At 62.2% G+C, this 110,584-nt stretch carries 113 protein-coding genes (1 of these 113 cut by a window edge); 60 read left to right on the plus strand and 53 right to left on the minus strand.

Annotated elements, in window-relative coordinates; genetic code table 11:
• The 5 genes from ACFQ6Y_RS04455 to ACFQ6Y_RS04475 all read left to right on the plus strand — a co-directional run.
• Positions 1-160, plus strand: the 3' portion of a protein-coding gene (locus ACFQ6Y_RS04455; protein ID WP_378629481.1) for a SipW-dependent-type signal peptide-containing protein. It extends 446 nt beyond the left edge of the window; only the last 160 of its 606 coding nucleotides appear in the window; its start codon lies off the left edge, out of view; its stop codon occupies positions 158-160.
• Positions 157-768 (plus strand): signal peptidase I, encoded by a 612-nt coding sequence (locus ACFQ6Y_RS04460; protein ID WP_378629486.1) that lies wholly within the window; start codon positions 157-159, stop codon positions 766-768. The genes ACFQ6Y_RS04455 and ACFQ6Y_RS04460 overlap by 4 nt, the downstream gene beginning before the upstream one ends.
• 1 nt (position 769) lies before the next feature.
• Positions 770-1,834, plus strand: a complete 1,065-nt coding sequence (locus ACFQ6Y_RS04465; RefSeq protein WP_378629490.1) for a hypothetical protein — start codon at positions 770-772, stop codon at positions 1,832-1,834.
• A gap of 297 nt (positions 1,835-2,131) precedes the next feature.
• Positions 2,132-3,415, plus strand: a complete 1,284-nt coding sequence (locus ACFQ6Y_RS04470) for a hypothetical protein (RefSeq protein ID WP_378629493.1) — start codon at positions 2,132-2,134, stop codon at positions 3,413-3,415.
• Positions 3,415-4,800 carry a lipase family protein gene (locus ACFQ6Y_RS04475; protein WP_378629496.1) on the plus strand — a complete coding sequence of 462 codons (1,386 nt, stop codon included), beginning with the start codon at positions 3,415-3,417 and terminating at the stop codon, positions 4,798-4,800. Before ACFQ6Y_RS04470 ends, ACFQ6Y_RS04475 begins: the two co-directional genes overlap by 1 nt.
• Before the next feature lie 5 nt (positions 4,801-4,805).
• Here the strand turns inward: ACFQ6Y_RS04475 and ACFQ6Y_RS04480 are convergent, their stop codons facing one another.
• On the minus strand, positions 4,806-5,174 hold the full coding sequence (locus tag ACFQ6Y_RS04480) for a limonene-1,2-epoxide hydrolase family protein (RefSeq protein ID WP_378629499.1): 369 nt from the start codon (positions 5,172-5,174) through the stop codon (positions 4,806-4,808).
• Positions 5,171-6,412, minus strand: a complete 1,242-nt coding sequence (locus tag ACFQ6Y_RS04485) for a cytochrome P450 (protein WP_378629502.1) — start codon at positions 6,410-6,412, stop codon at positions 5,171-5,173. The genes ACFQ6Y_RS04480 and ACFQ6Y_RS04485 overlap by 4 nt, the downstream gene beginning before the upstream one ends.
• A 185-nt stretch (positions 6,413-6,597) precedes the next feature.
• Between ACFQ6Y_RS04485 and ACFQ6Y_RS04490 the strand changes: the two genes are divergently transcribed.
• On the plus strand, positions 6,598-7,152 hold the full coding sequence (locus ACFQ6Y_RS04490) for a TetR/AcrR family transcriptional regulator (RefSeq protein ID WP_378629505.1): 555 nt from the start codon (positions 6,598-6,600) through the stop codon (positions 7,150-7,152).
• Positions 7,153-7,161: 9 nt separating this feature from the next.
• Here ACFQ6Y_RS04490 and ACFQ6Y_RS04495 read toward each other — a convergent pair whose 3' ends face one another.
• Positions 7,162-8,115, minus strand: a complete 954-nt coding sequence (locus tag ACFQ6Y_RS04495; RefSeq protein WP_378629507.1) for a TauD/TfdA dioxygenase family protein — start codon at positions 8,113-8,115, stop codon at positions 7,162-7,164.
• A gap of 186 nt (positions 8,116-8,301) precedes the next feature.
• Here ACFQ6Y_RS04495 and ACFQ6Y_RS04500 point away from each other — a divergent pair, with 186 nt between their 5' ends.
• Positions 8,302-9,747 (plus strand): aldehyde dehydrogenase, encoded by a 1,446-nt coding sequence (locus ACFQ6Y_RS04500; RefSeq protein ID WP_378629509.1) that lies wholly within the window; start codon positions 8,302-8,304, stop codon positions 9,745-9,747.
• A 90-nt stretch (positions 9,748-9,837) separates the two neighbouring features.
• Here the strand turns inward: ACFQ6Y_RS04500 and ACFQ6Y_RS04505 are convergent, their stop codons facing one another.
• Complete coding sequence (locus tag ACFQ6Y_RS04505) at positions 9,838-10,995, minus strand: acyl-CoA dehydrogenase family protein (protein WP_378629512.1); 1,158 nt, start codon at positions 10,993-10,995, stop codon at positions 9,838-9,840.
• Positions 10,996-11,195: 200 nt separating this feature from the next.
• Here ACFQ6Y_RS04505 and ACFQ6Y_RS04510 point away from each other — a divergent pair, with 200 nt between their 5' ends.
• From ACFQ6Y_RS04510 to ACFQ6Y_RS04530, 5 genes are all read left to right on the plus strand, one after another.
• Positions 11,196-12,344, plus strand: a complete 1,149-nt coding sequence (locus ACFQ6Y_RS04510) for a TetR/AcrR family transcriptional regulator (RefSeq protein WP_378446660.1) — start codon at positions 11,196-11,198, stop codon at positions 12,342-12,344.
• A gap of 111 nt (positions 12,345-12,455) precedes the next feature.
• A complete protein-coding gene (locus tag ACFQ6Y_RS04515) occupies positions 12,456-13,583 on the plus strand; it encodes an acyl-CoA dehydrogenase family protein (protein ID WP_378629514.1) in 1,128 nt (375 codons plus the stop codon).
• Positions 13,580-14,650, plus strand: coding sequence for an acyl-CoA dehydrogenase family protein (locus ACFQ6Y_RS04520; protein ID WP_378629516.1), 1,071 nt, complete (start codon positions 13,580-13,582; stop codon positions 14,648-14,650). Before ACFQ6Y_RS04515 ends, ACFQ6Y_RS04520 begins: the two co-directional genes overlap by 4 nt.
• Positions 14,647-15,414, plus strand: coding sequence for an enoyl-CoA hydratase/isomerase family protein (locus ACFQ6Y_RS04525; RefSeq protein WP_378629518.1), 768 nt, complete (start codon positions 14,647-14,649; stop codon positions 15,412-15,414). The genes ACFQ6Y_RS04520 and ACFQ6Y_RS04525 overlap by 4 nt, the downstream gene beginning before the upstream one ends.
• A 28-nt stretch (positions 15,415-15,442) precedes the next feature.
• Positions 15,443-16,090, plus strand: coding sequence for a GntR family transcriptional regulator (locus tag ACFQ6Y_RS04530; protein WP_378629520.1), 648 nt, complete (start codon positions 15,443-15,445; stop codon positions 16,088-16,090).
• Between the two features lie 84 nt (positions 16,091-16,174).
• Here the strand turns inward: ACFQ6Y_RS04530 and ACFQ6Y_RS04535 are convergent, their stop codons facing one another.
• From ACFQ6Y_RS04535 to ACFQ6Y_RS04585, 11 genes are all read right to left on the minus strand, one after another.
• Positions 16,175-17,875, minus strand: coding sequence for a class I adenylate-forming enzyme family protein (locus ACFQ6Y_RS04535; protein WP_378629522.1), 1,701 nt, complete (start codon positions 17,873-17,875; stop codon positions 16,175-16,177).
• Between the two features lies 1 nt (position 17,876).
• Positions 17,877-19,043, minus strand: a complete 1,167-nt coding sequence (locus ACFQ6Y_RS04540) for a thiolase family protein (RefSeq protein ID WP_378629526.1) — start codon at positions 19,041-19,043, stop codon at positions 17,877-17,879.
• A gap of 49 nt (positions 19,044-19,092) precedes the next feature.
• A complete protein-coding gene (locus ACFQ6Y_RS04545; protein ID WP_378629528.1) occupies positions 19,093-20,250 on the minus strand; it encodes an acyl-CoA dehydrogenase family protein in 1,158 nt (385 codons plus the stop codon).
• 24 nt (positions 20,251-20,274) lie between these two features.
• The gene (locus ACFQ6Y_RS04550) at positions 20,275-20,655 is read right to left on the minus strand and encodes a MaoC/PaaZ C-terminal domain-containing protein (RefSeq protein ID WP_378629532.1); all 381 of its coding nucleotides are present in this window, start codon (positions 20,653-20,655) and stop codon (positions 20,275-20,277) included.
• A 1-nt stretch (position 20,656) separates the two neighbouring features.
• Positions 20,657-21,844 carry a lipid-transfer protein gene (locus ACFQ6Y_RS04555; RefSeq protein WP_378629535.1) on the minus strand — a complete coding sequence of 396 codons (1,188 nt, stop codon included), beginning with the start codon at positions 21,842-21,844 and terminating at the stop codon, positions 20,657-20,659.
• 29 nt (positions 21,845-21,873) lie between these two features.
• Entirely contained in the window at positions 21,874-22,677 is an 804-nt protein-coding gene (locus tag ACFQ6Y_RS04560; protein WP_378531823.1) for an SDR family NAD(P)-dependent oxidoreductase, read from the minus strand.
• A 19-nt stretch (positions 22,678-22,696) separates the two neighbouring features.
• The gene (locus ACFQ6Y_RS04565) at positions 22,697-23,824 is read right to left on the minus strand and encodes a CaiB/BaiF CoA transferase family protein (protein ID WP_378629537.1); all 1,128 of its coding nucleotides are present in this window, start codon (positions 23,822-23,824) and stop codon (positions 22,697-22,699) included.
• A gap of 30 nt (positions 23,825-23,854) precedes the next feature.
• Positions 23,855-24,658 (minus strand): SDR family NAD(P)-dependent oxidoreductase, encoded by an 804-nt coding sequence (locus ACFQ6Y_RS04570; protein ID WP_003939967.1) that lies wholly within the window; start codon positions 24,656-24,658, stop codon positions 23,855-23,857.
• Between the two features lie 37 nt (positions 24,659-24,695).
• Positions 24,696-25,148 carry a MaoC family dehydratase N-terminal domain-containing protein gene (locus ACFQ6Y_RS04575; protein ID WP_378629539.1) on the minus strand — a complete coding sequence of 151 codons (453 nt, stop codon included), beginning with the start codon at positions 25,146-25,148 and terminating at the stop codon, positions 24,696-24,698.
• A 162-nt stretch (positions 25,149-25,310) separates the two neighbouring features.
• Positions 25,311-26,843 (minus strand): long-chain fatty acid--CoA ligase, encoded by a 1,533-nt coding sequence (locus tag ACFQ6Y_RS04580; RefSeq protein WP_378629542.1) that lies wholly within the window; start codon positions 26,841-26,843, stop codon positions 25,311-25,313.
• A gap of 35 nt (positions 26,844-26,878) precedes the next feature.
• Positions 26,879-28,045 (minus strand): thiolase family protein, encoded by a 1,167-nt coding sequence (locus tag ACFQ6Y_RS04585; RefSeq protein ID WP_378629544.1) that lies wholly within the window; start codon positions 28,043-28,045, stop codon positions 26,879-26,881.
• 298 nt (positions 28,046-28,343) lie between these two features.
• On the opposite strand from ACFQ6Y_RS04585, the gene ACFQ6Y_RS04590 reads away from it, so the two are divergent.
• From ACFQ6Y_RS04590 to ACFQ6Y_RS04610, 5 genes are all read left to right on the plus strand, one after another.
• Positions 28,344-29,699, plus strand: coding sequence for an MFS transporter (locus tag ACFQ6Y_RS04590; protein WP_378629806.1), 1,356 nt, complete (start codon positions 28,344-28,346; stop codon positions 29,697-29,699).
• A 10-nt stretch (positions 29,700-29,709) separates the two neighbouring features.
• Positions 29,710-30,591 carry an acyl-CoA thioesterase gene (locus tag ACFQ6Y_RS04595; RefSeq protein ID WP_378629546.1) on the plus strand — a complete coding sequence of 294 codons (882 nt, stop codon included), beginning with the start codon at positions 29,710-29,712 and terminating at the stop codon, positions 30,589-30,591.
• Between the two features lie 42 nt (positions 30,592-30,633).
• Positions 30,634-32,328, plus strand: coding sequence for a class I adenylate-forming enzyme family protein (locus ACFQ6Y_RS04600; protein ID WP_378629548.1), 1,695 nt, complete (start codon positions 30,634-30,636; stop codon positions 32,326-32,328).
• A 67-nt stretch (positions 32,329-32,395) separates the two neighbouring features.
• Positions 32,396-33,433 (plus strand): phosphatidylinositol-specific phospholipase C domain-containing protein, encoded by a 1,038-nt coding sequence (locus ACFQ6Y_RS04605; protein ID WP_378629550.1) that lies wholly within the window; start codon positions 32,396-32,398, stop codon positions 33,431-33,433.
• Positions 33,434-33,492: 59 nt separating this feature from the next.
• The gene (locus ACFQ6Y_RS04610; protein ID WP_378629553.1) at positions 33,493-34,269 is read left to right on the plus strand and encodes a trans-aconitate 2-methyltransferase; all 777 of its coding nucleotides are present in this window, start codon (positions 33,493-33,495) and stop codon (positions 34,267-34,269) included.
• Positions 34,270-34,296: 27 nt separating this feature from the next.
• Here the strand turns inward: ACFQ6Y_RS04610 and ACFQ6Y_RS04615 are convergent, their stop codons facing one another.
• The 5 genes from ACFQ6Y_RS04615 to ACFQ6Y_RS04635 form a co-directional block, all read right to left on the minus strand.
• Positions 34,297-35,292, minus strand: coding sequence for a glycine betaine ABC transporter substrate-binding protein (locus ACFQ6Y_RS04615; protein WP_378629555.1), 996 nt, complete (start codon positions 35,290-35,292; stop codon positions 34,297-34,299).
• Entirely contained in the window at positions 35,289-36,068 is a 780-nt protein-coding gene (locus ACFQ6Y_RS04620) for an ABC transporter permease (protein WP_378532752.1), read from the minus strand. The genes ACFQ6Y_RS04615 and ACFQ6Y_RS04620 overlap by 4 nt, the downstream gene beginning before the upstream one ends.
• Positions 36,069-36,103: 35 nt before the next feature.
• On the minus strand, positions 36,104-37,321 hold the full coding sequence (locus tag ACFQ6Y_RS04625) for an ATP-binding cassette domain-containing protein (protein ID WP_378531843.1): 1,218 nt from the start codon (positions 37,319-37,321) through the stop codon (positions 36,104-36,106).
• On the minus strand, positions 37,318-37,965 hold the full coding sequence (locus tag ACFQ6Y_RS04630) for an ABC transporter permease (protein WP_283302663.1): 648 nt from the start codon (positions 37,963-37,965) through the stop codon (positions 37,318-37,320). The genes ACFQ6Y_RS04625 and ACFQ6Y_RS04630 overlap by 4 nt, the downstream gene beginning before the upstream one ends.
• A 300-nt stretch (positions 37,966-38,265) precedes the next feature.
• Positions 38,266-38,886: a malonic semialdehyde reductase gene (locus tag ACFQ6Y_RS04635; RefSeq protein WP_378629558.1), complete on the minus strand. Its 621-nt coding sequence runs from the start codon at positions 38,884-38,886 to the stop codon at positions 38,266-38,268.
• 109 nt (positions 38,887-38,995) lie between these two features.
• On the opposite strand from ACFQ6Y_RS04635, the gene ACFQ6Y_RS04640 reads away from it, so the two are divergent.
• Positions 38,996-39,349 carry a helix-turn-helix domain-containing protein gene (locus tag ACFQ6Y_RS04640; RefSeq protein ID WP_279164427.1) on the plus strand — a complete coding sequence of 118 codons (354 nt, stop codon included), beginning with the start codon at positions 38,996-38,998 and terminating at the stop codon, positions 39,347-39,349.
• 1 nt (position 39,350) lies between these two features.
• Here the strand turns inward: ACFQ6Y_RS04640 and ACFQ6Y_RS04645 are convergent, their stop codons facing one another.
• Entirely contained in the window at positions 39,351-39,767 is a 417-nt protein-coding gene (locus ACFQ6Y_RS04645; protein ID WP_378629560.1) for a PPOX class F420-dependent oxidoreductase, read from the minus strand.
• A 229-nt stretch (positions 39,768-39,996) separates the two neighbouring features.
• Here ACFQ6Y_RS04645 and ACFQ6Y_RS04650 point away from each other — a divergent pair, with 229 nt between their 5' ends.
• Both ACFQ6Y_RS04650 and ACFQ6Y_RS04655 read left to right on the plus strand, forming a co-directional pair.
• Positions 39,997-40,845, plus strand: a complete 849-nt coding sequence (locus ACFQ6Y_RS04650) for an alpha/beta hydrolase (RefSeq protein ID WP_378629563.1) — start codon at positions 39,997-39,999, stop codon at positions 40,843-40,845.
• Positions 40,846-41,023: 178 nt separating this feature from the next.
• Complete coding sequence (locus ACFQ6Y_RS04655) at positions 41,024-41,227, plus strand: PspC domain-containing protein (protein ID WP_378531852.1); 204 nt, start codon at positions 41,024-41,026, stop codon at positions 41,225-41,227.
• A gap of 9 nt (positions 41,228-41,236) precedes the next feature.
• Here ACFQ6Y_RS04655 and ACFQ6Y_RS04660 read toward each other — a convergent pair whose 3' ends face one another.
• Entirely contained in the window at positions 41,237-41,896 is a 660-nt protein-coding gene (locus ACFQ6Y_RS04660) for a TetR/AcrR family transcriptional regulator (RefSeq protein WP_378629566.1), read from the minus strand.
• 99 nt (positions 41,897-41,995) lie between these two features.
• Here ACFQ6Y_RS04660 and ACFQ6Y_RS04665 point away from each other — a divergent pair, with 99 nt between their 5' ends.
• Positions 41,996-43,492, plus strand: coding sequence for an MFS transporter (locus tag ACFQ6Y_RS04665; RefSeq protein ID WP_378629569.1), 1,497 nt, complete (start codon positions 41,996-41,998; stop codon positions 43,490-43,492).
• A gap of 49 nt (positions 43,493-43,541) precedes the next feature.
• Here ACFQ6Y_RS04665 and ACFQ6Y_RS04670 read toward each other — a convergent pair whose 3' ends face one another.
• Positions 43,542-44,249, minus strand: a complete 708-nt coding sequence (locus tag ACFQ6Y_RS04670; RefSeq protein WP_378629572.1) for a TetR/AcrR family transcriptional regulator — start codon at positions 44,247-44,249, stop codon at positions 43,542-43,544.
• 141 nt (positions 44,250-44,390) lie between these two features.
• Here ACFQ6Y_RS04670 and ACFQ6Y_RS04675 point away from each other — a divergent pair, with 141 nt between their 5' ends.
• Positions 44,391-44,828 (plus strand): GtrA family protein, encoded by a 438-nt coding sequence (locus tag ACFQ6Y_RS04675; RefSeq protein ID WP_020908979.1) that lies wholly within the window; start codon positions 44,391-44,393, stop codon positions 44,826-44,828.
• A 49-nt stretch (positions 44,829-44,877) separates the two neighbouring features.
• Positions 44,878-45,648: an ABC transporter permease gene (locus tag ACFQ6Y_RS04680; RefSeq protein ID WP_378629575.1), complete on the plus strand. Its 771-nt coding sequence runs from the start codon at positions 44,878-44,880 to the stop codon at positions 45,646-45,648.
• Here ACFQ6Y_RS04680 and ACFQ6Y_RS04685 read toward each other — a convergent pair.
• The 3 genes from ACFQ6Y_RS04685 to ACFQ6Y_RS04695 form a co-directional block, all read right to left on the minus strand.
• Positions 45,626-46,297, minus strand: a complete 672-nt coding sequence (locus ACFQ6Y_RS04685; RefSeq protein WP_378629577.1) for an NAD-dependent epimerase/dehydratase family protein — start codon at positions 46,295-46,297, stop codon at positions 45,626-45,628. The two genes, ACFQ6Y_RS04680 and ACFQ6Y_RS04685, sit on opposite strands and share 23 nt — an antisense overlap.
• A gap of 362 nt (positions 46,298-46,659) precedes the next feature.
• Entirely contained in the window at positions 46,660-48,141 is a 1,482-nt protein-coding gene (locus ACFQ6Y_RS04690; RefSeq protein WP_378629579.1) for a flavin-containing monooxygenase, read from the minus strand.
• 73 nt (positions 48,142-48,214) lie between these two features.
• Positions 48,215-48,673 carry a DUF5990 family protein gene (locus tag ACFQ6Y_RS04695; protein WP_378629582.1) on the minus strand — a complete coding sequence of 153 codons (459 nt, stop codon included), beginning with the start codon at positions 48,671-48,673 and terminating at the stop codon, positions 48,215-48,217.
• A gap of 38 nt (positions 48,674-48,711) precedes the next feature.
• Here ACFQ6Y_RS04695 and ACFQ6Y_RS04700 point away from each other — a divergent pair, with 38 nt between their 5' ends.
• Positions 48,712-49,881, plus strand: coding sequence for an alpha/beta hydrolase family protein (locus ACFQ6Y_RS04700; RefSeq protein ID WP_378629585.1), 1,170 nt, complete (start codon positions 48,712-48,714; stop codon positions 49,879-49,881).
• 20 nt (positions 49,882-49,901) lie between these two features.
• Here ACFQ6Y_RS04700 and ACFQ6Y_RS04705 read toward each other — a convergent pair whose 3' ends face one another.
• The 4 genes from ACFQ6Y_RS04705 to ACFQ6Y_RS04720 form a co-directional block, all read right to left on the minus strand.
• A complete protein-coding gene (locus tag ACFQ6Y_RS04705) occupies positions 49,902-50,234 on the minus strand; it encodes a CD225/dispanin family protein (protein ID WP_378629587.1) in 333 nt (110 codons plus the stop codon).
• Between the two features lie 239 nt (positions 50,235-50,473).
• The gene (gene msuE, locus ACFQ6Y_RS04710; protein ID WP_378629589.1) at positions 50,474-51,040 is read right to left on the minus strand and encodes an FMN reductase; all 567 of its coding nucleotides are present in this window, start codon (positions 51,038-51,040) and stop codon (positions 50,474-50,476) included.
• A gap of 8 nt (positions 51,041-51,048) precedes the next feature.
• Positions 51,049-52,107, minus strand: coding sequence for an LLM class flavin-dependent oxidoreductase (locus tag ACFQ6Y_RS04715; RefSeq protein ID WP_095968633.1), 1,059 nt, complete (start codon positions 52,105-52,107; stop codon positions 51,049-51,051).
• Between the two features lie 11 nt (positions 52,108-52,118).
• Positions 52,119-52,622 (minus strand): MarR family winged helix-turn-helix transcriptional regulator, encoded by a 504-nt coding sequence (locus ACFQ6Y_RS04720; protein ID WP_378629592.1) that lies wholly within the window; start codon positions 52,620-52,622, stop codon positions 52,119-52,121.
• A 157-nt stretch (positions 52,623-52,779) separates the two neighbouring features.
• Between ACFQ6Y_RS04720 and ACFQ6Y_RS04725 the strand changes: the two genes are divergently transcribed.
• Entirely contained in the window at positions 52,780-54,078 is a 1,299-nt protein-coding gene (locus ACFQ6Y_RS04725; RefSeq protein ID WP_378629594.1) for a DUF222 domain-containing protein, read from the plus strand.
• Between the two features lie 90 nt (positions 54,079-54,168).
• Here the strand turns inward: ACFQ6Y_RS04725 and ACFQ6Y_RS04730 are convergent, their stop codons facing one another.
• Positions 54,169-55,161, minus strand: a complete 993-nt coding sequence (locus tag ACFQ6Y_RS04730; protein ID WP_378531901.1) for a GGDEF domain-containing protein — start codon at positions 55,159-55,161, stop codon at positions 54,169-54,171.
• A gap of 173 nt (positions 55,162-55,334) precedes the next feature.
• On the opposite strand from ACFQ6Y_RS04730, the gene ACFQ6Y_RS04735 reads away from it, so the two are divergent.
• Positions 55,335-56,603 carry a VWA domain-containing protein gene (locus tag ACFQ6Y_RS04735; RefSeq protein ID WP_378629597.1) on the plus strand — a complete coding sequence of 423 codons (1,269 nt, stop codon included), beginning with the start codon at positions 55,335-55,337 and terminating at the stop codon, positions 56,601-56,603.
• 1 nt (position 56,604) lies between these two features.
• Here ACFQ6Y_RS04735 and ACFQ6Y_RS04740 read toward each other — a convergent pair whose 3' ends face one another.
• The 4 genes from ACFQ6Y_RS04740 to ACFQ6Y_RS04755 all read right to left on the minus strand — a co-directional run bounded on the left by ACFQ6Y_RS04740 (position 56,605) and on the right by ACFQ6Y_RS04755 (position 59,984).
• Positions 56,605-57,696 carry an alpha/beta fold hydrolase gene (locus ACFQ6Y_RS04740; protein WP_378629599.1) on the minus strand — a complete coding sequence of 364 codons (1,092 nt, stop codon included), beginning with the start codon at positions 57,694-57,696 and terminating at the stop codon, positions 56,605-56,607.
• A gap of 146 nt (positions 57,697-57,842) precedes the next feature.
• Entirely contained in the window at positions 57,843-58,469 is a 627-nt protein-coding gene (locus tag ACFQ6Y_RS04745; protein ID WP_378629601.1) for a superoxide dismutase, read from the minus strand.
• Positions 58,462-59,034 carry a flavin reductase family protein gene (locus ACFQ6Y_RS04750; RefSeq protein WP_378629603.1) on the minus strand — a complete coding sequence of 191 codons (573 nt, stop codon included), beginning with the start codon at positions 59,032-59,034 and terminating at the stop codon, positions 58,462-58,464. The genes ACFQ6Y_RS04745 and ACFQ6Y_RS04750 overlap by 8 nt, the downstream gene beginning before the upstream one ends.
• Positions 59,035-59,138: 104 nt before the next feature.
• Positions 59,139-59,984: an LLM class F420-dependent oxidoreductase gene (locus ACFQ6Y_RS04755; protein ID WP_378531911.1), complete on the minus strand. Its 846-nt coding sequence runs from the start codon at positions 59,982-59,984 to the stop codon at positions 59,139-59,141.
• Between the two features lie 88 nt (positions 59,985-60,072).
• On the opposite strand from ACFQ6Y_RS04755, the gene ACFQ6Y_RS04760 reads away from it, so the two are divergent.
• The 6 genes from ACFQ6Y_RS04760 (at position 60,073) to ACFQ6Y_RS04785 (ending at position 64,227) form a co-directional block, all read left to right on the plus strand.
• A complete protein-coding gene (locus ACFQ6Y_RS04760) occupies positions 60,073-60,564 on the plus strand; it encodes a class I SAM-dependent methyltransferase (RefSeq protein ID WP_378629606.1) in 492 nt (163 codons plus the stop codon).
• Between the two features lie 30 nt (positions 60,565-60,594).
• Positions 60,595-60,909: a hypothetical protein gene (locus ACFQ6Y_RS04765; RefSeq protein WP_378629609.1), complete on the plus strand. Its 315-nt coding sequence runs from the start codon at positions 60,595-60,597 to the stop codon at positions 60,907-60,909.
• Between the two features lie 243 nt (positions 60,910-61,152).
• Positions 61,153-62,010 (plus strand): ABC transporter permease, encoded by an 858-nt coding sequence (locus ACFQ6Y_RS04770; protein WP_317825617.1) that lies wholly within the window; start codon positions 61,153-61,155, stop codon positions 62,008-62,010.
• Entirely contained in the window at positions 62,007-63,107 is a 1,101-nt protein-coding gene (locus ACFQ6Y_RS04775) for an aliphatic sulfonate ABC transporter substrate-binding protein (RefSeq protein WP_378531919.1), read from the plus strand. Before ACFQ6Y_RS04770 ends, ACFQ6Y_RS04775 begins: the two co-directional genes overlap by 4 nt.
• Complete coding sequence (locus ACFQ6Y_RS04780; RefSeq protein ID WP_378542791.1) at positions 63,091-63,918, plus strand: ABC transporter ATP-binding protein; 828 nt, start codon at positions 63,091-63,093, stop codon at positions 63,916-63,918. Before ACFQ6Y_RS04775 ends, ACFQ6Y_RS04780 begins: the two co-directional genes overlap by 17 nt.
• A gap of 81 nt (positions 63,919-63,999) precedes the next feature.
• Positions 64,000-64,227 carry a hypothetical protein gene (locus ACFQ6Y_RS04785; protein WP_378629628.1) on the plus strand — a complete coding sequence of 76 codons (228 nt, stop codon included), beginning with the start codon at positions 64,000-64,002 and terminating at the stop codon, positions 64,225-64,227.
• A 24-nt stretch (positions 64,228-64,251) separates the two neighbouring features.
• On the opposite strand, the gene ACFQ6Y_RS04790 is transcribed toward ACFQ6Y_RS04785, so the two are convergent.
• From ACFQ6Y_RS04790 to ACFQ6Y_RS04815, 6 genes are all read right to left on the minus strand, one after another.
• Positions 64,252-64,440, minus strand: coding sequence for a helix-turn-helix transcriptional regulator (locus ACFQ6Y_RS04790; RefSeq protein ID WP_378531923.1), 189 nt, complete (start codon positions 64,438-64,440; stop codon positions 64,252-64,254).
• Positions 64,440-64,850 (minus strand): hypothetical protein, encoded by a 411-nt coding sequence (locus ACFQ6Y_RS04795; RefSeq protein ID WP_378629631.1) that lies wholly within the window; start codon positions 64,848-64,850, stop codon positions 64,440-64,442. Before ACFQ6Y_RS04795 ends, ACFQ6Y_RS04790 begins: the two co-directional genes overlap by 1 nt.
• Positions 64,851-64,940: 90 nt before the next feature.
• A complete protein-coding gene (locus ACFQ6Y_RS04800; RefSeq protein WP_378629809.1) occupies positions 64,941-65,459 on the minus strand; it encodes a GNAT family N-acetyltransferase in 519 nt (172 codons plus the stop codon).
• 19 nt (positions 65,460-65,478) lie between these two features.
• Positions 65,479-66,357 (minus strand): SDR family oxidoreductase, encoded by an 879-nt coding sequence (locus ACFQ6Y_RS04805; RefSeq protein WP_378629634.1) that lies wholly within the window; start codon positions 66,355-66,357, stop codon positions 65,479-65,481.
• Positions 66,354-67,886 carry a flavin-containing monooxygenase gene (locus ACFQ6Y_RS04810; protein WP_378629637.1) on the minus strand — a complete coding sequence of 511 codons (1,533 nt, stop codon included), beginning with the start codon at positions 67,884-67,886 and terminating at the stop codon, positions 66,354-66,356. Before ACFQ6Y_RS04810 ends, ACFQ6Y_RS04805 begins: the two co-directional genes overlap by 4 nt.
• A 13-nt stretch (positions 67,887-67,899) precedes the next feature.
• Positions 67,900-68,904, minus strand: a complete 1,005-nt coding sequence (locus ACFQ6Y_RS04815; protein ID WP_378629639.1) for a patatin-like phospholipase family protein — start codon at positions 68,902-68,904, stop codon at positions 67,900-67,902.
• Positions 68,905-69,034: 130 nt separating this feature from the next.
• On the opposite strand from ACFQ6Y_RS04815, the gene ACFQ6Y_RS04820 reads away from it, so the two are divergent.
• Positions 69,035-69,625: a TetR/AcrR family transcriptional regulator gene (locus ACFQ6Y_RS04820; protein ID WP_378629642.1), complete on the plus strand. Its 591-nt coding sequence runs from the start codon at positions 69,035-69,037 to the stop codon at positions 69,623-69,625.
• Here the strand turns inward: ACFQ6Y_RS04820 and ACFQ6Y_RS04825 are convergent.
• Positions 69,611-70,702: an alpha/beta hydrolase gene (locus tag ACFQ6Y_RS04825; RefSeq protein ID WP_378629645.1), complete on the minus strand. Its 1,092-nt coding sequence runs from the start codon at positions 70,700-70,702 to the stop codon at positions 69,611-69,613. The two genes, ACFQ6Y_RS04820 and ACFQ6Y_RS04825, sit on opposite strands and share 15 nt — an antisense overlap.
• Positions 70,703-70,721: 19 nt before the next feature.
• On the opposite strand from ACFQ6Y_RS04825, the gene ACFQ6Y_RS04830 reads away from it, so the two are divergent.
• From ACFQ6Y_RS04830 to ACFQ6Y_RS04840, 3 genes are read left to right on the plus strand one after another with little or no spacing between them, the layout of a single operon-like run.
• Positions 70,722-71,486 carry an MBL fold metallo-hydrolase gene (locus ACFQ6Y_RS04830; protein ID WP_378629649.1) on the plus strand — a complete coding sequence of 255 codons (765 nt, stop codon included), beginning with the start codon at positions 70,722-70,724 and terminating at the stop codon, positions 71,484-71,486.
• Complete coding sequence (locus tag ACFQ6Y_RS04835; RefSeq protein WP_378629653.1) at positions 71,483-72,148, plus strand: alpha/beta fold hydrolase; 666 nt, start codon at positions 71,483-71,485, stop codon at positions 72,146-72,148. The genes ACFQ6Y_RS04830 and ACFQ6Y_RS04835 overlap by 4 nt, the downstream gene beginning before the upstream one ends.
• A 43-nt stretch (positions 72,149-72,191) precedes the next feature.
• Complete coding sequence (locus ACFQ6Y_RS04840) at positions 72,192-72,743, plus strand: SRPBCC family protein (protein WP_378542803.1); 552 nt, start codon at positions 72,192-72,194, stop codon at positions 72,741-72,743.
• 4 nt (positions 72,744-72,747) lie between these two features.
• Here ACFQ6Y_RS04840 and ACFQ6Y_RS04845 read toward each other — a convergent pair whose 3' ends face one another.
• Positions 72,748-73,833 (minus strand): LacI family DNA-binding transcriptional regulator, encoded by a 1,086-nt coding sequence (locus ACFQ6Y_RS04845; RefSeq protein WP_378629656.1) that lies wholly within the window; start codon positions 73,831-73,833, stop codon positions 72,748-72,750.
• 149 nt (positions 73,834-73,982) lie between these two features.
• On the opposite strand from ACFQ6Y_RS04845, the gene ACFQ6Y_RS04850 reads away from it, so the two are divergent.
• Together ACFQ6Y_RS04850 and ACFQ6Y_RS04855 are read left to right on the plus strand one after the other, a co-directional pair.
• On the plus strand, positions 73,983-75,155 hold the full coding sequence (locus ACFQ6Y_RS04850) for an acyl-CoA dehydrogenase family protein (RefSeq protein WP_378629659.1): 1,173 nt from the start codon (positions 73,983-73,985) through the stop codon (positions 75,153-75,155).
• Complete coding sequence (locus tag ACFQ6Y_RS04855; protein ID WP_378629662.1) at positions 75,152-76,300, plus strand: CaiB/BaiF CoA transferase family protein; 1,149 nt, start codon at positions 75,152-75,154, stop codon at positions 76,298-76,300. The genes ACFQ6Y_RS04850 and ACFQ6Y_RS04855 overlap by 4 nt, the downstream gene beginning before the upstream one ends.
• Positions 76,301-76,366: 66 nt before the next feature.
• Here the strand turns inward: ACFQ6Y_RS04855 and ACFQ6Y_RS04860 are convergent, their stop codons facing one another.
• Positions 76,367-77,368, minus strand: coding sequence for an NADP-dependent oxidoreductase (locus ACFQ6Y_RS04860; protein ID WP_378629664.1), 1,002 nt, complete (start codon positions 77,366-77,368; stop codon positions 76,367-76,369).
• Between the two features lie 111 nt (positions 77,369-77,479).
• Between ACFQ6Y_RS04860 and ACFQ6Y_RS04865 the strand changes: the two genes are divergently transcribed.
• Positions 77,480-78,427 carry an alpha/beta fold hydrolase gene (locus ACFQ6Y_RS04865; protein WP_378629667.1) on the plus strand — a complete coding sequence of 316 codons (948 nt, stop codon included), beginning with the start codon at positions 77,480-77,482 and terminating at the stop codon, positions 78,425-78,427.
• Entirely contained in the window at positions 78,424-78,855 is a 432-nt protein-coding gene (locus ACFQ6Y_RS04870; RefSeq protein ID WP_378629671.1) for a nuclear transport factor 2 family protein, read from the plus strand. Before ACFQ6Y_RS04865 ends, ACFQ6Y_RS04870 begins: the two co-directional genes overlap by 4 nt.
• An 18-nt stretch (positions 78,856-78,873) precedes the next feature.
• Here ACFQ6Y_RS04870 and ACFQ6Y_RS04875 read toward each other — a convergent pair whose 3' ends face one another.
• The gene (locus ACFQ6Y_RS04875) at positions 78,874-79,647 is read right to left on the minus strand and encodes an SDR family oxidoreductase (RefSeq protein ID WP_378629674.1); all 774 of its coding nucleotides are present in this window, start codon (positions 79,645-79,647) and stop codon (positions 78,874-78,876) included.
• Positions 79,648-79,882: 235 nt separating this feature from the next.
• On the opposite strand from ACFQ6Y_RS04875, the gene ACFQ6Y_RS04880 reads away from it, so the two are divergent.
• A complete protein-coding gene (locus tag ACFQ6Y_RS04880; protein ID WP_378629677.1) occupies positions 79,883-80,794 on the plus strand; it encodes a hypothetical protein in 912 nt (303 codons plus the stop codon).
• Here ACFQ6Y_RS04880 and ACFQ6Y_RS04885 read toward each other — a convergent pair.
• On the minus strand, positions 80,782-81,393 hold the full coding sequence (locus tag ACFQ6Y_RS04885; protein ID WP_378531943.1) for a phosphoribosylanthranilate isomerase: 612 nt from the start codon (positions 81,391-81,393) through the stop codon (positions 80,782-80,784). The two genes, ACFQ6Y_RS04880 and ACFQ6Y_RS04885, sit on opposite strands and share 13 nt — an antisense overlap.
• A 69-nt stretch (positions 81,394-81,462) precedes the next feature.
• Between ACFQ6Y_RS04885 and ACFQ6Y_RS04890 the strand changes: the two genes are divergently transcribed.
• The 3 genes from ACFQ6Y_RS04890 to ACFQ6Y_RS04900 all read left to right on the plus strand — a co-directional run bounded on the left by ACFQ6Y_RS04890 (position 81,463) and on the right by ACFQ6Y_RS04900 (position 84,824).
• Positions 81,463-82,764 (plus strand): alpha/beta hydrolase, encoded by a 1,302-nt coding sequence (locus tag ACFQ6Y_RS04890; RefSeq protein WP_378629680.1) that lies wholly within the window; start codon positions 81,463-81,465, stop codon positions 82,762-82,764.
• A gap of 91 nt (positions 82,765-82,855) precedes the next feature.
• Positions 82,856-84,085 carry an acyl-CoA dehydrogenase family protein gene (locus ACFQ6Y_RS04895; RefSeq protein WP_230814689.1) on the plus strand — a complete coding sequence of 410 codons (1,230 nt, stop codon included), beginning with the start codon at positions 82,856-82,858 and terminating at the stop codon, positions 84,083-84,085.
• 94 nt (positions 84,086-84,179) lie between these two features.
• A complete protein-coding gene (locus tag ACFQ6Y_RS04900; protein ID WP_378629683.1) occupies positions 84,180-84,824 on the plus strand; it encodes a CatB-related O-acetyltransferase in 645 nt (214 codons plus the stop codon).
• Between the two features lie 12 nt (positions 84,825-84,836).
• On the opposite strand, the gene ACFQ6Y_RS04905 is transcribed toward ACFQ6Y_RS04900, so the two are convergent.
• Complete coding sequence (locus ACFQ6Y_RS04905) at positions 84,837-85,442, minus strand: hypothetical protein (RefSeq protein WP_378629687.1); 606 nt, start codon at positions 85,440-85,442, stop codon at positions 84,837-84,839.
• A 67-nt stretch (positions 85,443-85,509) separates the two neighbouring features.
• Here ACFQ6Y_RS04905 and ACFQ6Y_RS04910 point away from each other — a divergent pair, with 67 nt between their 5' ends.
• Together ACFQ6Y_RS04910 and ACFQ6Y_RS04915 are read left to right on the plus strand one after the other, a co-directional pair.
• Positions 85,510-85,863 (plus strand): VOC family protein, encoded by a 354-nt coding sequence (locus tag ACFQ6Y_RS04910; protein ID WP_003939907.1) that lies wholly within the window; start codon positions 85,510-85,512, stop codon positions 85,861-85,863.
• Between the two features lie 102 nt (positions 85,864-85,965).
• The gene (locus ACFQ6Y_RS04915) at positions 85,966-87,285 is read left to right on the plus strand and encodes a M18 family aminopeptidase (protein ID WP_378629689.1); all 1,320 of its coding nucleotides are present in this window, start codon (positions 85,966-85,968) and stop codon (positions 87,283-87,285) included.
• Positions 87,286-87,296: 11 nt separating this feature from the next.
• Here ACFQ6Y_RS04915 and ACFQ6Y_RS04920 read toward each other — a convergent pair whose 3' ends face one another.
• Positions 87,297-88,286 carry a Dyp-type peroxidase gene (locus ACFQ6Y_RS04920; RefSeq protein ID WP_378629693.1) on the minus strand — a complete coding sequence of 330 codons (990 nt, stop codon included), beginning with the start codon at positions 88,284-88,286 and terminating at the stop codon, positions 87,297-87,299.
• 249 nt (positions 88,287-88,535) lie between these two features.
• Between ACFQ6Y_RS04920 and purL the strand changes: the two genes are divergently transcribed.
• The 9 genes from purL (at position 88,536) to purM (ending at position 98,883) form a co-directional block, all read left to right on the plus strand.
• Positions 88,536-90,815, plus strand: a complete 2,280-nt coding sequence (gene purL / locus ACFQ6Y_RS04925; protein WP_378629697.1) for a phosphoribosylformylglycinamidine synthase subunit PurL — start codon at positions 88,536-88,538, stop codon at positions 90,813-90,815.
• Between the two features lie 3 nt (positions 90,816-90,818).
• Positions 90,819-92,603 (plus strand): alpha/beta hydrolase, encoded by a 1,785-nt coding sequence (locus ACFQ6Y_RS04930; protein WP_378629701.1) that lies wholly within the window; start codon positions 90,819-90,821, stop codon positions 92,601-92,603.
• Positions 92,600-93,256 carry a CPBP family intramembrane glutamic endopeptidase gene (locus ACFQ6Y_RS04935; RefSeq protein ID WP_378629704.1) on the plus strand — a complete coding sequence of 219 codons (657 nt, stop codon included), beginning with the start codon at positions 92,600-92,602 and terminating at the stop codon, positions 93,254-93,256. Before ACFQ6Y_RS04930 ends, ACFQ6Y_RS04935 begins: the two co-directional genes overlap by 4 nt.
• Positions 93,256-93,645 carry a sterol carrier family protein gene (locus tag ACFQ6Y_RS04940; RefSeq protein WP_003939745.1) on the plus strand — a complete coding sequence of 130 codons (390 nt, stop codon included), beginning with the start codon at positions 93,256-93,258 and terminating at the stop codon, positions 93,643-93,645. Before ACFQ6Y_RS04935 ends, ACFQ6Y_RS04940 begins: the two co-directional genes overlap by 1 nt.
• A gap of 147 nt (positions 93,646-93,792) precedes the next feature.
• The gene (gene purF / locus ACFQ6Y_RS04945; protein WP_003940541.1) at positions 93,793-95,370 is read left to right on the plus strand and encodes an amidophosphoribosyltransferase; all 1,578 of its coding nucleotides are present in this window, start codon (positions 93,793-93,795) and stop codon (positions 95,368-95,370) included.
• A gap of 176 nt (positions 95,371-95,546) precedes the next feature.
• On the plus strand, positions 95,547-96,155 hold the full coding sequence (locus ACFQ6Y_RS04950) for an AIM24 family protein (RefSeq protein WP_003940441.1): 609 nt from the start codon (positions 95,547-95,549) through the stop codon (positions 96,153-96,155).
• Between the two features lie 3 nt (positions 96,156-96,158).
• Positions 96,159-96,836, plus strand: coding sequence for an AIM24 family protein (locus ACFQ6Y_RS04955; protein WP_378629707.1), 678 nt, complete (start codon positions 96,159-96,161; stop codon positions 96,834-96,836).
• 13 nt (positions 96,837-96,849) lie between these two features.
• Positions 96,850-97,596: an AIM24 family protein gene (locus ACFQ6Y_RS04960; RefSeq protein ID WP_003939813.1), complete on the plus strand. Its 747-nt coding sequence runs from the start codon at positions 96,850-96,852 to the stop codon at positions 97,594-97,596.
• Between the two features lie 207 nt (positions 97,597-97,803).
• Positions 97,804-98,883, plus strand: coding sequence for a phosphoribosylformylglycinamidine cyclo-ligase (gene purM, locus ACFQ6Y_RS04965; protein ID WP_003940225.1), 1,080 nt, complete (start codon positions 97,804-97,806; stop codon positions 98,881-98,883).
• A 148-nt stretch (positions 98,884-99,031) separates the two neighbouring features.
• On the opposite strand, the gene ACFQ6Y_RS04970 is transcribed toward purM, so the two are convergent.
• The 4 genes from ACFQ6Y_RS04970 to ACFQ6Y_RS04985 all read right to left on the minus strand — a co-directional run bounded on the left by ACFQ6Y_RS04970 (position 99,032) and on the right by ACFQ6Y_RS04985 (position 102,174).
• Complete coding sequence (locus ACFQ6Y_RS04970) at positions 99,032-99,235, minus strand: DUF3073 domain-containing protein (protein WP_003940337.1); 204 nt, start codon at positions 99,233-99,235, stop codon at positions 99,032-99,034.
• 202 nt (positions 99,236-99,437) lie between these two features.
• On the minus strand, positions 99,438-100,391 hold the full coding sequence (locus ACFQ6Y_RS04975) for an asparaginase (RefSeq protein WP_378629710.1): 954 nt from the start codon (positions 100,389-100,391) through the stop codon (positions 99,438-99,440).
• Positions 100,388-101,056: an MOSC domain-containing protein gene (locus tag ACFQ6Y_RS04980; RefSeq protein ID WP_378446596.1), complete on the minus strand. Its 669-nt coding sequence runs from the start codon at positions 101,054-101,056 to the stop codon at positions 100,388-100,390. Before ACFQ6Y_RS04980 ends, ACFQ6Y_RS04975 begins: the two co-directional genes overlap by 4 nt.
• Positions 101,053-102,174: a YgfZ/GcvT domain-containing protein gene (locus ACFQ6Y_RS04985; RefSeq protein ID WP_378629713.1), complete on the minus strand. Its 1,122-nt coding sequence runs from the start codon at positions 102,172-102,174 to the stop codon at positions 101,053-101,055. The genes ACFQ6Y_RS04980 and ACFQ6Y_RS04985 overlap by 4 nt, the downstream gene beginning before the upstream one ends.
• A 79-nt stretch (positions 102,175-102,253) precedes the next feature.
• On the opposite strand from ACFQ6Y_RS04985, the gene ACFQ6Y_RS04990 reads away from it, so the two are divergent.
• The 5 genes from ACFQ6Y_RS04990 (at position 102,254) to cydC (ending at position 109,249) form a co-directional block, all read left to right on the plus strand.
• Entirely contained in the window at positions 102,254-103,117 is an 864-nt protein-coding gene (locus ACFQ6Y_RS04990; protein WP_378629716.1) for an aminodeoxychorismate lyase, read from the plus strand.
• Between the two features lie 154 nt (positions 103,118-103,271).
• Positions 103,272-104,771 (plus strand): cytochrome ubiquinol oxidase subunit I, encoded by a 1,500-nt coding sequence (locus tag ACFQ6Y_RS04995; protein ID WP_020970618.1) that lies wholly within the window; start codon positions 103,272-103,274, stop codon positions 104,769-104,771.
• A gap of 9 nt (positions 104,772-104,780) precedes the next feature.
• The gene (gene cydB, locus ACFQ6Y_RS05000) at positions 104,781-105,824 is read left to right on the plus strand and encodes a cytochrome d ubiquinol oxidase subunit II (RefSeq protein ID WP_003939727.1); all 1,044 of its coding nucleotides are present in this window, start codon (positions 104,781-104,783) and stop codon (positions 105,822-105,824) included.
• Between the two features lie 58 nt (positions 105,825-105,882).
• The gene (gene cydD, locus ACFQ6Y_RS05005; RefSeq protein WP_378629719.1) at positions 105,883-107,571 is read left to right on the plus strand and encodes a thiol reductant ABC exporter subunit CydD; all 1,689 of its coding nucleotides are present in this window, start codon (positions 105,883-105,885) and stop codon (positions 107,569-107,571) included.
• Positions 107,561-109,249 (plus strand): thiol reductant ABC exporter subunit CydC, encoded by a 1,689-nt coding sequence (cydC, locus tag ACFQ6Y_RS05010; protein ID WP_378629721.1) that lies wholly within the window; start codon positions 107,561-107,563, stop codon positions 109,247-109,249. The genes cydD and cydC overlap by 11 nt, the downstream gene beginning before the upstream one ends.
• Positions 109,250-109,482: 233 nt before the next feature.
• Here the strand turns inward: cydC and ACFQ6Y_RS05015 are convergent, their stop codons facing one another.
• Positions 109,483-110,523, minus strand: a complete 1,041-nt coding sequence (locus ACFQ6Y_RS05015; protein WP_378629724.1) for a type IV toxin-antitoxin system AbiEi family antitoxin domain-containing protein — start codon at positions 110,521-110,523, stop codon at positions 109,483-109,485.
• Positions 110,524-110,584: the final 61 nt, after the last annotated feature.

Genomic DNA, 110,584 nt, shown 5'->3' on the forward strand with positions numbered 1-110,584 from the left:
GGCCTTCTCCGGCAACCCGACGCTCGTCTCGGGCAGGTCACTCGCAGCTGGTGTGTCGGAGCAGGTGTGTGTGAAGGTCACCGTCGATGCCACCGCGGGTCAGACCGAGCAATTCAAGATCGCCGACCTCGGCTTCAACTTCACCGCAACGGGGCAGTGATCATCGAGATGGACAGCACCGATGAGGAGGTGACCGTGGGACGCAGTCGTGGCAAGGAAATTGCCTTGAATGTGGCTGCGGTCGCCGGGCTCATCTGCATCGTCGCTACTCTCGCGTCCCTGATCTTCGGGATCAAGCCGCTGGTGTTTCGCTCGGGTTCGATGGAACCGGCGATCTCCACCGGTGCGCTGGCGCTGGCGAAGACCGTGCCTGCAACTGAACTCGCTGTCGGCGACGTGATCAGCGTCGACAACGACCAAGGCGTGCGCATCACCCATCGCGTGGTCGAACTCGAACCGGCCGGCGCGGACACCGTGCTCGCCACGCTCAAGGGCGATGCCAACAATGTGGCTGATCGACTGCCCTACACCATCACCGAGGCAGACCGCGTGTTCGCCAGCGTTGGCGGGCTCGGCTACGTCGTTGCTTGGCTTTCCAGCCCGCTCGCAACTTTCCTCGGCGGCGGATTGGTAGGCGCGGTGCTGGTCATCGCATTTGGACGAACTAAAGACCGGCGTCTGGAGAATGCCCGCGCCGCCACTACAAATGACGCCCGCGTCGATGCTGACGAAACCTGCGGGGAGCTTCAGGAGGCTCATAATGATTGAAATGCGACGGGCTAGCACCCGCATGAAGTCGCTGCGGTCGTTGATCGCCGTCGGCGGCGCTGCTGCAATGGCTTTCGGTCTGGCTCAGGCCACTGGGACATTGGCCAATCCAACTGACGTGGTCAATTCGACTGGTGCACAGGTGGCGACGGGCAACTTCTATCCGACGCCTTTGACCTCGACTGTGAACTGCTCGACATCGGGAGGATTAGATCTACTGGGGCGTAGAGCAAACCTGAGCTGGCCCGCGGTTCCAGGTGTCACGGGATACAAAGTGGTATTCGTCAGGAAATCCGACCCGAGCTACATCGTTCGAACGGATAATCTGTCGGCGAGTCAAACGTCGATCAGTGGAATTACCCATGGCAGTCGCAATGTGATGTGGGCGCGGGTGTACACCGTGAACGGATCGGCGATCTCATCTGGTTTCAGGTCCTCTGTCGAGATAACCCACAAGGACCTCACTTCCAACAGGACCGAATGTCAGGGCGACACTGGTCCGTCGTTGGCGAATCAACCGTGGGAGAACGTCTCCACCTGGGATCCGAGCACCCCTGCACCGAACGGGGCGAACCCTCTGAGCAGGATGCAGGCCGAAGCGATGGTTGCGACCGAGCCGGATTCTGTCGAGTCGGAGACGACCACCACCCAAGCTGCGTCCACGAGCGAGACCGCCAATCCGACAACGTCCACCGAGCCGACCAGCACAACCGAGGCCACGACCACGACGGCACCGAGCACGACAACTTCGGCAACGACCACCCCGGAAACCACATCTCCGGAGACCACTCCCTCGGCTGATCCGAAGCCGGTTCTGACGGACACAGTCGAGAGTGACGGCCTCACCGGCGGCTGGACTGCGGGTGGGAACAAGGTTGCGGTCGTCGACGCCAACGGCAACGAACTCGCAAGTGGCCGTGTCGAATCGGGCTCCACTCTGCATTGGTACGACGGCCAGTTGTGGATTGTCGGGGCAACCGAGGTCTACCGCATCATGGAGTCGCCGCAGGACGGCACGTGGAAGTTCTACAAGGACAGCGGGCAGAACATGCCCGACTTCGGGTAGCGGCTCATCACTCGACGTCTCGACTGTGCCCCCGAGTCTCCGGACCCGGGGGCACAGTCGTAGGTCCGCATGTTCCGACGGTGTCGGGCAAAAAGGTAACCGGCTGATCGCCCGCTGGAGAAGTTTCGGCCGCCCGCCAACGGGATAAACCAACTGCAGATGGCAACGACGTTTAGCGATTCCCGAAGCGTTCGCAGTGGGTTGGCACCTATTCAGGGCTCGAGTTATCTTACTGCAAAGTAAGTTTTTGGTGTCGGCGTCGATCGAGGCGATGCCGACCTGAGTACAGGGATCGATATGCGGATGAACCTGGGGGCAGGTGTTCGGCGACGTCGTTGGGCGCGCGACGTATTGGCAGCCGCGACGGCATGTGCGCTGGCGATGTCCGCGTTGCTCTCGGTACAGATTTCAGCGTCGGCGTCCGAGCTGGACGAGTACGTGAATTTGCCTTTGGTGAATCGGAATGCCGAACACGGTCCGGGCGGTGTCCATCCCGCGTTGCCGACTGATCTCGGCACCTTGCAAGCCCTTGTGGAAGAAGCCCGCGCCAGTGGTCGCAGTCCGGAATCCTATGCGGCCTTGCTGTTTCAGTATCGATTGGTCGCTGCCACGGAAGCCGCCGGAATCGGTCTCTCATCGTGGAATCCGCGCGCCGGAGTGCTTGCCAATCGCTCGAATCTGGTGAAGTCGTACCGCTACTACGAGGATCTGCAACTCGGTCACCCGGAATTGCAGTGGGCGGGCATGGGCGGACAGGTTGGTGCGGACTTCGGCGGGGGACTGATCGACTTCGAACTGATGGCGGACATGTACTCGTTTCCGAATCTGCAATATGTTGCCAATTCGATAGTTTCTCAGGTCACGGATCAGGTTGGCGTGCAAGCGCTGAACCAATTGCCGGCAGGGCTGCGCGCACTCGCCGCGGTGGGCAGGAACGTCACGGCGGACGACTTGGATTATGTGCTGGGGATGATCCTGGTGATGCAGAAGAACATCTTCTCGGATCTGATGCCTATGCATCAGGCATACGTGGATGAAGGACTTCCCGCGCTGGAGGAAATGCAGAGTGCCGGATTGTTCGGTCAGGATGTCATGGACGCCTGGCGTGATGTCGCCTCCGGCGATTCGAATCGGATTGCACGTGGGAATGTAGCACTGCTCCAACGTGAGCAAGGGATGATCATCCGTGACCAGTGGGATACCGTGCGCGCCTACAAAGGTGATGTGGGAGAGGCGATCACTTACGCATCGACTGTCGCCGGTTCACCTTCGGTCGCCGGCGTCGTACCGCCTCGCTCGTTTCGGTCTCTCGAGTTCGCGACAACACTGGCGGACGGACGCACCGCGACAGTGACACTGCCCCTCCCGGATTGGAACTGGTCGGTGTACGAGGACCGGTGGGACTACATCACCTCACAGCTCTTGCCGAAGTACCGAGCGATGGTCGAAGAAGATTGGCCACGGCTCGTAGCCACATTGAGTGTTCCCTACGAAATTCAATTGGAGAGTCACCGCCCGATGATGACCCTCCCACAAACTCTCGAATCGGCCCTCTCCAGTTTGAAAGTGACGGTTCAGTGATGTCGGGTGCCAGATTTCGAAGGCTTGCCCCGCTGGTAGCGCTGACCGTTGCGCTGGTTCTGCCTGCGACTGCTGGGGCCGAGGCCCCAGACAGTCGTGTTCCAGACGATGCGCAAGCTCCGGTATCCCAGGAGTTTCGGACCGATACTCCAACTCTGGGAGAGATTTTCAACGGGTTCACGGTGGGTGCGCTCAGGTCGGGGGAGTTCGCATCGGAAGAGGAGATCTTCACTGCGCTCACCGCCGATGATCCGTTTTACGACGAGCCGGTGTTGACCGGCGCCGAGCGTCCCGGTGACCTCCTGAAGTCGAAGAAGGTGGATGTACTGTTCACCGGATACAAACCGGGACAGCTCGACGCCTACAAGATCATGTACGTCACAACCGGAATCGACGGTTCGACACCGGTGGTGAGCACCGGGATCATGATGATCCCGATCGACGGAACACCGGCATCGGAGAAGAAAGTCATCAGCTACCAGGAGGCCAACGACAGCGTCGGCGGCTACTGTCATCCGAGTTCGCACTGGACGGGCGGCGATCCGCTGGACGGCGCCTCCTGGTCGGCGTTGGGTCCGCTGGCACTGATGTTCGGAAAAGGCTATGCCGTAGTGATATCCGACGTTGGGAACAACGGAGACCGCGATCCTCACGGCGTCTTCGCGGGCAAGTTCGCGGGGCACGCGCAGTTGGATGCTGTGCGTGCAGCATCTCAGGTGCAGGATTCCGAGCTGAATCCTGAGGCGGAGATTGCGTTGTTCGGAATCGCTGGTGGTGGAGTCGGTTCTGCGTTCGCCGCCGAATCTGCGCAGTCCTACGCACCGGAACTCGACATCGTCTCGACAGTCCTCGAGGGAATGGTGATCAAGCCCCGAACATTCATAGAGACAACAGATTCCTCGGTCGGCGCCGGCTTCGGATTTGCGACGCTCCTTGGCCTCGAACCCTGGTACCCCGAGATGAAGTTGAACGACAAGCTCAATCCCGTGGGCCGAGCGATTGCCGACGTGTACCGGGATGAGTGCCAGATGCCGGCGTACTTCACGCTTCCGTTCGTACCGCTGGCGAGCCTTTTCGAGCCGGGGATCGATCCGATCGCAGAACCCAGTTTCCAGCGCGCGTACGACGACAACGTACTGGGCCACGGTGCTCCGGCGTCGAAGGTATTGATAACTTCGTGCGCAAAGGACGACTCCCCGATGTCACTTGTACCGGCGGCCGATGCGCGTGAGCTTGCGGACACGTACAGAAGCCGAGGGACGGATGTGAGTTATCAGCCCACCGACTGCAGTATGGATCGCGCATTCGCAGACCCCTACGGCTGGGGCACAGACCTGTTCGGGATGCAAACGATCGACTGGATAGCGCAGAACTTCGACAACTGAGCGAATCACCCGGCCAACAGTTTGTTGATCGGTGCAAGATCGAAATAGTCACGCCATGCCACAATTTTCGAGTCCATGATCTCGAAGATTCCCATGACCGGCAGTACTACGTGTTTGTCGCCGAGGTCGAATCGGTCGGTACGTTCGTTGAGTACAGTCGCACCGTTGGCGGACTGGTGATGAATCGTGAATTCGATCCCACCGAAGGCCGAGATGAAGCCTTCCAGGAAAGTCAGGATTTCGGTGCGCCCGACGATCGGCGCCATCGGAATATTGTGGTAGACAGCATCTTCACTGAAGTACGACGCGATTGTCTCGGCACTACCGAGCTTCCACTCGGCGCAGAAGGCAGTGACCAGTTCTTCAGGGCTCATGGTGTGACCTCTCGACAGGATGAGACGTTCAGGTGCAAACTTTGATGGCGGCGCACGAACATGCTGGGGACCCAACGTGGTGGGGATTCGGAATCGATTGTGACGTGCGAACTGTTTTCGAGAAGGACTGCGATCGCGGTCTTTGCTTCCAGACGAGCCAGCGCGGCCCCGACACAGAAATGTGCTCCTTTGCCGAAGGCGAAATGCGCTCGGGGATTGACCCTGTCGAGGTTCATGGCCTGTGGTTCGGTGAATGACTCAGGATCGCGGTTCGCCGAGCCCCACAGCAGTATGAGGTGACTGCCGGCAGGTAGCGCCACGTCGCCGAGTGTTGTGTCCGCGTTGACATGTCGGTGATGTCCGCGAAAGGGTGACTCGAGCCTGAGCGTTTCTTCCAGGAACGCGCCCACGAGTAGAGGGTCCTCGCGTAATTGCGCCTGTATCGCGGGGCGCTCGGCGAGTAGCCGCGCAGAGTTCGCGATCAACCCGGCGGTCGATTCGCCACCTGCACCGACGAGTTGCACCAGCATCAGCACGGCCACGTCCTCGCTGAGTTCGCCTGCGTCACAGCAACGGACGAGATCTCCGAGTAGATCATCGACCGGGTTGTTCCGCGCCTGACGAAATTTGCCGTACAGATACCCGGTGAGTTCCGCCGCCGAGGTGACGACGCCTGTCAACCGTTCTGCGGTCACGATGCCGCTGAGAAGTTCGGTGCTGTCGTACGACCACGTCAGCAATTGGGGGACGTCGAGTGCCGGCAGGCCGATCAGTGTGGCAACCATCTGCAGCGGCAGCGTGTCTGCTACCGACGTGACCCATTCGATCCGTCGACCGTCGGAGCCGTTGTCCCACAACTGCTGCGTGTACTCGGTCATCGCCGGCTCGAGTGATCGTATACGTTTGGCGACCAGCGTCGGCAAGACAAGTTTGCGCTGGTGCTGATGGTCGGGCTCGTCGGCAGTCGCGAGAACGTGAACAGCTTGCCCGCCGCCGTTCATGTCGAAGGTCACGGCCGAACCGTCCGGTGTACGAACCAGCACGCCGGTGAGGTTGGAGGAGAAGTCGTCGGTACGCGAAACCGCTTCGGTGACCAATTCCCACGTCGACACCAGATAGAAGTCGGTATCAGGAATTCGGTACACGGGGTGCTCGCGCCGGAGTACCTCGTAGAGCGGGTACGGGTCGTCGATGTTCGACGGGAGGAAGGGGTTGATGTCGAGCGTCGATGGTGTCACGAAGGGAAGATTTCACGGCCAGGAAGGAGAAGTCAACAGGTGGAAAGTGCTTCTGAACTGGCATTTTAAGAAAATCTCACGCCCTTTGAGCCGTACGTGCTTCTCCCAGGTCAAAGGCTCACCGCCTTCCCCAGCGCAGAGATTTCTGATTGAATCTGTCTCAACGTGAGACGAGGTGACAGAGAGTGACCGGTGCGAACGAGCGTCGCGCCGCCGACTGGTTGGCCGGCGGTGACCGCAGTGAACTCGCTACCGAGCGAATCTTCGCGGCTGCGGCAGAGCTGATTCGAGAACAGGGATTCGATCGGTTCAACGCCGACGATGTCGCTGCCCGCGCAGGCTGTTCGCGGGCAACGCTCTACCGCTACGTGGGTGGCAAGTCCGCGATCCGCGAGGGGTTGTTGTCACGAGGCGCGGCATCCGTGGCGAGCCAGGTCGCGACTGCCGTCGAACCACTGTACGGCCACGAGCGGATCGTGGAGTCGATCCTCGTCGCCGTCGACGCGATCAGATCCGACGCTGCCATGAGCCACGGCCTTGCGGCAGCGCGGGCCAACGGAATCGACGAGTACCTCGTGTCCTCGCCGTTGCTGCCGCGTACTGCACTGGAACTTGCAGGATTGGATCCTGAAGGCCAGGAGTCGCAGTGGGTGGTTCGGATCGTGTTGATGCTGTTGGCATGGCCTCTCGCAGACGCGGCCGCCGAACGGCGGATGGTCGAGTCGTTCGTCAGTTCCTGAGGGCCCGCGTCAGCGAGTGCCCACGGGCCTGTCACCGACGATCGAGATTCGATCCATCACTCTGCGAGCAGGAAAGTAGTCGCTGGCGGCGTAGTGCTGACAAGTTCGGTTGTCCCAGAAAGCAATCGTATTCTTGCGCCACTTGAGTCGTACTTGGAATTCGGGGCGATGCACGTGCCGGTAGAGCAGGGTGAGTAGCTCGTTGGACTCGGCTTCGGACACCCCGACGATTCTCTGGGTGAAGCTGAGATTGACGAAGAGCACCTTCCTTCCGGTCTCGGGGATCACCCGCACCACGGGATGTCGAACCGCAGGGAACTGTGGGCGCAACTTCGCCACTGTCGACGGATCCATGTGCTTGCCGAACGAATTGATCCAATCGTGCTCGGCAACAAGGTGATCGATGCGTTCTTTGATGCCCTCCGGGAGTAGTTCGTATGCCGCTCCGGTATCGGCCCACAAGGTATCGCCGCCGACTGGCGGAACCTCGACTGCACGCAAGACCGCTGCGAACGAGGGGAATTCGTGCCAGCTGACGTCGTTGTGCCAGTTGTTCTCCACACCGCCGGTCATCGCATCTTTGGCGAGAGTGACGATGTCCGCTTCGCTCTGGCCCGGTTGGGTGTACTTGAAAAACGGATGTTGCTCCAGTGAGCCCCATCGGCTCGCGAAATCTCGGTGTTCGCTGCGGTCGATGGTTTGATCGCGGAAGAAGAGTACTTTCCATTCGAGTAGTGCTCGGCGAAGTTCCGACATCGTCTCGTCCGAGAGTTGGCCGCTCAGGCTGATTCCCGAGATTTCCGCACCGATGGTAGGCGTCGTCGGAGTGAGTGTGAAACGCGTGTACGGCAATACGTCGAATCCCTCGGCGGTGCGTGAGGCCACGAGTGGCCCGTAAGCAGCGAGTGGATCGGTTGCTACCGGGTAGATCTGTCCGCTCACGAATGCCGTCATGTCCGTCATCCTTACTCGTTCGGGTGGGGGTCTTCCGCTACGGTAAGGCTCAATCCTTAACTGTGTCAAGGGTTGGCAAGATGCTTGGTTGCGTTATTGCAAATTAACTTTATGATCTGAATCAGATGGTCTACGGAAGATTCACGTGATCAGGGTGCTGATCGGCTGAACACTAAACCTGAGGAGTGGGTGAGCATGGAAGCACGTGTCGAGTACACGGAACTATTCATCGGCGGCGAATGGGTGACACCGTCCGGTAGCGGCGTCATCGAGGTGATATCGCCGCATACGGAGAGCGTGATCGGTTCGGTCCCAGCCGCGTCGACGGCAGATGTCGACCGCGCAGTGGAGATCGCGAGGGCGGCATTCGAGTCCGGGGTGTGGGCGCAGACGCCCCTTGCTGACCGTATCGCGGTGGTCACCCGCATCAAGGACGCGATCCTCGCCAGGAGTGAGGAATTCGCAGCGCTGATCTCGCGGCAGAACGGTGCTCCGGCCAGTTCGGCGATGCGCACGCAGGTGTTGGGAGCCGTTGCAGCATACGGCGCGGCGTGTGCCGTTGCGGCGCAATTTCCGTTCGAAGAGTCGCGTGCGGGCGTCGGCGGCCCGATGTTGATCCGTCACGAACCGGTGGGTGTCGTGGCAGCAATCGTTCCGTGGAACGTGCCGCAGTTGGTGATCGCTGCGAAACTTGCTCCGGCACTTCTGAGCGGATGTGCGGTGATCTTGAAACCGGCTCCGGAGACGCCGCTCGATTCGAACTTGCTGGCCGAAATCTGTTCACAGGCAGGACTTCCGAAGGGAGTGCTCAGCGTCTTGCCTGCCGACCGGGACGTGAGCGCTCATCTGGCGTCCCACCCCGGAATCGGCAAGGTGGCCTTCACCGGGTCGGTGCCAGCAGGTAAGGCGATCATGGCTGCTGCAGCCGCGAATCTCACACGGGTGACACTCGAACTCGGTGGCAAGTCGGCTGCGATAGTTCTCGAAGACGCGGATATCGATCAGGCGCTGCCCAACATCCTGGCGGGATCCTTTGCCAACAGTGGTCAAGCCTGCGTCGCGTTGACGCGTATTCTGTTGCCAGTCAGTAGGTATGACGAGATTGCGGAGAAGTTTGCGGCTGCGGTCGCGGTGATGAAAGTTGGCGATCCGACCGATCCGGCGACTGTGATCGGTCCGATGACCAGCGCGGCCCAGCAGCGACGAGTGCTCGACTATGTCGGAATCGGTGAGGCAGAAGGCGCGAAGATCTTGACGGGAGGGTCTGTTCCGGAGGGGCTTTCGACGGGTTGGTACGTCGAACCCACGGTCTTCGGTGACGTCGACAACTCCATGCGGATCGCTCGTGAGGAAATCTTCGGGCCGGTCGTCTGCCTGATACCGTTCGAAGACGAAGCCCACGCCGTCGCGATTGCCAACGATTCCGATCTCGGGCTCTCCGGAGCGGTTTGGACCGCGGACACTGCACACGGCGTCGAGGTGGCACGGCAGATCCGGACCGGGACCTTCTCGGTTAACTGCCAACGATTCGACGTCGCTGGTCCCTTCGGTGGTTACAAGAATTCCGGTGTGGGGCGCGAATTCGGCCCTGAAGGTCTGGCGGCGTACCTCGAAGCCAAGAGTATCTTCCTTCCCGCCTGACCCGGCGAAGTCACAAAGATTCAGCCCCACTTCGGTATTCGAGGTGGGGCCGAATCAGCTTGTGTCAAATGCCGATGTCCTTGGCTCGTGTCAAACGCCAATGTCTTTGGCGATAATCGTCTTCATCACTTCACTCGAACCCGCATAGATTCGGTTGACCCGTGTGTCCGCATACAGGCGAGAGATCGGGTACTCATGCATGTAGCCGTATCCGCCGTGTAGTTGCAGGCACTTGTCGATGACGCGGCCGGCCATCTCAGTGCAGAAGAGCTTGATCCTCGCGGCGTCCGCGACGGTCAGTTCACGGATCTCGTCCAGATCGAGTGCTCGGTCGACCGCAGCTTGCGCAGCCGCGACTTCTGTCGAGCATTCTGCCAAGACGAATTTCGTGTTCTGGAACTGGGCCACGGGGGTGCCGAAGACCTCGCGCTGCTTGACGTATTCGGTCGTGAACTCGATTGCTGCGCTGGCATTCGCGTAAGACCCCACGGCGGCGCCGAGCCGTTCCCGGACGAGATTTCGGGTGAGGTAGCCGAACCCTGCGCCTTCCTCGCCGAGGAGGTTCTCGATCGGCACACGGACGTCGTTGAACGAGAGTTCTGCGGTGTCCTGCGCTCGCAACCCCAACTTCTCGAGCTTGCGACCGACGCTGAAGCCTTCCGACGTGGTGTCGACGCAGAGAATCGACAGACCGGCGCGGCGATTCACTTCGCTCGGTGGACTGGTGCGGGCGACCACGAGAATCAAGTCGGCCTGTACTCCTCCGGTGATGAACGTCTTGGATCCGTTGAGGACGTAGTGGCTGCCGTCGCCGGACAGTCGCGCCGTTGTCTTGATCCCGGCAAGATCGGAACCGGCGCCAGGCTCTGTCATCGCGATGGCGGTCATCAGTTCGCCGGAGAGGAAACCGGGAAGCCATCGCGCTTTCTGTTCGTCGTTGCCGTACTCCACCAGATAGGGCAGGACCAGGCACGTATGGACGACGTCGGCGCCGAACGTGACCGCGGCCCGTGCGGTCTCCTCGCGGATCACGGCCTGATACTTGAAGCTCGTCTCGCCGCCGCCGCCGTACTCCTCGGGCAGTTCGATTCCGAATATTCCGAGGTCACCCAACTGTCGATACAGTGATCGAGGAACCGTGCCGGCTTCCTCCCATTCTGGAAAGTGTGGGACGACCTCACGGGCGATGAACGTCCGAATCATGTGACGGAACGTATCGTGATCGCTGTTGTAGACGGTTCGTTGCACGCGATTCTCCTTGGGGTCGGTACCCTGAAGTCAGGTGTCCGGTTCTGCGGCGAGGTAAGATTCTCTAACCAGATGTTGAGAAAAAATTGCGGAATGAGCTGTTGTTTTCCAGCAATAAGTGAATAATAACTCATAGATGTGTGTTTGACGATGCAGCCGAGGTTGTTCGAATTTTGGTTGTCGCGAAGGAGAGAGTCACGATGGTCGTACGTCGGCCCCACGACCGTAAGCAGCAGATTCTTGCTGCTGCAGGCGAGCTTTTTCGTGAGCACGGTTATCACAACGTGTCCGTTGCGCAGGTGGCTGCGGCAGTCGGAATCACGGCGCCGGCCCTCTATCGGCACTTCAAGAACAAGCCGGATCTGCTTTACGCCGCGGTCAACGCCGGCATCGAATCGCTCTACGATCGAGTCGCCGGGTCCGAGGATCTGAAATCGCTGATCGCCGAGCTTGCGGCGTCGGTATCTCGTCGTCGAGGGCTCTCGCTCCTGTGGCAACGCGAAGCTCGCTACCTGCCTGACGAGCAACGGGAGGAAATGCGCGCGACGCTCAAGAGCGCTGCCGCACGCGACGCTGCGCTGATCCGAACGGAACGTCCCGAACTCGACGAGGAAGACAGCTATCTGCTCGCCTGGGCTCTCATTGCCGTCTTCAACAGCGTGTCCTCGCATCGGGTGTCCCTGCCGAGACGTCAGATGGAACTGCTGCTGGCAGAGTTGGCGGAGCGGGCGGTCCATACGGAACTCGGCCACTCCGAGGTGAAGGTCGAGACGCCGACTGGTCACGTTCCGGTGGCGATGCCGAGGCGTGAACTCTTGTTGACCGAAGCCATTCGTTTGTTCGACGAGCGTGGGTATCAGGCGGTCAACACCGAGGATATCGGTGAGGCTGCCGGAACTACGGGCCCCAATGTGTACAACCACTTCGATGCCAAGATCGACCTTCTGATCGCGGCGGTCTCGAGAGGCGGCGAGAGGCGACGGATCGGTGTCGCGCAGGCGCTCGCCGCGGCAACCGGGCCGGAGGACGCGTTGTCCGGATTGCTTGCGGCACATATTGATTTCGCAATCAACGAGCGTCACCTGATCGGGTTGTTGATCAGTGAACTCGACCAATTGCCGGACAAGTTCCGCCGCACGTGTGAACAGAATCAGCGTGAGTACATCGCGTTGTGGGTCAAGATGCTCGACGACGTTCGTCCTGGACTCGAACCCGCGACGGCCAGAATCACCGTCAACGCCGCTCTGACGGTCGTGGAGAACGCCGTGCGTATCGGTCGACTACGTCGTCGTGACGACCTGCCTGAGCGCCTGTTCGAGATCGGCTCCGCCGTCCTGCTGGGCAGTTAGCCGCGCAATCAGCCGGGTGCTGTTGGCGGACAGTCACATTCAAGATGGTATACATTTTTGTATACGTTCTTCTCGAACCTAGTCGATGAATTCAACTGATCGGAGACGTCCATGCGTTTCGACGCAACAGAACTGACGATCGAGGAACTCGATCTTCAGGCAGAAGTACGGGAGTACCTCGACCAGCGGCTCGCCCCCGGTAGCTATCCACTCGGACTCGGGATGTCCGGGGCGGTGGATCCGGTGTTCTCGCGAGATCTCGGTAGTCGTGGGTGGCTCGGCATGTCGCTGCCGAAGGAATACGGCGGGGGCGGACGGTCAGCAGTGGATCGATTGGTCGTCGTGGAAGAACTTCTCGCGCGGGGAGCGCCGGTCGGTTATCACTGGATCGGAGACAGACAGTCGGGTCCGAGCATCGCCGCCAACGGCACGGAAGAACAGAAGCGGTACTTCCTTCCCGGCATCGCGAGCGGTGAGTTCTCGTTCTCGATCGGGATGAGTGAGCCCGACTCTGGTTCGGACCTGGCATCGGTACGCACTCGCGCCGAACGTGTCGATGGTGGCTGGAAAGTCAACGGCACCAAGATCTGGACCACCGGCGCCTTCCACACCACACACATACTCGCCCTGCTTCGAACCTCGGCAGACAAGCACAACGGACTCACTCAGCTGATCGTCGATCGCGACAGCGAGGGCCTGACCGTCTCACCCATTCCGTTCATCGACGGAAGCGAGGACTTCTGCGAGGTGTCGTTCCAGGACGTTTTCGTGCCGGACTCGCGTCGCCTCGGAGACGTCGGAGCGGGCTGGGGACAAAACACCGGTGAACTCGCACTCGAGCGAGGTGGCGTCGACCGTTGGATGTCGCTGATGCCGGTACTCGAGAACTGGGCAGCCAACCACGCGGCGCGGGGCGGTCCCGCTGCCCTCGCCGATCTGGGCTCGATTGCCGCACGCTGCTGGGCTTTTCGCGGGATGTCGCTGTCCATTGCACGGATGGTCGACGCCGGTCGCTCGCCGGTCACGGAGGCCGCGCTGATCAAGGAGATGGCAACACGCTTCGAACAGGACTGTGTTGCGACCGTCGCGCGGCATCTCGGCCGGGCTCCAGACCTTGCATCCGACGATCCGTACGAATCACTGCTTGCCCGGGCCGTGCTGGTGGCGCCGTCGTGGTCGATTCGCGGCGGCACCAACGAAATTCTCCGCACCGTGATCGTGAAAGGATTGAACCGATGAATTCGGGGTCAGAGATCAACGCGTACACATTCGACGCCGACCTCGAAGCGATGGTCGAGCAATTTTTCGCCGAGAAGTCCGGCACCGAGGTGGTAGCGCAGGCCGAGATCGACGGTCTGCCCAACGAATTATGGGACGCGGCAGTGGAACTGGGGTTGCCACTGGTCGGTCTTCCCGAATCTGCAGGTGGTTCCGGTGGCTCGCTCCTCGACGCCGTGACTGTGCAGCGCGCTGCCGCGAGGCACGCTGCGCCGTTGCCCCTCGCCGAGACGTACCTTGCCGGCAGACTGGCAGCAGCGGCCGGGCTACCGGTGCCCACCGGAATCGTAACCGTCGCCCCGAGATCGCAGCGCGACGATGCGCGTCGGACCAGCGACGGCCTGGTATCGGGAACCTTTCACGATGTGCCGTGGGGGAGCGCCGCGTCAGTGCTGGCGGCAGTTCTCGGTGATCGAGTTGTCCTCCTCAACATCTCTGACGCCGAGATCGGTTCCGGGACGGACTTTGCGGGGCAACCGCGTCAGAGCCTGACGTTCTCCGAAGCGCGGACCGTCGACGGTGACAACCCGGTCGATCCCCGGATTCTCGGTAGACTCGGCGCCTTCCTGCGTTCGGTGCAGATGGCGGGAGCCATGGAGGCGGTGTCGACGCTGACCCGGCGCTACGTGTCGGAGCGGGTGCAGTTCGGCAGGCCCATCGCGCAATTTCAAGCCGTCCAGCAGCACATCGTCACCCTCGCTCAGATGGCATCGATGTCCACGCTTGCAGTGGATCGCACTGCGTATACGCTCTCCAGTCGCGACGCCGACTTCGAAGTGTGTGCAACCAAATTGGTGGTTTCGCAAAATGCGCTCGCGAGCGTGCACGCCGCCCACCAGGCGCACGGTGCAATCGGGATGACTCGCGAATACCGCTTGCAACAACTCACCCGTCGACTGCATGCCTGGCGATCGGAGTTCGGCGACGAAATCGCGCTTGCGACGCAACTCGGAACGGCCGTCGCGGCAACGCCCTCCCTGCCCCGCTTGATCACCGACCCGCAACCGACCTTGGAGCTGAAATCATGACCGACGCCGTGCACGTGGAAATCGACGGACACGTAGGAACCATCGAGTTCTCACGCCCACCCGCCAACTATTTCGATCAGGCACTGTTGCGGCAAATTGCCGATGCAGCAGCCGATCTCGTGGGCGGCGGAGATGTTCGAGCGATCGTTCTCGCATCGGCAGGCAAACACTTCTGCGCCGGCGCGAACTTCGGTGAGGGGGGACTGGGGCCCGATCGTGTCGACACGGTACGCGCGATCTACACCGAGGCGTTGCGGTTGTTCGAGATTCCGGTTCCCGTGATTGCGGCAGTGCAGGGATCCGCGGTGGGCGGTGGGCTCGGCCTTGCCTGCGCCGCGGACTTTCGCGTTGCCGGGCCGTCGACACGGTTGCACGCGAACTTCGCTGCGTTGGGGTTCCATCAGGGATTCGGGCTCAGCGTCACCTTGCCCCGAATCGTCTCGGCACAGTCTGCCGCCGATCTGCTGTACACGGCGCGGCGGCTGACCGGCACACAGGCACACGAACTCGGCTTGGTGGACCGTCTGGTTGAGGATGCGAACATTCGGCAGGAGGCGCTCGCGTACGCACACGAAATTGCTTCGAGTGCACCGTTGGCCGTCCGCTCCATGAAGGCGACGTTGCGCGCAGGGCTGCGGGACGAGGTCGCCACTGTGCTCGAGCGGGAGTTGGCGGAGCAGGTTGTTCTGTGGGGGACCGAAGACTGCGTCGCCGGCATCGAGGCCAACCTCGCACGAGTGCAACCGCAGTTCAACGCGAGGTGAGGTCGACGCGACCACTATCGTGTCCACCGTGAAGGAACCAACCGGTGCACAACGCTGCCTGCAACAGATCCGGCAGATGATCGTCTCGGGTGAGCTGCTGCCTGGACAGAAAGTCCACCAAAGCGAGCTTGCCGAGCGATTGAACGTCAGCAGAATTCCGGTCCGCGAGGCACTTTCGACCTTGCAGGCAGAGGGAGTCCTCGAACACAAGTCGAACACCGGGTACACCGTCGCCAGATTCAGTAGTGAAGACCTTTCCGAGCTCTATCTGATGCGGCGTCTGCTCGAAACGGAGATCCTGGCGTCCATAGACCTCGGTGGCGTCGACGTCGCCGAATTGGAACGAATGCAGGAGCGGGTGGACCAGGCCGAACCGAGCGAGGAGGGGCCAGAGTTTCAGGAAGCCAACCGTCAGTTCCACTTTCGCTTGTTCTCCTACTCGCCCCTGCAGCGCGTGCTGCAGGAAGTGGATCGGCTCTGGTACATGTCGGATTTCTACCGTGCCCTGTACATCCACGAACCGTCGTCGCGTCGGCAGGTTTCCGAGGACCACAGCAGGATTCTCCAGGCGGTCCGGGATCAGGATCCCGCCGAACTGATCCGCGCCAGCGACGAACACCGATCTGCTACCGAAGCTCTGGTCGTGAGACGGCTCGGCCGTGGACAACCTCATTGAACGCTGACGAGAGAGCGAACACCTGCGCGGTATCCGTAGAGCTCTCGGATACCGCGCAGGTGTAGTCGTGGGACAGACGAAGACTCAGGGCGCCAGACTGTCACGAAGCTCGTTCTTACGGATCTTCCCGGTCTGGGTCGACGGCAACTCGTCGAGTACGTAAACCTCACGTATCTTCTGGTACGGAGCAACCTGCGTGGCAACGTGATCCACGATCTCGGTGGCAATCTGCTCGACGCGATCGACCGACTCCGGGTTGATCACGACGAAGGCCACCGGAATCTCACCTGCCAGTTGGTCGGGGGCACCGACCACAGCCGCCTGCAGTACGTCGGGGTGCGAGCACACCAACTCTTCGAGTGGCTGCGGATAGACGTTGTACCCCTTGTAGATGATCAAGTCCTTGGAGCGCCCACCGATGAACAGGTTGCCCTGCTCGTCTCGCCAACCCATGTCCCCGGTATGAAGCCAACCGTCGATGAACTGACCGGCGCTGAGTTCTGGTTCGTCGTGATATCCGTCGGCGACTTGCGGACCTCGGGCCCAGATCTGTCCGGTCTCACCCGTTGCCAGTACAGCTTCGGTGACTTCGTCGCGGATCTGAATCTCGGTGTCGGGGAAGGGGAGGCCGACGCTCCCCAACGGGGTGGGGCGTTCTTCGCACGGTGAACCCATCGTCAGACCCATTGTCGCTTCGCTGAGCCCGTAGCCTTCGGTGACGAGTGCATTCGGAAAGACCTCTCGCAGCGTACGGATCGCCGTCGTGTCGAGTGGGGCTGCTCCGGATCCGAGGACCCGAACCGAACCCAGATCGTGCTCACGCAGGGTTCGTGCGCGTAGCAACGCGTAGTACATGGTGGGAGACCCGCCGATGTACGTCACCTGATATTTGTCGACGTCGGCGAGAAATCGACCCGGATCGAAGCGCGTCCCGAGTACCACCGTGCCACCGAGCAAGGTGGTGAAGTTGTGACTGACCAGACCGAGGCCGTGGAACAGCGGCGCGATCGAGATCGACGCGCCCTCACCCGGAACGATGGAGTAACGCGTCACTGCGCCGTCGATCGGCCGAACGAGAAGTGCCCCGTCGACGAGTTCGGTTCGATGCCCGGAGCGCCAACAGGCGGATTGGAGCACGTTGGCCACGAGATTCCGGTGCAGTACTCGTACGGCCTTGGACTTTCCGGTTGTGCCGCCGGTCAATTGCAGGTGAGCAACAAGTTCGGGATCCACCCGATAATCGGCCAGTGGTTTCGACGAGGCGAGGTCCGTGATGGAGGTGAGACCTTGGCAATGGCCGGACTGCGCGCCGGCTCCCGGAACCAGTACCAGGATGCGAGGCGGTGTGGACAGTGCGTTGACTTCGATCGCCGTTGCAGCACAGGATGGATGGGTGAAGACGACCTTGGCGTCGACGTCGTCGAGTTGGCGCTTCAATTCGGCCACGGGCTGCGCCGGATTTATCGGAGCCACTGCTGCTCCGGCGCACAGTGCGCCGTAGTACGCGACGATGAACCAGATCGAGTTCGGCATGTGCAGTCCCACTGCGTCGCCCGGCTGGACACCGTGCTCCCGCAGACCCTGCGCTACGCGCAGCGCTCGATCATGCAATTGCGAGTAGGTCAGTGACGTGTCGCCGTCGACGAGCGCGAGGCGGTCCGGGTACGAGCGGGCCGCTCCCGCCAGGATCGCATCGGCACCACAATCGGGATATTCCAAGCTTCGGGGTAATCCGAGTGGCCAACTCGAACTCATGTCAGGGCTCTGGATCGCTGTAGCTGTCATCTCAGATCAGCTCGAGAATCGTGGCATTGGCCATTCCGCCGCCTTCGCACATGGACTGCAATCCGTAGCGGATGCCGTTCTCTCGCATGTGATGTACCAGAGTGGTCATCAGACGTGCGCCGGAACCGCCGATCGGATGACCCAGTGCCATCGCGCCGCCGTTTGGGTTCATGCGTTCGTAATCGGCGCCGGTCTCACGGAGCCACGCGAGCGACACCGAGGCGAAAGCCTCGTTGATCTCGAACGCGCCGATGTCACCGATCGAGAGACCGGACTTTGCAAGAGCTTTCGCCGTAGCCGGAATCGGACCCTCGAGCATGGTGACCGGATCCGTACCGGTGACCACCGCGGTGTGAATACGCGCGATGGGTGTCCAACTTTGGGACTTCGCGAACTCGCTGGTGGTCACGAGCAGCGCGCCGGAACCGTCGGAGATCTGCGACGAATTACCGGCGGTGATCGAACCATTTTCGGAGAAAGCAGGTTTGAGCGATCCGAGCTTTTCGAGGGTGCCACCGCGCCGCACACCCTCGTCCTTCTCGAAGACGGCGCTGCGGCCGTCGGCATCGGTCACTGTCACAGCAGTGATCTGATCCTTGAAGCGACCTTCGTCGACGGCCGCGGCAGCGCGCTCGTGCGAATCCAGCGCATGCTGATCCAGTTCAGCTCGCGAGATGCCGTACTTTTCGGCAATCATCTGGGCGCCCACGCCCTGGTTGAATCGAATACCGTTGTAGCGCTCCCAGACTAGCGGCCCGTGCGGCTCACCGAAACGTGCGTCCGCACGCGCGGAGCCCATCGGAACAGCGCTCATCATCTCGACGCCGCCCGCGATTGTGACGTCGTACTGGCCGGAGATCACGCCGGCGGCCGCCTGGTGAACTGCCTGCTGAGACGACCCGCACTGGCGATCGACGGTAACCCCGGGCACATGTTCGGGCCAACCGGCCGCCAGGACCGAAGACCGGGCGATGCAACCGGACTGCATCCCGAGCGTGCCGACGCAGCCCCAGATCACGTCGTCCACGAGCGCCGGATCGAGATCTACTCGATCGGCCAAGGCCTCGAGAACATGTGCAGACAGCGAGACTGCATGCATTCGGGAAAGTGCACCGTTTCGTTTACCGACTGCGGTCCGGACGGCGTCGACGATGACTGCGTCACGCATGGGAACTCCTTCGATCGTTCGTGTGACTGGGAAGATCTGGCTCTGGTCTCTACAGACCCATGTCCTTGGCGATGATCGTCTTCATGACTTCGCTTGTACCGCCGTAGATACGGCTCACACGAGTGTCCGCGTACAGGCGTGCGATCGGGTACTCGAGCATGTAGCCGTAGCCGCCGTGCAATTGCAGGCACTTGTCGATGACGCGCGCGGCGACCTCGGTACCGAACAGCTTGATGCGCGCCGCGTCGGCGGCAGTGAGTTCGCCTGAATCGTCGAGTTCGATGCCGCGATCGGCGAGTGCCTGCGCGGCCTCGACCTCGGCAGAGCACTCGGCGAGAACGAACTTGGTGTTCTGGAACGCTGCGACGGGCTTGCCGAACACCTGGCGTTCCTGGACGTAAGCCTTCGCGAATTCGATTGCAGCACGGGCAGATGCCACGCCACGACTACCGATCGAGAGGCGCTCACGCGGCAGGTTCTGCCCCAGGTACGAGAAGCCCTTGTCCTGCTCGCCGAGGAGATCGGCAACCGGAACCTTGACATCGGTGAATGAAAGCTCGCTGGTGTCACTGGCGCGCAGGCCGAGTTTCTCGAGTTTGCGACCGTACTCGAAGCCGGGTGCGTCGGTGGGAACCACCATCAGGCTCAGCCCGAAGCGGCGGTCGTCCTCTGCAGGCGCGGACGTGCGTGCAACCACTACGCACAGTTCGGAATTGACCGCGCCCGTGATGAAAGTCTTCGCTCCGTTGAGGACGTAGTGCGTGCCGTCTGCGGAGAGCTTGGCGGTGGTACGGATGCCGGCCAGATCGGAACCGGTACCGGGTTCGGTCATGGCGATGCACAGCGTCTTCTCACCGGTGGCGATCGACGGGAGCCAACGCTGCTTCTGTTCCTCGTTCGCCAGACGCAAGAGGTACGGCAGGACGATTCCGGTACTGACCGTGTAGTGGCCGAAGCTCACCGCCGCGCGCGAGGTTTCCTCGTCCATGACCGCCTGGAACTTGTAGCTGATCGTGCCGGTTCCGCCGTACTCCTCGGGGATGTCGAAACCCATGACACCGAGATCGCCGAGCTTGTTGAACAACTCACGTGGCACACGGTTGTCACGCTCCCAGTCTGCGTAGAACGGCGTGACCTCCTTCGCGATGAATGTACGGATCGTCTCACGGAAATCCTCGTGCTCTTGGGTGAAGAGGTTGCGCTTCATCTCGTCCTGCTTTCTCGTGGAGGGTTAGTTGACCGCGACGACTGCGGAACCGCGCAGTGTCACGGTGCCGTCGGGCAGCGTCATGGTGAGATCGAGGTGACCGAGGCCGTCTTCGACCTTGACGACCGTGCCGGTGCACTGCGGCGTCGAGTTCACCGGAGTGATCGCGGAGAACCGGACGGAGAAGGAACGGATGCGCTCCTGCTCGTAGTGATCGGTGAGAAGTCGTCCGAGGTATCCCATGGACAACATGCCGTGGGCGAAGACGTCGGGAATGCCAACTGCCGCACAGGCATCCATGTCGATGTGGACAGGGTTGTGGTCGCCCGAAGCCCCGGCGTACAGAGCCAGTGTGGTGCGAGTGATCTTCGGGACCGTCAGGTCCAGGGTGTCTCCGGTATTCATCTCAGCTCACCTTTTCGTAGAGCGTGACGACTCCGGCACCGCCGAGGCCGAGGTTGTGCTGCAGAGCGAGGGTTGCACCGTCCACCTGACGTGGACCGGCGTCACCACGAAGCTGCCAAACCAACTCCGTGCATTGGGCAAGGCCGGTGGCACCGAGTGGGTGACCCTTGGACAGAAGGCCGCCGGACGGGTTGACCACCACTCGTCCGCCGTAGGTGTTGTCGCCGCTCAGGATGAACTGCTCGGCGTTGCCCTCTTCGACGAGCCCGAGGGCCTCGTAGCAGAGCACCTCGTTCACCGTGAAGCAGTCGTGAAGCTCGACGACCCTGATATCGCGGGGGTCGACGCCCGAGGCCTCGTAGACGTTGCGAGCGGCCGAGGCGGTGACGTCGTAGCCGACTGCCTTGATCATGCTTCCTTCGTCGAAGGTGCTGGGCAGATCGGATGTCATCGACTGCGCCTTGATCGCGACGTCTGTGCGAAGTCCGTTGGCGCGGGCGAACTCTTCGGTGCAGATGATCGCTGCCGCGGCGCCACAGGTTGGTGGGCACGCCTGGTATCGGGTGACCGGTCCGAAGAGTGTCGGCGCAGCCATCACTTCTTCTTCGGTCAGTTGTGTGCGGAACACCGCGTACGGGTTGTCGGCCGAGTGCTTGCGTGCCTTGACCTGAACCTTGGCGAACGTTTCGGCCTTCATGCCGAACTTCTCCATGTATTCGATACCCGCCACACCGAAGTACTGCGCAGCCCGCGGAACTGATGTGTCGATCCCGGCGGCAGCCTCGAGTACCTCGTCGAAGCGGGCGAGCGGACGCGGGCGATCAGTCCAGGCGCCCTTGAGGGCTCCGGGCTGCATCTGCTCGAAGCCAAGCGCCAGAGCACATTCCACTGCGCCACTCTCGACTGCCTGACGGGCCAGCCAGAGTGCAGTCGAACCGGTGGCGCAGTTGTTGTTGACATTGATCACCGGGATGCCGGTCTCGCCGAGGTTGTACAACGCTCGCTGACCACTCGTGGAATCGCCGTACACATATCCGACATAGGCCTGCTGAACCTTCGAGTACTCGAGGCCCGCGTCCTTCAACGCCGCGGTGGCCGCTCTTGCGCCCATGACGTCGTAGTCGTCACTCTTACCTGGTTTGGTGAACGGGATCATGCCGACCCCGGCTACAAATGCTCTGCGGCTCATAGTTTCTCCGAATGATCGAGGGGTCGGTGTCAGACTCGTCCGCCGTCGACAACCAGGCACTGACTGTTGACGTAGTCGGATTCCGGTGTGCAGAGCAGGTATACGGCGCCCGCGGCTTCCACCGGGGTTGCTCCACGGCCGAAGGGGATTGTGGTTGCCATGGCTGCCATGCGGTCGGGATTGACTCCGACACGGATGTCGCGGCCGTCGATCGTGATCTTGGTGTCGGAATCGGCAGTCACCTCGGTCATTCGGGTGACAACGAAGCCGAAGGCGACCGCGTTGACGTTGACCTTGTAACGGCCCCACTCCTTGGCCAGCGTTTTGGTGAGACCGACGACGGCGGCTTTTGCGCTGCCGTAATTGGATTGTCCTGCATTGCCGAACACACCCGAGGTGGACGAGATGTTGACGACCTTGCGGTGGTAGTCGGTGGGATTGGCTTTGACGAACGGCTGAGCGGCGCGAAGGATTCGGAACGGTGCCTTGAGGTTGACGTCGAGTATGGTGTCCCACTGCTCGTCCGTCATCTTCTGGATCACACTGTCCCAGGTGTATCCCGCGTTGTTGACGATGATGTCGAGTCCACCGAACGATTCGACGGCAGTGTCCACGAAGCGTTCGGCAAATCCGTCCTCGGCAACGGAGCCGATGCACGAGACGGCCTGTCCGCCTGCGGCCTTGATGTCATGTTCAGTCTGAGAGGCGGGCTCGGGATCGAGGTCGTTGACCACTACCGAGGCGCCTTCGGAGGCGAGCTTGAGAGCGATTTCGCGGCCGATACCGCGGCCCGAGCCCGAGACGATGGCAACCTTGCCGTCGAGTGTTCCCATGATGCGATCCTTTTCGGTTTCAGCGTGTGGCGGTGACTACGCCGATTTCGGCGAGCACTTCGTCGGTGTGTTGACCGATGACGGGTGCGGGACGCGGGTCATCGGGCGGTGTATCGGAGTAACGCGGAGCTGGATTCGGTTGGATGTGCCCGTCGCCGAACGTGCCGAACGTGGCGCGGAAGGCGTTGTGCGGGTGTGCCGCTGCTTCGTCGAAATTCAACACCGGGGAGACGCAGGCGCCCTGCATGTCGAATGCAGAGTCCCATTCGTCGCGGCTACGGGTCGCGAACAATTCGGCAAGTCGATCAGCCATCGCCGGCCACACATCTCTGTTGTGCTGCTGTGCGAACAGTGGATCCTCGGTCAGGCCGAGCACTCTCATGGTTGCGGCGTAGAACTGTGGCTCAACGCAACCCACAGCCATGAATCCGCCGTCGGCGCAACGATAGTTCCGGTAGAAGGGAGCGCCCCCGTCGAACATGTTGGATGCCCGCTCGTCCACCCAGCGATCACGCGCGAGTAGTCCGTGGATCAAGGCCAACTGGACGGCGGTGCCGTCGGTCATCGCCGCGTCGACCACTTGTCCGCGGCCGTCGATTCGTGCTCGCAGCATGGCGGTCGTGATGCCGAGTGCGAGCAGCATTCCGCCACCGCCCATGTCTCCGACCAGATTGAGCGGAACCGGAGGGACATCCCCGGGGGCTCCCATGGCTCCGAGTGCGCCGGTAAGGGCGATGTAGTTGAGATCGTGGCCGGGTTCTGACGCCAGCGGCCCATCCTGGCCCCACCCGGTCATGCGGCCGTACACGAGCTTCGGGTTCCTAGCCAGGCAGGTGTCCGGGCCGAGCCCCAGACGCTCGGTGACTCCCGGCCGGAAGCCCTCGATGACGGCGTCGGCGGTGTCGATGATCTTCAAGACGGTGTCGACGTCGCGCGGATCCTTGAGATCGAGGGCTACCGAACGCCGGTTGCGATGCAGCACAGGATGTCCCGACTGGTTTCCGGCCTCGGTGCTACGGTCGATCCGGATCACGTCGGCGCCTTGATCGGCAAGTAGCATTCCGCAGAACGGGCCGGGACCGATACCGCCGAGTTCGACAATGCGAAGGCCCGCGAGCGGACCGCTTGGACTGGCGTCAGTCGTCATGGAAATAGGCATCTTTCGCTGGTAGGGAGACTAGCGCGAGCCGGCATCGACGGTCAGGCACTGTCCGCTGACGTAGTCGGTGTCCTGCGTGCAGAGCACGTACACAGCGCCGGCAGCTTCTGTGGGAGTACCCGGACGTCCGAGCGGGTTGGACGTCTTGACTCGTTCCATGACAGCGGCGCTGACACCGGCCTTGATCTTGCGGCCACCGATCTCGACAAACGAATCGTCGCCGGCAACCGCTTCGGTCATGCGAGTCAGGATGAACCCGTAGGCAACTGCGTTGACGTTGACCTTGTAGCGCCCCCACTCTTTGGCGAGAGTCTTTGTCAGTCCGACGATTCCGGCCTTTGCAGCTGCGTAGTTGGACTGTCCGGGGTTTCCGTAGAGGCCGGCCACCGAGGAGATGTTGACGACCTTGCGGTGGTAATCGGTGGGGTTGGCCTTGATGTAAGGCTGGGCGGCCCGAAGAATGCGGAAAGGCGCCTTCAGATGGACGTCGAGAATGGTGTCCCACTGCTCGTCGGTCATCTTCTGGATGACGGTGTCCCAGGTGTATCCGGCGTTGTTGACGATGATGTCGAGTCCGTCGAACGCATCGATCGCGGTGCCGACAAATCGTTCGGCGAAATCGTCGTCCGTCACGGATCCGACGCAAGCGATTGCGTGTCCGCCCGCGGCCTTGATGTCTTCGACCGTTTCGTGGGCGGGTTCGGGATCGAGGTCGTTGACCACTACGGATGCGCCTTCGGAAGCGAGACGGAGTGCGATGTCACGGCCGATGCCGCGGCCGGAACCGGAGACGATGGCGACCTTGCCGTCGAGAGTGCCCATGTTCGATGTCCTTGCAGTCTAGGTGGAATGAGTGTTTTCAAGCTCGGGGATCGCGGATGACCGTGGTGGAGCGAAGGGTTGCTATCGCTTCTCCCTCACGTGTCACCTCGGTGGTGCGAACCAGGAACTGCAGTGCACCACCCTTTTTCGCGTAGCAATCCGTGACCGTGGTGGAGAAACGGAGGGTGTCGCCTGCATAAGCGGTCTGGAGATAGGTGAACTCCTGCTCGCCGTGCAGGATCGTCCGGATGTCGATTCCGAGATCTGCGTAGAAGGTGGACGGATTCGGCCGCTCCATGTCGAGGCAGAAAAAGAACGTCGGCGGGACGGGAATGTCGCGGTGTCCGGCCTGTTCGGCGGCGTTCCGGTCGGTGTAGATCGGGTCGTCCTGACCGGTGGCGCGCGCGAAGAAGGCGAGCCGTCCGCGCTCGACCTCCACCGAGTGTTCGGGAATTCGGGTGCCGATGACTCCGGCGTCGAGGCTGGTCATGACAAACTCCTCGGAATCTGGGCGAAAGTGTCCGCCAGCTGATGAATGAGTTTCGAATCGCGGTTAGCGCATATTCACTTTGACCGAGATAGGTGCAGTTGTCAAGGAATTTGAAAACTCCCTGCAAGTGATGGTCGGTTCCGCGCTTGGCTCGGAGATTGGCTACTCCGGCGCTGCGGCCGATGCACGCAGATCGCGTTTGAGTACCTTGCCGGCACCGTTGACCGGCAACGCGTCGACAAACTGGAAGGTGCGAGGAACTTTGTACCCGGCAATGAGGGACTTCACATGCGCGCGTAGTGCGTCGGCGTCGACGGTCGATTCCGCTCGAAGAACTACTACGGCATGCACGCGTTCGCCCCACCGTGAATCGGGTAGTCCGATGACAGAGCACGCTGCCACGGATTCGTGTCGAGCCAAGGCGTTTTCGACCTCGGTGGAGTAGACGTTCTCGCCGCCGGTGACGATCATGTCCTTGATGCGATCGACGATGAACAGGTAACCACGCTCGTCGAGGTATCCCGCATCGCCCGTGTGCATCCATCCGTCGCGTAGTACCTCTGCGGTCTCGGTCGGTTTGTTCCAGTATCCGAGCATGATGTGACTGCCGAACGTGACGATTTCGCCGATCTCTCCCGGAGGCAGTTCCGTTCCGGCCAGATCGACGATCCGGACTTCGCAGTGCGGGAGAATGCGACCGGCGCTTCGGAGCAACTCGCCGCCTTCCAGGTGGTCGGCGGGGCTGAGAACACTGATGTGGGCGGTTTCCGTCATCCCGTAGCCCTGCGCGAAGGCGCTGTTGGGGAACATGCGCATGACTTGCCGCAGGAGTGTCGGAGAAATGGGGGATGCACCGTATCTCAGGACCCGAACACTGGTCAGATCGTAGGAAGTCGTGTCCTCGTGCGAGATCAACATCTGAAGCATCGTCGGGACCAGGCCGACAGTCGTCGGCCGATAGCGGTCGACTGCTTCGAGAAATACGCCCGGACTGAATTTCGACAGGAAGACCTGAGTCCCGCCCATCAACGACTGCGCCAACCATCCGACTATGCCGGCGATGTGGAACAGAGGGTTGACCGCGAGGTTCACTCCGCCGCTGACGGCGACATTTCCCGCGGCGAGTGTCCCCAAAGCCGAAGTGATCAGCGATTGATGGCTGACCATCACACCCTTGGGCACGCCCGTCGTGCCGCCGGTGTAGAGAAGAAGCGCCAAAGCGTCGCCACCGACGCGTAGATCGGCAACGGGACTCGATTCCGAGATCACCAGTTCGTAGTCGAGCATTCCTTCGGGAACCTGTCCTTCGCCGCAGTAGATCACGGTTGCCAGAGTTGGGCACGATTCGCGGAGGGTGCTCGCGGTGGAAGCGAAGTTGTCGTCGACCAGCAGGAACGTCGAGCCGGAATCCTCGAGCGCGTACGTGATTTCCGCTGGGCTCCAACGGGTATTGACGGGACTGGCCACTGCTCCCGACCACCAACAGGCGATCAGCACCTCGTGGTACCAGTCCGAATTCAAAGCCAGTATCGCTACGCGATCGCCGGGTTGCAGACCCATTGCCTGCATCCCACCCGCCAGCTTCGTGATTCGCTCGACCGATTCCCGGCAGCTTCGGACCCGATCTCCGAACACCGTCATCGGGGTTTCCGGGGCCTGCCGCATGGATCGGTGAACGAATTGAGTCAGTTGCATGTGCTTCCTCCAAGGGTTCGGGCGCGAGGTCTGATTCAGATCAGTTCCAGGATCATCGCATTGGCCTGACCGCCGGCCTCGCACATCGACTGCAATCCGTACCGAATACCGTTGTCGCGCATGTGGTGTACGAGAGTCGTCGTCAAGCGTGCGCCGGAACCGCCGAGGGGATGGCCAAGTGCCATCGCTCCGCCCAGGGGATTGAGCTTGGCGTAGTCGGCTCCGGTCGATTGCAGCCAAGCCAGAGTGACCGAAGCGAATGCCTCGTTGATCTCGAATGCCCCGATGTCGGACAGTGACAGTCCCGAACGCTCGAGCGCCTTGGCGGTGGCCGGGATGGGGCCGGTAGCCATGGTTATCGGGTCGACGCCTGCCAACGCCACGGTGTGGACTCGGGCGATCGGCTTCCACCCTCTGCGCGCCGCCAATGCGCTACTGGTGACCAGCAGCGCAGCGGCGCCGTCGGAGATCTGTGACGAGTTTGCAGCGGTGGTACGTCCATCGTCCTTGAATGGGGTGGGGAGCGCGCCCAATCGCTCGAGAGTCGACCCGCGCCGGACGCCCTCGTCGGTGTCGACGACGGACACGGTGCCGTCCTCGGCCGTCGTCTTCACCGGGCTGATCTGATTCTCGAAGGCGCCCGAGTCGATCGCCGCGGATGCTCGCTCGTGAGAGTCGAGTGCATGCTGATCCAGTTGGGTTCGGGTCAACCCGAAGTTCTCGGCGATCATTTCTGCGCCCACACCCTGGTTGAACTCCACTCCGTTGTATCGCTGGCGGACCAGCGGGCCGAACGGCTTACCGAATTGGGTGGCGCTGCGTGCGGAGCCGATGGGGACGCGACTCATGCTTTCGACGCCGCCGGCGACGGCGATGTCGTAGTGGCCACTGATGATTCCGGCCGCGGCGAAATGCAAGGACTGCTGCGAAGATCCGCACGCCCGGTCCACGGTCACACCGGTGACCGATTCGGGCCAGCCCGCGGCGAGCACGGCGTATCGGCCGACGCCGCCGGCTTGCTCTCCGACCTGGCTGACGCAGCCCCACAAGACGTCGTCGACTGTGCTCGGGTCGAGGTCGTTGCGTTCGGTGAGGGCGCGAAGGACATGCGCGGACAGGTCGACCGGGTGGACCCCGGACAGCCCTCCGTTCCGCTTTCCGATCGGTGTGCGAACTGCGTCGACGATGACAGCGTCGTTCATGGCCTGCTCCTTCGTTACCGACTTCGAGGTCGGAGTCTTCGTGTGCGATGAAATAAGTGAATGTGCGCTAACTATTGAATCGATAGCGACCAGATTCGATACTTGATGCTCCATCAAGTTATGACAAATTCACATTATCTGCCGAATTGCTTGCTGGGAAGCTGTTTTAGTGGTTGAATTCTGCTCAGTTCACGATGTGATGCCCATCACCAGCTCGGTCATGTCGGGCGTCGATGGCGAAGCCGTGGCGAATCTTCCCTTACCAGTTCAAGGAGATTTAGTGGTACTCGAACAGCAGGTGAACCGACCTCGGGCCAAGCTCGGAGAAGCAGGCGAATCCAGGACAGTGGCCTGGGGGATGACCAGCGTGCTGGTCGCCATGTATGTCATCAACTTTGCCGACAAAGCAGTCCTCGGCATCATCGCTCAGCCCTTGGCCAAGGAGTTGGGACTCTCCGCTTCCGACATCGGTCTGACCGGTAGTGCCTTTTTTCTGATGCTCTCGCTCGGTGGCTTGTTCTCGGGCGCTCTCGACAAGTGGCTCGGACTGCGCTGGGCGCTCGTCCTGTTGGTGGTCCTGTGGTCCGTGGCGATGTTGCCCCTCATTCTCTCGGCCAGCTTCGTGACCCTGCTGGTGAGTCGGATGATTCTCGGCTTCGCCGAAGGGCCGAACTCGCCCCTGCTGTTCTCCGCCGCGTACTCCTGGCATGCGCCCGCGCGGCGCGGACTGCCGGGAGCCGTCCTGACCTGCTCGGCGTCGATCGCGAAGATTGCGATCGCGCCCATCCTCGCCTACGTCGCCGTCACCTGGGGCTGGCGTTCTGCATTGGTCGCATTGGCGATCGCGGGTCTGTTGTGGGCTGTGCTGTGGCTGGCAGTGTGGAAGGAAGGCCCGTACGGCCGCAGTGGCGGCTCGGGTAAGGCCGATGTTGCCGACTCGGGCCCTGAAGACTCGGATCCGGCATCGTCGCCCGCGACTGACTCTGAGCCGGCTGTGCCCTGGCTGCACATCTTTCGTACCCGCACCTTCATCGGCGGAGTTCTGCTCATTGCAGCTGCCTATGCACTGGCAGCGGTGGTCCTCACCTGGTTGCCGTCGTACTTCGAACTGGGCCTTGGCTATTCGCGACTACAGGCCGGTTCGATGTTCTCCATCCCCAGTCTCATCGGCCTTGCGATCATGTTGAGTAGTACTTGGTTCAGTGACAGGCTCATCACCAAAGGCGTCAGCATGCGGGCTGCTCGGGTGGTCTTTCCTGCGGTCGGCATGCTGATCGGCGGCACGATGTTGGTCTTCCTGCCCTTCGTCAGCACGCCTGTCATGGCCGTGTTCATGGTGTCCTTGGGCTACGCGATATGTACTCCGGTGCTCCCGCTTCTCAATGCCTGTGTCAGCGAATTGTGCCCACCTAGGCAAATTTCCGGGGTGCTCGGGGTATTCCTGTCGCTCATGGCGTTCGGTGGTTTCATCGCGCCGTACATGATGGGACGCATCGTCGACGCGGCCGGCGACGGTGGCGACGGCTACGCGACCGCCTTTCAGATCCTCGGTGGGGTTGCGATCATCGTGGCCGTTGTCGGCATCGTCATCATCGACCCTGCCCGTGACAAGAACTTGGTGCGCCCCAACGCTCCCGTTGTTGCTGCCCGATAGGCCGATCGCGATGACCTTCGTACTCGATCATCATGTTTCGCCTGACTTCGAGAGCCTACTCGCCTTGGAAAAGCTGAGCAGCAACGAGTTTCGCGGCTACTGCCATGCCGGGCATCCGATGAGGGCGTTCGGCGGGCAGGTGGCGGCTCAGGCTCTGACCGCCGCGGGCAGTACCGTTCCAGCAGAAAATCTTGCGCACTCGCTGCACGGCTATTTCCTCAGTGCGGGCGATCCCACGAAACCGATCGTCTACGAGGTGGAACGACTCCGAGACGGGCGGTCGTATCGCTCCCGCCGAGTCACTGCGAGACAAGATGGCGAACCGATATTCACGTTGTCGGCCTCCTTCAAACTGCCCGAAGGCGGCGCGAACCGGCAGTTGGAGATGCCCGAAGTGCCGCCACCCGAGGAACTTCCGGATCCGTACGAGCACTGGGCGAAAGAGCGGCCTGAGGAGTACCAGGCCGCGACAACAGTCCGAGTGATGTCCCTGCGCTTCGTTCCGCAGGATCGGGTATCGGACCACCGTGCAGTACCGGGACTTTCAGAGCAGACGGTGTGGCTCAAACCCGCTCAGGCCTTAACCGACAATCCGTTGCTTCACGTCTGTGCCCTCACGTACGGCTCCGACATGACACTGGCGTCGACAGCGTCACTGGACATCCAACCGCATCGCTCGATGCTCAAGGGGCAATCCCGGGCGATCGTGACTTCCCTCGATCACGCTGTGTGGTTCCATCGACCCTTCCGTGCAGACGACTGGATGCTCTTCTCGCAGAGCAGCCCATCGTCCTGTGACGGTCGGGGTCTGTCGAGTGGGCACTTCTGGAGTAGGCAAGGCGATTTGGTAGCTACTGTCGTTCAAGAGTCGCTGGTCCGCCGGATCGACTAGAAGATTCATTCCATCCATACCGAACAGCTGGAGGTTCTACTCATGACGCTCGCCTGGCCGACCGATATGCCTCGATGCCTCGACTATCCGACGACGGGAATCGACTTAGTTCTGGCGGGAGCTGCTCGCGCGTACCCTGACCGAATTGCGCTGCAAGACGGCGATCTTGCACTCACCTTCGCCGAGTTGCACGACCATGCACGACGAGCGGCCGGGGGATTGCGTGCACTGGGGGTACAACCGGGAGACGTCGTGGCTCTTCACATGCCGAACAACCTGTGGTACGTCGTGGCGTACTACGGGGTGCTGTGCGCGGGTGCTGCTGTGGCGCCGGTCAATCCGACTCTCCCGCCCGCCGGTCTCCACGATCAGTTGGACGATGTGAAGGCGCGGGTGGTCATCTCGCATCCCGAATCCGTCGGCATCGTTCTGGCGGCGGATGCACAGTGTGTCGATGAAGTGGTGTGTGTATCCACGACACCCTCAGCGCCGGCGACTGAAACGGCTCTGCCGGAGCGAGTCCTTGCATTCGACGATTTACTGCAAGCGCAACCGTTGGCGTCGTACCGCGTGGATCCGGAACTCGTCGCTCATCTGCAGCTGACCGGTGGCACGACCGGACGCTCCAAAGCTGTTCGCGTACTGAATCGTAACCTCGTTTCGAACGTGATCCAGATGGCGTCCTGGCGATCCGGGCTACTCACCGAACTCGACGAACTCGGGGGGCTTCGAATGCAGTCGGCCGCGGATCGCGGTCCGCATGCGCTGGTCCCGGGCGAAGGCGTCAACATCGCAGTGGCACCACTCTTTCACGGTCTGGGCTTGGTCGGACAGAACGTCAGCACACTGCTCGGTTCGACGGTTGTCTTCACCGGGCGCTTCGATCCGGACCGGATGTTGGCAGACATCGAGAGCCTCGGCGTCACGCACATCACCGGCTCGCCCGCGATGTACTACGCGTTGTTGGCGAGCAGCAAGATCGGAGCGCACGATTTGTCCTCCGTGCGTGCGATCAATTCCGGTGCAGCCCCGTTCGACACGACTTCGCTGCGGAGCCTGCAGTCGATTTTCGGCAATGCCTGGGTCACAGAGGGATACGGGTTGAGCGAAGCGACGATGGGCCTGACCGGTGCGCCTTTGAACAGTCCTGTCGCGACGCCGCCGGACAGCGTCGGCGTCGCGATCTTCGACACCGAACTCGAGATCCGAGACGAGAATTCTGCAGTCCTCGAGCCCGGCGAGGTCGGTGAGGTCTGGGCTCGCGGGCCGCAGATCACCGACGGGTACCAGAATCAGCCGGAACTGACTGCGGTTCAGTTCCGCGGTGGTTGGCTCGCGACCGGCGACATGGGGCGACTGGACGAGGCGGGGCACCTTTTCCTGGTGGGGCGGTCGAAGGACATGATCATCTACAAGGGCTACAACGTCTATCCGCAGCCGCTCGAAGAGATTCTGTGTTCGCACCCTGCTGTTGCGCAGGCGGCCGTCGTCGGTGAGAAGGCGCCAATGGTCGGTGAGCGTGTGACGGCCTTCGTTCAGTTGAACCACGACTTTGCGTCCAAGTCTGCGTCGGACCCGCAATTGCTCGAACGGGAGTTGACGGATTACGTGGCCGCAAAGGTGGCCCCGTATCAGAAGGTGCGTTCGATCAGGTTCGTCGAGCGGCTACCCGTCACCGCAACGGGAAAGATACAGAAGAACGAATTGCGGAAGAGTCTCGCCGCCGACGCAATCTAGGACGATCGTCCAGTTAACTCTGACGATTCCGTCCTGTCGCGGCGTACTTTCTGCGAGAGTGTCGAACATGCGTGGAATCCTGGTAGCCGGTGTGTGTGCGTTCGCGGTGATTGTCTCGGCGCCCTCTGCCGGCGCCGAGACGACTACGAACCAAGCACCCTCGTTTTCCGAGACCACGTCAGTCGGGGTCCACAATTCCTACGAGAAGGCGACGTTTTCGTACTTCGCCGACGCTTTGGATTCCGGGGCGTCGTTGCTCGAGCTGGACCTGTGGACCAACGGCGGCGGTCCGGACTGGCGTGTGTCGCACATGAATCCGGTGGCAAGCGAGAGCAACTGCGTCGGAGCATCGAACGCCTCCGAGTTGCGAAGTGGCCCGCGAGATCAGGGACTCCACGGATGTCTGGCAGATATGCGGGCGTGGCACGAAGTCAATCCCGAGCATCCGCCGGTGATGATCAAGGTGGAACTCAAGGACGGGTTCACCGCCGGGTACGGACGGGGCCCCGCGGATCTCGACGCCCTGATACTCGGGACACTCGGAGACGCGGTTTTCACGCCGGCCGCTCTGATGGGTGAGTCTTACCCGACCCCGGATGCCGCCGTCACCGAGCGTGGATGGCCGAGCACCTCCGAAATGACCGGAAAATTTCTGTTCGAGCTGATACCGGGAACGATCGAGGAGGGAAACCCTCTCGATACGGAGTGGACCGACCGGCAGTATGCGACGCACCTGCGAGATCTGTCCTCCGCCGGGCTCGTCGAACTCGGCGCCGCCTTTCCCGCTGTTCACCGGGCATCACCGGGAGACCCACGTCTCGACCGCTACGCCGACCCGGGAATCCGTCCGTGGTTCGTGATTTTCGACGGTGACGCCCTCGAGTACACCGCGGGAGTTGTGGATCCGAGTTGGTACCACGAACGGGGGTACCTCCTCGTTATGACCGACGCGCACAAGGTCGCTCCGCAGATCGACGGAACCCATGCCTCGGAAGCCGAGGCGAGCGAGCGACTCGACCTGTTGGCCGGTGAGCACGCGAGTTACATCACCGCGGACTGGTCCAGGTTGCCGAACGTACTGTCCACCGTGGTGCCGCGTCGGTGATGTCGGCTGACAAGATCTGGTGGGCGGCAATTCTCAGGAACAGGGTGCAGGATGGGTTCATGCGCACTGTCACGTGGAATCCCGAAGTCTACGGCCGCTATTCGGGGGAGCGGTCACGCCCGTTCGTCGACCTGGTGTCCCGGGTGGCCACCGAAGACCCGATTCGCGTAGCCGACCTCGGCTGCGGATCAGGCACCCTGACCGCGATGCTGGGGGAAAGATGGCCGGACGCGTCGGTATCCGGATTCGACTCGTCTCCCGAAATGGTGGCGCAGGCCCCGACAGACCTACCGGGAAACGTCACCGTCGAGTTGGGGGACATCATGTCGTTCGACGCCACAGGTTACGACGTCGTCGTCAGTAACGCTGCACTGCAGTGGGTTCCGAGTCATCGCGAGCTGATCGATCAGTGGGCGGACACCCTGACGTCCGGGGCGTGGCTGGCGTGGCAGGTTCCGGGCAACTTCGATGCACCGTCCCACTCACTCATGCGGAACCTCGCGGAGTCCGCGGAGTGGAGCGAGCGACTGGGCGGCGTCCTACGTGGTCCGGAAGGCGTCGACAGTCCGGTTGCGTACGCGCAGCGTCTCCAGGAACACGGATTCGACGTCGACGCCTGGGAAACGACGTACGTACACGTGCTGGCAGGTGCCGACCCGGTGCTCGGATGGGTCCGGGGGACGGGATTGAGGCCGGTGCTCGACGTTCTCGGCGAAGCTGACGCGCCGGAATTCGAGCGCCAGTATTCCGATCTGCTGCGAGAGGCGTATCCCGCAACAGCCGCCGGAACGCTGTTTCCGTTCCGGCGGGTGTTCTGCGTGGGACACAAGCGGTAGATACTCGGCCGGCTTGCGGTCAGCCGATCACTGCGCGGTGACAAACCCCTCCGAGACCAGCCAGTCGCGAGCCACGTCTGCCGGTTCCTTGCCGTCGACGTCGACCTGCCGGTTGAGTTCGGTCATCACCTCGTTGGTCAGGCGCTCCGAGATCGGTGCCATGACTTCTGCTACCTGCGGATGTGCTTCCGCGAAGTCCTTTTTCATCACCAGTGCCGGATTGTATTTCGGGAAGAACTGGAGATCGTCGTCGAGCAGAACCAGGTCGAGAGCGATGATGCGGCCGTCGGTGGTGAACACTTCACCGAACTTGCACTGGTCGCTGTCGGCTGTCGCCTGGTAGATGATGCCCGTCTGCAGAATCTGTCGCTGGGCGCGCGACGCATCAAAGCCGTACTTGGCTGCCAGACCGGGATATCCGTCCTGACGGACGTTGAACTCGGTCTCGACGCACGTCACCGCTGCGCCGGGGTCGGATTCGACCAACTTCGCGTAGTCGGAAACCGTCTTGACGCCGGTCTTTTCGGCCGTCGCCTTGCTCATCGCCAATGCATACGTATTGTTCATCGGCGCCGGATCCGTCCACACCATGTCGTTCGCGGCCAGATCCGCATCGCGGACGGCCTCGAACTGCGCCTGCGAGTCCGGGAGAGGAGTCTCGTTTCCGAGATAGTTGATCCACCCGGTTCCGGTGTACTCGTACGCAAGATCGATCTGCCCGTTCAACTGAGCGTCTCGGGTGCTGTTGGAGCCCTGGATGTTCGTGAGATCGCGAACATCCGCGCCTGCAGCGGACATCGCGAATTCGATGATGTATCCGAGCACGATCTGCTCGGTGAAGTCCTTGGAGCCGACGGTCATCTTCACACCCTCGAGCTCGGGAACGGGCTCGATGCTGCCGGGGCCGACGGCCAGGGGCAGTGCGCCACCGGATTCCAAGCCACAGGAAGCGATGAGTGTGAGGCCGAGCGTGGCAACAGCGAGTTTCCAGCCCCGCGTTCTGGTGATCGAAGTCTTGGTCATCGTAATCCCTTGGGCCCGAGATAAGTTTCGGCGAGCGCGCCGAGCCAGTCGATCAGTAGGGCCAGCGACACCGCCAGTACCGCACCGACCACGAGGGTCACGTTGTCGCGCAGCTTGTATCCGGTGTCGATCAGAATGCCCAGACCGCCGGCACTGACCAGGAAGCACAGCGTCGCCGTGCCGACCGCCAGAACGAGCGAAGTGCGAAGGCCCGCAAGAATGTACGGGACAGCCATCGGGAATTCGAGCTGGCGCAGCACGGTCAGAGAAGACATTCCCTGACCACGCCCTGCGTCGATGAGGGTCTTGTCCACCTGCTGATAGCCCAGAATCGTGTTGCGCAGCACGGGAAGCAGCGAATAGAAGGCGATCGGAAATACACCGATCCAGAAACCCGTTGTTCTGGTCGCGAGATAGAACAGCACGAGGAGGCCGATCGCCGGCGCCGCGGCTCCGATGTTGGCGATACCGACGAAGAACGGCGCCAAGCGGGTGAATCTCGGCCTGGTCAACAAGGTTCCGAGCGGAACAGCGATGGCGACGACGATGATGACCACTGCTGCGGTGATCAGCACGTGTTGCCACGTCAGCGTGACGATGTTGTCGAGATTGATGCTGGCCTTCTGCGTCGCGTTGAGATCGCGAGTGAATGCCCAGGTCAACACGCCCGCAACCAGGATCAGAACGATGACCGGCTGAACGTACAGGCGCATCCGTTCCGCTCGGCGGGTGGCCGCATTCTCGGCGGCACCGAGATCGGGAGCATCAGTTTCCATTTCGGGAGCGGCGACGCGTTCTTCGGTCGGGGCACTCATATTCGACCCTCGACGTTCTCGGCGTCGGACTCCTCGTCGTGATCGTGGGCATGCTCCTCGCGCATCTCGGAGAGATGGCTGACGAGAGTATCGATCGTGATGAGGCCGACGTACTCGCCGCGCCGTCCGGTGACCACAGTGGACGCATTGCTCTCGGCGAGAAGAGCTTCCAACGCATCCTGCAGGGTGGACTGGATGGACACGGCCTCACCGATCTCGTTGCCGACACCTCGGAGGCTCGACGCATGAGCGAGGTGGCCGGGTGAGACCCAGCGAAGCGGTCGCCCACGCTGATCGAGAATCAAGGCCCACTTCCACTTGCGCGCTGCGAGTGCGGTTCTCAAATCGTCGACCGAATCTGTTTCGCGCGCGGTGAGGCATTGCTTGAGCTTGATCTGCCGCACCCGGGTCAACGTCAACTGCTTGAGTGATGCGTCGGCGCCGACGAAACCCGCGACCATGTCGTTGGCGGGATTGGCGAGAATCGCTTCGGGGGTGTCGTACTGCATAATGCTGGACTGGTTGCCCAGCACGGCAATTCGATCACCGAGCTTGACTGCCTCGTTGAAATCGTGGGTGACGAAGACGATGGTCTTACCCAACTCCGACTGCAGTCGCATCAGTTCATCCTGGAGCAGGCCGCGGGTGATGGGGTCGACCGCACCGAAAGGCTCGTCCATCAACAGAACCGGGGGATCGGCAGCGAGTGCTCGCGCCACGCCTACACGCTGTTGCTGGCCGCCGGAAAGCTGGCGCGGGTACCGGTCGCGATAGGTGTCCGGATCGAGACCGACGAGGTCGAGCATCTCGTCGGTCCGTGCCGCGATGCGTTTCTTGTCCCAACCGATGAGGCCGGGCACCGTCGCGACGTTCTTCGCAATGGTGAAGTGCGGGAACAAACCTGCCTGCTGAATCGAGTATCCGATGCCGCGGCGAAGCTTGTCCGGGTCGATGGACAGTGCGTCTTTGCCGTCGATGGTGATCTTGCCCGAGGTGGGTTCGATCAGACGGTTGATCATGCGCATTGTCGTCGTCTTGCCGCAACCCGAAGGTCCGACGAACACCACGATCTCACCGGCCGGAACAGTCAGTGAAACATTGTCCACCGCTGCAGCTTTCTGGCCCGGGTAACGCTTGGTCACGGATTCGAGAACGATCTCGACTCCGGATACCTTCTGGTCTGCGGATACGTCGGACGGAATGGTTTCGGTCATTGCAGCCCCTTCGAAGTAGTGAGACGGCCGATGACGACGTAGATTCCGTCGAGGATCAGGGCCAGAATGACGATGAGTACGGTGCCGACCAGCGCTTGCGGAACAGCATTGGGGCTACCGACCCGCGAGAGCCCGGAGAAGATCAGGTTTCCCAGACCGGGGCCCTTGGCGTACGCCGCGATGGCGAGGATGCCCATGAGCATCTGCGTACTGACCCGCATACCGGTAAGGATCGACGGCCACGCAATCGGCAGCTCGATTCGACTGAGTACGTGAAGGCGATTCATCCCCACACCGCGAGCTGCGTCCGTGATCGCCGGATTGACCGCGTCCAGGCCGATGATCGTGTTCCGAATGATCGGGAGCAGGGCATACAAGATCAATGCAGTGATCGTGGGGGCGACGCCGAGACCGAGTATCGGAATGAGCAGTCCGAGAAGAGCGAACGAAGGAACCGTCAAGATCGTGCTGGCCAAAGCTGTTGCCACGGACGAACCGACCGGGCTTCTGTAGACGAGAATTCCGATGATCACGGCGGCAATCGTCGCGATGATCACGGACTGGATAACTGCTGAAACATGTAGGTACGAGTCGGTCATCAATTGTTGTCGTCGTGCAACGACAAAATCCCATAGCGCGCCCATATTTCCGAACCCACTTTCTTCGGACTTCTGCTCGCAAGAACGTCTTCCCTCGACACCGACCGGCGCACAAGGGCTTTCCCCGCAGCCGACGTCGGCCGAGGGGTTTGTCTCGACTGTCGTCCAAAAACTCGGATACTGCAACTAATTCCGATTGCAGCGTGTCGGATGTTGTTCTGGACGTGAGATTTTGCGAGACGCGGGTATGTACCCGCTGCGTGAGACGTTGAAACGTCCTGGAGACGACAATGCGGGAGAGTTCCAAGGAACTCTCCCGCATTGCTTCATTTGTCCGAATTGGCCTCAGGCCCAGGTGAGCGCATCCTCATTCGAGAGTCGCGGCAGACGATCGAACCACGGGTTCTCGCCGGGATGGCCGATGTTGACCACCAGGATGGTCTTGAAGCGTCCGTCGGCGAAGAACTCGCCGTCGATGCCGTCTGCGTCGAACCCGGCCATCGGGCCGGCGACCAAGCCCTGGGCCCGTATCGCGAGGATGAGGTAGCCGGCCTGCAGTGCGGCGTTGAACCGACTGGTCGAACTGGCGGCAGCCTCGTCGGATGCGAAGTAGTCCTTCATCTCCGGGCGGATGGGGAACAGGTTGGGGATGTGCTTGTAGAACTCGGTATCCACGGCGAGTACTGCAACTGCGGGAGCAGCCTCGGTCTTGGCTTTGTTTCCGTCTGCCATGTGTTCGACCAGGCGCGCTTTGCCTTCCTCGGTACGGATGAACAGCACTCGCAACGGATTGGTGTTTGCCGCCGTCGGTGCCCACTTCGCGAGCTCCCAGATTGCGGTGAGCTCGTCGTCGGTCACAGGTTCGTTCGAGAAGGAGTTGGCGGTGCGAGCCTCGGTGAAGAGGAGTTCGCGGCCAGCTTGGTCGAGTTGCTGGTCGGCGAATGGGGTGGCTGCGTCGAGAGACATCAGGGGCTTCCGTTCGGTGGTAGCTCCACCGAACTTTGCCCGGTAAAGCTAGTTGCTAGTAAAAAAATAGTGCCTACGGATACGTTAGCACTATGACTAGGATGGTGGGGTGGCAAGCAAGAGCGAAGCGGAGCACGAGCCCCGCGCATGTGACGGGGCGTTGGCCCGTGCGTTCGGCTTCCTGGGCAAACGATGGAACGGCGTCATTCTCGGCACGCTGCTGAACGGGCCGGCGGGATTCTCCGAACTCAAGCGAGCGGTCGGCGGGATCAGCGATTCGGTGCTCTCGGAACGCCTGACGGAGCTGGCCGGGGCAGGCCTGGTTACGAGGACCGTCGACGCAGGTCCGCCCATCGCCGTGGAGTACGAACTCACGGCGTCGGGACAGGCACTGCTCCCCGCTCTCAGTGAACTGACCACCTGGGCCGCGGAGAATCTGCCACCCGAGAGTTGCCCGAACTGACCTATTGCGTATGAACAGTCTTGTGAGACTCGTACCAGGTGTCACCTGCCGGTTCTCCCGCCAAGTTCCAACTCCACGAGACTGTCGGCGTGATGCGTGAATAGATTCCGGGGCCGGCCATTCCTACCCTCTCGATCGGCTGTTCAGCGATCCCGTAGATCCTGATCCCGCGCGCGACAAACGGCTCGAATGACGGCATGTCGTCCATGACGAGGGCGACTTCGAGTTGCCCCGAACCGATATTGCGGAACTTCTTGGTGTTCAGGACGGCTTCGCCGACCCCGCCGATCCATAAATGGACCCCGTCGTACTCGAAAGCCAACGGCACGACATCGGGTTGACCGTCCGGTGAGAAGGTGGCCGCGCGTGCCAGTGGCTGCGACTGCAGGTAGGCGATTTCTTCGTCCGTGAATGACAACTATTTCTCCTTCGGCGCGACGAAACATGTACGCAACGTAGATGCAACGTATCCAAAACTAGTGTTCTGGATCACACAGTGTTCGTGGGGTCGAGAGGCATTTGGTCACGAATCTGTGGGCAGAACGGGTCCTGTTCGCTACCGGTGGTGGACGAGGACAAGGTTCCGCGGGTTGAGCACACAGCCCGCGGAACCGCCCCCATCAGGGCACCGGCTGACAGGAGTCCAGGTGTCCGTAGTTGCGGAAGTCTCTGCGATCGATTTCGCGGAAACTGAATTCGAATGGGCGCAGAGATCGGCGCTGATTCGTGAAGTCGGCCCACTCGTTCCGGGGCCCCCATCTCTGGCGATGTGTCTGAGCGAGCCGACGCGCGGACTGGTCGACATCGCTTCACTGCTTCTCGCGGCCCCTTGGTTGCTTCGATCACCGCGTGGAGACGGGCATCCAGTCCTCGTTCTCCCCGGATTGCTGACATCGGACGTGTCGACTCTTGCCTTGAGGGCGTACCTGAGTTTCCTCGGATACCGCGTCCATGGCTGGAATCTGGGCGTCAACACCGGCCCGACCGCCATGGTGGTCGACGGATTGCCCGCCGCATTGGCCCAGGTGGCGGATCGATACGAGCAGAAGGTGTCGGTCATCGGCTGGAGCTTGGGCGGTATCTACGCTCGTAAACTGGCGAGGGACCTGCCAGATTCGGTGCGACAGGTGGTGGCACTCGGAAGTCCTTTCGCTCTGACCAGTCTGGAGCAGACGAGAGTCGGATCGCTCTACGCTCGTTTGTCCGGGAAGCACGCCATACTGCCTCCAGTCGACGGCATCGAATCCGAACAGGGGCCGCCCATTTCGGTTCCTGCCACGTCGGTCTACTCCAGACACGACGGTATCGTTCCGTGGCAAGCATGTTGTGAAACCACGTCCGGATTGTCGGAAAGCGTTGCGGTGCAAGGCAGTCACATGGGATTGACCCACAACCCGTCGGCGTTGTGGACGGTCGCCGACCGTCTGGCGCAGGACGTCGACAACTGGCAACCTTTTGCGGCACCGAAACGACTTCGGCGGCTGTTCCCGCGCTGAAGTCTGGGGCCGATATGTGGGGGAGAACCCTGAGTCCGACGCGGGGACAGACTGGTACCTGGGTATGTATTGCGGCCGGAAAAGATGGGTCCATGGCCTGATGTGCGTGAGTGCCCCGGCGGCGGATAGTGGAGATCGACGCGGATAGTCCGCGAGATCTACTGAAGGGGCACAGAACATGACTTCGCCGATGAAGACCCGCAAACTCACTCGAGCTCGCTCAGGCGCAATGTTCGGCGGGGTCTGCGCCGGGATCGCACGATACTTCGGGTGGAAGTCGTCGACCGTCCGCCTGCTGTTCGTGCTCTCCTGTCTGCTGCCCGGCCCGCAGTTTCTGATCTACATCGTCATGTGGATTTTCATTCCTCGTGAGGAAATCTGATCGAACCGCTCAACGGCGGCGGTCTTTCAGGCATTGCTTGGCCTCGTGCAGTTCATCGGCACTGAGCGGGGGGAGGGGGAGCGGGTCGCGGTGTAAGCCCTCGGTCCGTAGTCCGTCGAGCATCACCGAAAGGTACCGGCGCCACACAGTCGGGTTGACGGGCTGCGCAAATTCGGTGACGGCGCCCACCATGAAGACGAGGCCGAAAAGGTCGGTGACGACGGCGTCGGGGCGCAGCATCCCGGCGTCCTGGGCCCGGTAGAAGATCCGCTCGACCGACGGTTCGACGATGGACCGCTGGCACGCCAGCTGCTCGCAGCCCTCGTCGGTCCCGTTCATGACGTCCTTGAGTCCACGGTTGACCGACATACGGCTGCAGGCAAATTCGGCAAACGTGACAAGCCCGTCCCACGGATCCGGATTACTCAGTGATGCCTCGGCGGCCGCCGCCATGTCGGCGAAGTTCTGCTGGAAGACTCCGTCGATCAGTTCTTCCTTGCTCGCGAACCGCCGATAGACGGTTCCGACGCCGACACCCGCGCGTCGGGCGACGTCGTCGAGTGTGACGTCGATCCCTTCTTCGGCGAACAATTCACGTGCGGCATCGATGATCAACTGCCGATTACGTGCAGCATCGGCGCGAAGGGGGCGCTCCATTGCGGTACTCATGTCTCCACTCTACCCGTCAAGTGGAGACAGCCTCTCCGTTTTCGTGTAGCGTTTTTGCTAACCGGAGAAGTCATCTCCGCATAGGTTGGGCGAGGGACTATGTCAGACATTGCTGAACGGACTGAATTCGAGCAGTCCTCAGCGCCTTCAGGGGACAACCACGCAAAGCGGTGGCTGGTTCTCGCGGTTCTGGGAATTGCGCAGCTGATGGTGGTCTTGGATGCCACCATCGTCAACATCGCGCTGCCGGCTGCGCAGCGCTCACTGGAGTTCGGTGATTCCGACCGCCAGTGGATCATCACGGCTTACGCCTTGGCGTTCGGCAGCTTGTTGCTGTTGGGTGGTCGATTGAGTGACTTGTTCGGGCGCAGGCGAACTTTCATCGTCGGCCTGATCGGCTTCGCGGTCGCCTCCGCCATCGGTGGCGCAGCCGTCAACTTCGAAATGCTTGTTGCCGCTCGTGCCGGCCAGGGCGTCTTCGGTGCGCTCCTTGCTCCGGCAGCGCTGTCTTTGCTGTCCGTGACCTTCACGGATCCGGCTGAGCGTGCAAAGGCTTTCGGTATCTTCGGTGCTGTTGCCGGCGGCGGCGGCGCTATCGGACTGTTGCTCGGCGGAGCGCTCACCGAGTGGGTCGACTGGCGCTGGTGCCTCTTCGTGAACCTCTTCTTCGCGGCAATCGCTCTGGTCGGAGCAGTCCTGCTGCTCGCGCCGCACACCAGTGATTCGCGGCCGAAGCTCGATATCCCAGGAACGATCCTGGTCTCGATCAGCTTGTTCAGCATCGTCTTCGGATTCTCGAAGGCCGAGTCGGACGGTTGGAGTGCAACTCCCACCATTTCGTGGCTCGCTGCCGGCGTCGTGTTCATGGCGGCGTTCATCTACTGGCAGACCAAGTCCGAACATCCGCTCCTTCCGTTGCGGGTGGTCCTCGACCGAATCCGGGCCGGTTCGTATCTCGCGATCTTCCTTTCCGGCGCAGGTATGTTCGCAGTCTTCCTGTTCCTGACGTACTACATGCAGCTGATCCTCGGGTACAGCCCGATCATGACCGGCCTCGCATTCATGCCGATGGTGTTCGGAATCGTGACGGCGGCAACGCTTTCGACAGCGGTCTTGCTCCCTCGCGTTGGTCCGCGAGTGCTGATCGTGAGCGGAATGGTCATCGCGGCGATCGGAATGACGCTGCTGGCCCAGATTTCCGTGGACAGCACCTATGCCGTCCATATCCTCCCGGGGCTCGTCGTCACCGGACTCGGTATGGGTAGCATCTTCGCGCCGTCCATGCAGGGCGCAACCTCCGGCGTGCATCACGAAGATGCGGGCGTCGCATCTGCCACCGTCAATACGATGCAGCAGGTGGGCGGCTCGATCGGTACCGCGTTGCTCAGCACGATTGCGGCTTCGGCTTCCACCAACTACCTGGTGGGCCGCGAGATGAATCCGCTCACTCAGGCACAGGCTGCCGTCGAGAGCTACACCACGACGTTCTATTGGGCAGCAGGTATTTTCGCGGTCGGAGCGGTCTTGACCGGACTGGTTCTGCGGAGTGGACTGCTTCCCGATTCGCCCGAAGGTGAGCCGGTAATCGCCCACTGACAGTAAATTTCGGGGTCGACGCCATTGCGGCGTCGACCCCGAAATCGAGTCAGCAGTTCTTATCGGGCGATGCCTGAAACCGATGAAGGACGTGATCGAGTTGTTCGGACGACAGCGCCGGGACGGGGAGTTCTTGATGGCCGGTGCGGGAAGCGCAGAGTCCGTCGATCATGAACCCGAGTGCGCGGCGGTAAGCCTGAGGGGCCTCGTCGCCGCCGAACTTCTGGGCCATCTTGACGACCTGCATGAGAAGCGGAATGTCGTTGACTTCGAAGTCGCTGCGCAGGGTGCCCTGTTCCTTGGCACGATTGACGAGTGCCGCGGTGTGCTGGGCGATCCCCGCGCGCGCGCGAGCGAAAGTGTCGGACGTGAAGCGCCCGTCCATCAGGAGATCACCGAATCCGCGGTTGTCCGCCATGCGCAGGGAGATCACGTCGAGGAAGTAGACAAGGCCTTCCCAGGCGTCGGGCATCTCGCGGGCGGTGGCGGCGATCGTTTCGATCTCGGAGCACCGTGTGTCGAACAGGGCCTGGATCAGCTCGTCCTTGCTGGCGAACCGCCGATAGACAGTGCCGACGCCGACGCCCGCGTGTTTCGCCACATCGGCAAGAGTGGCGTCCAGTCCTTGGGCCGCGAACACCTCGCGGGCGGAGTTGAGAATCCGCTCGAGGTTGGCCTTGGCGTCGGACCGAAGGCGCGGCTGTGAGCAGTCGGCCGAGGTCCCCGCACGAGAAGCGTCGGGGTGGGTTGTCGGCATCCTCACAGTCTACGGCACTAAGCGGAATGATCGATTCCGTTAGTGCTATATTGCTAAGCGGAACGTGTGGTTCCGATTGTCCGTACGAGAGAAGCCGATATGAGCACGTCTGACATCTGGGTCGGGAGCAATCCGATCTCGATGGTGGGTACGCGGAGCGCGGGTTTTGCGGCTACGAGGCTTCGCGCTCTTGCCGGAGACGGTGCCTTTGCCCAGCTCGTTCGTTTTGCTCTCGTCGGCGGAGCCAGCAACATTCTCTACTTCGCCGCTTTTCTGGCCCTGCGCGGTGACGGAGCGCTGGTCGCCAATGCTGTAGGTGCAGTCTTGAGCACCATTCTTGCGAACGAGCTGCATCGCCGGCTCACCTTCCACGCCGCGGATCGCGTCAACTGGTTCACTGCTCAGTGGGAAGGTGGTGGGCTCGCCCTGGTCGGATTGATCGCCAGTTCTGCTGCCATCAGTGCGCTCGGATTCCTGTTGCCCGGTGCTGACGGGCTCCTTCAAGCGGGCCTTGTGATCGCAGTGAGCGGAATTGTCGGCGGTCTCCGGTTTGTCGCACTTCGCGGTTGGGTTTTCTGAGCGGATCGCGGGTTCGGATCGAAACGGTTCGTAAGGAACACTGTGACCCATGAGCCTTTCGATAGCCGATTCCGGCGTCCGTCTGGCCGTGCTCTGTATTTTCATGGCGCTCGTGGCCACACTCGTCTACCGATTCGCTCGCCTCGGTAGCATTCGGATAGTTCCCGGCGCGCTCGCACGCGGCGCCCTTCAATTGGCTGCTGTTTCGTTGATCCTTGCCGCGGCATTGGCTCACATCTGGTCAGCACTCCTCGTGCTCGTCGGCATGTTCGCTGCGGCGTCGTTCACCGCTGCACGACGCTCCGGCGCAGGAACTTCCGGCGGGTGGCTGACCGTCGCGTTGGCATCGGGAATCGGTGTGGTGTTGCCACTCATGCTGCTTTCCGGAGTGGTTCCGGTCGAAGGCGTCGCTCTTGTCCCGATCGGCGGAATTGTTTTGGGCGGCGCCATGACAGCAACGTCGATGGCAGCCAAACGCGGACTCGACGCCGTCGACGATCGTTTCGGGGAAGTGGAAGCCGCACTGAGCCTGGGTTTCTCGCAACGCGATGCGCGGTGGGAAGTCGCCCGTACCGCCGCGTCCGACGCCCTGTTGCCAGGAGTCGACCAGACCCGCACCGTCGGCCTCGTGACATTGCCCGGCGCTTTTGTCGGCGTTCTGCTTGCGACGGGGTCGGCTGTTCAGGCCGGTGCAGTACAGATTCTTGTCCTGGCTGGGCTGTTGTTGGCGCAAACCTGCGCTGTAGCTGTGGCTTTGGAACTCGTTGCCCGTGGCTTCGTATTTCGGGGAAAGGCTGTCAGGCCTGCGCGAATTCGTTGATCTTGTCGCTGCGCAGGACACGGTCGGGAAGATCGGGAGTGTTCGCAGCGAGGGAGATCATCGCCTTGCCGATGTTCTCGCTGGTGGTAACGCCGTTGGGCCACACCTTGCGCAGGAGTGGGTAGAGAAGCACGGAAGCCTGATAGAAGAGCTTGTACCACCACGTTTTCGACGGCGATCCCGGGCGCGGACGGATGAACCCCGGTCTGAGGATGTAGGTCGTGAGGGGGAGTGTGAGTAGCGCGTTCTCGGTTGCGCCACGTACTCGCTTCCACATGGTCTTGCTGGTTTCGGTGGAGTCGGCGCTTTCACCGGACACATAGACGAAGACCATCTGCGGGTTCAAGCGCGACAGCGTTGTGGCGGCGGCAAGCGTGATGTCACCCGTGATGTGGGTGTAGTCGGCTTCGTTCATTCCTGCGGAGGACACACCGAGGCAGAAGAAGCAGGCGTCGGCGCCGATCAGATCTGCTTCGATTGCCGAGTAGTCCAGTAGGTCGCGGTGAACGATGTCGACGATCTTCGGGGCAGTTGAACCGCACGAATTGCGGCCGACGGTTACGACGGTGCCGATTCGTGGATCGTCGAGGCACTCGAGCAAGACGCTGTTGCCGACCATCCCCGTTGCGCCGAAAACGATGACCTTCATTGTGTCCCCCGCCGGTATTGGTTCTGCTTTCTGTGATGCGCACACTACGGAACAGTCTGAGAATCGACCGACAGCGACCACCAACTGAACGCTTGACCTGCATTTATGAGTCCATTTTGACCCGACTTGTGACTAAAGTCCCTACAAACCGGCTGGACGGTTGGCTGAAAATAGTTTTATGGACGAAGGAGTTGATGAAATACACGTTCTCGGATCGGAGTCCGCCGGTCGGATGATCGAGGCGTCGACGATCATCGTCCTGGGTGCACTCTGTGCCGTCGTCGCAGGTTCGGGCGTGTTTTTTGTTCTCGGATCGATTGGTGGATTTGCTCGACTGCTCTACTTGGTCATGCGGGCGCCGATCAACTCTTGCTCGGTACCAGTTTCGAACTTCGAACTGGCGCCTTCGAGAACGTCATGTGGTCGTTGATGCTCCCGAACGTCGAGTGAAGACGATCGAGGATGTAGTTCTGACGCATGTTCCAGGGTGACTTCGATCCCTGCTTCGGGAACTGTTCAACCGCGCGCATGACGTACCCGGACGCCAGATCCAGGATCGGACGCTGGTCCATGTCTTCGGTCGCGTGCGGCACACACTTCGCATAGCCGCGCTTGTCCATCTCGGTCAGTAGTCGGCACACGTACATCGACGTGAGATCGGCTCGCAGAGTCCACGAGGCATTGGTGTATCCGACGCACATCGCGAAGTTCGGTACGTCGCTGATCATCATGCCCTTGTAGACGTAACGATCACCGAGGGTGACGGGTTCACCGTCCACTTCGATCGACATCCCGCCGCATGCTTCCATCTTCAATCCTGTTGCAGTGACGATGATGTCGGCTTCGAGTTCGCGTCCTGATGCGAGCCGAATCCCGGTCTTGGTGAAGGTGTCGATGTGATCGGTCTCGATCGAAGCCTTGCCGGATCGGAGGGCTTTGAACAAATCGCCATCCGGTACGACGCACAAGCGCTGGTCCCATGGATCGTAGGTGGGTGTGAAGTGGGGATCGAGTGGGATCTCTTCCGGGAGTTGACGACTGATCGCGAGGTTCAGCAGCCTCTTTGCGCGCGCCGGACTGCGTCGGCACAGTTGGTAGAAACTGAGGTTCACTACGACGCTCTTCCATCGAGCGATGCTGTGCGCGAGTTGATTCGGCAATACCGCACGGATGGTGTCCGACACCTTGTCGCTGGACGGCAGCGCCAGAATATAGGTCGGCGATCGCTGGAGCATCGTGACGTGGCTTGCGTCCCGCGACATCGTGGGGACCAAAGTGACTGCGGTGGCGCCGCTTCCGATCACGACGACCTTCTTGTCGGAGTAATCGAGTTCTTCGGGCCAGAACTGCGGGTGCACCACCTCGCCGGCAAACGATTCGCGTCCGGGAAAGTCGGGGGTGTATCCGCCGTCGTAACTGTAGTAACCGCTGCAGAGATACAGGAAGTTGCAGGTCAGTGTTTCGTCTTCGCCGTCAGTCCTCACGGTGACTGTCCACGTCGAGTCCGCTGACGACCAGGATGCTGCCGTCACCTTCCGGTTGTACCGAATCTTCTTGTCGATGCCGTTTTCGCGAGCGGTTTCGCGCACGTACCGGAGGATCGAACCACCGTCGGCAATTGCTTTGGCATCTGTCCACGGGCGAAACGGGTAGCCGAGCGTGAACATGTCGGAATCCGAACGGATACCGGGGTATTTGAAGAGGTCCCAGGTTCCGCCACTGTTCGCACGGGCCTCGAGAATTGCGTACGACTTACCGGGCAGTTCGGTCTGGAGTCGATACGCAGCACCGATGCCGGACAAGCCGGCGCCGACGATCAGGACATCGAGGTGTTCGGTGCTCATCAGTTCGGACTCCGTATCGATCGCGTGGTCACCCACAGAGTAAGTGTTCGTTCACCACACTACTGAACGATGCTCAGTAAGGCGAGGACGTCCACGTGATCGTCGGCGGCCGGATCGCCGCGCACAGTGGTTTACCTGCGGCGTCGGTGAGTCCGAGATCTCCGTGGAGCACGTCGGAACCGTCGGCCTCGTCAATGACGTGCTCGGGGACCGCGTCGAGCATCAGCTTTGCGCGCCGGAACATCTCGAACGTCTGGTCCTCGGATAACGTCACCCAGGACAGGTAGATGAAGCGTCCGCGCGGTGGGCCCTGGATGTACGGTCCGAGAATGTCCCAGGCATTGGGCTTTCTGTCGAGGTTCGCTGCCAATTCCCACCGCACTGTTTCGGAGTCTCCCGGTACGAGGTCGAGGATTTCGTGGGGCTTGCCCCGGCGCTGGACGCCGACGTGGATGTTGCTCCGTCCTTCGAAGGTTGCGGTTTCGGAACAATCCCGTCCGGGCAGGCTGTGACCGGTGATGATGATCTGCATATCGACATCATGCTCTGCACGGGTCGGGAGGGGTTGGCGTGGTGAGGCGTTCGGGTAAAAGGGTTGTTGCCGCCGTGGTGGCGAGCATTGTGTTGTCGAGCCTGCCGTTGTCGAGTCTTGTGGTGGTGTCAGGTGTTGCCGTGGCGACTGCGGACGAACCGGAAGTCGCGGGTGCGTTGGAATCGCACGAACTGCTCTCGGCTGCAGCCCTTCCGGTCGGTACCGGTGCAGCGGAGCGAGTTGTCTATCGGACCCTGCGAACTGCCGACAGGTGGGGAGAGTCGTCAGGGTCGGTGTTTCTACCGGAAGGTGCGCCACCGATCGGCGGCTGGCCCGTCATCTCCTACGCCCACGGAACTCTGGGCAGCGCCGATCAGTGTGCGCCTTCGTCAACCGGATTCGGTCCAGGGGAGATCGAACCGATCGAACGCTGGTTGGACCAGGGATATGCAGTTGTCGCTACCGACTACTCGGGTCTGGGCACCGACGGGGTATTGGCGTATCTCGACGGGCATGCCGCCGGCGCGAATGCCGTCGACATCGTGCGGGCCGCACACGAGTTGTACGGGAACGTGTTGAGCCCGCGGTGGATGGTCGCAGGTCTGTCCGAAGGTGGTCACGCGACGTACTTCGCGGGACGCGAGGCTGCCGCTCGTGCACCGGAATTGGATTTCCGCGGCTCGGTTGTTGTTGCAGGACCCACACATATGGAAGGTCTGTTCCCGTTGGGGGGACCGCTGTTTCCCGACATCGGCATCACTGGATTAGTGGGGTACGCGCTGTATGTCCTGGCTGGAATCGACGACCAACGACCCGAAGAGAACATTCGTGAGGTTCTCTCGCCCCAGGGAATCGAGTGGATGGAAAAGGCGCGATCTCTGTGCGCCGGGGATCTCGGCCGACAAATTCGAACCGAGCGAATCCAGTTGGGCTCGTTGTTCTCTCGGTCGGTCTGGACGCCACGCATGTACGACCTGTTCCGCGAGATGATGCAGGTGCCGGTCGACGGATACGACCGACCACTGCGTGTGGTGCAGAGTCTTTCGGACACAACTGTACCTGTCGCGCTCACCTGGGCGCAGCTGTTCGATATGCGTACGCGAGGAACGCAATTCGAGTATCAGGAGCTCAACGGGATCAGTCACGGCCAAACGACGGTCGCTTCAATGGACCAGACCATGGAGTTCATCGATCGATTGATGAGGTGATGGATTGGTGGTGTGGTTGTTCAGCGCATTCGCCGTGGGCCGTAGTCGTGGCCGCCGTTGGCGAACCACACGATCGCCGCAATCGCGTACAGGATGCAGACGAGGAGTAGCAGTCCGCCCGCGATCCACAGTGAAGTCTGGCCGAGTCGTTTCACGCGATCGGACGCGTACCGCGATCCGGCGACATCGCCGTCGGCCCACAAGGGATACACGTTGAAGGCGTGCGTGAAGGCGGCGAAGGAGAGCGGCCAGAAGAACAGCAGCGAGACCACTGCCCAACCGGCATTGACAGGTGGTCGAATTGGGTGCTGAGGAACGGATTGCTGGACGGTGGGTTGATCCGGGGTCGTCATTGGGGCTCCTGACATGAGGTGGCCCTTACGACGCTACTGCGATGGAGCTGAAGAATCACTGAATGCGCGTGATCAGCCGTAATGCCAGTCGCGATCCATCCGTCGGAAGTACGGAAAGAGTGTGGCCTCCTCGAAATCGAGGTGCGACTGCATATGGTCCGCCAATTCGGAAATTGCGGCGTGTGCCCGTTCTCGAGAACCTCGATATCGGCTCGCAAAGGCTCGTGAACTTGGGGCGCTCACGTCAGTACACTTCGGTTCCGCTCCGCGAGCATCCGAGCTACGGGGAGAACATCGTTCGCTGCCATCTCGATTCGCTCGAAGACCTCAGGGTTGAGGATCGTGGTTCCGTCGAAATCACCTGAGCTGAGATAGATCCCGACAGGAGCTGTGAGCGCTTGAAAGAAGGCAAACAAGGGCCGCAGGGCATGATCCAACACGAGAGCATGGCGTTCGCTGCCACCTGTCGCGGCAAGTATCACCGGAGTGTTGGCGAGTGCGTACTGATCGACGAGATCGAAGAAGTGCTTGAACAGTCCCGTGTACGAGCCGCGGAAAACCGGTGACGCGGCGATGACGATATCCGCGGACTCGACTGCAGCCAGCGCTTCGGCGGTGACAGAGTCGACCTGATCGCGATCCAGAGCTGTCGCGAGCCCGGGAATCAGATCCACGATCTCGATGACCTGTGCGTCGATCTGCTCGAAGTCACTGAAGGTTTCGACGATCAGATCGACGAGTGCGCGAGTTTTGGAAGGCTTCTGGAGGTTGCCGACAACGGCGACAACTTTAAGTGGCGTGCTCACTGAAATTCCTATTTCTCAGATGATTTCAACGATTCGATTTCCTTGCGCACCACGGGGGCTACCTCGGTGCCGAGGATCTCGATCGAGCGGAGCATGTCCTTCTGCGGAACATTGCCGAAGCCCATCTGGATCATGATGCGGTCGTGATGGAACAGCTCGTACTGCGCCATCGTCTTGTCGATGATTTCTTGCGGGCCACCGAGGAAGAACGCGCCGGCGGTGGTTGCCTGCGCTTCGTATGCCCTGCGCGGCATGGGAACTCCGTTTCCACGCTGATGATGATTCTGCATCCAGCCGGCCTGGAAGTACGGGTAGGACGTATCGAGTGCTGTTTGCTTCGAGGTGTCGACAAACCCCGGCGAAGCAATAGAGACAGCGAGCTTCTTCGGATCATGTCCGAACTCCGCTGCAGCCCTGCGGTACAGATCGACGAACGGTTCGAACTGCTGGTAGCTCCCACCGATGATCGCAAGTGACAGGGGCAGGCCGAGTTTCGCAGCACGGACAACCGAGGCCGGGGTACCTCCGACCGCGATCCACACGGGAATCTGGCGATCCGGACGAGGTGTCACGTCACCGTCGATCAGTGGTGCGCGAAGTTGGCCCTCCCAGTTGATTGGGTTCTCGTCACGCAGTTTCAGTAGTAGGTCGAGCTTTTCGGCGAAGAGTTCGTTGTACTGGGAAAGGTCGTACCCGAAAAGCGGAAACGACTCCGTGTAGGAGCCTCGGCCGGCAATGATCTCGGCGCGGCCTTCGGAAAGCAGATCGACCGTCGCGAACTGTTGAAACACGCGGACAGGATCGTCGGAACTCAGGACGGTCACTGCACTGGACAGCTTGATGTTGTCGGTGGCCTGAGCCATTGCTGCGAGTACAACTGCAGGGGCCGAGACTGCAAAGTCGGTGCGATGATGTTCGCCGACGCCGAAGACGTCGAGTCCCACCTGATCGGCAACGGTTGCCTGCTCCACCAAATGACGAAGGTGGACACCGGGATTCATCATCGCGCCGGTAGTGGGATCTGGGGTGAGTTCACCGAAATGGTAGACGCCCAATTCGAAAGCCACGTTGTTTCTCGCTATCTGTTCGTGGGGGTGATGGAAAGTTGTTCTACGTGCGCATCGCAAGCGCCGCTTTGATTCGCGTGGTGTGTGGCAAGTCGGGAGAAGAAGCGGTCGAGTACCGGAAGCTCTTCAGGTTCGATGAGATCGGAGAAGTAGTCGGCGATTCCTCGCGTGTGTATGGCGGAAGCCGTTCGAAGTGTCTGCTTGCCTGCGGGCGTCATCGATACCGTCACGACGCGTCGATCGTTGTCCGGTCGAACGCGCTCCACTAATCCCGCCTGGACCAATCGATCGACGACGCGCGTCACGCCGCTGGTGGTGACCAGGACAAGCTCGGCCAGATCGCCCATGCGGATGGTGTTTCCCGGAGCTTCGTGCAGTCGGAGCAGAACGTCGTACTGGCCAAGGGTGAGTCCGGTGGTGGTTCGAAGGTCCGCCTCCATCTTGCCGAGGATGACGCTGTGGGAGACGACGAGGTCGCGCCACACACGACCCCGTACGTGTTCATCAGTTGTCATCGGTGACGCCCTCCATTTATTTGCGACCGCAAGTATTGCTTACTCAAATAATACGCGTGCGACGGTCGAACTATTCCCTGCTCTTATTTGCGCTGGTAGCAAGGGATTGACTCGAACGCATGTTCGAGTATTGTTGAGGGGGGGATCGGGGGATTCTATGAGTGTCTTGTTGTCGGATGTGGTGTCTGGTTCTGCGGTGGGGTTGCGCGGACGCCTGTGGCAGTTGACTGCTGCGGAGTTGCGCGCCGCTGCTATCGAGGCGAGTGCGGAGATTCTTCGCCTGGAAGCGGTGCGTGTGGCGGTGGTGGACGAACTGTCGATGCGCCCGGATGATCAGGTGATTGCCAGCCGCGGCGTCGGTTCGTGGTTGGCGGCGAACACGATGCTGCAGGTTCGGGACGGGAAGAAGATCGCCGCCCTGGGCGCCGCGCTACGGCCGTTCTCGGCTGTGGCGGCTCGGTTCGATTGCGGGGATTGCTCGTTCGATCACGCCGTCTTGATCGTCGCGTTTTGTGAGTCCCCGCCGAAGGGGATGCCGGAGGAAGCGCTACCTCGCTGCATCGATTTGTTGTTGGCGGCTGCGTCGGGGGTGGAGGCGACAACAACGAAGGTGCGGCACGTCATCGCGACCTTGGAGCGGGTGTTCGAATCCGATGAGATTCCGCCCGCCGAAGACGTGGATCTCAATGAGTTGCGTATCGCGTCGACGCTGAACGGTCGGGTGGTGGTGCGAGGCGATTTCGACGCTCTCACCGGCGAGATGTTGCTGTCGGCCCTGTCGAATTTGACGATGCCGACCCCAGCGCCCGATGGAACTCCCGATGCACGGTCGGCGGCGAAGCGGACGGCGGACGGGTTCACCGAACTGATCCGCCGCTATCTGGATTGCGCCAAAACCGGAACCGATGGTGGGCAACGTCCGCATGTGAACGTGTACATCAACGCGCGCGATCTCGCTGAGCATCGGGACTGCGCCGCCGCGCCTTCAGATGGTGAAGAGTCCCCGTCGGATCTCGACGTCGGACACATGCCATGGCTCGGGCCGCTGTCGGTCTCGCAGACCAGGCTTCTCGGCTGCGATTGTTTCCTGTCGACCGTATTGCTCGACGATCACGGGGCGCCGTTGGATGCGAGACCCGGAAAACGGTTGGTCAGCGCCGAACAGAGAGTGGCGTTGATCGCCCGAGACAAGGGCTGCGCGTTCCCCGGCTGCACATGCGTACCGGCCTGGACCGACGCACACCACATTAAGCACTGGGCGAACGGTGGTCCGACGGTGATGAGCAACCTTGTCCTGCTGTGCCGTTCGCATCACCGGCTGATGCACCGCAAATCGGGGTTCGTCGGCAAGTGGGCGATTCGGATCGGCGTCGACAACAAACCGTGGTTCATCCCGCCGCCCTCGATCGACCCGCAGCGGCACCCGCGGCCGGCGAACACCACCTTCAAAACCTGAGAACAGCTTCTCGGGTACAACAGAATACGGCCGAACACCGCATCGAAGGGATCCCCCGCTGCGGTGCCGACAGGCCGTGGCGGAGTCGAATCAGCGGTTCGAGCGCTTCTGTCGGTACATCTCGGCATCAGCCGCATCCCAAGTCTCGGAGAGACTCTGGGACATCGAAAAGTCAGCCCGCCCGACCGAACAGCGCACCTCGGCTAGCCGGAAGGACTTCTCCAAACGCTCGATCAGGTAGTCGACAGCGTGTGGTTGTGTGTCGGACAAGGCGATTCCGAACTCGTCGCCGCCCAACCGCGAAACTACGGCGCCCGGGTACGCGCACGCTGCCAGGATTTCACCGGCCCGTTGGACGTACTCGTCGCCGGCGGCGTGACCGAGTTCGTCGTTGATGGTCTTCATGCCGTCGAGATCAACGATGATGATCGATCCCGGATCGGCGAATTGCCGGTATCGCGTTTGCTCGGCTTCGAGGAAGCGATTCCATCCACGACGATTGAGAAGGCCGGTCAACGGGTCGGTCTCGGCATCGAGTTGCGCAGTTTCGGCCAGACGAACCGACTGCGCACGCTGATAGTCGACGTCGAGAATGGTTCCGAGAAGCCGGCACAGGAGCGTGAGTAGTGCTTCGTTGTCCTCGAGAACAGAATCGCCCGGGGTCGGGTCGGCGCCACACAGCGTTCCGAAGAGGCTGCCGTCGCTGTGCAGAATCGGAATGCTCACGTAGGCGCCAATCCCTTCCCACCTGTCATCTCGGGAAAGCGCGGGCACGAGTTCTCGGTTGGACGAGACCGGTGGCGCATTTCCGCAGACGACCTCGCTGCACATGGTGTCTTGCCACGCGCGTGTCTCGCCGACTTCGATGTGAAGGGGGTTGGGTGAAACGGTCAGAAAAACCTGGTTCGACCCGTCGAATCGCGTGATCGACCAGAGTGCCAACGGGAGGTGGTCGTCGAGATAAGAGACGATCGAGCGACTTGCTTGGTCGAAATTCGTCAATGGCGGAAGCAACGGCATTGACGGGAGTGGCAACGACGGGAATGTCATCGGCGGGATGGTGCGCGCCTGACCGTGCGACATCGTTGACCTCCTGATCGACAGTCCGATTCTGTCGATCTGCAGGCTCTTGGTCCCGTGTACGACATATCTCCCTCGAACAGTCTGCCTCGAGAATCCCGACGATTGCTGAAAGTGTGCTGTGATTCTTCTGACCGCCAGGCAGGCAATCGGAAGCGGCCAGCTAATCTTCCGGTATGGAGCTGGCGCGTGGGGCGAACACAGTCATTGACGGAACTTCATTGAAAGTGGCGGTGAGCGGTAGCGCCCCGGGCACGGTGGATCTGATGGTGTTCCAGCTCGATGATCGCAACACAGTGCGCGATGACGCGGATTTCATCTTCTTCAATCAGCCGGTCTCACCCGAAGGCGCGGTGCGCTTGGAGTCCGGCGGCGTAATCGAAATCGACATCGCAAGGGTGCCCGCTGACATTCACCAGCTGAGTGTTGCCGTGGCGTTGGATGCGGCGGCAAACGGAACCCTTTCTTCAGTCCGTGACATGGGCGTCGTCGTGGAACAGGCCGGTTCCGTCGCGGTTGTGGCTCCGGCTTTGGGTCTGACGACAGAGAGAGCGGCGGTCCTCGTCGAGATCTATCGCCGCGGCGCGGGGTGGAAGCTGCGCAACGTGTCAGCTGGCTGGGACAGCGGATTGGCAGATCTGGTAACAGCATTCGGCGTTTCTGTCGACGAGGAACCGCAGACCCAACCTGCCGGGTCCGCTGAATCGGTAGACGGAATTCGGAGCGTGCCTGACGAGGCGAAACTCTCGATGGTGAAGCGGGAGAAACTGGACCTCCGAAAACGTGAGGTGGCCAAGGTCCTGCTGACCAAGGGTGGCAACGGAATTCGTGCGCGAGTGGTTCTGGTGATCGACAAAACAGGCAGCATGGCCAAGCAGTACCGTACCAGGGTGGTTCACCGCGTTGTCGAACGCATGGTCCCCGTTGCGATCCAACTCGATGACGACGGCAAACTCGAGCCTTACTTGTATGCAGTCAGCTTCATCAAGCTTCCCGAGATCTCCGTGCATGATGCGGAAGAGTGGTCTGACACCTACCTGCACTTACGCGGTTCGCACGGCGGTTTCAACTACGACAAGATCGGCGCCGCGAATCGCGAAGTGCCGATCATGACAGAGATACTCTCCGGCCTGACCCGTGGTTCGGCCCCTACGCTTGTCCTGTTCTTCACCGACGGCGGCTTCAGTGAGCGCAAGGAAATCACGAAACTGATGCGCGAAGCGTCTGGGCTTCCGGCCTTTTGGCAGTTCGTCGGAATCGGCAAGGCCAACTACGGAGTGCTGGAGAAGCTCGACGACCTCGACGGCAGGGTGGTCGACAATGCCGGATTCTTCGCGCTGGACGACATCGACACCGTCGACGACGCTCAGCTGTACACCCGTTTGCTGAGTGAGTTCCCGGATTGGCACAAGGCGGCTGTGGCCGCAGGCATCACGAAGCCGTGACTCAGCTGGTCGAAACCAGCTGCGGTGCATTCTCTTTCAAGAACTCGTCGATGAAAGTCCAGGTGGAATCTCGCGCGGTGGGACCGGCAACGAGACCGAGGTGACTGCCCGGTGCCTTTTCGAATCGAACTGACGGCGCTCCGGTGAGGACCGAGGTGATCGCCTCTACCGAAGCGATGGGTGCGATCACGTCAGTGGCGCCGCCGATCGCGAGAACGGGGACCTTCAGTACGGACAGTTTGATCTCACGTCCGGCAAGTGTGATGGCGTCGTTGTAAAGTCCGTTGCCGAGCATGAGTTGTTCGCAGATCTGCTGAAACGCCTTGCCAGGGTATCCGGGCATTGCCCCCATGAACTTGTCGATCGATTCCATACGAGCCAGAGTCTCGGTGTCGTGGAGATTACGCACGATGAACCACGGCTTGAGGACTTCACGCTGCAAAGCCGTCACCTTGTAGCTCGCCTGAACGAGGGGAGCGGGTAGTCCGCCGACGAGATTGGTCGCGGACGTGAGTGGCGTGTCACCGGTGTATTTGCCGATCAGCCTCAAGGGGCTGATGGCGGGAATCTTCGTGTAGTCGATCGGTGTGCCGATCGCGGTGATCGACGCGATCGGAAGGTCGGGGTGCGCGGAGCTCGTGAGTAGAGACATGGTTCCGCCGAGACTCCACCCGATCACGGAAACGGCAGCGCCGTCATGCAGATCCGATATGGAGCGGATCGCTTCGGGGATGATGTCGTCGACCCAGGCCTCGAATCCCATTCCGCGGTCGGAGTACCGCATGGTTCCGTAGTCGAGAAGATAGGGAGTGTTGCCGCCGCCGAGTAGGTGGGCGGCGAGGCTCTGGCCTGGACGAAGATCGTAGCAATCGGCGGAAACTGCGAGGGGCGGCACGAGAAGAACCGGGTTGCCCTTCGGTGTCCACAATGCACCGAAGCGATATAGATCGCGGTGTGGACCTTCGCTGATCAGCACGGACGGGGTGCGTTCGGCCTTCTCGACGCCGTCGCCGAACGAGAGTCCCCACGCGTTGCGCGCTGCGGTGTCCAGCGTCGGACGCCACGTCGCGATCAAGCCACTGATATCCAGCACTGCTTCCCCTCGGAGTCGAATCGGCTGACGGCCGAGTCGGCCGCGCTCGGTGTATGTTACCTGCCTTCACATACATCGACGTCTGGGGTGTAGAAACCCAGCTCGGCAACGGAGCCACCGTGCCGAGCTGGGTCGATCGGTAATAATCAAGCCGGGACGATCAAGCCCGTCGCGGCAGTGGCCGTTGCGTAGCGCTGTGCGACGTCTTCCCAGTTGATGACATTCCAGTAGGCCTTCACGTAGTCGGCCTTGACGTTCTTGTACTGCAGGTAGAACGCGTGCTCCCACATGTCGAGCATGAGCAGCGGAACGATGCCGATGCTGATGTTGCCTTGCTGATCGGTGAGCTGCTCGATGACCAGTCGCTGCCCGATCGTGTCGTAGGCCAGTACTGCCCAGCCGGATCCCTGCAAAGTGGTTGCTACAGCGGAGAAGTGGTTCACGAATGCGTCGAAGGAGCCGAAGTGCTCGTCGATCGCAGCCGCCAACTCGCCTTCCGGCCGCTCACCACCGTTGGGGGAGAGGTTCTTCCAGAAGATGGAGTGATTGGTGTGGCCGCCGAGGTGAAAGGCGAGGTTCTTGCTGAGTAGCGGTGCCTTCGCGGTAATCGTGCCGTCTTCGCGGGCAGCAGCCAACTGCTCGATTGCGCTGTTGGCGCCCGCCACGTAGGTGGCGTGGTGCTTGCTGTGGTGCAGTTCCATGATCTCGCCGGAGATATGGGGCTCGAGAGCGGCGTAGTCGTAATCCAGCTCGGGGAGAACGTATTCAGTCATGTGACGTGCCTTCCTTTGAGGAGATGTTGTGAGGGGACAGGTTTCTGTAGGTTCGATCGTGATAGACCAGTGGCTCCGAAACCTGCTGCGGATCGATGACGTCGACTACGCGTGCGGTGACAATCACTGCGGAGCCACACGTTGTGGCATTCAAGGGAACTGCGCGCAGGGCATGGCCCGTCCCATGCAGGAACGGTTCACCGGTCGGCAGAAACGACCAAGGCATGTCGTCCCCGAAGCGCACGGCGCTGCGGGTCGCGAACGTGGCAGCCAGTCGCTCGTTTGCCGAATTTGCCAGGTGAACAACAAAACTGCGGGCGGAAGCAATGACTCTGGCAGAACCTCGCAACGACTGCAGCGAGAACGCCAGAACTGCTGGATCGGCGCTGATCGAGATTACCGACGACGACGTGATGCCGGCCGGGCCGTCGTCGCCCGTTGCCGTGATGATCGAGACGCCGGCGGGATGGTTCCGGAACGCCTCGACGAAGGAGCTTCGGATGGACAGCTCCGAATCGACGGCGTGGCCCGAAACAGATTGGGTGCCAACCAGTTTTGTGGTCACTCCTCGCCCCTCTTCTGCCTCGGTTTTTCTGTCGTTGCACTGTCTTGTGCAATACCGACGTTAAAACCTCGAGTGCAGTTGAGGTCAAGGCGCTGTGGCGGACCTCACCGTCCGAGCTTGGTTGCCAGACGTTCCATGTATCCGACAACCTCTTCGGGGCTCTTGTCCGGAGTGCCGAACATTGCTTCGGTGACACCGATGTCGGCCCAGTGGGCGAGCTTCTCCGGGTCGGGTTTGCCTGCCAGGACTGTTATTTCAGGCTCGCCGACCCTACCTGCTTCGGCCCAGATCTTTCGAAGCAGTTCTACGTTTCCGTCGATCTCCTGCTCGATCGGTGTGGTGATCCAGCCGTCGGCGGACTTGGCGATCCACTTGAAAGTCTTCTCGTTGCCGCCACCTCCCAGGAGGATGGGCGGACGGGGTTTTTGAACAGGCTTGGGCCAGGCCCAACTTGGCCCGTACTTCACGAATTGGCCGTCGTACGAAGCTTCTTCCTTCGACCACAGTTCTCCCATGGCTTCGAGGTACTCGCGGAGTGCGGTCCGGCGTTTGTTCGGTGGTACGCCGTGGTCTGCGAGTTCCTCTGCATTCCAGCCGAATCCGACGCCGAAAACTACGCGGCCGTCGGAAAGGTGGTCCAGCGACGCGATGGTTTTTGCGAGAGTGATCGGATCATGTTCGAGGGGGAGAGCGACGGACGTACCCAACCGGATGGTGCTCGTGACCGACGCCGCGGTACCCAGGGCGACCCAGGGGTCGAGTGTGCGCATGTAACGGTCGTCGGGTAATTCGGCGGACTGGGTTCCGGGGTGATCGGAATCCCTCGACACCGGGATGTGAGTGTGCTCCGGAACGTAGAAGGCGTCGAATCCATTCGCCTCGGCAGCCTTTGCCGCCTCGGCGGGGCGAATGCCGCGATCACTGGTGAACAGGCTGAGTCCGTAGCGCACTGGTTCTCCTTCGATGGTCCTTCGAAAAACTGTAACCTGTTCCAGGATCGTTCGGATAGGTTTCCGGCCGAGTAAATCGATTGCCGACGTGACCGAGGTCGTGGTGGACTCGGGCGGACTTGTTGTGGGCCGAGAGGTGGAAGGAGACCAGGCACAGTTCTTTCGCAACGGCGGGTCGACCCTGTTTCCGGAAGAAGTGGCGCTGCTCGGCGAGATTGCAGGCTCCTCGATTTTGCATCTGCAGTGCAATTCCGGTCAGGATTCGTTGAGCTTGGCGGCCCTCGGTGCCAACGTGACCGGCGTCGACCTCTCGGATTCCGCGATCGACTTCGCCCGAACCTTGTCCACGGAATCCGACATTGCCGCCGAGTTCGAGCGAGCGGAAGTATCTGGATGGCTCCGCGAAGCTGCCGCCGCTGAAAGAAAGTTCGACCGAGTCTTTTCTTCGTACGGGACTGTGATCTGGTTGCCCGATCTCGACGAGTGGGCAGAGGGGATTGCCGGTGTTCTGGCGCCTGACGGTCGATTCGTTCTGGTGGAGTTTCATCCATTTGCCATGTGTTTCGACGAGAAGTGTTAGCTGACATACCCGTACGGAGGCGGGACCCCGGTGACCGAACCCGGTGGCGTCGGCGACTACGTGGCAGATTCAGTCGATCTTGTCTTGCCGGGTGCTCCCGGAGTTGGAATCGCGAATTTCGAAAATCCTTTCCCCTCATGTGAATTCAACTGTTCTATTGCCGAGGTACTCGGCGCGTTGCGTCGGGCCGGATTGCTGCTCGAGTCCTTCGACGAATACCAGTACGCCAACGGCTGGCAAGGATTCGAGGAGATGACCGAACTCGGCGGCAAACGCTGGGGAGTCCCGGCCGGACGTCCCGAGCTGCCGCTGATGTATTCGCTGTCCGTTCGCTTGGCAGGCTGACGCCTATTTCCCCCGCATTTGCGGGTAATTGACGACACAGGTACTAATTACCCCCATGCCCACGACGCCACTGACACGACGCATCGCCGTCGACCTGTGCCGTCTTGGTGCTCACTGCTGTTGCTGTTGATTCCTTCCGACTCTCCTGAGTGAGAATGGCGCCTCCCTGTGCGCCTTCGTCCTTGCATATGCACTCGTAGCTGCATATGTGCCGGAATTTCCGTACGTCGAGGAAGAACAGCGATGTCGACTTCTGTCGAAGCAAAAGAACCAACACCGGCCTCGGAATCGAACCGTGAGCCGCGTCGGCCGTGGGCTTCGAGTGTGACCACCGTAGGACTTCCAGTGCTTTCGGTGATCGCATTCTTGGCGCTGTGGCAGGTCGCGGCAGCCAGCGGGACCTGGAGTGAGACCTTCGTGCCGTTTCCGAGCACGGTCTGGCATGCCTTCGTCAACACGATGACCACCCATGACGGAGTGCGGGGCTACCAGGGGTATTTGCTCTGGGAGCACCTTTACATGACGCTGCGACGGGTGCTGGTCGGTGTGATCATCGGCGTCGGATTGGGCGTCATTCTCGGATTGGCCATGGGATCGGTGTCATGGCTGCGGAGTCTGCTCGAACCGTGGTTGACGTTCCTGCGCGCACTGCCGCCCTTGGCGTACTTCTTCCTGCTGGTGATCTGGCTGGGAATCGACGAGGCACCGAAGATTACATTGCTGGCGCTGGCTGCTCTCCCGCCCGCAGCAGTGGCCACCACAGCTGCTGTCGTCGCGGCGCCCGTAGGGCTGGTCGAAGCGGCCAGAGCGTTGGGAGCTTCACGGGCACAAGTGATCCGAGACGTGGTCGTCCCGTCGGCCTTGCCGGAAACTTTCACCGGAATTCGGCTGTCGGTGGGTATGGCGTACTCGTCGGTGGTCGCAGCCGAACTGTTCAACGGCATCCCCGGAATCGGCGGAATGGTCAAGGATGCAAGCAATTACAACAACACACCGGTTGTGCTGGTGGGGATCTTCGCCATCGGATTCTCCGGCCTGATCATCGATGGACTGCTGCGGGCTGCAGAGCGCCGCGCCGTTCCCTGGAGGGGAAAAGTATGAGTGACAATCAGAATCGCGCCAGCAGTAATCTGACGCGCAGCAGCAACCTGAAGTACAGCGAGGGAAGGGCTTCCCGGACGGCGTTCACGGTGCTGATCGGCGTCCTCGCACTGGTTCTCGGTGCGTGCTCGGTGGATCATTCCGGCCAGGATTCGTCCAAGGAAACGATTCGCATTGCCTACCAGTCCTTCCCGAGCGGCGATTTGATAGTCAAGAACAACCGTTGGCTCGAAGACGCGCTGCCCGAGTACAACGTGAAGTGGACGAAGTTCGATTCGGGAGCCGATATCAACACCGCCTTCATTGCCGGTGAAATCGACTTCGGTGCAATCGGTTCGAGTCCGGTTGCTCGTGGACTCTCGGCACCGCTGAACATTCCGTACCAGGTTGCGTTTGTTCTCGATGTGGCCGGTGACAACGAAGCTCTGGTGGCCCGCAACGCAACCGGAATCAAGACCGTGGCAGATCTGCGGGGCAAGAAAGTGGCCACGGCATTCGCGTCGACCGCTCACTACAGTCTGCTGGCGGCTCTGAACCAGGCCGGACTCAGCGCAGATGACGTCCAGTTGGTGGATCTCCAGCCGCAAGCATCACTCGCCGCCTGGCAGCGAGGTGACATCGACGCCGTCTACACCTGGCTGCCCACGCTCGACGAACTCCGCAAGGACGGAACACAGTTGATCGCCAGCCGCGAGCTGGCGACGGCAGGAAAGCCGACGTTGGACCTGGGTGTGGTGTCGACCGCGTTTGCGAAGGATCACCCCGAGATCGTCGACACCTGGCGGCAGGTTCAGGCCCGCGCGCTCACGACGATCGCCACTGACCCGAACGCGGCAGCGGAAGCTGTTGCCGCGCAATTGGGCGCCTCCAAGGAAGACGCGGCAGCGCAGCTGAAGCAGGGTGTGTTCCTCACCCCCGAGCAGATCTCCTCGCCGGAATGGCTGGGCACCGAAGGCGCTCCCGGAAATTTGGCAGTGAACCTGCAGAGTGCAGCGCAATTCCTGGCTGAGCAGAAGCAGATCGACAGTGTGCCTGATCTGACGGTGTTTCAGAATGCTCTCTATGTGAAGGGGCTTCCCGATGTCCTTGACCAGTAGCGTGACCGCGCAGCAGGCGGTCGGAGGGTTCGCAGCCGACCGCCCGGGCGCGATCAGAATCGACACCGTCTCACACAAATACGGCCACGGCCGAGAGTCGGTAACGGCGCTCGGACCGGTATCGATCGACGTCGCACCTGGTGAGTTCCTGGTCCTCGTCGGAGCGTCGGGTTGCGGCAAGAGCACCTTGCTGCGGTTGATTGCGGGATTCGAAAACCCATCCAGCGGAACGGTTCAGGTGTCGGGATCCGACCCGATCCCCGGGTCGAGTGCGGGAGTGGTGTTTCAGCAGCCGCGGCTCTTCCCGTGGAAGTCCGTCGGCGGCAACATCGATCTGGCACTTAAATACGCCGGCGTTGCAAAGAGCGACCGCGGGCAAAGACGCGACGAACTCCTCGACCGCGTCGGGCTGGGCGGCACTGCGGACCGGCGAATCTGGGAGATCTCCGGCGGGCAGCAGCAGCGGGTGGCAATTGCCCGGGCCTTGGCGGCCGAAACGTCGTTGCTTCTGTTGGACGAGCCCTTTGCCGCGCTGGACGCCCTCACCCGCGAGCGTCTGCAGGAGGACCTCCGCAACGTCAGCGCCGAGTCCGGGCGAACGAGTGTCTTCGTCACTCACAGCGCCGACGAGGCAGCATTTCTCGGCTCCAGGGTCGTGGTCCTGACAAGCAGGCCGGGCAAGGTCGCGCTCGATCTGAAAATCGATCTGCCACGAACAGGCGTCGACCCTGACGAGCTCCGCGGCTCACCCGAATATGCGGCATTCCGAGCCGAAGTCGGCCACGCCGTCAAGGTTGCCGCTGCAGCGTAGGTACCCTGCGCGTCGACTACCAGGCGACCGCGTCGATAATAGGAGGGAGAACGTGCAGGACACGACGAACAAGGAGTGGTCATGGCAACTGAGGTGGAGTCCGGTGACCTCGTGCAGGCAGCCGGCCATGCGGGTCCGTGGACGGTAGTCGAAGTTCGCCAGGGCATGGCGCTGCTCGAACACAGTGACGGGCACAGGTTGTCGCGTCGAACGACGACGCTGACCGTCGTCCGCAAGGGCTCGGGCAAGAAAGAAACGGCCGTCGAAGACGGGAACGACGAAAACGGATCGCCAACTCTGTTCGACTGAAACCGCAGCTCGACTGATCTTCCGTCAGTCCGAGAAGATGTCGTCTACGCGTTTGTCGAAGTATTCGGCGATTCGGAACGCCAGTGACAGGCGTGGGTCGAAGTGGCCCTTCTCGATAGAGATCACGGTCTGGCGCGTGATGCCGAGTGCGTCGGCGCACGCTTGCTGTGACAATCCGGCTGCCGTCCGGAGTTCTTGAAGGTTGTTGCGCATCAGATCTCGACAGTGGGGGTGCGGTCCCTCGACACTGCCCAGTACCGGATTCCGAAGTCGGCCAGGCCGAGGGCTGTAAACATTACGAGCGGCAGTTCGGGAGCGCCGAAGACATTGTGCGCGATCAGTGCGATCCCCATGGCAGTGATCAAGTCGGTGAACGCACCGAAGCCGGCCTTGCGACTCCATTCGGTTTCGACAGTGTCCTCGGGGTAGGCGGGGGCCTTGTTGTTCTCCGATGGAAAAAGGGCCCACGCCGACCCGATACAAGCCGGTGCCATGACGATTGCGAAGACGATGAAGGCCAACGTCTTCCGATCGTCGGCGGTCAATGCTGCGAAAAAGCTGAAGGCCAGCGTTGCTGCGACGCCGATACCGACGATCAGGCTCCACCGTGCAGTGGTGCTCATGAAGCCTCCCAAGTGTAAGAGTTCTTTGACATGCCTGAGCGTAGGTCTACGTATGCCTGATGTCAAAGAACTCTTACATCGTGCTGAGGGTCAAGCGATCCCGAAAGGCGCGGCGTATGAAAACTTCCCCGTCTGATCAGCACGGTGCGCGGTGAGGGTCCTGATCTGAAAGTGAGCGCCCCACTCGGCTTCCGGAGACTCGACTCCGACGTCGGTGCTGGTGACGAATCCGAACCGGGGGTAGTACTCGGTGCTTCCGAGAAGCGCGAGCAGCGGCACGTCCTGGGCGTCGGCCGCACCGATTACGGCGTGCATCAGGGCCGAACCGACGCCGCTGCGCTGGTTGCCTGGCGTGACTGCCAACGGCCCGAGGCCAACCGCCTCGACTTTTCCGACCCATCCGCGTGTCCCGATCACGAAACCGACGATCTCGCCGTCTGTCACGGCGACCAGTGACAACTTCGGCAAGTAGTCGTCCGATGCGAAGAGTTGACGTGTCAGTTCGATCTCGATGGGAGTCTCGCCGGGCGGCGCCTGGTCGGCAAACGCCGCCCCGAGCAGTGAATAGACGGCGTCACGGTCGGAAGAAGTTTCGCGGCGGATGTACATGGCCACGAAACTACCCGCTTCATCTCCGATCGTGCTCCTCGTTTTCGGCCTGACGTGCCACTCGCTTTTCGTAGTCCGCACGCCCGTTCGGATCTACCGATGTCAGTGCGCGGCGATCGTCGATCACCCGGCGCCCGATATTGATCATCCATTCGGGTACCACGGCGTCGATGAGGTCCCAGCCTGCAAGGTAACGCGGAACCGTAGTTTCGGCTCGTCGATGCGTGACGGTGTCGACGACGGCTTTGGCCACGACCTCGGGTTCAACGGTCGGCATGCCCTTTCCGAGTGGCACACCGGAGGAGAGTCCGGTGCGCACGGCGCTGGGCAGGATGGCGCTGACGCTGACTCCGGAATCTGCGAATTCAACACGGGCAGAAGCCGAAAGACCCACCGCGCCGAACTTGCTTGCGTTGTACACGGCCATTCCGGGCACGGGGAGCTTGCCTGCCATGGACGCGATGTTGACGACGTGGCCGCGTCGTCGTTCCACCATGCCGGGCAGCACTACGCGCATCCCGTGAATCGGCCCCCAGACGTTGACGTCGAGGGTGACTCGACTGGTGGCGTCGGACTCGTCGAGGAAGCCGCCGAGCGGCATCACCCCAGCATTGTTGACCAGAATGTCGATGTGACCGAATTCGCCGATCACTGTGGAGATGAACACATCCCAGGATTCGCGCGAGGTGACGTCAAGTGCGTAGCCGCGGGCCCGTGCGCCGATGGACGCGGCTGTGTCTACGGCTGTCTCCTCATCGAGATCGCCGACGCAGACGAGTGCGCCGCGAGTTGCGAACAACTCCGCTGTGGCCCGGCCGATTCCGCGGCCGCCGCCGGAGATGACAACGACTGCTCCGTCGAGATCGATCGGCGGGTAGGTGGTGCCGAAGAGGCTCATGCGGTGTACTCCGGTTCGAGGGTGGTGGTGGGCTCAGAGGGCGTGATATCCGACGAAGGGTTGTCGGACAGCGTGTGGTTGTAGGCGTACGGATCGAAGTCTCGTAGGCGTCGACGCATGGCGCCGGACGACCACGGCCAGTTGAAACTGTTGCGGCCGTTGACGTCGAAGAAATAGCTTTCGCAACCCCCGGCGTTGTAGACCGTGGTTCCCAGCGCTTCCTGAACCTGAGAGTTGAAGGCTGCCTGTACTTCCGGCCGTACGTCGATGGTTTGCCAGCCGTGCCGACGAGCGTGGCCGATCGCCTGCGCTACATAGTTCAGTTGGGCTTCCAAGATCATGAATGCCGACGTGTGCCCGGTGCCGAGGCTCGGCCCCAGCAGAATGAACGCGTTGGGAAATCCGCTGACGGCGGAACCGAAGTACGCCTGCGGGCTTCCCTGCCAATGGTCGTCGAGTGATCGACCTTCTCCGTCGAAAACCTTGGAGGCGATGGGCATGTCGAGGATGTGAAAGCCCGTTCCGAAGATGATGGCGTCCACCTCCGATTCCGCTCCGTCGGCGCCGATCACGGTGTTGCCCCGGATTTCTTCGACTGCATTGGCGTGGACGCTGACGTTGGGTTTGCCGAGTGCCGGATAGTACGAATTCGACATGAGCAGTCGCTTGCAACCGAGGGTGTAGTCGGGTGTCAGTGCCTTGCGCAGCTTCGGATCACGGACCTGCAGGCGCAACTGGGCCGAACCGAGTTTCTGCACGATTCGCAGGATCCACGGATTGCGGAATCCCAATCCGAGCGCTTCCATGATTCCGTATTCGATGCTGCGCAGGGCCTTGTGTGCTCCCGGTACGAAACGCATGACGGACCTTTCGATCCGTGGCACGTAGTGGTCGGGTTTGGGGAGAACCCATTGAGCGGTTCGCTGGTAGAGGTGAAGTGTGGAGACCTCGGAGACGATGCGCGGAACGAACTGAACTGCCGAAGCGCCGGTACCCACGACAGCGACGCGTTTTCCGGCCAAGTCGTAGTCGTGATTCCACTGCGAGGAATGAAACACCTCGCCCTCGAACGCTTCCAGTCCGGCGATTGCCGGTGTCAAGGGTTCGTTCCACGGACCCGTGGCCGCGATCACGAAACGAGCAGTGAGTTCGCCACTGGAAGTTGTTATCTTCCAAAGGGATTGCGACGCATCCCACTGTGAGGAGAGCATTTCGACCCCGAAGCGAACATGCTTGTCGATGCCGTGGCGGAGGGCCGTATCGTCGATGTACTCGCGGATCTCCGGCTGCTCCGCGAACAAACGCGTCCACTCCGGATTGGCGGCAAAGGAATACGAGTACAAGCCGGACGGAACATCGCAGGCGCAACCGGGATAGGTGTTGGCGCGCCAGGTTCCACCGAGCGAATCGGCCTTTTCGAGCAGGACGAAATTTTCGATCCCGAGGCGCTGCAGATGAATGGCTGCGCCGATTCCGGAGATCCCGCCGCCGATGATCACGACCTCGAAGTGGTCAGGTTCGTTGTTCACTGAGTCTGCGCTTTCACTGGTGGGAATGGGTAGTGTGGAACGGGTGCGCATCGAGTTCACGCTTGACGCTCGCACGTGTTGTGCGCAGGGATGATTCGAAGGTGGCGAGCCGCCGTCGGCCGTCCATGAAGTTGGCGCCCATGACGGCGAGATCGTCATCGGTGGCATCGATACGCAGAACCTTGGTGCCTGCAGCGCGAACCAGTTCGATCTCGCGGTCGAGGCCCTTGGACATGGCGTTGCGCAGGGCGCCGCGTTCGATGCGGGCAGCACCGCGCGCCGGCTTGAGCGTTCGAGATGCCATGGGCGCCAGTACAACCAGCTCGTCCAGCTCGAGGGGGAGCAGGAGGTCTACTGAAGCCGTGGATGCCGCGCCGCCGTCGATGTACCTGACTCCGTCGATGGTGACAGGTGGGAACCAGCCGGGAATCGCCCAGGACGCTCGAAGTGCTTCACCGACGGTCGCTTCCGGAGCCCCCTGTGCCCCGAATGCGACCCGCCGCCCCGTTCTGTAGTCCATGGATACCATGTACGCGTTCGGATGTGGGAGCCACGAATCGCCAGGGGCAAGTGATGCGGCGAGCGCGGTGAGCCAGGACGGGTCACCGCCACCAAGCGGTGCTATGCCGCTCATCCGGCTCAGAACCGGAAGATCTCGACGCGCCACCAGTCGTGGATTGCCGATCCCCAAGCTCGGTAGTGGTGGGATTTTTCCGGGTGCCGACGCGATGTGGGCGAGGAGTTCGGGGCGGGCCGCGGGATCACCGAGTTGCATGGCGACCAGCTCGTCGACTCCGACTCCGCTGCCGAGCATCGTCACGAACTCGGCTCCGGCGGACGTGCCGATGATGGCGGTGGCTTCGCGGGGATCCCAGTCGAGTGCCTCCCGAACCGAGGCGAGCGCGGCAACGGTCCAGGCGAAGCCGAGAGTGCCGCCGCATCCGATTGCCAAGCCGCGTTTCGGCGCGCTGTTTCGTCCGGAGCCGGTCGCGGTGGTTCCGGTCACTTCTGAAGTCATATTTCGGAGACTATCAGTATCTGAATAACGTGGGTACCCCAAATGTGGTTTTCCGGAGTGCGCCCGCGGGTCGCTTCCGGTATTCGGCTACCGTTGGAATCTCGATACTCAGAACCACTAGGAGGTTCCGATGGCGCGATTGACCAGGCAGGAAGCGCAGGCGTTGACCCGCGAAACCTTGTTGGCGACGGCCGTCGAGCACTTTCTCGATCGTGGGTACGCCGCCGCGTCACTCGATCAGATCGCCGAGGATGCCGGCTACTCCAAGGGCGCGGTGTACTCGAACTTCAAGAACAAAGACGAGTTGTGCGCCGAAGTGCTCGGCCGAATCAGGTTGACCAAGGTCGGTGAGATCACCGCCCAGCTCGGAGCGAAGTCGACGCTCGACGACGCGGTGGCCGAGTTCGCGCGATGGGCCGAGCGGACGATCGGGGACCAGAGGTGGACTCTGCTCGAGGTCGAGTTCTCGGTCCGGTCACGGCACAGCGAGGACATTCGAGCGAAAATCGCGGCGGGCGCCGACCAGGTGCGCGGACTGATCGCCGGAATGGTGCAGCACCTCGCCGAATCCAACGATGTGACACCGACAATGGACCCGAATGCGGCGGCCCTTCGAATGCTCAGCGTCGGAATCGGTTTGGGTCTTCAGCGTGCGATCAGCCCAGAGCTTCCCGTCGATCCGTTGGTGGATACGGTGCGCGAAATATTACTGGGTGGGTGAAACTGTCGGGCGGGCAAGGAGTACTCGCAGCATTCCGCCGATCTCGGCGACAGCGGCGCGTGAACCGGCGCTCGGTCCCAGAACGTTGACGAAGCCGTGGATGAATCCGGGATAGCGTCGATCCGTCACGTGAACACCGTTGTCGCGCAACCGAGCTGCGTAGGCTTCGCCTTCGTCCCGGAGTGGATCGAATCCCGCCGTGATCACGATGGCTGGTGGCAGTCCGGCCACATCGGGGGCGCGTAGCGGCGACACCATCGGGTCGAGTCGATCGGCATCGCTGCCGAGGAAGCTGGACTCGTAGAAGTTCATGTTGGCCTCGGTCAGGAAGAAGCCTTCACCGAACGTCGTTCTCGATGGCGCCTTCTCGTGAAAGTCGGTCGCGGGATAGATCAACAGTTGTGCTGCCGGAGGGGTCTTGCCGTCGTCGCGGGCACGCAGCGCCACCGTTGCCGACAGGTGCCCGCCCGCGCTGTCGCCGCCGACAGCGATCCGGGTCGGGTCTGCGCCGAACTCTTCGGCGCGGTCGACGATGTCGAGGTAGGCAGCGTAGGCGTCGTGCACCGGTGTGGGGAAAGCGAATTCGGGTGCGAGCCGGTAGTCGACCGAGACGACCCGTGCGCCGGAAGTCTCGGCCAACAGGCGGCATGGAGCATCGTGGGATTCGATACCGCCCTGCACCCAGCCGCCGCCGTGGAAGTAGACGAGCAGAGCGCCGGTGTCGGCGCTCGGAACATAGAGCCGAGCTCGAAGTGGGCCGTCGGCGCCCGACACGGAAATCTCTTCGGTGTGGACCGGTGCGGGCCGACCGCCCATCATGATCGCCGTTCGGGTGAGATTGGCGCGGGCAGCGGCGAGTGACTGGGAATCGGTTGTATGCGACGGTAGTGGCCGCGTCTTCGCGAGCGTGAGCAGCAGGTGTGCGTCGGCGTCGAGTGTGTTGCCCTCGATGACGACGGGTGGACCGGTGATTCGGCGTTTCACCGCGCTGGGCAGCGCGAATGCGGCTGCCACCAAGGATGCTTCGGCGCGATCTCGAATGCTGCGGCTGCTGGCCTGCTTCACGGATTCCGACACGTGGCGCACACTACCAAGCATGACTACTGCGGCACTGTCGATCACGCAGATCGAGAACACACACCTGGTTCGGTGCGGTCACGCCAATTGGGTGCTGGTCGAAGAGGGGTCCGATCTGACGCTGATCGACGGCGGATACCCGGCCAACGGGACCGACGTCGAACGCTCGATCGAGCAGATCGGTCACCAGCTCGGGGATGTTCGGGCAATCCTCGTCACTCACGCGCACGTCGATCACATCGGCGGAATCGCGGACATCGTGACTCGGCTCGAGGTTCCGGTCCTGATGGATCCGTTGGAGGTGCCCCACGCGAAGCGGGAGTATCTGCAGCAGTTGTCGCCGGCGAAAGCTCCGTTGTTGTTGTGGCGGCGAGGTGCTCCGAAGTGGCTTCGCGACGTGATCGGAGTGGGCGCGTTGAAAGGAGCGGAACTGCCTCACGCACAGGCCTTTGCGTCCGATGGAGCGCTGGACGTTCCTGGCCGTATCGTGCCGATTCCCACTCATGGGCACACCGACGGTCACAGCGCATATCTTGTCCCCGACGCAGGCGTCGTCGCGTCGGGTGACGCTCTGGTGACCGGACACGCGACGTCGAGCGTCGCCGGACCACAATTTCTGGTGTGCCCCTTCAATCATGACCGTGAAGCGACAGACCAGGCGTTGGACAATATCGCCGCTGCGCCCGCCGGCGTGCTGTTTCCCGGACACGGTCCGGTCTACGAAGGCAGCCTGGCTGTCGCAGTCGAACAGGCCCGAGCCGGCCGGACAAGGATGCGTCCATGACTACTGTCGAAACGGTCGACGAAGATGCAGTGCACGGTTTCCTGCATCGGCCTGATTCTGTGTCCTTCGCGTCGCCCGTCGCCACGCTTGCACTGACTCACGGCGCCGGAAGTAACTGCGACACTGTGCTGTTGCGTGCTGTTGCCGACGGCTTCGCCGTGGCGGGAGTGCAAGTTCTCCGATTCGATCTCGCGTTTCGGGTGCGTCGAACTTCAGGCCCGCCACATCCGTCGCGCGCTGCGGAGGATCGCGCGGGCATTGCCGAGGTGATTGCCGCTGTTCACGCGGACTACTCGGTGCCCGGACCTGTTCTGCTCGGCGGACATTCGTACGGCGGGCGGCAAGCGTCGATGCTGGCGTCGGAGAACCCAGGACTCGTCGACGGACTCGTTCTGCTGTCCTACCCACTGCATCCACCGAAGAAGCCCGAGAAGCTCAGAACGGAACACCTACCCGCGTTGAACACGCCGACGGTTGTCGTCCACGGATCGAAGGACGAGTTCGCGACCACGGAGGAGATTCGGGCTGCACTTGCGCTGATTCCCGCACCGACGCGATTGGTGGAGTTCGAGGGGGCTCGACACGACTTGTCCGTGGTGAAGTTCCCGGTGGTCGAACAGGCAGTCGCAGCAGCAACAGAACTGTTCACGCTCGGACGTTGACGCGCCGGTTGCCCGTGTCGGTAGTTCCTGGTGAGATCGAAGCATGAGTGCCCAGCAGTATCAGCCCAGTGCCCTGTCCGACGTCACGGTGAGCGTCGACGGCGACGACACAGTCGTCAGCTTTCCCCGGGTGCTGCCGTATCCGGTCGAGAAGGTGTGGGAGGCGATCACCGACCCGGAGATGTTGGCGCAATGGACGCCGTACACCGCCGATCGGAATCTGAGCCGCACGGGCGACGCCGTGATCACCATGCTCACCGAGGACGGCGCCCCCGAAATGTCGTTGCCGGTCAGTGTTCACGTCGTGGAGACCACCCGGCGTCTCGAACACGAGTGGGGCCCGGACGAATTGGTGTGGGACCTGACCCCGGTCGAAGGCGGTACCCGCGTCGTGCTGACGCAGAGGTCGCGGGCTGAGGGGATGGCGTCGGCGCTCGCTGCGGGGTGGCATTTGTGCTTCGACGTACTCGATGCCCTTCTCGCGGGTGAGCCCTTCGGTCCGATCGTGGGTGAACGGGCACGCGAGTACGGCTGGGACGCGCTCAACTCCGGCTACGCGCGACGGTTGGGTATCGACGAATCTCAGGTCTGGTAGCTGCTCAGAGTTCTCGGGCGGCGGGCTTTCTGGTGGAGGCTCGCACGATCAGTTCGACGGGAAGTTTCACGGATTCGACGTTCCTGCCGGCGATCAATGCGAGCAGGTGTTCGAGCCCGGTCGCGCCGATCTTGCGGGCGGGGGACCTCACCGTCGTCAGTGGCACCGGGAGTTGGGAGACAACCGGGATGTCGTTGTAGCCGACCAGTGCAAGATCGTCCGGAATGCTCAACCCGAGATCGCGGGCTACGCCGAGGACACCGATGGCAATGGTGTCGCTCACCGTGAAGACGGCGTCGGGCCGTGAATCCCCACCGAGCAGTATTGCCGCGGCATCGACTCCGCCTTGAACTTCGAACTCGGACGCCACGATTCGGTGCGGCGGCAGTTCCAAGCCCGCTTCGGCCAGGGCGTCGCGGAAACCTGCGACGCGTTCACGTGACGTGCTGGCGTGATCCGGTCCGGCGATCACACCGAGATCGCGATAGCCGCAATCCAGTAAATGCCTTCCCGCAAGGTAGCCGCCGAGGCGGTCGTCGCCGCTGACAAATGGCAGGCTGCCGAATGGAAGGCTTCGGTTCGCGGACGACGTCGCCGGGTCGATGTGCCGGTTCAGCAGCAAGATCGGTAGTGAGCGCAGGGGGAGTGAGTCGACAAAATCGGTACCCGGCAGGTGGATGCTGCTCAGCATGAGCCCGTCGACCTGCCGGCTGACCAGGAACTCGACGGCTTTGCGCTGCGCGTCCAGATCGTCAGGTGGGCTGGAGAGCAGGACCGAGTAACCCGCCGCGGTGGCAGCTTCCTCGATGCCCTGGAACATGGTGGCCACCACGACGTCCGTCAGCCTCGGCATCACGACGCCGATGGTGGTGGTCTTGCGGGTGCGCAGGCTGGCCGCCCACAGGTTCGGTTGGTAACCAAGCTCCTCGGCGACCTGACGAACTCGGAGCGCGGAGTCGGACCAACCGTCGGCGGGCTCGGGCTGACGGAGGACCCGCGACGCCGTCGAGATGTGGACCCCGGCCTGGTCGGCGATTTCGCGCAGCGTCGGCGGACGGCCGTTGCTGCGGGTCGACGGATCGGGCGTCATCTGCGTCGGGGCTCCTGCTGTGGGTCCGGGTGTGGGTCGGAGTGAGGGTCGGGGATTGACGGGTGTGCAACCGGGCCCTACTCTAGGCGATGCAAACGATTGCGCAATCGTTCTCGCAAAGGATTGCGCCCGAGAACACTGGAGGCCCCGTGACCACGCCGCAGTCCCTGTCCGAGCTTTTTGCCATCGACACCCTGCTGGACGCCGAAGAGATCGCGATCCGCGACACGGTCCGCAAGATGGTCGACGATCGCATTCGCCCGCACATCGGCGAATGGTTCGAGGCGGCAACATTGCCGGCTCGTGAGCTGGCCAAGGAGCTGGGCGCGCTCGGCGTACTGGGGATGCACCTCGAGGGCTACGGCTGTGCCGGGATGAGCGCGACGGCGTACGGGTTGGCTTGCCAGGAACTCGAAGCTGTCGATTCGGGTATTCGCAGCCTCGTATCAGTCCAGGGTTCGCTCGCCATGTTCGCGATCCACCACAACGGAAGTGAAGAGCAGAAGGAAGAGTGGCTCCCGCGGATGGCGGCCGGTGAAGCCATCGGTTGCTTCGGTCTCACGGAACCCGATTTCGGATCCAACCCCGGCGGCATGCGAACCAACGCCAAGCGCGACGGCGACGACTGGATCCTCAACGGCACCAAGATGTGGATTACCAACGGCTCCATCGCGGACGTCGCCGTGGTCTGGGCGCGCACCGACGACGGCGTCCGCGGATTTGTTGTTCCCACCGACACTCCGGGCTTCTCCGCCCCCGAGATCAAGAACAAGATGTCGCTGCGAGCATCGGTCACCTCGGAGCTGGTGCTCGAAGACGTGCGTCTGCCTGCCTCGGCGATGCTGCCCAAGGCTCGCGGACTGTCCGGCCCGCTCGGCTGCCTCAACGAGGCACGCTTCGGCATCATCTTCGGCGCGATGGGTGCAGCACGTGACTGCCTCGAGACCGCGATCTCGTACGCGCGTGATCGCAAGGTCTTCGACAAGTCGCTCGCCGCGTACCAGATCACCCAGGCCAAGATTGCCGACATGGCAGTCGAATTGGGCAAGGGGCAGTTGCTCGCCATCCACCTCGGACGTCTCAAGGACGCCGGAACGGTCCGTCCCGAGCAGGTAAGCACCGGCAAGCTCAACAACGTCCGCGAAGCCATCAAGATCGCCCGTGAGTGCCGAACCATCCTGGGTGCCAACGGCATCACGCTCGAATACCCCGTGATTCGGCACGCCAACAACCTCGAATCCGTTCTCACCTACGAGGGCACCTCCGAGGTTCACCAGCTGGTGATCGGTCGTGCTCTCACCGGTGAAGAAGCGTTCCGGTGACGGTAGACGCTATCGGAGCGCTCGACGGTTTGGTGATCGCGGATTTCGGCCGCGTCCTCGCCGGTCCGTACGCCACGATGATTCTTGCCGATCTCGGCGCGGAGGTCGTCAAGATCGAGCGGCCGGGTGTAGGCGACGATACTCGCAGCTGGGGTCCGCCGTGGGTCGGGGACGAGTCGAGTTACTTCCTGTCGGTGAACCGCAACAAGAAGTCGGTCACCCTGGACCTGCGCGAGAACGCGGATCTCGAGAGTGCACGCGAGCTGGTCCGCAGCGCAGACGTAGTGGTGCAGAACTTCCTGCCGGGAACGATGGACCGTCTGGGTCTGGGCTACGACGCTGTCCGAGAAATGAATCCGCGTGCGGTCTACTGCTCGATCAGCGGGTTCGGTGGCAACAATTCTCTGCCGGGGTACGACCTGTTGATTCAGGCGGTCGGAGGATTGATGAGTATCACGGGTCCCGACTCCAAGACGCCCACCAAGGTCGGTGTCGCGGTGGTCGACGTCATCACCGGCTTGCATGCCAGCGTGGGAATCCTTGCAGCGCTGCGCCACCGCGATCGAACGGGCGAAGGGCAGCACGTCGAGGTCAACCTGTTGTCCTCGTTGCTGTCCGCGCTGGCCAACCAGTCGTCCGGCTACGTGGCCGCGGGTGTGGTGCCGGCGGCCATGGGCAATCGGCATCCGAGCATCGCGCCCTACGAGGTGTTCGACACCGCCGACCGCCCGCTGGTTCTCGCTGTCGGCAACGATCGCCAATTCGGTTCTTTGGTAGAGGTTCTCGGAGTTCCCGAACTTGCCGCGGATGTACGGTTCATCTCGAATCGGGATCGGGTCGCGCATCGAGAAGAGTTGTTCGACGCCGTCACGGCTGCGTTGGTCAAGGGCACAGCAGACTCGTGGTTCGAGGCACTGACCGAGCGCGGAGTCCCGTGCGGGCCCCTCAACGACATCGCCGACGCGATTGCACTGGCGGAGCGGCTGGATCTCGATCCGGTGGTGACCATCGACGATCCGCGTCGCGATGCACCGACTCGGCAGGTAGCCAATCCGATTCGGTTGAGCGGCACTCCGGCAACCTATCGGTCGGCCCCGCCGCGGTTGGGTGAGGACAGCGTTCCCACCCCGTCGGGCATTGGTTGACGCACGCGAATCGGCCACCGGAACACCGGTGGCCGATCTGCGTGTATGTCTGCGTGTGTGTCTGACTCAGCTGACCTTCAGGACCAGCTTTCCGGTGTTCGCACCGGCAAAGAGAAGATTGAGGCTGTCGCCGAATGCGTCGATGCCCCCGTCGACGACATGCTCGCGAGCCGTCAATTCGCCACTCTTGATCCACTTTCCGATCTGCTCCTGCGCTTCTGCATAGCGATCGAGGTAGTCGAAGACCACGAAGCCGGCCATCGTGGCCCGGTTGACGAGAAGTGACAGGTAGTGCGCGGGGCCGGGCTGAGGTTCGGTGGCGTTGTAGCCCGCGATGGCGCCGCAGATGACCACCCGAGCACCGAGACGCAGGCGGGACAGTGCTGCGTCGAGAATCTCACCGCCGACGTTGTCGAAGTACACGTCGATACCGTCGGGTGCATTGGACTTGAGTGCCTTGTAGACGGATTCGTTCTTGTAGTCGATGGCAACATCGAAGCCGAGGTCTTCGGTGAGCCACGCGCACTTCTCCGGACCACCGGCGATGCCGATGACCTTGCAGCCGTGGATCTTTGCGATCTGGCCGACGAGGCTGCCGACGGCGCCTGCCGCGCCGGATACTACGACGGTGTCACCTTCCTTCAGCTTTCCGACGTCGAGCAGTCCGAAATATGCGGTGACGCCGGGGAATCCGAGAGCGCCGAGCCAGGTCGGTAGGGGAGCGATCGATTCGTCGACCCGCGTGACATCGGTGCCGTCGGAAACACCGTATTCGGAAGCGCCGAACGATCCGGCGACGATGTCACCGACCTGGTAATCGGGGTGTTGCGACTCGGTGATGCGTCCGACGCCGTGGGCGCGCATGACGGAGCCGAGCTTGACCGGCGGAACGTAGGACTTGACGTCGTTGAGCCAACCGCGCATCGCGGGGTCGAGGGAGAGGTATTCGACCTTGACGACAAACTCGCCCGGTCCGGCGGACGGGATCTCGGCATCGACGTATTCCCAGGTGGAAGCGTCGGGAAGTCCTGTCGGGCGGGCGGCGAGGCGTACTTGGCGGTTGGTCATCTCTCCCCTTCGGCGAAACGAATTGAACTTGAGGCCGGATTCAATATAGGTGATGGATCACGAACTGGGAAGAGTTGGATGAACCGATTGGCGACTATGTATGTTCGATCGATGAGCAATGTGGTCGAAGACGCGCCTGGTTGGTTCACCCGGGCGCTGGAAGCGCCGGTCGAGACCGGTTCGGTGGAGGTCGAGGGCGCTGTGGTGCACTTTCGGGCTTGGGGGTCGGCCGGGTCGGCGGGGCCGGGTATCGTGCTGATCCACGGCGGTGCGGCCCACAGCAGGTGGTGGGACCACATCGCCCCGCAATTGGCTGATGGGCGGCGCGTCGTTGCCCTGGACCTGACGGGCCACGGCGACAGTGACACTCGCGATGCCTACGCGATGTCCCAGTGGGCTCGGGAGGTGCTGGCGGCGGCTGAGGCCGGGGGAATCGACGGCAAGCCGATTCTGGTCGGGCACAGTATGGGTGGGATTGTTTCTTTCGTGGCCTCACATCTGCATGGCGAGCTGTTGGACGGCGTTGTCATCATCGATTCTCCGCTCAAGGCGCGTACGCCAGAAGAAGAGGCAGCTCGACGCCAGAATGCGTTCGGTCCCAAGAAGGTTTACCCCTCCAGAGAAGATGCAATGGGTCGATTCCGCTTCGTCCCGCCGCAGGACTCGGGGGTACCCGCAGTGCGTGATCATGTGGCGGCCACGTCGATGGAGGAAGTCGACGGTGGTTGGTCGTGGAAATTCGATCCGAACTTCTTTCTCCGTGTCGGCGCCGAAGATGTTCTGAGCAGTGAACCACGTTGCCGCGTAGCATATTTCCGGGCCGAGAACGGAATTGTGTCCGACCGACTCATGGAACACATGCGCGGGTTGTTCGGACCGGAGGCCATCGTGGCGGAGATTCCCGAAGCTGGACATCACGTCATGATCGATCAGCCGTTGCAACTCGTGACCGGGGTGCGAACTGTGTTGAGTGCGTGGGCCGTCGCAAATCAAGTGCCCGCACAGCAAGTGCCCGTAAATCAAGTGGCAGGTAACGCCGAAGAAAGGGTAGAAGCATGAGCACGGTATTGACGCTCGAACCGAAAGTTGAAGCCGCCCTGCAGTTGTGGCACACCATGATCGAAACCGGTGACCTGTCGGAGCTGCCGACCATCGTCGCGCCCGACGCGCAGTTCCGGTCGCCCACCGGATTCAAGCCGTACCAGTCCGCGGATGCCGTTGTGCTCATTCTCAATACGGTGATCCAGGTCTTCGAGAACTTCGAGTACCACCGGCAGTTCGCCGGAGCCAACGGTCGGCAGGTCGTGCTCGAATTCAGTGCGAACATCGGCGACAAGAGCCTCAAGGGAATCGACATGGTCGAATTCGACGAGGACGGCAAGATCGTCGATTTCGAGGTCATGGTGCGTCCGGCCAGCGGGCTCGCCGCATTGGCTGCCGAGATGGGCAAGAGGCTCGGGCAGACGCTGCCGACCTACAAAGCCTGAACCGAGTCCGGCCAGGGCTCAGTTCGTACTGAATCCGCCGTTGGAGTGAAGGAGTTGTCCCGTAATCCAGCTTCCGGCGTCGGACATCAGAAACCGAACGAGGTCTGCAGTGTCGCCGGGAGTACCCAGCCGGCCGGCAGGGGTCCGGAGGGTGGCGGCCTGCCTGATCTCCGGTGTCATCCACCCTGTGTCGATAGGTCCTGGGTTGATGACGTTGGCTCTTACCCCACGTGATCCGAGTTCGACTGCGGCTGCGATGACGATGCGGTCGAGAGCTCCCTTGCTGGCTCCGTACGGGAGATTGTGGGCCGCATGGTCGCTGGTGAGCGCGATGATCCGTCCGGTCACCTGACTGGCGTCGTGCTGTTGCGGAAGTTGTTCAGCGAACGCTTTGATCAGCAGCCAAGAGGCGCGGGCGTTGACGGCGAAATGTCGTTCCCAGCTCTCGACGGTGGTGTCGAGGATGGAGCTGTCGACGCTTTCGCAATGTGAGAGCACCAGCCCACGAAGGTCGTTCCGCGCTGCGGCAGCGTCAACGAGCTGACCGGCAGCGTCCGGCGAGGCCAGATCTCCGGGAATCAGGTCGACACGGCTCCCGAGTGCGCGACACTTCTCTGCAATGTCCTGCGGATCGTGCGCTCCGCGGACGAACCCGACGCGTTCGTCATAAGGCTCCCAGTAGCCGATCGTCAGATCCCAACCATCCTCGGCGAGACCCAATGCAAGGCCTGCTCCGATCGACTTGCTCCGGCCGACACCGGTGATCAACACGGTTCCGCGCTTGTCAGACACTGCTCGCCTCCAGAAACTTCGTGTAACTGACGCGGGATTTCCTGCAACTGACGCGCACAACTCGAGCGGTCAACCGCGGGTGAGGTCACTTCAGTTGGAAGGACCACTGTATCGGGCGAGCGGGTACCGTCGGCCCCTCGACCTGGCAAGAGTCTTGACACGGCGCTGTTCACAGCGTTTGACTGAGATGCAAGCTCGAGTTGATTCGCCGGACTGTGTCCCGGGAGGTTGACCTATGCGCGGCAAGGGAATTGCAGGCAAGGCTTTCTCAGGCGAGGGCTGTAGACGTGGGGCACGGTCGCACCGGGGGACCATCCCGGTACTGGCTTTGGTTGGGGTGTGCGTACTTTCGTTTGCCATGACTCAGACGGCCGGCGCTCAACCTGTTGCGGAGACTGTCGATACCGGGTTCGTGATCCCCTTTGCCGGGGCACCTGGCTACGAGATCGTCGCGCCCACACAGCTGACCAGTCCGGATCAGCTCAACCAGCCGCTGGGGCAACCGGTAGCGGACGAGATTGCCGCGCAGATCGGACTCGAACCAGCCGACACTTTGTCCGAGGAGCAGTATCGCGATCTCATCTCCGGCGGTGGGGTCGGGGGCAATCGCGAGGACGCCGAGGTGATCGACGAATGCGCCCGAATATTGACCAATACGAACGGGCGCCCTCTCTACTCCGGCACTACGCCGTCGGCTCTGGCCAGTTACGGGTTGTACGTGAACCCCGACGGATTGTTGGAGAGTCCCGCCAACGCGGATGCGCCGACGCGGCAGGTGAATACGCTGATCGCTCCCGGCGGTTTTGTCGGCACTTGGTTACGCAACAACGGTGCGACGCACTCTCTGATTGCGCTCTATCAGTCGGCATACACGGTGCAAGCGGTCTACGGATTTGCAGCGCAACAGATTTCGGGTGAAGCGCAGCTGGTGACCAACACCAAAGGCGATGTGAGTTCGGAAGTCGGCATGTCGATGGCGCCGCCGCTCTGGATAGTGAACTTCGCTCTGCTCTACATCTTGAAGCCCGCACTGGCGGCAGCGATGCCTGCACACTGGGCTCCCATTCCGCCTGCCGTTGCCGACGCGGTGAAGGCGAGTCCCACCGGCCAAGTCGCGTTCAGTGACTACGCGTCCTACTTCGAGTGATCGGTCTGCCGGACAGCGCTCACGAACTTCTCGATCAAAGCGTGGTCCTTGACGCCGCGGGACGATTCGACGCCGCTGGAGACGTCGACGCCCCAGGCGCCGGTGGCATCCAATGCGTCGCGCACGTTGTCCGGGGACAGTCCGCCCGCCAGGATCCACTGGCCCTGCGGGCGCGATTGCTGTTGGGCCCAGTCCCACGGCACCCCGGATCCGGCGTCTGCGCCGTCGATCAGGAGTTCGTCCTCACCGAGGTCGAGGTTGTAACCGTCGCGGACGTTGCTGGAGACGACTGCACGGATCACGGTAAGGCCGGCGTCGTGAAGTCGCTGCACTTGCTCGGCGTCGACAAGATCGTGAATCTGCACGGTGCGAAGTCCGGTGATCTCGGCGATCTCTAGGATCTGATCGATCGGGTTGCCGAGAAAGACTCCGATTGCCCGGATATGGGCAGGGACACGCGCGAGCAGGTCGACTGCGAGCGTGGGGTCGACTTTGCGGACGCTCTCGGCGAAGACGAAACCGATGGCGTCGACGCCCAGGCCCACCGTGAGGTCAACCGTGTCAACGTCGCGTAGGCCACAGACCTTGATGAATGTCACCTGATACAGAGTACTAGCGTCGTCGTCTAGCCTCGTGCGTGCGACATTTCTACGCGCGAGAGGCTTGACGTGGACTGGCTCTACCGAATCAGTTTGATCTCGGGACCGCTGCCGGTGATCCTGACTGTCCTTGGGGTCCTGGGTGGTGTGTGGCTGCTCGGTTCGAACGTGCGGTGGTACTACCGCAGAGCTGTGCCGATCGCGGGGCTGATCGCACTGGTGATCATGATCGCCGCCTGGATCACGGTCGAAAAGGTGATCGTGCCGTTCCCCGATCCCATCGCGATGTCGATCTACGTGTGGATCGGTCTCGGTATCTACGCGCTGCTACTTCTCGGGCCGCGAATCAAGGCGGGCGGAACCGTCGCGAAGGCGGTGCTGTCCGTGGTCGCGACAGTGCTGGTCATCGTCACCGCCGCGACCCAGATCAATCTGGTCTTTGCCGCCTACCCGACTGTGGGAATTGCGTTCGGCCACGACGATTTCGACCGCATTTCACTCGATGAGGTTCCCGGTCCGACGGATCCTGTTGTCACCGGCAACCCCACCGACACGGTGTGGAAAGCGCCCGAAGGCATGCCGATTCGCGGACGAGTCACGACTTTGCCGGTCCCCGGAACTGTTTCGGGATTCTCGGCGCGTGACTCTCAGGTGTATCTGCCGCCGTCGTACTTCACGAATCCGCGTCCACTTCTTCCCGTACTGGTGCTGATGGCCGGTCAGCCTGGCAAGCCCGAGGACTGGCTCCAGGGCGGAAAGCTCACCGCGACAATGGATTCTTTCGCGCGCGATCACGCCGGGCTCGCCCCGGTGGTCGTCATCGCCGACGGAACGGGTTCGCAGATGGCCAATCCGCTGTGCACCGATTCCTCGCAGGGCAAGGTCGGCACGTATCTGGCAAAGGACTTGCCCGCGGCAGTGGCGAATGCGTTCCAGATCGACACGAATCCGAGAGCGTGGGCCATCGGCGGGCTCTCCTACGGCGGTACCTGTTCACTGCAGATGGCGACCAACTACCCCGACGTGTATCCGACGTTCCTCGATCTGTCCGGTCAGTTGGAGCCTTCGCTCGGTGACCGACAGCGGACCGTCGACGAGATCTTCGGCGGCGACGAGGCAGCCTTCGTGAAGGTGAATCCGATGGATCTCCTGGCGACCCGGAAGTTCCCGAACTCGGGCGGAGTGTTCGTCGTCGGAACAGATGACAACGAGTTCAAGCCCGGCCAGCAGAAGGTGTACGAAGCGGCCAAAGCGGCCGGAATGGACGCCAGGTATCTCGAGCTTCCCGGTGGTCACAGCTTTTCGGTGTGGTCCGCGGGCGTCGAACAGGAACTGGTGTGGATCTCGCAGCGAATGGGACTGATCAGCTGAATCCTGTTCCGGTTTTGGAACGTGTTCTATATTCGGTGTGTGGCTGTCGTTCGGCAGTCTCCCGATCGTTCACCGACTGGAGTTCAGGCACATGTACGAGTGGTCCGACACCGACCTGATGTTCCGCGACGCCTTGCGGGGCTTTATCGACAAAGAGGTGCGACCTCACGTCGACGAGCTCGAAAGTGGTGCGCTGCCGCCGTTCGACATCATCCGCAAGCTGTACTCGACCTTCGGTCTCGCAGACATGGCACGCGAGGGTCTCGAGAAGTCGCTGGCACGTGAGCGTGGCGATGCGCCCTCCAGTGACGGTGAGAAGTCGAGTGCATTCAGCGGCGCAGGCAGCATGGGCGTCGTGCTCAACAGTGAATTGGCCGGAGTCAGCCTCGGTCTCGTCGCGTCGTTGGGCGTCAGCCTCGGATTGGCCGCCGGAACCATCCGCAGCCGCGGCACACTCGCGCAGAAGGAACGCTGGCTCCCCGGCCTGGTGACATTCGAAACCGTCGGCGCCTGGGCGATCACCGAACCGGATTCGGGCTCGGATGCCTTCGGCGGCATGAAGTCCTACGTGCGCCGCGATGGTGACGACTACATCCTCAACGGCAACAAGACCTTCATCACCAACGGTCCGTACGCCGACGTGATGATCGTCTACGCAAAGCTCGACGAGGGCGACGCGTCGGTTGATCGCCGCGATCGCAAGGTGCTCGCCTTCATCCTCGACAAGGGCATGGAAGGACTCACGCAGAGCCCGCCGTTCAAGAAGATGGGCATGAATTCCTCACCCACCGGTGAGTTGTTCTTCGACAACGTCCGCATCACCAAAGACCGCCTGCTCGGCGAAACCGAGGACAGCGGAAAGTCGGACGGTAAGTCCAGCGCCAAGGAGAGCTTCGCCGCCGAACGCATCGGCATCGCGTCCCTCTCGCTCGGCATCATCAACGAATGTCACCGTCTGAGTATCGAATACGCGAAATCCCGCAAGCTGTGGGGACGCGAGATCGGGCAGTTCCAGCTCATCCAGCTCAAGCTGGCCGAGATGGAGGTCGCTCGAATCAACGTGCAGAACATGGTCTTCAACGCGATCGAACGCACCGCAGCCGGAGACAAGGTGAGCTTGGCGGAGGCGTCGGCGATGAAGCTGTACTCCTCGCGCGCGGCGACCGAAGTCGCGATGGAAGCCGTGCAACTGTTCGGTGGAAACGGCTACATGGCCGAGTACCGAGTGGAGCAGTTGGCGCGTGATGCCAAGTCGCTCATGATCTATGCAGGCAGCAACGAAATTCAGGTCACCCATATTGCCAAGGGGCTTCTGGGCTGACGCCCGGCACGTTTGCGCGTGTCGGTCGACCGCAGCAGGAACCGGATAGTCTTGCTGCGGTCGGCGACACCGCGCCGACGGATCGGAGTTGGTAATGAACGCGTCAGATTTCACTGTGCCGGATCCCGCCCTTGTTCATCCGATGGCTGGGCAACCGCGAGTGGTGTTGCTGAGGCCGTTGATCGACAACCCGTTGATCGAGGTAGGGGAGTACACCTACTACGACGATCCGGAGTTCGCCGAAGAGTTCGAGACCCGAAACGTGTTGCACCACTACGGTCCCGACAAACTGGTGATCGGAAAGTTCTGCGCGCTGGCAACCGGCGTCACCTTCATCATGAACGGCGCAAATCATCGCATGAACGGTGTCTCCACCTACCCGTTCCCGATCATGGGCGGCGATTGGGCCAGGCACATGGATTTGGTGCAGGATCTGCCGTCGCGCGGAGACACCGTCGTCGGGAACGACGTGTGGTTCGGCGGGAACGTGACAGTCATGCCCGGTGTTCGGATCGGTCATGGGGCGATCGTGTCCACTGGTGCCGTCGTGACGCGCGACGTCCCGGACTACGCAATTGTCGGCGGCAACCCGGCAACGGAGATCAAGCGCCGCTTCAATGCTGAAGACATCGAGAAGTTGGTTCGAATTGCGTGGTGGGACTGGCCGATCGAGAAGATCACCGGCCACGTCCGGGTGATCTCGGACGGGAGTGTCGCGGAACTCGAAGCGGTCGAGTGATCTCCTCGCCCGCTAGTTCGTTCGTGTGAGCGAGTAGTTCCGGACGTGAAGCAGAGTGGCGGCGACAAGACCGACAGCAAGACCTGTGGCTGTGAAGGTGATCAGGTTCGGTTCGAGGTCGAAGTGGATGATGGCTGATTCGGGGTAGGGGTTCTGCGGGTCACGAGGTTCGGGAAGGACCACCGAATAGAAGGTGGGCGGCCAGATTCGTCCGACAACGGCAACCGCGAGTCCGTAGGCCGCTCCGAAGATCGAAAGCGCAAGCAGAAGAACCAATTTTCTGCCACCTGTGTCGCGTGACAGCTGCCATCCCGTTGCGTTCAGTGTTGCCGACACCGCAATAGCGACAGCCGTTCCGACAATCAGGAACCACGCAGTTGCGGGAAACCAATGAGGGGCATCGAAGTAGCTGTAGCCTTCGACAACCCACATGTATCCGGTCTTGCCGTCCTCCGCCGGCGGCGGTGGCGGAGGCTGGATTCCGAGATGTTCTGTTCGCAGAGACGGCGTGGCAAATCGCCAGGCGAGCACTCCGAGGCAGCTCAACAGCAATCCGGTCGCGATGAAAACGGCGAAGAGTGGTTCTGAAGCGCGGTTGCGCAGCGTTGTGAGTCGCATTCGAGGATCGTCTCATCTCAGCCCGAGATCGAGAGTCTTTGTCGGTGGCTTCCATTAGCGTGTGCGCATGACTCTCACACTCGGCATGATCACCTTCGACAGTCTCGATCCCGGTCCGCTCGCAACGTGGTGGGCAGCGCAGTTGGGCGGAAACATCGTCGAGGAGAACGACGGTTGGTTCTACATCGTCTCGGTCCCGGACAGCGCCACAAACTTCGCTTTCCAGAAGGTCCCGGATCCCACGGCCGGGAAGAACCGTATCCACCTCGATCTGGGGAGTCCGGATCTCGACGCCGAGGTGGCGCGACTCGTCGAGGCTGGGGCAACTGAGCACCACCGCGAGAACATGGACGGCTTCCGCTGGGTGACGCTCCTCGATCCTGATGGGAATCAGTTCTGCGTGTCCGGTCCGCACGCCTGAGCTGACCGGTCCTGTGCCCACCTGATTCACGGCCACCGATTCGCGCCCACTGATTTCGCGCCCGCTGATATCCCGGACACCTGTTCGGGCATGATGAGGGGCATGACTTCTCAGACTTCTCGGACGTCTCAGGCCGGGGCGGCTTCTCTGACCGGGGCCGACGCAGACGGCTTGTGCAGCTTCGTCGATTCGTCACCGTCGCCGTTCCATGTGTGCGCGACGGTGGCGACCGAGCTGACGGCCGGCGGGTTCGTCGAAGTCCACGAAACGCAGTCGTGGCCAGCCGAGCCCGGACGGTACTTCCTCGTGCGAGGCGGTTCGCTGATCGCCTGGAGCACCGAGGGCGTCGGAAGTACCGCTCCGTTCCGGATTGTCGGAGGTCATACCGACAGCCCGAACCTGCGGGTCAAACAGCATCCCGACCTCACTTCGGCCGGGTGGCAGATGGTGGGCCTCGAACCGTACGGCGGTGCGTGGCTGAACTCCTGGCTCGACCGCGATCTCGGTATCTCGGGACGATTGAGTGTGCGGGTGGGAAACACTGTGGAGCAGAGGCTGGTTCGTATCGACGACCCGATTCTTCGTGTTCCGCAGCTGGCTATCCACCTGTCCGAAGATCGCAAGGGCGTGACGCTGGATCCGCAGCGGCACGTCAACGGAATCTGGGGAGTGGGTTCGAAGCCCAAGTCTTTCATCGGTTTTGTCGCCGAGCGTGCGGGTGTGGCCGCGTCGTCGGTTCTCGGCTGGGAGTTGATGACACACGACCTTGCGCCCAGCGCAGTGGTGGGTGTGGACAAGGAATTGGTCAGCGCCCCTCGGCTCGACAACCAGGGCACGTGTTATGCAGGGACACAAGCACTTCTGGCCGCGGCCGAGTCGCCGGGGCAGCAGGTTCCGGTGCTCGCACTCTTCGATCACGAAGAGGTCGGCAGCATGTCCGATCGCGGAGCTTTCTCGGACCTGCTCAACACCGTGCTCGAGCGGATCGTGTTGGGGCGCGGTGGTGGCCGCGAAGAATTCCTGCAGGCGATGGCCGGCTCGGTATGCGCGTCGGGCGACATGGCGCACGCCACGCACCCCAACTATCCGGACCGCCACGAGCCCGCTCATCGGATCGAGATCAACGGTGGGCCGGTACTCAAGGTGAACCAGAACTTGCGATACGCCACCGACGCAGCCGGTGCAGGCGAATTCGCGCTCGCCTGCGATCAGGCAGGAGTGCCCATGCAGCGCTACGTCCACCGCGCCGATCTGCCGTGCGGCTCCACCATCGGACCGATCACGGCATCACGCACCGGACTCTCCACCGTAGATGTGGGCGCGCCTCAGCTCGCCATGCACTCGGCCCGCGAGCTGATGGGCGCGGCAGATGTCCGCATGTATGCCGACGCTCTTGGCGCCTTCCTCACGCCGCGTAGTTAGTGGGTGCGTAGTTAAAAAAGTGCAGGGAGCCCAGTGGGCGTAGAGGGCGCAGTCGGTAGATCCTCGAAGAAGTCGGCGCTCGGTGTGAAGAACATCGAGCCCGTCACGGCCGTCGAGAAGTCGAGCAGACGGTCGTAATTGCCGCGAGGGTTGCCGAGAAACATGTTCTCGAGCATCCGTTCGGTGATCGCCGGAGTGCGGCAGTAGCCGATGAAGAAGGTGCCGATCTCGTCGTCGCCGAGGCGTCCGTACGGCATGTTGGCACGCAGGATCTCGAGAGCCTTGCCGTTCTCGTCCTTGATCGCGTTGAGGGCTACGTGCGAGTTGGCCGGCTTCACTTCCGACGTCATCTCGATGTCCTCGAGCTTGCTGCGCCCGATCACACGCTCCTGCTCGTCGACGGTGATTGCTTCCCAGTCCCGCATCTTGTGGATGTAGCGCTGGATGTGGACGTAGCTGCCGCCTGCGAACTCTGGATCCTCGTCGCCGACCGTCACCGCGGCGACGGCGTCGCGGCCCACCGGATTCTCGGTGCCGTCGACGAAGCCGATGAGGTCGCGGTTCTCGAAGTACTGGAAGCCGTGAACTTCGTCGACGACGGTGACCGCGCCGTGCAGTCGCTTCGTGATCTGCCGAGCGACCTCGAAACACGCGTCCATGCTCATCGCGCGGATGTGGAAGAGCAGATCGCCGGGAGTCGACGGCGCCGAGTGAACGTCACCCCGTAGAGCGGTGAACGGGTGCAGTAGGGCAGGGCGCGGACCGGCGAACAGTCGATCCCAGGCCGACGATCCGATGCTTGTCACCACATCCAAACCTGATCCGGGGACGCGCAGTCCCACGGCGCGCTGCAGACCCGCGACGTCGGCGAGTAGTTCTCGTGTGGTGTTCTCGCCACCCGGATTCACGGTCGCGACCAGGAAAATTGCAGCCGGAGTGAGGGGAGTGGTCACCGACTGGGACTGCGCCGTGAGATCGGACTGACGAACATCCTGGGGCATGCGAGGCCTTTCGAGGAGAGAGTGGACCGGGCTGACTTTAAGAAAACCGACCGGATTACCCAAACCGGTTCGGGTGTGACCGGCGATACTTCGCAGGCCCGGAGGTGTTGCGGGTGCTGCCGTCTGCGGAAGTCGTCGGCCCACACCGATAGACTGTCCCCCGGCACGTTCTTTCGTTGGGCACATTCGTGGTGTCCCGCTCCGCGCCGGCTTGCCTCTTGACTCCCGTAGGGAAGGGACCACTCTCCAGTGTCTGCTCACCAGGTCGATACCGTCACGCACGCATCGGCTGATCCCGATGCCGCTCAGCCGTTCAAGGAGCTCGGTCTCAAGGACGACGAATACGCACGCATCAAGGAGATCCTGGGCCGCCGTCCCACGGACGCCGAACTGGCGATGTACTCGGTGATGTGGAGCGAGCACTGCTCGTACAAGTCCTCGAAGGTCCACCTCGGATACTTCGGCAAGACCACCACCGACGAGATGCGCGCCAACATGCTGGCCGGTATCGGTGAGAACGCCGGCGTCGTCGACATCGGTGACGGCTGGGCAGTCACGTTCAAGGTCGAGAGCCACAACCACCCGTCGTACGTCGAGCCCTACCAGGGTGCGGCCACCGGCGTCGGCGGCATCGTCCGCGACATCATGGCCATGGGTGCGCGCCCGATCGCCGTCATGGATCAGCTGCGTTTCGGCGCTGCTGACGCCCCTGACACTCGTCGCGTCGTCGACGGTGTCGTGCGCGGTGTCGGTGGATACGGAAACTCCCTCGGCCTCCCCAACATCGGCGGCGAGACGGTCTTCGACGAGTCCTACGCAGGCAACCCGCTGGTCAACGCCCTCGCGGCCGGCGTCATGCGTGTCGAGGATCTGCATCTGGCCTTCGCTTCAGGTGCGGGCAACAAGATCATCCTGTTCGGCGCACGCACCGGTCTCGACGGAATCGGTGGCGTCTCGGTTCTCGCGTCGGCGACGTTCGACGGTGACGGCGGCGGACGTAAGAAGCTGCCCGCGGTTCAGGTCGGCGACCCGTTCACCGAGAAGGTGCTCATCGAGTGCTGTCTCGACCTCTACAAGGCCGGCCTCGTTGTCGGTATCCAGGACCTCGGCGGCGCCGGGCTGTCCTGCGCCACCTCCGAGCTGGCTGCAGCCGGCGACGGCGGCATGCACATCAACCTCGAGAAGGTTCCGATGCGCGCCACCGGCATGACCCCGGCCGAGGTGCTCTCGAGCGAATCGCAGGAGCGCATGTGCGCCGTGGTCACGCCCGAGAACGTCGATGCGTTCATGGAGGTCTGCAAGAAGTGGGACGTCCTGGCCACCGACATCGGCGAGGTCACCGACGGTGAGCACCTCACCATCTCCTGGCACGGCGAGACCGTCGTCGACGTTCCCCCGCGCACCGTCGCTCACGAGGGCCCGGTCTACAACCGTCCCGTCGAGCGCCCGGCAAGCCAGGACGCGTTGATCGCGAACACGACGGCAGGGCTTAAGCGCCCCGAGACGGACGAAGAACTCGAAGCAACTCTGCTGAAGATGATCGCTTCGCCTGCTCTGTGCAGCCGCAAGTGGATCACCGAGCAGTACGACCGCTACGTCCGCGGCAACACCGTCCTGGCCGAGAACGCCGACGGCGGCGTCATCCGCATCGACGAGAAGACCGGACGCGGAATCGCGCTGTCCACCGACGCTTCGGGCCGCTACACCGCGCTCGATCCGTACACCGGTGCCCAGCTCGCATTGGCCGAGGCTTTCCGCAACGTGGCAGTCACGGGCGCAACGCCCAAGGCCGTCTCCAACTGCCTCAACTTCGGTTCGCCCGAGGATCCGGGTGTCATGTGGCAGTTCCAGCAGGCTGTTCGCGGCCTCGCCGACGGCTGCGCCACCCTTGGCATCCCCGTCACCGGCGGCAACGTCAGCTTCTACAACCAGACCGGATCCACGGCGATCCTGCCGACGCCGGTGGTTGCCGTCCTCGGTGTGATCGACGACGTTCACCGCCGCATCCCGACGGGCCTCGGACTCGAGCCCGGCGAGACGCTGATCCTGCTCGGCGACACCCACGACGAGATCGACGGTTCAATCTGGTCGCAGGTCGAGCACGGTCATCTCGGTGGCGTGCCGCCGAAGGTCGACCTGGCCCGCGAGCAGCTGCTCGCGGACATCCTGCTCGCCTCCTCGCGTGACGGACTGGTCACCGCAGCCCACGATCTCTCCGAGGGTGGACTGGCCCAGGCCGTCGTCGAAGCTGCGCTGGCCGGCGAAACCGGTTGCCGCATCCTGATTCCCGAGGGTGCCGATCCGTTCGTCACCCTGTTCTCGGAATCGTCGGGACGCGTCCTCGTTGCTGTTCCGCGCACGGAAGAAACCCGCTTCACGGGTATGTGCACCGCCCGCGGCTTGCCGTGGACGCGTATCGGAGTCGTCGACGAGGGCAGTGATTCCGTCGAGGTCCAGGGACACTTCTCCGTCACGATGGCCAAGCTCCGTGAGGCCTTCGAGGGAACGCTGCCCGCTCTGTTCGGGTGATAGATGGTCGATTCCGGAGAACTGACTTCTTCTGACAGCCAGCCGCAGGAACACCACCTGCGGCTGGCTGTTCCCGCATCTCTCGAGAAGCTCGACAACCGCTTCACCGAGTGGGCGTGGGGTCTCCTCAAGCTCGACTTCACCGGCATCGCGTTTGCCGCGTTCTTCTTCTGCTGGTCGTTGACTCCTTCGCTGCTTCCGCGAGATTGGCTGTTCCAAGGTCTGATCGGCGGCATCAACTCGGCCATCGGCTACGGGGTCGGTACCGCGATCGGCTGGGCTGTCGAGCGATACCTGCTCAGCGGGCGACGGTGGTGGCCACTGCCCGAACCGGTGCCCTCCGCGATCAAAGTGTTCGTTCCGGTCGCGTCCATCGTCGCGGCGATCATCATGCTGGTCTACGCGGCCGGGTGGCAACGCGAAATCGCGGCACTGACCGATGCCGAAGGCACGACCACCTCGGGCTACATCCGAACCCTCGGACTGAGCCTGCTCGTCGGCGGTCTGCTCATCTCGATCTGGCGGGTCCTCCACGATCTGGTGAAACTGATTGCCCGACAGCTGATGCGGCGGTTCCACTGGTCACGGTCGGTGGCCAACGGTGTCGGCGTCCTGGTTGTCACCGTTCTGTTCTTCATGCTGGTCGACGGCGTCCTGGTCCGCGGAATCTACGCCGCGACCAACTCGATCTTCAGTCTGCAGAACTCGACCACTCGCGACGGCGTCGTCGAACCTCAGGATCCGATGAAATCGGGTAGCCCCGAATCTGCTGCTCCCTGGGACACATTGGGGTTCGAGGGGCGAAACTTCGTCTCGCGCGGACTCGACGCGCAGGAACTCGAAGCGGCAACCGGTAAGCCGGCGATGGATCCGATTCGCGTGTACGCCGGCCTCGAAAGCGCCGAAGATCCCGAAGAGCGCATGGATCTGGTCATCAAAGAACTGGAGAGGACCGGCGCATTCCAGCGCAAGGTTCTCGTGGTCATTCCGACGACGGGTACGGGGTGGGTCAATCCCACTGCGGCGCAGGCAATCGAACTTGTGCACGACGGCGACACTGCTCTTGTCGCCAGCCAGTACTCGTACCTGCCGAGTTGGATCTCGTTCCTCGCCGACCAGGAGAAGGCGCAAGCTGCCGGACGCCTGTTGATCGAGCGGGTGCACGAAAGATGGCTCCAGGAACCGGAAGCCACCAGGCCGAAGTTCATGGTCTACGGCGAGAGCCTCGGCGTCATGGCCGGCGCCGGAGCCTTCGACACACTGCAAGCGGCGCGCGATACCGCCGACGGAATACTGTGGGTTGGCCCACCGAACGCGACGCAGTTGTGGCGTTCGATCGAGAAGAGGCGCGATCCCGGTACCCCCGAAGTAGCGCCCGTCTACGCGGACGGCCTGGCCGGCGTACGGTTCGCGGATCGCTCCGAAGACATTCCGACCGACGGGATGACGTGGCCGGAGCCGCGAGTCCTGTTTGTCCAGCACCCTTCCGATCCGGTGGTGTGGTGGTCGCCCGACCTCATGTTCAATCGTCCCGAGTGGCTCAAGGAAGTACCGGGATTCGACCGCTCACCGTCGATGAAGTGGTTCCCGGTCGTGACGTTCTGGCAGGTGTCCGCCGACCTCGGCAACGCCGCGGGAGTTCCGGACGGCCATGGTCACAATTACGGAACCTCCGTTCTGGACGCCTGGATCAGCGTTGCCCAGCCCGAGGGATGGACGGCCGCAGAAACCGAGCGGGTGCGATCGGCTTTGGTTGTCGCCGTGAAATCCGAGGGCCCGGAGAAGTGAGGGGAGCAGCCTCGATCGCGCTTTCCGCCGCCGCGATCACCTGGAGCAACGTCGTGCTTCCGGCATTCGGTCTTTCGCCTCGTGCCCGCGCCGTGGTCAACACTGCGGCCGGTCTGTCGGCTATCGGTGTCCTACTCGCACGTGGTTACACCCGCGAGGAACTCGGCTTGGCGCACACCGGCATTCGTGGTGGTGCTCAGTTCGGCGGAGCCGCGGCCGGCGCAGTGCTTACGGGTTACAGCGTCGCTTTAGCCGTTCCCTCGTTGCGCGCGACTCTCGCTGCCGACGAGCGCGCAGACGGCCGTGAGGACTTCCTCGAGTGGATCATCTTGCACATCCCCTTCGGCACGGTGCTTTCCGAGGAACTGTTGTTCCGGAGCGCGATGTCCGCAGTCTGGAATCGTGAGCTGAACCGTCCCACCGCGCAGGCTGTTCATGCACTGACTTTCGGGTTGTGGCACGTCGCCCCCGCCCGCGGTGCCGGCGACAACGTTCCCGCTGCAGTGGCATTCACCGGTGCGTCGGCATTGCTGTTCGAGTGGCTGCATCGCAGGGGCGGCAGTGTCCTCGCACCGGCATTGCTGCACCTCGCGACCAATGCCGGTGGGGCACTTGCCGTTCGTATCGCTACTCGAAGACAGGGAGTGAACTGATGCCGCCCCGCCGCGCCGTCGACCCCGCCGAATTCCGTGCCGCAGTCCTGGCTGTCGGCCCGTGGCTTCGCGATCCGGAACTTCCGAAGCCTTCTCGCGCTGAACTCGGCGCCGCAGTGAAGATGAGTGCGCGCACTCTCGAACAGATCGCCCCCGGATCGAGCGTCGAGGTGCGCGTCCCACCGTTTGTTGCGGTGCAGTGCATCGAAGGTCCGCGTCACACCCGCGGAACCCCGCCCAACGTCGTCGAGACAGACGCTCGGACCTGGTTGCAGATGGTCACCGGACTCCTCGAGTTTTCCGAGGCCGCAGGTGACGGACGAGTCGATGCATCAGGTAGCCGCGCCCCAGAAATAGCGCACTGGCTCCCCCTGCTGCGGTTGGCGTAGTGACAGAGCGGTTGGCGTAGTTACTAGAGACCACCCGGTTCGCTTCGGAGTGATCTGAGGCCCAAGGCTGCCCTCAGGGGAAGTGGGTCCCAAAATGGCCGTAGACTGTGGATGCCCCCCAACCCCTGCCCACAAAGGGAGCGCCCGGTGACTCGTGCCGATCTGTCGGTCAACAGTCCAAATCTCCTCGCTTCGAACCCGTCCGACGAGGACGAGAACGAGCCCCGCGAAGAATGCGGTGTATTCGGCGTTTGGGCGCCGGGAGAGGATGTGGCGAAGCTCACTTATTACGGCCTGTACGCACTTCAGCACCGTGGTCAAGAAGCTGCCGGCATTGCGGTAGCCGACGGCTCCCAGGTGTTGGTGTTCAAGGATCTCGGCCTGGTCAGCCAGGTATTCGACGAGCAGACCCTCGCAGCGATGCCAGGTCACGTCGCCGTCGGACATTGCCGTTACTCCACCACCGGTTCCACGACGTGGGAGAACGCGCAGCCCATCTTCCGTACGACCACTGCCGGTACGGGCATCGCACTCGGCCACAACGGCAACCTGGTGAACACCGCTGAACTTGCGAGCCGCACCCGTGCGGCCGGCCTGGTCAACGACAAGCGCCCCAATGCCGCGACTTCCGACTCCGACCTCATCGGTGGTCTGCTGGCACACGCTGCCGGCGACAGCACCATCGAACAGGCCGCGATGGAATTGCTTCCCACGTTGGAGGGCGCGTTCTGCCTCACCTTCATGGACGAGCACACGCTGTACGCAGCGCGCGATCCGCACGGCATCCGCCCGCTCTGCCTCGGCCGTTTGGATCGCGGTTGGGTAGTCGCCAGCGAGACCGCAGCCCTCGACATCGTGGGTGCGTCGTTCGTCCGCGACATCGAACCCGGTGAGCTGCTCGCGATCGACGCCGACGGCGTTCGCTCCTCGCGTTTCGCGAATCCGACGCCGAAGGGTTGCGTCTTCGAGTACGTCTATCTTGCCCGTCCCGACAGCGTCATCGGCGGCCGTTCGGTCCACTCGACCCGCGTCGAGATCGGTCGCCTGCTGGCCAGCGAGCACCCCGCCGAAGGTGACCTGGTCATCCCCGTTCCCGAGTCCGGCACTCCCGCAGCCGTCGGGTACGCACAGGGCTCAGGCATCCCCTACGGCCAGGGTCTGATGAAGAACGCCTACGTGGGCCGTACCTTCATCCAGCCGTCGCAGACGATCCGTCAGCTCGGTATCAGGCTCAAGCTCAACCCGCTCAAGGAAGTCATCCGCGGCAAGCGCCTTGTGGTGGTGGACGATTCGATCGTCCGCGGCAACACTCAGCGTGCGCTCATCCGGATGCTCCGCGAAGCCGGCGCTCTCGAAATCCACGTCCGCATCGCCTCACCGCCGGTCAAGTGGCCTTGCTTCTACGGCATCGACTTCGCCTCACCGGCCGAGCTGATCGCCAACGGAGCGGGCGGGCAGGACGCGACGTTCGAGGAAATGCTCGACGGCGTGCGTCGCTCCATCGGTGCGGACACCCTCGGATACATCTCCACCGAAGGCATGATCGCCGCCACCGAGCAGCCGGCCAGCCGTCTGTGCGCCGCGTGCTTCGACGGGACCTACCCGATCGCGCTTCCCAAGGAAACGTCGATCGGCAAGAACGTCCTCGAGGGGATGCTCGAGAGCACCGCAGGTTCGACGGCCACTCGCGACAACGACAACGCGAGCGCGCTCAGCCGTCCCTGAACACCGAAAGCGCTGAACACCGAAAGCCTGAAATTCGACAGCCGAGAATCTGCCGTCCACAGCATGTGGGCGGCAGATTTTCTGTTCACGACTTTCTGTTCCACGACGCGATCTGTTCCACGGCACGGCATCCATCGTGAGCATCTGGCATAGTGCCCTCCGTGGCGCAACTGAGAATGGATGGGCACCGAGTACTGGTCGCAGACCTGGTGGGGGACACCATCAAAGCGATCAACGGCTCGATGGTGGCGTACGAGGGCGCGATCACCTTCAAGAACGCCGGTATGGGCGGTGGTGGCGGGCTGCGTGCCGCGCTGAAACAGAAGGCGGCAGGTGAATCACTGTCCCTGATGGAAGTCAGCGGTCAAGGCACCGTCTACTTCGCGGTCGACGCCCAGGACATCACGATTATCGAGCTTAACAACGACGCTTTGCACGTCGAAGCCTCACAATTGCTCGCATTGGTCGGCCAACTGCGAACCGACGTGAAATTTGCCGGTCTCCGCGGCGCAGGTTCCGGACAGGGCTTGTTCACGACGGTCGTCAGCGGCACCGGTCTGGTGGCCGTGCTGTCGAAGGGCGGGCCGATCATCGCGCTCGAAGTCAGCCCGCAGTATCCGCTGGTTGCCGATCCCGACGCCTTCGTCGCTCACCGCGGTCAGCTGAACCAGAGCTTCGTCACCGACGTCACCTGGCGCTCCGCGATCGGCGGTGGCAGCGGTGAAGCGTTCTCGCTGCGATTCGACGGATCCGGTGTCGTCTACATCCAGCCCGAGGAGCGCTGACCCATGCCGTTGGAATTGGTGAACAGCAAGGTCGTCAAGTCGACTCTTACACCGGGACAGAACGTGCTCGCCCGCACCGGGTCGATGCTCTACTACACCGGCGACGTCCGCTTCATCCCGCACAGCATGGGCGGTGGGCCCGGCGCCATGCCGAACATGGGCGGTATCGCCGGGATGGCCGGCCGCATGATGTCCGGCGAACACGCACGCATGATGGCCGCCGAGGGAAACGGTGAGGTCTTCTACGGGCACGCCGGTCTTTACGTCGAGGTCATCCACCTCGACGGTTCGTCGATGCTCACGGTCGAAGCCGACCGGCTCCTCGCACACGACGGTTACCTGCAGAGTTCGATAGTCGCTCTCACGTCGCAGGGCGGTGTGCGCGGAGCGGTACGCGGCGCCATGACCGGTCAAGGCCTGTTCACGACGCAGTTGCACGGACAGGGAAGCGTCGCGGTTCTCTCGCACGGGGGCGCGATTCCGTTGCAGGTCGGTCCCAACAACCCTCAGGTCGTCGTCGACCCGCAGGCGTACGTGTGCCACATCGGTCAGATCAACGTCGACATCTCCGCGAACGTCGGCTGGCGCGAGGCCGTCGGCAAGGGCTCGGGGGAGTCCATCCAGCTGAAGATGACCGGCGCCGGCACCGTCTGGGTCCAGGCGTCCGAGCAGAAGTTCTGAGAGGGCACAGAGCATGGGTATCGAAATTCACAATCCGGCAACTCTGCCCGCGAACGACAACGTCCCTGGCAACGACTACGCCTTCTGCGTCGAGATGGCCGGGCAGCCGTGGTTCACGTCCAAGGGCGCGATGATCGCGTACTACGGAAACATCAACTTCGAACCGCTCGGGCGCACGAGTATGACGGCGATCGTCGCGGCCAGGTTCTCTTCGCCGCTCTACGCGGACGACTGGGTGCTCGCCCAGGGACAGGGAAAGTTGATCCTCGGTGACCGCGGGTTCAACATCAATTCCTACGACCTCGACGACGGCAACCTCACGATTCGCGCGGCCAATCTCCTCGCCTTCGAGACGAGCCTGGACCTCAAACAGTCCATCGTCCCAGGCTTTTTGACGCTTCTGGGGACGGGCAAGTTCCTGGCGTCGTCCAACGGGCCGGTCATGTTCGCGGAGCCGCCGCTGCGTATCGACCCGCAGGCGTTGGTGGGTTGGGCTGACTGCCCGTCACCGTCCCACCACTTCGACGCCGACTGGATGCAGAGCTTCCTGGGTGCGGTTCGCGGAAGCATGTTCGGCGCGAACACCGGCGAAGAACGCCAGTTCGATTTCACCGGAGCCGGGACGGTACTGATCCAGTCGAGCGAGAAGGTCGTCCATGACGGACATCTCCTCAAACACATCGAATCCGAGACCGTCGCACTCGGGCAGAACAGTCTGCGCGCGCTGCACGCCTCGATCGGCGCGCGGCTGCAGAACTGACGTCTCGGGGTACGCGAGGTCTCACCGAGGGGGCCGGTCCGGTAGCGTATGGGCGTAATCGTCGGTATTTGTGTGCGCGCTCTGGGTCTCGAGTCGAACGATCCATCTCGCGTCACGAGGATTGCAAACACTTCACATTGCAAGACCACTTACCTGTGCACGAGCAATACGTGCTCGCGAGAAATACAAGGCTGGAGTAGTAACCCGATGACCGAGGACAGTCACCGCACCGCAGGCGCCTCCTACGCGGCAGCAGGAGTCGATATCGCCGCAGGCGACCGGGCGGTGGAACTCTTCGCCCCTCTGGCAAAGAAGGCCAGCCGCCCCGAGGTCATGGGTGGCCTCGGTGGTTTCGCCGGCTTGTTCTCCCTCAAGGGTGACTACAAGGAGCCGCTGCTCGCCGCATCGACCGACGGCGTCGGAACCAAGCTCGCTGTCGCCCAGGCGATGGACAAGCACGACACGGTCGGACTCGACCTCGTCGCCATGGTTGTCGACGACCTCGTCGTCTGTGGCGCTGAGCCGCTGTTCCTCCAGGACTACATCGCCGTCGGCCGGGTCATCCCCGAGCGTGTCGCGGAATTGGTCAGCGGTATCGCCGAGGGCTGCATCCAGGCCGGCTGCGCTCTCCTCGGTGGCGAGACCGCCGAGCACCCCGGCATCATGGCCGACGGTGACTACGACCTCTCCGCAACCGGCGTCGGTGTCGTCGAGGCCGAGAAGCTGCTCGGACCGGACCGCGTTCGCCCCGGCGACGTCGTCATCGCCATGGGTTCTTCGGGACTGCACTCCAACGGTTACTCGCTGGCCCGCAAGGTCCTGCTCGAGATCGACCGGATGAACCTGAGCGCACACGTCGACGAGTTCGGCCGCACGCTCGGTGAGGAACTGCTCGAGCCCACCAAGATCTACGCCAAGGACTGCCTGGCACTCGCTGCCGAGACCGACGTGCGCACCTTCTGCCACGTCACCGGTGGCGGCCTCGCCAACAACCTCGCGCGCGTCATGCCCAAGGGCCTGGTTGCCGAACTCGATCGCGGAACCTGGAGCCCCGCTCCGGTCTTCGCCATGATCGCGCAGCGCGGACGCGTCGAGCGCGCCGAGATGGAGCAGACCTTCAACATGGGCGTCGGCATGGTCGCCGTCGTCGCGCCCGAGGACGTCGACCGCGCGCTGGCCGTCCTCACCGCACGCCACATCGACTGCTGGACGCTCGGTAGCGTCAAGAAGGCGTCGGACGCCGCTGCAGAGCGTGCGTTCCTGGCCGGAGACCACCCGCGCTTCTGAACCGCAACGTCAACTGCCCCATCGGAGAGATCCGGTGGGGCAGTTTTGTTTCCGCGCAAGCAGGCGCGAGGCAGAAAATGGAACGCAAAAATGAGGAAGAGCGATCAGCTCTTCCTCATTTCACAGTCTGCGCGGTGGCAGTGCGCGGTCAACGCCGCCAGTCGTCGTAGTCGTCCTCTCGCGCATGCCCTTCCCTATCGGAAGTCTGGTCCGATCGGACACTGCTCCGATGCGAGTTGGTCGATCCACCTGCGAGCTCTCTTTGCAGGCTGTCGAAATCCGTGGTCGGTACGCTGTATTTCAATTCGCGTGCAACCTTGGTCTGCTTTGCCTTAGCCCGGCCGCGGCCCATGGCTGACCCCCTCGCGCTTTCGCGGGGCGGCCTGGGGAATTTGGCGGCCCCGTTTGAGTGTGTAAGTTTCCTGACACACACTCTAGCGTGGAAAAGTCGCTTCCGCTTCCACGAAGGCCTCACCGCCGTGTCTGATTGCTCTCACTATGGCCGCGAGCTGCCAGGATGCTGAAAGAACTCGTCAGAACTTTGTGAGAACTGCTCAGAAGTTTCCCGGAATTGCGCGAATCGTCCCCACTCGGGCGTCGCCGCCGAAGACCGGAGCGGACGCGAGGGCCGCCAACTCCTCGGTCCACTCCGTGTTCATACGCTTGAGCAGAGCTGCCGCCAAGGGCAGGAGCGCCCGCTCGTGACCGTCGTCGATCTTGAGGGCAAAAGCGGAACCGTCGGGAAGCGCTCCGGCGTAGATGCCGTCGTATCCGGTCTTGGAGAACAGACCCGGCACTGCGGACATCAGACGCTGATCGTTGCGGCCCGTGCCCGAGACGAGGAAGGGGTTCTCGCGGACCGCGTCGGCCACCGCTCGTTCGGGGGAGTCGGGCTCAGCCGAGGGCAGGCGTCCGAATGCCCGAGCCAGGTTCGTGAGCGAGAGCGGCACGATCGGGAGACCACAACCGTCGATGCCGAGTTCCTGTTCTTCCTCGCCACTGAGATCGAAGATCGTCTCCTGGATCGCTAGCTGCAGGGGATGAGTCGGCTCCATGTACGTCTCGAGCGGCCAGTCGTTCACGACGCACGTCGCGAGCATCGCGGAGTGCTTGCCCGAGCAGGTCATGTAGATAGGGCTGGGAAGCTCGCCCGCGGCGATCAGTTCGGCTCGGGCCAGTTCGTTGCCCGGGAGGTCGGACGGGCACTGCAATTGGTCGACGCCGAGTTGGTAGCGAGCGAGGAGCGCGGCGACCAGTTCGATGTGATCGGCCTCGCCCGCGTGTGAGGACGACGCGATGGCCAACTCTTCCGGGCTGGTGGGTGCAAAGCCGTTACGAAGCGCAGCGACGGCTTGCAGCGGCTTGTTCGCGGAGCGGGGGTAGATAGGTGTGTGAATTTCCCCGAGTCCGACAACGACCTCGCCGTCGGCGCCGAGAACGACGGCCGATCCGCGGTGCACGCATTCGCGGAATCCGGAGCGGACTACTTCCACCAATTCGATACTCACGAGTGCACCTGCGCTTCTGCTTGTTCGATGAACCTCTGGACACGCGCGGTGACGTTCGGTGCAAGATCGGTGTGTTCTGCGAGCAGCCGTCGAAGCCGCTCGGGGTCCGTTCCGGCGAAGACCTCGCGAACAGTCACTCCGTGATCCGGTACGTGGACTCGGGTGACCGAGTCGCCCGCGGCGATCGTGCCGGTCCGGTTGACGCGAAGATAGGCGCCGACGTCGGTCCGCTCGGTGAATCGCTTGACCCAGCCCTTCTCCGCGGCCCAGATGCCGAACGTGCCGCACGGGACGCGGGGAGCGGTCACCTCGAGTTCGAGAACGTCCGACGCCTCGGCTCCGGTGATGTGCCAACGCTCGCCGATCACGGCGTCCGTGACGAGCATCCCGCTGATGTGGAGATTCTCGCCGAACCATCCGGGGCCGAGAGGTCGGCCCAATTCGTCCGACCAACGCTGGGCTTCGTCGCGCTGATAGGCGTAGACAGCTTGGAAGGCGCCGCCGTGGAACTCGGTGTCGCAGACGTAGTCGCCGCCGAGTCCGAGTCGGCCGACAGCGACGCGGCCGTCGACGGGACGCTTGTCGATCGCGGTTCGCGGGACACGCCTGACGCCACTGTCACGTTCGGTGTGGAGGACGCAGACCGCGTCAACGGTGCCCGTCACTTTCCGCGCAATCGGTTGACAGCCTCACGTCCGGCCTGGGGTGCGTCGTCCGCGACGATCGATTCCGGATCGATGGACGCGGCGCTGGGTCCGGCCATGAGTTCGGTGTCGACCGGAATGTTGCGCTTGATCAGAGCGAGCGCGATGGGGCCGAGTTCGTGATGATTGACAACGGTGCCGACGCGTCCGACGGCTCGTCCGCCCGCCGTGACCGGGTCACCCGGTTCCGGGACGGCTTCGGCGCTGCCGTCGAGGTGCAACATGACGAGATGGCGCGGGGGCTTGCCGAGATTGTGAACCCGGGCGACGGTTTCCTGGCCGCGGTAGCAGCCCTTGTCGAGGTGGACGGCGCCGTGCTCGGCCGGCCCACCGATCCAGTGGACCTCGTGCGGGATCGTCCGATCGTCGGTGTCCAGTCCGAGGCGCGGCCTCGTCGCTTCGACGCGAAGTGCCTCGAAGGCCCAACTTCCGGCGGGCTTCGCGCCGGCATCGATCAGCTTGGTCCACCACGCCGCCAATTGCTCACGTGGGATGAGGAGATCGAAAGAGTTCTCGGTGGGCCACGGCATGCGGCGGACAAATCCGCCGTCGGCCAACGCGAGAGCGTCGTAGGCCTCGGTGGGTGTCTGAACCTCGAGTGCGGCGAGGACAGTGGACGCTTCGGGTCCGATCAGGCTCAGGACCGCGAGTTCGTTGCCGTCTCGGGGTTCGGCTTTGGACCAGAACACCATCTTCTTCAAGAAGGAGAGGAGGTCTGGTCCGCGGTCGGCCTCGGTGTCGATCCAGGTGACACCTGCCAGGTCTGTCTGCACGAAGTGGTGCTCGACCCGTCCGTTGACGTCCAGGCTCAGATTTTCGGCGCTCTTGCCGTCGGGGAGCGCGGCGATGTGCTGGCTCGAGATCGTGTGCAACCAGGTGAGGCGTTCGTCGCCGGGAATGGCGATCACGAATCTGTGACTGCGGTCGACCACCACTGCTGCGCGCTGCGCGGTTCGCTGTTCACCGAGGGGATCGCCGTAGTGCCATGCGACACCGATGTCGGCCGAACCGTCCGGTGCGGTGACCGCGCCGGGGGAAGTCAGAAGTGGGCTGTTGGGCACAAGAGCGTTGTCGACCACAAGACCAGTCTAGGAGTGTGGGCGGGATCGCGGTTACAGGGCGGCCCCGGCGGCTCGGCGGATCGTTAGGGTTGATGGCATGCCTGATCGCGTATTGGTGACTCTCGACCATGAGGTGCTCGATGCTGACGCACCGTTTTTGCACGCCGACGACCTGGCGGTGGTGCGCGGCGACGGAGTCTTCGAGACGCTGTTGGTGCGCGACGGTAGGGCGCGGGTGGTCGAGGGACATCTGAGTCGACTGGTTCTGAGCGCGCGGGCGCTGGGTCTGCCCGCCCCCGTTCTCGATGACTGGCGTCTGGCGATCGAGATGGCAGCCGAGGAGTGGGGGACAGAGAAGGAAGGCGCTCTTCGTCTTGTTCTGACCCGCGGCCGTGAGAGCGGTGACAAGCCGACAGCCTTCGTGATGGTCGGCCCGGTGGCTGATCGGGTCAGGCAGGTCCGTGAATCGGGGCTGTCGGTGATGACTCTCGAGCGAGGTTTCTCCGTCGATCTCTCTGCCCGGGCACCTTGGCAGCTACTGGGCGCGAAGACGTTGTCCTACGCAACCAACATGGCTGCGCTTCGATATGCGGCGAATTTGGGTGCTGACGATGTGATCTTCGTCAGTTCCGAGGGCAATGTGTTGGAGGGGCCACGCTCGACGGTGGTGATCGTACGGGACAGGACTTTGATCACACCTCCTCCTACACAGGGCATTTTGATGGGTACGACGCAGCGTGCTCTGTTCGACGTTGCCGGCAGTGCGCGCTTCGATTGCCGATACGAAACCCTCCGACCTGCGGATTTGATTGCGGCCGACGGAGTGTGGATGGTTTCGAGCGTCACGCTGGCCGCGCGCGTCCATACACTCGACGGGCTCGCATTGCCAGAGCCGAAGGTCTCCGAGGAATTCGCGGAATTGGTTGAACGTGCAATTGATTCGGATTCAGCAGGGCGATAGGCGAATAGGAATCGCGACAGGTCTCTACTACATTTGGTAGTAGCAAAGTCCTGCGGTCCAAACCGGACAGCAGTACCGTGTCCGCAGGGGCCGAGCGACTGCCCGCGTCTCGAACCCCGAAGCCTGTCCCAGGGCCCTACTCTCGGAGTAGCCAATGGATACTTTGGACGTCTCCAGGTGGCAGTTCGGTATCACTACCGTCTACCACTTCATCCTTGTTCCGCTGACCATCGGACTTGCACCGATGATCGCGATCATGCAGACGATGTGGGTGGTCACCAAAAAGGACCACTGGTATCGGCTCACCAAGTTTTTCGGCAAGCTTTTCCTCATCAACTTCGCACTCGGTGTAGCCACCGGCATCGTGCAGGAGTTCCAGTTCGGCATGAACTGGAGCGAGTACTCGCGATTCGTCGGTGACGTCTTCGGAGCTCCACTCGCATTGGAAGGCCTTGTCGCTTTCTTCATGGAGTCCGTCTTCATCGGACTCTGGATCTTCGGTTGGGGCAGGCTGCCCAAACTTGTACACCTGGCGTGCATTTGGCTCGTGGCGATCGGCGTCAACGCGTCGGCGTTCTTCATCATCGCGGCCAACTCGTTCATGCAGCATCCGGTCGGTGCGACGTACAACCCTGAGACGGGTCGTGCCGAGCTCACCAGTATCTGGGAGTTGTTGACCAACAACACCGCTCTCGCTGCCTTCCCGCACGCGGTTGCCGGCGCCTTCCTGACGGCGGCGACGTTTGTTGCCGGCATCAGTGGTTGGTGGATGGTGCGGAACATGCGCCGCGCCAAGCAGGCTGAGGCCGCCGAAGCCGAGCGCCTCGAAACCGATGCACGGACGATGTACCGCCCGGCAACACGATTCGCCTTGCTCGTCATGATCGTGGCCGGAATCGGCATCATCTACACCGGTGACGTCCAAGGCAAGCTCATGTTCCAGCAGCAGCCCATGAAGATGGCGTCGGCAGAATCGCTGTGCGACACCGAGATGGATCCGGATTTCTCGATCCTCACTATCGGCACTCACAACAACTGTGACAGCGTGACGCACGTTCTGAAGGTGCCGTTCGTTCTACCGTGGTTGGCCGAGGGCAAGTTCACCGGCGTCGAACTGCAAGGCGTGAACCAACTGCAGGAGCAGGCCGAACAAGACTTCGGACCGGGCAACTACCGACCGAATCTCTTTGTCACGTACTGGTCTTTCCGCGCCATGATCGGCCTTGCCGCCGGTTCGGCCGCACTGGCCCTCGCGGGACTGTGGGTCACCCGCAAGGGGCGAGTCCCGGACCAGAAGTGGTTCGGAATCCTCAGCCTCGTCGCGATTCCCACTCCGTTCATGGCGAACAGTGCCGGCTGGATCTTCACCGAGATGGGCCGTCAGCCCTGGGTGGTGCATCCCAACCCGACCGGCGTCGACATGATCAGACTCACTGTCGACCAAGGTGTTTCGGACCACGCGTCGGCTACCGTCTGGGCTTCGCTGATCACCTTCACCCTCCTGTACGGAGCGCTGGGTGTCGTCTGGTTCAAGCTGATCGTGCGATACGCGAAGGAAGGCCCGTTGGAGCACGACATGCATCCGCCGGGCGATACAGATCATGACGAGCCGGAAGATCCGGACAAGCCCAAACAACTGTCGTTCGCGTACTAGGAGGCGATCATGGGACTTCAAGAAGTATGGTTCGTGCTCGTCGCAGTACTGTTCATCGGTTACTTCGTCCTCGAAGGGTTCGACTTCGGTGTCGGAATGCTCATGCCGATCGTCGGCAGAGGCAGTGACCTCCCGGCCGATACGCGTCGACGGGTGGCGCTCAACACGATCGGCCCGGTGTGGGACGGCAACGAAGTGTGGCTGATCACGGCCGGTGGCGCGATGTTCGCGGCATTCCCGGAGTGGTACGCGACGTTGTTCTCCGGGTTCTATCTACCGCTGCTGATCATCCTGGTGGCCTTGATCGTTCGGATCTGCGCCATCGAATGGCGGAGCAAGATCGACGACGACAAATGGCGTCAGCGTTGCGACTGGGGCATCATCTTCGGCTCCTGGGTCCCGGCAGTTCTCTGGGGCGTGGCTTTCGCGAACATCGTTCGGGGCGTGGCGATCAACGCCGACAAGCAGGTCGAGTCGGGATTCTTCGATCTGCTCAATCCTTACGCACTGCTCGGCGGTCTGACCACCGCGCTGGTGTTCGCTCTCCACGGCGCTGTGTTCCTGGCGCTCAAGAGTGCCGACGAGGTTCGTGAAGATGCCGTGAAAATTGCTGCACGGCTGGCAATTCCAGCTATTCCGGTCGCCGGCGGATTCGTCCTGTGGACGCAACTCGCCTACGGCAAGGGATGGACGTGGATTCTGGTAGCCGCCGCTGCTGCCGCTCTGATCGGCGTCGTCTTCCTGACGCGGGCCGAGCGCGAAGGCTGGGCCTTCGTTCTCACTTGTGTGGCCGTCATCGCCACTGTCGTGCTGCTGTTCGCCTCGCTGTTCCCGAACGTCATGCCGTCGACGCTTGATCCGGCATACAGCCTGACCATCGAGAACGCGTCGTCGAGTCCGTACACGCTCAAGGTGATGACGTGGGCCGCGGCATTCATGACGCCGGTGGTGATCATCTACCAGGGTTGGACGTACTGGGTGTTCCGTCAACGCATCTCCTCCAAGCAGATTCCGGCGTCGATCGGCCTGCGATTCAAGGAGAAGACGTGGTAGCGGCAAACCCGCAATCACACAAGATTCGAATCACGAAAGAACTGACGGTCGAATTCACGTGACTATCGAAGTAGGCGACGCTCCCACCACTCGGGAGCGTCGCCGGGGGCCGATCGACCCGCGGCTGTGGCGACATTCCGCTTCTGCGCGCGGCTATCTGATCCTGACTGTTGCTCTGTCGATGGTGAACGTCGTGATGGTCATCGTCGCGGCGCTCATGATCGGCCGGGTGCTGGCCGGAGTGATCACCACTCGAACTGTGGATGTTTCCTCGTGGACAACCGAATTGGTTGTCCTAGGCGCAGCTGTAGCGGTCCGAGTTCTGGGGACCTGGCTGCAGACCAGGTATGCGCACCGGGCATCGACTCGCGTGGTTGCCGAGATCAAGAACGGCGTGCTGACGTCGGCGACGGCGATGAGTCCTCGCGATCTCGATCCTCGGCGCGACGAGATCGCGACCGTGCTCACCCGCGGTGTCGACGGTCTTGGTCCGTACCTGACGGGATACCTTCCGGCTCTGGTCTTGTCGTTGACGCTGACACCCATCACCCTGATAGTCATTGCGGTGCAGGACATGACGTCTGCGGTCATCATCTTCGTGACGCTGCCGCTGATCCCCATCTTCATGATTCTGATCGGCTTGCTGACAAAGGGTAAGTCGGAGAAGACGCTGGCAGCGATGACCACGTTGTCTTCGCAACTGCTCGATCTGCTTGCCGGTTTGCCGACGCTTCGGGCGCTCGGTCGTCAGCAAGGTCCTGCCGAGCGCGTCCGTGAACTCGGTGACGCTCATCGGCGAACGACGATGTCAGCCCTCCGCGTCGCGTTTCTGTCCTCGATGGTGTTGGAACTGCTCGCAACACTCTGCGTTGCATTGGTGGCCGTGAGCATCGGCCTGCGACTGGTGTACGGGGACATGACACTCGAGCCGGGGATAGTCGCGCTGATCCTCGCGCCCGAGGTGTACCTGCCGCTCCGAATGGTGGGAACCCAGTTCCATGCCGCCGAGGACGGAATGGCCGCAGCCGACAAGGCATTCGAGGTTATCGAGGCCGATTCTGCCGCGCCGGAGGGTGGTTGGACGACTGTAGTCGCTCGCGGCGCCGACATCGTCTTCGACGGCCTCGGTGTGGCCTCTCGTGGGGGAGTCGCGCCGTCTGAACTGTCCGCCGTTGCGTCGCCAGGGAAGATCACGGTGCTCACCGGTCCCAACGGTTCCGGCAAGTCGACGGCAGTGCACACGCTACTCGGGTTGATCGAACCGAGCAGTGGGCGCGTGACCGTCGCCGGCGTCGATGTCCGAGACCTGGACGAGCACGCGTGGTGGAGTCAGTTGGCCTGGCTACCGCAACATCCGGTCCTCCTGCCCGGCACCATTCGCGAGAACCTCGATCTCAACGGGGCTGTCGAGTCGCAGGCGTTGGCTCGAGCTGCGGCCGCGACGGGATTCGACGCGGTACTGGCCGAGCTGCCTGCGGGCGTCGAGACCGTGATCGGCGTCGGCGGCACTGGTCTGTCGTTGGGGCAGCGGCAGCGCCTGGCCCTGACACGCGTCCTCGCCTCCGACCGCGCGGTTCTTGTCCTGGACGAACCCACCGCTCACCTCGACTCCGATTCGGAAGGGACAGTGTTGGCTTCTCTGAGAGCACGAGCGGAGCGCGGCGACACCGTGGTCGTGATCGGCCACCGTCCGAGTGTGCTCGTCGCGGCTGACCGGATCGTCGAGGTACACGCTCATGAGAAGTGATACTCACGATCCGCTCCTGCGTGCTCTGCGGCTACTGGAACTTCGACCCCGACGCGTACTGACGGCGGTAGCGGCGGGCGTCGCAACACTCGGCAGTGCACTCGCCTTGGCCGCACTGTCCGCGTGGTTGATCACGCGGGCCTGGGAGATGCCTCCCGTTCTCGACCTCAGTGTTGCGGTGGTTGCCGTACGCGCATTGGGAATCTCGCGTGGTGTCTTCCGCTATCTCGAGCGATTGACGACGCACGACGTCGCGTTGCGCGGAACCACCGCAGCGCGGTCGAGGATCTACGAGCAGTTGGCAGCGGGAGATCCCGCGGCCGCCGCCGGACTACGACGCGGTGACCTGCTCTCACGTACCGGCGCCGATGTGGACGCGTTGGGCGACGTCGTCGTCAAAGCGCTGATCCCGATTGCGGTTTCGATTGTCCTCGCGTTCGCTGCGGTGGGAATCTTGTTGTTCATCTCAGTTCCGGCCGCGCTCATTCTCGCTGTTGCGCTGGCGGTGTCCGGGATCGCGGCACCCTGGCTGTCGGCTCGTGCTGCTCGACTCGCCGAAGCCGACAGTTCTTCTGCCGCAGCTCGATTCAGCGAGTCTGCGGTGACTGCCCTCGACCATTCTGCCGAGCTTCGGGTATCGGGCCGCTTGGATCAAGCAGTGAGCGAGGCGGTCTCCGCCGAGAACGAGGTGGTCGACGCGACCGATCGTGCGGCGGTACCGAGTGCCTTTGCCGCCGCCGCGACGCCACTCGCAATCGGCGTGAGCGTCCTCGGGGCTCTTCTGATCGGAATCGCGCTCTACGGAACCACCGACATGTCACCGATGTCCATGGGAATCCTTGTACTGCTTCCCCTGTCGGCTTTCGAGGGAACCGCGATACTGCCCAGCGCAGCGGTGGCATTGACCAAGGCGCGGCTGGCGTCGGCGCGCATCATGGCGGTTCTCGATCGCGCAGCCGAGGAGCACGTCGAAGGCGACCGTGCGTGGCCGGAGGACGGGGTCCTGAGTGCGCACGCGTTGCGGGCGGGTTGGCCCGGGGGGAAGGTGACCGAACCGCTGTCGGTGGATCTTCCTCGCGGTGCTCGTGTTGCCGTCATCGGCGAGAGTGGATCGGGAAAGACCACTGCGCTGATGACGATGGCGGGACTGCTGCCGCCCGTCGTGGGAACAGTTCGTGTTGACTCGGTGGACGTTTCGGATATCGTTCCGGCCGAGCTGCGTCGGCACGTGGGGTACTTCGCCGAGGACGCACACCTCTTCGAGACGTCGGTACTCGAGAACCTGCGCGTTGCACGCGGTGACCTCACAGTCGAGGACGCGGAGAAAGCACTTGCTGCAGTTGGTCTCGGCGATTGGCTGGCGGAACTGCCGGACGGGCTCGACACCTACCTGGTCGGCGGTATGCGAGCGGTTTCGGGCGGTGAGCGTCGTCGGTTGCTGTTGGCACGCGCGATCGTCTCGCCCGCGGAGGTACTGCTGCTCGACGAGCCGACCGAGCACATGGACGCGGAGGCAGGCGCTCAGTTGCTTCGGGAGTTACTCGATCGCGACGGAATGCTGGTCGATTCTTCGCGAACGGTTGTTGTCGTCACTCACCAACTTCCGGCCGGTACTGGAGCTGACCAGGTGATATGCGTCGGTAAAGTTTCTGTGGAAAATACGTTGCCGTCATCGTGAAGTGGGCGTACTTTCTCCAGTACACAAGGAAGGAGGTGGTCTGAAATTGAAGTACAGACGGACGCGTGAGGTGGCTGCCAGCTAGCCGCAATCGCTGACGGAATTCACTTACCGCGCGAGCGGCCGGCGAATCCCAGGCAGCCACCCGACCCCCGAGCCCCCGATCAGTCCGACCGGGATCCGCGTGAAAGCGTGGGTGTGGCTCGGGGGTCGCTTCGTGCTGTGCGCCTTTGTTAACCCCCGGCGGTTAATAAAGGCGCACAGCGTGGACAAGGATTAGGCCCCCACCATCCACCGCGCTCGAGGACCGCTCTGACCTCGGCTGCAGTTCGGCACGAGGCTCCCTCCACCTCTTCCCAACCGAAGACCAGTGTGGCGTTGCCTGACAGTTCGGATGCGTTTCCTCGCCGACGATCACGCAGTGCAGTCGCCCGAGAAGAGTGGAAGGCAAATCCGTCGAGTCGAACGATCAGTGCGACACCGCAATTGCGGTAGTCGACGTCCTCGTAGAGAGTTCTGCCGTCAACGAGGACCGGCGATTGCCGTCGTGCTTCCGGCAAACCGTGTGCGCGCTCGACTTCGATTGCGTAGCGATGTTCGAGTACTGACTGGACGCCGCGATCCAAGGGGTCCAGTGTCGAGGACAGCGCTTTGACATATCGCCTCGGCCGGCGGCACTCCATTCGGGTGCGTAGTTCCATCTGCGACACCTTGCACGCCGTGGCCGAGCGGACCAGAGAACGAGCGGCGTCGCGAGCTGACGGCTCTGCCACCGCCAGGTCAATTGCGGTGTCGGCCAGCGACGTGCGAGCAGGCTGAGTGGCAACCCCGATATAGGCTTGAGCGCGCGAACGATGAACGATCACTCCGGGATGGGCAGTGGACCACCCCAACGGAACGGGGCGCGTCGGGGAGCGTTCAGGTCTGAACGTCGGATTCTGACAGCGCGAGGATCGGCCGTATCGGACCGTGATGTGGACCGGCAGTTCGGACTCGATGTGTGTGAGTCCCCACTCTTCGGCAGCAGTCCGGTGACTCAGATATGTTTCACCGCCGCCGAACAGAAGTGCAGCTTCGAGAATCATTGCTCGGTTGAGTGGGCCGTTGGTACTGGATTGAACACCGTGGAGGACGGTCGTCCATTGACCCGATTCGACCAGATGTTGGATGCGCCGCGGCGAATAGCCGAAAGGGCGCAGTTGTTTATTGGTCGCGAGTCCGTGTTGGAAGTCGAAGAGTCTTCGGAGATCAGGATCGATGTAGTCGCAGCTCATGCGAATACCGTGAGATCGCAGTCCGACAGGAATCGGCCGAAGATGCCGCTGGAAGCCCGCC

The organism is Rhodococcus sp. NPDC056516, assembly GCF_042794655.1.
Taxonomy (GTDB): Bacteria; Actinomycetota; Actinomycetes; order Mycobacteriales; family Mycobacteriaceae; genus Rhodococcus_F.

Bases quoted from the DNA above. Each gene is read 5' to 3' on its own strand.
- ACFQ6Y_RS04630 (WP_283302663.1), bottom strand. From the start codon at position 37,965: ATGGGCGCGCTATGGGATTTTGTCGTTGCACGACGACAACAATTGATG.
- ACFQ6Y_RS04470 (WP_378629493.1), top strand. From the start codon at position 2,132: ATGCGGATGAACCTGGGGGCAGGTGTTCGGCGACGTCGTTGGGCGCGC.
- ACFQ6Y_RS04625 (WP_378531843.1), bottom strand. From the start codon at position 37,321: ATGACCGAAACCATTCCGTCCGACGTATCCGCAGACCAGAAGGTATCC.
- ACFQ6Y_RS04695 (WP_378629582.1), bottom strand. From the start codon at position 48,673: ATGCAGATCATCATCACCGGTCACAGCCTGCCCGGACGGGATTGTTCC.
- ACFQ6Y_RS04870 (WP_378629671.1), top strand. From the start codon at position 78,424: ATGAGCACGGTATTGACGCTCGAACCGAAAGTTGAAGCCGCCCTGCAG.
- ACFQ6Y_RS04605 (WP_378629550.1), top strand. From the start codon at position 32,396: ATGCGTGGAATCCTGGTAGCCGGTGTGTGTGCGTTCGCGGTGATTGTC.
- ACFQ6Y_RS04800 (WP_378629809.1), bottom strand. From the start codon at position 65,459: ATGTACATCCGCCGCGAAACTTCTTCCGACCGTGACGCCGTCTATTCA.
- ACFQ6Y_RS04550 (WP_378629532.1), bottom strand. From the start codon at position 20,655: ATGAATACCGGAGACACCCTGGACCTGACGGTCCCGAAGATCACTCGC.
- ACFQ6Y_RS04785 (WP_378629628.1), top strand. From the start codon at position 64,000: ATGGCAACTGAGGTGGAGTCCGGTGACCTCGTGCAGGCAGCCGGCCAT.
- ACFQ6Y_RS04510 (WP_378446660.1), top strand. From the start codon at position 11,196: ATGGTCGTACGTCGGCCCCACGACCGTAAGCAGCAGATTCTTGCTGCT.
- ACFQ6Y_RS04560 (WP_378531823.1), bottom strand. From the start codon at position 22,677: ATGGGAACACTCGACGGCAAGGTTGCCATCGTCTCGGGCTCGGGCCGC.
- ACFQ6Y_RS04465 (WP_378629490.1), top strand. From the start codon at position 770: ATGCGACGGGCTAGCACCCGCATGAAGTCGCTGCGGTCGTTGATCGCC.
- cydC (WP_378629721.1), top strand. From the start codon at position 107,561: ATGAGAAGTGATACTCACGATCCGCTCCTGCGTGCTCTGCGGCTACTG.
- ACFQ6Y_RS04730 (WP_378531901.1), bottom strand. From the start codon at position 55,161: ATGTCGCACGGTCAGGCGCGCACCATCCCGCCGATGACATTCCCGTCG.
- ACFQ6Y_RS04990 (WP_378629716.1), top strand. From the start codon at position 102,254: ATGCCTGATCGCGTATTGGTGACTCTCGACCATGAGGTGCTCGATGCT.
- ACFQ6Y_RS04910 (WP_003939907.1), top strand. From the start codon at position 85,510: ATGACTCTCACACTCGGCATGATCACCTTCGACAGTCTCGATCCCGGT.
- ACFQ6Y_RS04725 (WP_378629594.1), top strand. From the start codon at position 52,780: ATGAGTGTCTTGTTGTCGGATGTGGTGTCTGGTTCTGCGGTGGGGTTG.
- ACFQ6Y_RS04940 (WP_003939745.1), top strand. From the start codon at position 93,256: ATGCCGCCCCGCCGCGCCGTCGACCCCGCCGAATTCCGTGCCGCAGTC.
- ACFQ6Y_RS04610 (WP_378629553.1), top strand. From the start codon at position 33,493: ATGCGCACTGTCACGTGGAATCCCGAAGTCTACGGCCGCTATTCGGGG.
- ACFQ6Y_RS04520 (WP_378629516.1), top strand. From the start codon at position 13,580: ATGAATTCGGGGTCAGAGATCAACGCGTACACATTCGACGCCGACCTC.
- ACFQ6Y_RS04585 (WP_378629544.1), bottom strand. From the start codon at position 28,045: ATGAACGACGCTGTCATCGTCGACGCAGTTCGCACACCGATCGGAAAG.
- ACFQ6Y_RS04860 (WP_378629664.1), bottom strand. From the start codon at position 77,368: ATGACCAACCGCCAAGTACGCCTCGCCGCCCGCCCGACAGGACTTCCC.
- ACFQ6Y_RS04575 (WP_378629539.1), bottom strand. From the start codon at position 25,148: ATGACCAGCCTCGACGCCGGAGTCATCGGCACCCGAATTCCCGAACAC.
- ACFQ6Y_RS04970 (WP_003940337.1), bottom strand. From the start codon at position 99,235: ATGGGCCGCGGCCGGGCTAAGGCAAAGCAGACCAAGGTTGCACGCGAA.
- ACFQ6Y_RS04620 (WP_378532752.1), bottom strand. From the start codon at position 36,068: ATGGAAACTGATGCTCCCGATCTCGGTGCCGCCGAGAATGCGGCCACC.
- ACFQ6Y_RS04685 (WP_378629577.1), bottom strand. From the start codon at position 46,297: ATGAAGGTCATCGTTTTCGGCGCAACGGGGATGGTCGGCAACAGCGTC.
- ACFQ6Y_RS04500 (WP_378629509.1), top strand. From the start codon at position 8,302: ATGGAAGCACGTGTCGAGTACACGGAACTATTCATCGGCGGCGAATGG.
- ACFQ6Y_RS04580 (WP_378629542.1), bottom strand. From the start codon at position 26,843: ATGCAACTGACTCAATTCGTTCACCGATCCATGCGGCAGGCCCCGGAA.
- ACFQ6Y_RS04570 (WP_003939967.1), bottom strand. From the start codon at position 24,658: ATGGGCACTCTCGACGGCAAGGTCGCCATCGTCTCCGGTTCCGGCCGC.
- ACFQ6Y_RS04690 (WP_378629579.1), bottom strand. From the start codon at position 48,141: ATGAGCACCGAACACCTCGATGTCCTGATCGTCGGCGCCGGCTTGTCC.
- ACFQ6Y_RS05015 (WP_378629724.1), bottom strand. From the start codon at position 110,523: ATGAGCTGCGACTACATCGATCCTGATCTCCGAAGACTCTTCGACTTC.
- ACFQ6Y_RS04515 (WP_378629514.1), top strand. From the start codon at position 12,456: ATGCGTTTCGACGCAACAGAACTGACGATCGAGGAACTCGATCTTCAG.
- ACFQ6Y_RS04795 (WP_378629631.1), bottom strand. From the start codon at position 64,850: ATGAGCACCACTGCACGGTGGAGCCTGATCGTCGGTATCGGCGTCGCA.
- ACFQ6Y_RS04815 (WP_378629639.1), bottom strand. From the start codon at position 68,904: ATGACTTCAGAAGTGACCGGAACCACCGCGACCGGCTCCGGACGAAAC.
- ACFQ6Y_RS04845 (WP_378629656.1), bottom strand. From the start codon at position 73,833: ATGACGCCCGATCCGTCGACCCGCAGCAACGGCCGTCCGCCGACGCTG.
- ACFQ6Y_RS04495 (WP_378629507.1), bottom strand. From the start codon at position 8,115: ATGACGGACATGACGGCATTCGTGAGCGGACAGATCTACCCGGTAGCA.
- ACFQ6Y_RS04655 (WP_378531852.1), top strand. From the start codon at position 41,024: ATGACTTCGCCGATGAAGACCCGCAAACTCACTCGAGCTCGCTCAGGC.
- ACFQ6Y_RS04615 (WP_378629555.1), bottom strand. From the start codon at position 35,292: ATGACCAAGACTTCGATCACCAGAACGCGGGGCTGGAAACTCGCTGTT.
- ACFQ6Y_RS04790 (WP_378531923.1), bottom strand. From the start codon at position 64,440: ATGCGCAACAACCTTCAAGAACTCCGGACGGCAGCCGGATTGTCACAG.
- ACFQ6Y_RS04865 (WP_378629667.1), top strand. From the start codon at position 77,480: ATGAGCAATGTGGTCGAAGACGCGCCTGGTTGGTTCACCCGGGCGCTG.
- ACFQ6Y_RS04895 (WP_230814689.1), top strand. From the start codon at position 82,856: ATGTACGAGTGGTCCGACACCGACCTGATGTTCCGCGACGCCTTGCGG.
- ACFQ6Y_RS04915 (WP_378629689.1), top strand. From the start codon at position 85,966: ATGACTTCTCAGACTTCTCGGACGTCTCAGGCCGGGGCGGCTTCTCTG.
- ACFQ6Y_RS04720 (WP_378629592.1), bottom strand. From the start codon at position 52,622: ATGACAACTGATGAACACGTACGGGGTCGTGTGTGGCGCGACCTCGTC.
- ACFQ6Y_RS04880 (WP_378629677.1), top strand. From the start codon at position 79,883: ATGCGCGGCAAGGGAATTGCAGGCAAGGCTTTCTCAGGCGAGGGCTGT.
- ACFQ6Y_RS04900 (WP_378629683.1), top strand. From the start codon at position 84,180: ATGAACGCGTCAGATTTCACTGTGCCGGATCCCGCCCTTGTTCATCCG.
- ACFQ6Y_RS04735 (WP_378629597.1), top strand. From the start codon at position 55,335: ATGGAGCTGGCGCGTGGGGCGAACACAGTCATTGACGGAACTTCATTG.
- ACFQ6Y_RS04920 (WP_378629693.1), bottom strand. From the start codon at position 88,286: ATGCCCCAGGATGTTCGTCAGTCCGATCTCACGGCGCAGTCCCAGTCG.
- ACFQ6Y_RS04665 (WP_378629569.1), top strand. From the start codon at position 41,996: ATGTCAGACATTGCTGAACGGACTGAATTCGAGCAGTCCTCAGCGCCT.
- purM (WP_003940225.1), top strand. From the start codon at position 97,804: ATGACCGAGGACAGTCACCGCACCGCAGGCGCCTCCTACGCGGCAGCA.
- ACFQ6Y_RS04930 (WP_378629701.1), top strand. From the start codon at position 90,819: ATGGTCGATTCCGGAGAACTGACTTCTTCTGACAGCCAGCCGCAGGAA.
- ACFQ6Y_RS04950 (WP_003940441.1), top strand. From the start codon at position 95,547: ATGGATGGGCACCGAGTACTGGTCGCAGACCTGGTGGGGGACACCATC.
- ACFQ6Y_RS04745 (WP_378629601.1), bottom strand. From the start codon at position 58,469: ATGACTGAATACGTTCTCCCCGAGCTGGATTACGACTACGCCGCTCTC.
- ACFQ6Y_RS04670 (WP_378629572.1), bottom strand. From the start codon at position 44,249: ATGCCGACAACCCACCCCGACGCTTCTCGTGCGGGGACCTCGGCCGAC.
- ACFQ6Y_RS04775 (WP_378531919.1), top strand. From the start codon at position 62,007: ATGAGTGACAATCAGAATCGCGCCAGCAGTAATCTGACGCGCAGCAGC.
- ACFQ6Y_RS04660 (WP_378629566.1), bottom strand. From the start codon at position 41,896: ATGAGTACCGCAATGGAGCGCCCCCTTCGCGCCGATGCTGCACGTAAT.
- ACFQ6Y_RS04555 (WP_378629535.1), bottom strand. From the start codon at position 21,844: ATGAGCCGCAGAGCATTTGTAGCCGGGGTCGGCATGATCCCGTTCACC.
- ACFQ6Y_RS04565 (WP_378629537.1), bottom strand. From the start codon at position 23,824: ATGACGACTGACGCCAGTCCAAGCGGTCCGCTCGCGGGCCTTCGCATT.
- ACFQ6Y_RS04595 (WP_378629546.1), top strand. From the start codon at position 29,710: ATGACCTTCGTACTCGATCATCATGTTTCGCCTGACTTCGAGAGCCTA.
- ACFQ6Y_RS04830 (WP_378629649.1), top strand. From the start codon at position 70,722: ATGACTACTGCGGCACTGTCGATCACGCAGATCGAGAACACACACCTG.
- ACFQ6Y_RS04635 (WP_378629558.1), bottom strand. From the start codon at position 38,886: ATGTCTCTCGACGCAGCCACCCCATTCGCCGACCAGCAACTCGACCAA.
- ACFQ6Y_RS04805 (WP_378629634.1), bottom strand. From the start codon at position 66,357: ATGAGCCTCTTCGGCACCACCTACCCGCCGATCGATCTCGACGGAGCA.
- ACFQ6Y_RS04475 (WP_378629496.1), top strand. From the start codon at position 3,415: ATGTCGGGTGCCAGATTTCGAAGGCTTGCCCCGCTGGTAGCGCTGACC.
- ACFQ6Y_RS04780 (WP_378542791.1), top strand. From the start codon at position 63,091: ATGTCCTTGACCAGTAGCGTGACCGCGCAGCAGGCGGTCGGAGGGTTC.
- ACFQ6Y_RS04820 (WP_378629642.1), top strand. From the start codon at position 69,035: ATGGCGCGATTGACCAGGCAGGAAGCGCAGGCGTTGACCCGCGAAACC.
- ACFQ6Y_RS04680 (WP_378629575.1), top strand. From the start codon at position 44,878: ATGAGCCTTTCGATAGCCGATTCCGGCGTCCGTCTGGCCGTGCTCTGT.
- ACFQ6Y_RS04960 (WP_003939813.1), top strand. From the start codon at position 96,850: ATGGGTATCGAAATTCACAATCCGGCAACTCTGCCCGCGAACGACAAC.
- ACFQ6Y_RS04600 (WP_378629548.1), top strand. From the start codon at position 30,634: ATGACGCTCGCCTGGCCGACCGATATGCCTCGATGCCTCGACTATCCG.
- ACFQ6Y_RS04705 (WP_378629587.1), bottom strand. From the start codon at position 50,234: ATGACGACCCCGGATCAACCCACCGTCCAGCAATCCGTTCCTCAGCAC.
- ACFQ6Y_RS04840 (WP_378542803.1), top strand. From the start codon at position 72,192: ATGAGTGCCCAGCAGTATCAGCCCAGTGCCCTGTCCGACGTCACGGTG.
- ACFQ6Y_RS04675 (WP_020908979.1), top strand. From the start codon at position 44,391: ATGGTGGGTACGCGGAGCGCGGGTTTTGCGGCTACGAGGCTTCGCGCT.
- ACFQ6Y_RS04540 (WP_378629526.1), bottom strand. From the start codon at position 19,043: ATGCGTGACGCAGTCATCGTCGACGCCGTCCGGACCGCAGTCGGTAAA.
- ACFQ6Y_RS04770 (WP_317825617.1), top strand. From the start codon at position 61,153: ATGTCGACTTCTGTCGAAGCAAAAGAACCAACACCGGCCTCGGAATCG.
- ACFQ6Y_RS04955 (WP_378629707.1), top strand. From the start codon at position 96,159: ATGCCGTTGGAATTGGTGAACAGCAAGGTCGTCAAGTCGACTCTTACA.
- cydB (WP_003939727.1), top strand. From the start codon at position 104,781: ATGGGACTTCAAGAAGTATGGTTCGTGCTCGTCGCAGTACTGTTCATC.
- ACFQ6Y_RS04535 (WP_378629522.1), bottom strand. From the start codon at position 17,875: ATGACAGCTACAGCGATCCAGAGCCCTGACATGAGTTCGAGTTGGCCA.
- ACFQ6Y_RS04545 (WP_378629528.1), bottom strand. From the start codon at position 20,250: ATGAAGCGCAACCTCTTCACCCAAGAGCACGAGGATTTCCGTGAGACG.
- ACFQ6Y_RS04480 (WP_378629499.1), bottom strand. From the start codon at position 5,174: ATGAGCCCTGAAGAACTGGTCACTGCCTTCTGCGCCGAGTGGAAGCTC.
- ACFQ6Y_RS04835 (WP_378629653.1), top strand. From the start codon at position 71,483: ATGACTACTGTCGAAACGGTCGACGAAGATGCAGTGCACGGTTTCCTG.
- ACFQ6Y_RS04995 (WP_020970618.1), top strand. From the start codon at position 103,272: ATGGATACTTTGGACGTCTCCAGGTGGCAGTTCGGTATCACTACCGTC.
- ACFQ6Y_RS04525 (WP_378629518.1), top strand. From the start codon at position 14,647: ATGACCGACGCCGTGCACGTGGAAATCGACGGACACGTAGGAACCATC.
- ACFQ6Y_RS04905 (WP_378629687.1), bottom strand. From the start codon at position 85,442: ATGCGACTCACAACGCTGCGCAACCGCGCTTCAGAACCACTCTTCGCC.